The sequence below is a fragment of the Pseudovibrio sp. Ad13 genome (assembly GCF_001623225.1).
GTDB lineage: Bacteria > Pseudomonadota > Alphaproteobacteria > Rhizobiales > Stappiaceae > Pseudovibrio.
Genome location: NZ_LMCC01000001.1, coordinates 1 through 112,091, shown reverse-complemented (window position 1 = coordinate 112,091; position 112,091 = coordinate 1). Strand labels below are relative to the sequence as shown.

General features: G+C 51.1%; 110 protein-coding genes and 3 tRNA genes. 62 read left to right on the top strand and 51 right to left on the bottom strand.

All coding sequences use genetic code 11. The features are described 5' to 3' along the window. Positions 1–193 precede the first annotated feature (193 nt). The 6 genes from ccrA (at position 194) to PsAD13_RS00540 (ending at position 7,744) form a co-directional block, all read left to right on the top strand. Complete coding sequence (gene ccrA, locus PsAD13_RS00565) at positions 194–1,489, top strand: crotonyl-CoA carboxylase/reductase (protein WP_057463569.1); 1,296 nt, start codon at positions 194–196, stop codon at positions 1,487–1,489. Between the two features lie 576 nt (positions 1,490–2,065). Then, complete coding sequence (locus tag PsAD13_RS00560; RefSeq protein ID WP_063305931.1) at positions 2,066–3,091, top strand: ABC transporter substrate-binding protein; 1,026 nt, start codon at positions 2,066–2,068, stop codon at positions 3,089–3,091. Between the two features lie 96 nt (positions 3,092–3,187). Continuing rightward, positions 3,188–4,057 (top strand): proline/glycine betaine ABC transporter permease, encoded by an 870-nt coding sequence (locus tag PsAD13_RS00555; protein WP_093515971.1) that lies wholly within the window; start codon positions 3,188–3,190, stop codon positions 4,055–4,057. Positions 4,058–4,068: 11 nt separating this feature from the next. After that, complete coding sequence (locus tag PsAD13_RS00550) at positions 4,069–5,334, top strand: glycine betaine/L-proline ABC transporter ATP-binding protein (protein ID WP_063305089.1); 1,266 nt, start codon at positions 4,069–4,071, stop codon at positions 5,332–5,334. 145 nt (positions 5,335–5,479) lie between these two features. Then, positions 5,480–5,992: a CAP domain-containing protein gene (locus tag PsAD13_RS00545; protein WP_057463547.1), complete on the top strand. Its 513-nt coding sequence runs from the start codon at positions 5,480–5,482 to the stop codon at positions 5,990–5,992. Between the two features lie 108 nt (positions 5,993–6,100). After that, positions 6,101–7,744: an AMP-binding protein gene (locus tag PsAD13_RS00540; RefSeq protein WP_063316997.1), complete on the top strand. Its 1,644-nt coding sequence runs from the start codon at positions 6,101–6,103 to the stop codon at positions 7,742–7,744. A 4-nt stretch (positions 7,745–7,748) separates the two neighbouring features. On the opposite strand, the gene PsAD13_RS00535 is transcribed toward PsAD13_RS00540, so the two are convergent. After that, the gene (locus PsAD13_RS00535) at positions 7,749–8,876 is read right to left on the bottom strand and encodes a GNAT family N-acetyltransferase (RefSeq protein ID WP_063316996.1); all 1,128 of its coding nucleotides are present in this window, start codon (positions 8,874–8,876) and stop codon (positions 7,749–7,751) included. Then, complete coding sequence (locus PsAD13_RS00530; protein ID WP_063316995.1) at positions 8,863–10,284, bottom strand: oligosaccharide flippase family protein; 1,422 nt, start codon at positions 10,282–10,284, stop codon at positions 8,863–8,865. Before PsAD13_RS00530 ends, PsAD13_RS00535 begins: the two co-directional genes overlap by 14 nt. 224 nt (positions 10,285–10,508) lie before the next feature. On the opposite strand from PsAD13_RS00530, the gene PsAD13_RS00525 reads away from it, so the two are divergent. Both PsAD13_RS00525 and PsAD13_RS00520 read left to right on the top strand, forming a co-directional pair. Beyond that, a complete protein-coding gene (locus tag PsAD13_RS00525) occupies positions 10,509–10,736 on the top strand; it encodes a hypothetical protein (RefSeq protein WP_063316994.1) in 228 nt (75 codons plus the stop codon). Continuing rightward, positions 10,726–11,085 (top strand): TfoX/Sxy family protein, encoded by a 360-nt coding sequence (locus tag PsAD13_RS00520; protein WP_063316993.1) that lies wholly within the window; start codon positions 10,726–10,728, stop codon positions 11,083–11,085. The genes PsAD13_RS00525 and PsAD13_RS00520 overlap by 11 nt, the downstream gene beginning before the upstream one ends. Before the next feature lie 77 nt (positions 11,086–11,162). Here the strand turns inward: PsAD13_RS00520 and PsAD13_RS00515 are convergent, their stop codons facing one another. After that, positions 11,163–11,591: a hypothetical protein gene (locus PsAD13_RS00515; RefSeq protein ID WP_063316992.1), complete on the bottom strand. Its 429-nt coding sequence runs from the start codon at positions 11,589–11,591 to the stop codon at positions 11,163–11,165. Between the two features lie 560 nt (positions 11,592–12,151). Continuing rightward, positions 12,152–12,631: a YchJ family metal-binding protein gene (locus PsAD13_RS00510; protein ID WP_208986352.1), complete on the bottom strand. Its 480-nt coding sequence runs from the start codon at positions 12,629–12,631 to the stop codon at positions 12,152–12,154. Positions 12,632–12,733: 102 nt separating this feature from the next. Between PsAD13_RS00510 and PsAD13_RS00505 the strand changes: the two genes are divergently transcribed. Next, positions 12,734–13,846 (top strand): NAD(P)/FAD-dependent oxidoreductase, encoded by a 1,113-nt coding sequence (locus tag PsAD13_RS00505; RefSeq protein ID WP_063317026.1) that lies wholly within the window; start codon positions 12,734–12,736, stop codon positions 13,844–13,846. A 75-nt stretch (positions 13,847–13,921) separates the two neighbouring features. On the opposite strand, the gene PsAD13_RS00500 is transcribed toward PsAD13_RS00505, so the two are convergent. Further along, positions 13,922–13,996: transfer RNA gene (locus PsAD13_RS00500), tRNA-Gly, on the bottom strand. A 48-nt stretch (positions 13,997–14,044) separates the two neighbouring features. Further along, positions 14,045–14,119: transfer RNA gene (locus PsAD13_RS00495), tRNA-Gly, on the bottom strand. An 820-nt stretch (positions 14,120–14,939) separates the two neighbouring features. On the opposite strand from PsAD13_RS00495, the gene PsAD13_RS00480 reads away from it, so the two are divergent. The 5 genes from PsAD13_RS00480 (at position 14,940) to PsAD13_RS00460 (ending at position 18,695) form a co-directional block, all read left to right on the top strand. Then, entirely contained in the window at positions 14,940–15,959 is a 1,020-nt protein-coding gene (locus PsAD13_RS00480) for a cytochrome-c peroxidase (protein ID WP_244272059.1), read from the top strand. A 141-nt stretch (positions 15,960–16,100) separates the two neighbouring features. Continuing rightward, a complete protein-coding gene (locus PsAD13_RS00475) occupies positions 16,101–16,628 on the top strand; it encodes a prolyl-tRNA synthetase associated domain-containing protein (RefSeq protein WP_063305924.1) in 528 nt (175 codons plus the stop codon). Between the two features lie 120 nt (positions 16,629–16,748). Further along, complete coding sequence (gene trxA / locus PsAD13_RS00470) at positions 16,749–17,747, top strand: thioredoxin (protein ID WP_063316988.1); 999 nt, start codon at positions 16,749–16,751, stop codon at positions 17,745–17,747. A gap of 43 nt (positions 17,748–17,790) precedes the next feature. After that, on the top strand, positions 17,791–18,471 hold the full coding sequence (locus tag PsAD13_RS00465; protein ID WP_057463534.1) for an LON peptidase substrate-binding domain-containing protein: 681 nt from the start codon (positions 17,791–17,793) through the stop codon (positions 18,469–18,471). Between the two features lie 32 nt (positions 18,472–18,503). After that, on the top strand, positions 18,504–18,695 hold the full coding sequence (locus PsAD13_RS00460; protein ID WP_057463533.1) for a Trm112 family protein: 192 nt from the start codon (positions 18,504–18,506) through the stop codon (positions 18,693–18,695). Between the two features lie 66 nt (positions 18,696–18,761). Here the strand turns inward: PsAD13_RS00460 and PsAD13_RS00455 are convergent, their stop codons facing one another. The 3 genes from PsAD13_RS00455 to PsAD13_RS00445 all read right to left on the bottom strand — a co-directional run bounded on the left by PsAD13_RS00455 (position 18,762) and on the right by PsAD13_RS00445 (position 20,740). Then, positions 18,762–19,082, bottom strand: coding sequence for a DUF167 family protein (locus PsAD13_RS00455; RefSeq protein ID WP_063316987.1), 321 nt, complete (start codon positions 19,080–19,082; stop codon positions 18,762–18,764). Positions 19,083–19,085: 3 nt separating this feature from the next. Further along, positions 19,086–19,376 carry a YggT family protein gene (locus PsAD13_RS00450; protein WP_063286439.1) on the bottom strand — a complete coding sequence of 97 codons (291 nt, stop codon included), beginning with the start codon at positions 19,374–19,376 and terminating at the stop codon, positions 19,086–19,088. Positions 19,377–19,621: 245 nt separating this feature from the next. Continuing rightward, on the bottom strand, positions 19,622–20,740 hold the full coding sequence (locus tag PsAD13_RS00445; protein WP_063316986.1) for an FAD-dependent oxidoreductase: 1,119 nt from the start codon (positions 20,738–20,740) through the stop codon (positions 19,622–19,624). 69 nt (positions 20,741–20,809) lie between these two features. Between PsAD13_RS00445 and mnmD the strand changes: the two genes are divergently transcribed. After that, the gene (gene mnmD, locus PsAD13_RS00440; RefSeq protein WP_063316985.1) at positions 20,810–21,511 is read left to right on the top strand and encodes a tRNA (5-methylaminomethyl-2-thiouridine)(34)-methyltransferase MnmD; all 702 of its coding nucleotides are present in this window, start codon (positions 20,810–20,812) and stop codon (positions 21,509–21,511) included. Between the two features lie 4 nt (positions 21,512–21,515). On the opposite strand, the gene PsAD13_RS00435 is transcribed toward mnmD, so the two are convergent. After that, on the bottom strand, positions 21,516–22,931 hold the full coding sequence (locus tag PsAD13_RS00435; RefSeq protein ID WP_063317025.1) for an L-serine ammonia-lyase: 1,416 nt from the start codon (positions 22,929–22,931) through the stop codon (positions 21,516–21,518). Positions 22,932–23,372: 441 nt separating this feature from the next. On the opposite strand from PsAD13_RS00435, the gene PsAD13_RS00430 reads away from it, so the two are divergent. Together PsAD13_RS00430 and PsAD13_RS00425 are read left to right on the top strand one after the other, a co-directional pair. Further along, positions 23,373–24,155, top strand: a complete 783-nt coding sequence (locus PsAD13_RS00430; protein WP_063294479.1) for a MipA/OmpV family protein — start codon at positions 23,373–23,375, stop codon at positions 24,153–24,155. A 313-nt stretch (positions 24,156–24,468) separates the two neighbouring features. Beyond that, positions 24,469–24,903, top strand: a complete 435-nt coding sequence (locus PsAD13_RS00425) for a L,D-transpeptidase (RefSeq protein WP_063294478.1) — start codon at positions 24,469–24,471, stop codon at positions 24,901–24,903. A gap of 571 nt (positions 24,904–25,474) precedes the next feature. Here PsAD13_RS00425 and PsAD13_RS00420 read toward each other — a convergent pair. Together PsAD13_RS00420 and PsAD13_RS00415 are read right to left on the bottom strand one after the other, a co-directional pair. Next, positions 25,475–26,515 carry a patatin-like phospholipase family protein gene (locus tag PsAD13_RS00420; protein ID WP_057463525.1) on the bottom strand — a complete coding sequence of 347 codons (1,041 nt, stop codon included), beginning with the start codon at positions 26,513–26,515 and terminating at the stop codon, positions 25,475–25,477. Between the two features lie 53 nt (positions 26,516–26,568). After that, complete coding sequence (locus PsAD13_RS00415; RefSeq protein WP_063286084.1) at positions 26,569–27,351, bottom strand: 3-hydroxybutyrate dehydrogenase; 783 nt, start codon at positions 27,349–27,351, stop codon at positions 26,569–26,571. 377 nt (positions 27,352–27,728) lie between these two features. Between PsAD13_RS00415 and ispG the strand changes: the two genes are divergently transcribed. From ispG to PsAD13_RS00400, 3 genes are read left to right on the top strand one after another with little or no spacing between them, the layout of a single operon-like run. After that, positions 27,729–29,000 carry a flavodoxin-dependent (E)-4-hydroxy-3-methylbut-2-enyl-diphosphate synthase gene (gene ispG, locus PsAD13_RS00410; RefSeq protein ID WP_193775892.1) on the top strand — a complete coding sequence of 424 codons (1,272 nt, stop codon included), beginning with the start codon at positions 27,729–27,731 and terminating at the stop codon, positions 28,998–29,000. Further along, positions 29,001–29,918 (top strand): pyridoxal kinase, encoded by a 918-nt coding sequence (pdxY, locus tag PsAD13_RS00405; protein WP_063316984.1) that lies wholly within the window; start codon positions 29,001–29,003, stop codon positions 29,916–29,918. Next, complete coding sequence (locus tag PsAD13_RS00400; protein WP_063316983.1) at positions 29,911–30,657, top strand: DUF429 domain-containing protein; 747 nt, start codon at positions 29,911–29,913, stop codon at positions 30,655–30,657. Before pdxY ends, PsAD13_RS00400 begins: the two co-directional genes overlap by 8 nt. On the opposite strand, the gene PsAD13_RS00395 is transcribed toward PsAD13_RS00400, so the two are convergent. The 4 genes from PsAD13_RS00395 to PsAD13_RS00380 form a co-directional block, all read right to left on the bottom strand. After that, positions 30,654–31,478 carry an FkbM family methyltransferase gene (locus tag PsAD13_RS00395; protein ID WP_063316982.1) on the bottom strand — a complete coding sequence of 275 codons (825 nt, stop codon included), beginning with the start codon at positions 31,476–31,478 and terminating at the stop codon, positions 30,654–30,656. The two genes, PsAD13_RS00400 and PsAD13_RS00395, sit on opposite strands and share 4 nt — an antisense overlap. Before the next feature lie 74 nt (positions 31,479–31,552). Next, on the bottom strand, positions 31,553–32,728 hold the full coding sequence (locus tag PsAD13_RS00390; protein ID WP_063316981.1) for a murein L,D-transpeptidase family protein: 1,176 nt from the start codon (positions 32,726–32,728) through the stop codon (positions 31,553–31,555). Between the two features lie 242 nt (positions 32,729–32,970). Beyond that, positions 32,971–33,927, bottom strand: coding sequence for an acetyl-CoA carboxylase carboxyltransferase subunit alpha (locus tag PsAD13_RS00385; RefSeq protein WP_063286077.1), 957 nt, complete (start codon positions 33,925–33,927; stop codon positions 32,971–32,973). Positions 33,928–34,104: 177 nt separating this feature from the next. Continuing rightward, positions 34,105–34,968: a DUF3108 domain-containing protein gene (locus PsAD13_RS00380; protein WP_082596891.1), complete on the bottom strand. Its 864-nt coding sequence runs from the start codon at positions 34,966–34,968 to the stop codon at positions 34,105–34,107. Between the two features lie 339 nt (positions 34,969–35,307). Here PsAD13_RS00380 and rpmB point away from each other — a divergent pair, with 339 nt between their 5' ends. Both rpmB and PsAD13_RS00370 read left to right on the top strand, forming a co-directional pair. Continuing rightward, positions 35,308–35,595 (top strand): 50S ribosomal protein L28, encoded by a 288-nt coding sequence (rpmB, locus tag PsAD13_RS00375; protein WP_057463517.1) that lies wholly within the window; start codon positions 35,308–35,310, stop codon positions 35,593–35,595. 69 nt (positions 35,596–35,664) lie between these two features. Continuing rightward, positions 35,665–36,267 (top strand): VUT family protein, encoded by a 603-nt coding sequence (locus PsAD13_RS00370; protein ID WP_057463516.1) that lies wholly within the window; start codon positions 35,665–35,667, stop codon positions 36,265–36,267. Between the two features lie 105 nt (positions 36,268–36,372). On the opposite strand, the gene PsAD13_RS00365 is transcribed toward PsAD13_RS00370, so the two are convergent. The 4 genes from PsAD13_RS00365 to PsAD13_RS00350 form a co-directional block, all read right to left on the bottom strand. Next, complete coding sequence (locus PsAD13_RS00365; protein ID WP_063316980.1) at positions 36,373–37,494, bottom strand: esterase-like activity of phytase family protein; 1,122 nt, start codon at positions 37,492–37,494, stop codon at positions 36,373–36,375. Next, entirely contained in the window at positions 37,491–39,380 is a 1,890-nt protein-coding gene (cobT, locus tag PsAD13_RS00360) for a cobaltochelatase subunit CobT (RefSeq protein ID WP_057463514.1), read from the bottom strand. The genes PsAD13_RS00365 and cobT overlap by 4 nt, the downstream gene beginning before the upstream one ends. 10 nt (positions 39,381–39,390) lie before the next feature. Beyond that, entirely contained in the window at positions 39,391–40,377 is a 987-nt protein-coding gene (gene cobS, locus PsAD13_RS00355) for a cobaltochelatase subunit CobS (protein WP_057463513.1), read from the bottom strand. A gap of 85 nt (positions 40,378–40,462) precedes the next feature. Then, on the bottom strand, positions 40,463–41,083 hold the full coding sequence (locus PsAD13_RS00350) for a DnaJ domain-containing protein (RefSeq protein WP_057463512.1): 621 nt from the start codon (positions 41,081–41,083) through the stop codon (positions 40,463–40,465). A gap of 131 nt (positions 41,084–41,214) precedes the next feature. Here PsAD13_RS00350 and PsAD13_RS00345 point away from each other — a divergent pair, with 131 nt between their 5' ends. Continuing rightward, the gene (locus PsAD13_RS00345; RefSeq protein ID WP_057463511.1) at positions 41,215–41,478 is read left to right on the top strand and encodes a BolA family protein; all 264 of its coding nucleotides are present in this window, start codon (positions 41,215–41,217) and stop codon (positions 41,476–41,478) included. 182 nt (positions 41,479–41,660) lie between these two features. On the opposite strand, the gene PsAD13_RS00340 is transcribed toward PsAD13_RS00345, so the two are convergent. The 3 genes from PsAD13_RS00340 to PsAD13_RS00330 are packed head-to-tail and all read right to left on the bottom strand — an operon-like array spanning position 41,661 to position 44,700. Then, positions 41,661–42,959: an HlyC/CorC family transporter gene (locus PsAD13_RS00340; RefSeq protein WP_057463510.1), complete on the bottom strand. Its 1,299-nt coding sequence runs from the start codon at positions 42,957–42,959 to the stop codon at positions 41,661–41,663. Further along, the gene (aroB, locus tag PsAD13_RS00335) at positions 42,956–44,080 is read right to left on the bottom strand and encodes a 3-dehydroquinate synthase (protein WP_057463509.1); all 1,125 of its coding nucleotides are present in this window, start codon (positions 44,078–44,080) and stop codon (positions 42,956–42,958) included. Before aroB ends, PsAD13_RS00340 begins: the two co-directional genes overlap by 4 nt. Further along, positions 44,077–44,700: a shikimate kinase gene (locus tag PsAD13_RS00330; RefSeq protein ID WP_057463564.1), complete on the bottom strand. Its 624-nt coding sequence runs from the start codon at positions 44,698–44,700 to the stop codon at positions 44,077–44,079. Before PsAD13_RS00330 ends, aroB begins: the two co-directional genes overlap by 4 nt. A gap of 299 nt (positions 44,701–44,999) precedes the next feature. Between PsAD13_RS00330 and PsAD13_RS27735 the strand changes: the two genes are divergently transcribed. After that, the gene (locus PsAD13_RS27735) at positions 45,000–45,140 is read left to right on the top strand and encodes a hypothetical protein (protein WP_167550253.1); all 141 of its coding nucleotides are present in this window, start codon (positions 45,000–45,002) and stop codon (positions 45,138–45,140) included. Between the two features lie 7 nt (positions 45,141–45,147). Continuing rightward, positions 45,148–46,071 (top strand): site-specific tyrosine recombinase XerD, encoded by a 924-nt coding sequence (locus tag PsAD13_RS00325; RefSeq protein ID WP_057463508.1) that lies wholly within the window; start codon positions 45,148–45,150, stop codon positions 46,069–46,071. A 69-nt stretch (positions 46,072–46,140) separates the two neighbouring features. Here PsAD13_RS00325 and PsAD13_RS00320 read toward each other — a convergent pair. Further along, positions 46,141–46,225, bottom strand: a tRNA-Leu gene (locus PsAD13_RS00320). 263 nt (positions 46,226–46,488) lie between these two features. On the opposite strand from PsAD13_RS00320, the gene PsAD13_RS00315 reads away from it, so the two are divergent. The 3 genes from PsAD13_RS00315 to PsAD13_RS00305 all read left to right on the top strand — a co-directional run bounded on the left by PsAD13_RS00315 (position 46,489) and on the right by PsAD13_RS00305 (position 48,002). Next, positions 46,489–47,067 (top strand): VTT domain-containing protein, encoded by a 579-nt coding sequence (locus PsAD13_RS00315; RefSeq protein ID WP_063316979.1) that lies wholly within the window; start codon positions 46,489–46,491, stop codon positions 47,065–47,067. 113 nt (positions 47,068–47,180) lie between these two features. Continuing rightward, positions 47,181–47,708, top strand: a complete 528-nt coding sequence (locus PsAD13_RS00310; RefSeq protein ID WP_063305070.1) for a disulfide bond formation protein B — start codon at positions 47,181–47,183, stop codon at positions 47,706–47,708. A gap of 39 nt (positions 47,709–47,747) precedes the next feature. Continuing rightward, complete coding sequence (locus PsAD13_RS00305) at positions 47,748–48,002, top strand: hypothetical protein (protein WP_063316978.1); 255 nt, start codon at positions 47,748–47,750, stop codon at positions 48,000–48,002. Between the two features lie 90 nt (positions 48,003–48,092). On the opposite strand, the gene ppa is transcribed toward PsAD13_RS00305, so the two are convergent. Then, positions 48,093–48,629, bottom strand: coding sequence for an inorganic diphosphatase (gene ppa, locus PsAD13_RS00300; protein ID WP_057463505.1), 537 nt, complete (start codon positions 48,627–48,629; stop codon positions 48,093–48,095). 135 nt (positions 48,630–48,764) lie between these two features. Between ppa and PsAD13_RS00295 the strand changes: the two genes are divergently transcribed. The 3 genes from PsAD13_RS00295 to PsAD13_RS00285 all read left to right on the top strand — a co-directional run bounded on the left by PsAD13_RS00295 (position 48,765) and on the right by PsAD13_RS00285 (position 51,572). After that, positions 48,765–49,361 carry a hypothetical protein gene (locus PsAD13_RS00295; RefSeq protein WP_063316977.1) on the top strand — a complete coding sequence of 199 codons (597 nt, stop codon included), beginning with the start codon at positions 48,765–48,767 and terminating at the stop codon, positions 49,359–49,361. A gap of 471 nt (positions 49,362–49,832) precedes the next feature. Beyond that, a complete protein-coding gene (locus PsAD13_RS00290; protein ID WP_057463503.1) occupies positions 49,833–50,237 on the top strand; it encodes a DUF2794 domain-containing protein in 405 nt (134 codons plus the stop codon). 99 nt (positions 50,238–50,336) lie between these two features. Beyond that, the gene (locus PsAD13_RS00285; RefSeq protein WP_063317024.1) at positions 50,337–51,572 is read left to right on the top strand and encodes an MFS transporter; all 1,236 of its coding nucleotides are present in this window, start codon (positions 50,337–50,339) and stop codon (positions 51,570–51,572) included. Between the two features lie 101 nt (positions 51,573–51,673). Here PsAD13_RS00285 and PsAD13_RS00280 read toward each other — a convergent pair whose 3' ends face one another. The 4 genes from PsAD13_RS00280 to PsAD13_RS00265 form a co-directional block, all read right to left on the bottom strand. After that, complete coding sequence (locus tag PsAD13_RS00280; RefSeq protein WP_063316976.1) at positions 51,674–52,786, bottom strand: cystathionine gamma-lyase; 1,113 nt, start codon at positions 52,784–52,786, stop codon at positions 51,674–51,676. A 232-nt stretch (positions 52,787–53,018) separates the two neighbouring features. Next, positions 53,019–54,299, bottom strand: coding sequence for an MFS transporter (locus PsAD13_RS00275; RefSeq protein WP_063294457.1), 1,281 nt, complete (start codon positions 54,297–54,299; stop codon positions 53,019–53,021). Between the two features lie 109 nt (positions 54,300–54,408). Continuing rightward, positions 54,409–55,266, bottom strand: coding sequence for a CPBP family intramembrane glutamic endopeptidase (locus PsAD13_RS00270; RefSeq protein WP_063316975.1), 858 nt, complete (start codon positions 55,264–55,266; stop codon positions 54,409–54,411). Positions 55,267–55,448: 182 nt separating this feature from the next. Then, on the bottom strand, positions 55,449–55,817 hold the full coding sequence (locus tag PsAD13_RS00265) for a group 1 truncated hemoglobin (RefSeq protein ID WP_063286064.1): 369 nt from the start codon (positions 55,815–55,817) through the stop codon (positions 55,449–55,451). Between the two features lie 370 nt (positions 55,818–56,187). On the opposite strand from PsAD13_RS00265, the gene PsAD13_RS00260 reads away from it, so the two are divergent. The 3 genes from PsAD13_RS00260 (at position 56,188) to PsAD13_RS27510 (ending at position 59,037) form a co-directional block, all read left to right on the top strand. After that, positions 56,188–56,658 carry a DM13 domain-containing protein gene (locus PsAD13_RS00260; protein ID WP_063286063.1) on the top strand — a complete coding sequence of 157 codons (471 nt, stop codon included), beginning with the start codon at positions 56,188–56,190 and terminating at the stop codon, positions 56,656–56,658. A gap of 137 nt (positions 56,659–56,795) precedes the next feature. After that, the gene (gene recQ / locus PsAD13_RS00255) at positions 56,796–58,622 is read left to right on the top strand and encodes a DNA helicase RecQ (RefSeq protein WP_208986351.1); all 1,827 of its coding nucleotides are present in this window, start codon (positions 56,796–56,798) and stop codon (positions 58,620–58,622) included. 121 nt (positions 58,623–58,743) lie between these two features. Next, positions 58,744–59,037 carry a hypothetical protein gene (locus tag PsAD13_RS27510; protein WP_063291169.1) on the top strand — a complete coding sequence of 98 codons (294 nt, stop codon included), beginning with the start codon at positions 58,744–58,746 and terminating at the stop codon, positions 59,035–59,037. Here the strand turns inward: PsAD13_RS27510 and PsAD13_RS00250 are convergent, their stop codons facing one another. Then, positions 59,038–59,952: a permease gene (locus PsAD13_RS00250; RefSeq protein ID WP_063316973.1), complete on the bottom strand. Its 915-nt coding sequence runs from the start codon at positions 59,950–59,952 to the stop codon at positions 59,038–59,040. Positions 59,953–60,065: 113 nt separating this feature from the next. Between PsAD13_RS00250 and PsAD13_RS00245 the strand changes: the two genes are divergently transcribed. The 4 genes from PsAD13_RS00245 (at position 60,066) to PsAD13_RS00230 (ending at position 62,755) form a co-directional block, all read left to right on the top strand. Beyond that, positions 60,066–60,398, top strand: a complete 333-nt coding sequence (locus tag PsAD13_RS00245) for a metalloregulator ArsR/SmtB family transcription factor (protein ID WP_063286436.1) — start codon at positions 60,066–60,068, stop codon at positions 60,396–60,398. Between the two features lie 91 nt (positions 60,399–60,489). Next, positions 60,490–60,984, top strand: a complete 495-nt coding sequence (locus tag PsAD13_RS00240) for a GAF domain-containing protein (protein WP_208986350.1) — start codon at positions 60,490–60,492, stop codon at positions 60,982–60,984. A gap of 117 nt (positions 60,985–61,101) precedes the next feature. After that, positions 61,102–61,530: a hypothetical protein gene (locus PsAD13_RS00235; protein ID WP_208980968.1), complete on the top strand. Its 429-nt coding sequence runs from the start codon at positions 61,102–61,104 to the stop codon at positions 61,528–61,530. After that, positions 61,523–62,755 (top strand): biotin/lipoyl-binding protein, encoded by a 1,233-nt coding sequence (locus PsAD13_RS00230; RefSeq protein WP_063316972.1) that lies wholly within the window; start codon positions 61,523–61,525, stop codon positions 62,753–62,755. Before PsAD13_RS00235 ends, PsAD13_RS00230 begins: the two co-directional genes overlap by 8 nt. A gap of 114 nt (positions 62,756–62,869) precedes the next feature. On the opposite strand, the gene PsAD13_RS00225 is transcribed toward PsAD13_RS00230, so the two are convergent. The 6 genes from PsAD13_RS00225 to PsAD13_RS00200 form a co-directional block, all read right to left on the bottom strand. After that, positions 62,870–63,313, bottom strand: coding sequence for a hypothetical protein (locus tag PsAD13_RS00225; RefSeq protein ID WP_057463491.1), 444 nt, complete (start codon positions 63,311–63,313; stop codon positions 62,870–62,872). Then, positions 63,303–63,830 (bottom strand): Panacea domain-containing protein, encoded by a 528-nt coding sequence (locus tag PsAD13_RS00220; protein ID WP_208980967.1) that lies wholly within the window; start codon positions 63,828–63,830, stop codon positions 63,303–63,305. Before PsAD13_RS00220 ends, PsAD13_RS00225 begins: the two co-directional genes overlap by 11 nt. Positions 63,831–64,007: 177 nt before the next feature. Further along, positions 64,008–64,337, bottom strand: a complete 330-nt coding sequence (locus PsAD13_RS00215) for a hypothetical protein (RefSeq protein ID WP_063291174.1) — start codon at positions 64,335–64,337, stop codon at positions 64,008–64,010. Positions 64,338–64,470: 133 nt separating this feature from the next. Further along, positions 64,471–65,253, bottom strand: a complete 783-nt coding sequence (locus tag PsAD13_RS00210; RefSeq protein ID WP_057463488.1) for a Bax inhibitor-1/YccA family protein — start codon at positions 65,251–65,253, stop codon at positions 64,471–64,473. Positions 65,254–65,588: 335 nt separating this feature from the next. Next, positions 65,589–68,162, bottom strand: a complete 2,574-nt coding sequence (locus PsAD13_RS00205) for an ABC transporter permease (RefSeq protein ID WP_063316971.1) — start codon at positions 68,160–68,162, stop codon at positions 65,589–65,591. After that, entirely contained in the window at positions 68,159–68,866 is a 708-nt protein-coding gene (locus PsAD13_RS00200) for an ABC transporter ATP-binding protein (RefSeq protein ID WP_063316970.1), read from the bottom strand. The genes PsAD13_RS00205 and PsAD13_RS00200 overlap by 4 nt, the downstream gene beginning before the upstream one ends. Positions 68,867–69,119: 253 nt before the next feature. On the opposite strand from PsAD13_RS00200, the gene PsAD13_RS00195 reads away from it, so the two are divergent. The 3 genes from PsAD13_RS00195 to thpR all read left to right on the top strand — a co-directional run bounded on the left by PsAD13_RS00195 (position 69,120) and on the right by thpR (position 71,752). Then, positions 69,120–69,698 carry an arylesterase gene (locus PsAD13_RS00195; RefSeq protein ID WP_208986356.1) on the top strand — a complete coding sequence of 193 codons (579 nt, stop codon included), beginning with the start codon at positions 69,120–69,122 and terminating at the stop codon, positions 69,696–69,698. 278 nt (positions 69,699–69,976) lie between these two features. Further along, positions 69,977–71,029 (top strand): aldo/keto reductase, encoded by a 1,053-nt coding sequence (locus tag PsAD13_RS00190; RefSeq protein WP_057463484.1) that lies wholly within the window; start codon positions 69,977–69,979, stop codon positions 71,027–71,029. A gap of 186 nt (positions 71,030–71,215) precedes the next feature. Then, on the top strand, positions 71,216–71,752 hold the full coding sequence (gene thpR / locus PsAD13_RS00185) for an RNA 2',3'-cyclic phosphodiesterase (protein ID WP_057463483.1): 537 nt from the start codon (positions 71,216–71,218) through the stop codon (positions 71,750–71,752). 60 nt (positions 71,753–71,812) lie between these two features. Here the strand turns inward: thpR and PsAD13_RS00180 are convergent, their stop codons facing one another. After that, complete coding sequence (locus PsAD13_RS00180) at positions 71,813–72,310, bottom strand: hypothetical protein (protein WP_063308801.1); 498 nt, start codon at positions 72,308–72,310, stop codon at positions 71,813–71,815. Between the two features lie 134 nt (positions 72,311–72,444). Between PsAD13_RS00180 and PsAD13_RS27175 the strand changes: the two genes are divergently transcribed. Then, positions 72,445–72,858 (top strand): DnaJ family domain-containing protein, encoded by a 414-nt coding sequence (locus PsAD13_RS27175; RefSeq protein ID WP_208859951.1) that lies wholly within the window; start codon positions 72,445–72,447, stop codon positions 72,856–72,858. Between the two features lie 31 nt (positions 72,859–72,889). Here the strand turns inward: PsAD13_RS27175 and PsAD13_RS00170 are convergent, their stop codons facing one another. Beyond that, the gene (locus PsAD13_RS00170) at positions 72,890–74,575 is read right to left on the bottom strand and encodes an acyl-CoA dehydrogenase family protein (protein WP_206599756.1); all 1,686 of its coding nucleotides are present in this window, start codon (positions 74,573–74,575) and stop codon (positions 72,890–72,892) included. Between the two features lie 163 nt (positions 74,576–74,738). On the opposite strand from PsAD13_RS00170, the gene PsAD13_RS00165 reads away from it, so the two are divergent. Further along, complete coding sequence (locus PsAD13_RS00165; protein WP_057463480.1) at positions 74,739–75,623, top strand: YihY/virulence factor BrkB family protein; 885 nt, start codon at positions 74,739–74,741, stop codon at positions 75,621–75,623. Between the two features lie 2 nt (positions 75,624–75,625). Here PsAD13_RS00165 and PsAD13_RS00160 read toward each other — a convergent pair whose 3' ends face one another. Beyond that, positions 75,626–76,459: a DMT family transporter gene (locus tag PsAD13_RS00160; RefSeq protein WP_063317022.1), complete on the bottom strand. Its 834-nt coding sequence runs from the start codon at positions 76,457–76,459 to the stop codon at positions 75,626–75,628. 204 nt (positions 76,460–76,663) lie between these two features. Here PsAD13_RS00160 and PsAD13_RS00155 point away from each other — a divergent pair, with 204 nt between their 5' ends. Next, the gene (locus PsAD13_RS00155; protein WP_063316968.1) at positions 76,664–78,694 is read left to right on the top strand and encodes a HAMP domain-containing methyl-accepting chemotaxis protein; all 2,031 of its coding nucleotides are present in this window, start codon (positions 76,664–76,666) and stop codon (positions 78,692–78,694) included. 250 nt (positions 78,695–78,944) lie between these two features. Beyond that, positions 78,945–80,144, top strand: a complete 1,200-nt coding sequence (locus tag PsAD13_RS00150) for an FAD-dependent oxidoreductase (protein WP_063316967.1) — start codon at positions 78,945–78,947, stop codon at positions 80,142–80,144. Positions 80,145–80,225: 81 nt separating this feature from the next. Here the strand turns inward: PsAD13_RS00150 and PsAD13_RS00145 are convergent, their stop codons facing one another. Then, positions 80,226–81,008, bottom strand: coding sequence for an alpha/beta fold hydrolase (locus tag PsAD13_RS00145; RefSeq protein ID WP_063305053.1), 783 nt, complete (start codon positions 81,006–81,008; stop codon positions 80,226–80,228). 349 nt (positions 81,009–81,357) lie between these two features. On the opposite strand from PsAD13_RS00145, the gene PsAD13_RS00140 reads away from it, so the two are divergent. Further along, positions 81,358–81,969, top strand: coding sequence for a L,D-transpeptidase (locus PsAD13_RS00140; protein ID WP_057463476.1), 612 nt, complete (start codon positions 81,358–81,360; stop codon positions 81,967–81,969). A gap of 72 nt (positions 81,970–82,041) precedes the next feature. Here PsAD13_RS00140 and PsAD13_RS00135 read toward each other — a convergent pair whose 3' ends face one another. The 5 genes from PsAD13_RS00135 to secA all read right to left on the bottom strand — a co-directional run bounded on the left by PsAD13_RS00135 (position 82,042) and on the right by secA (position 87,971). After that, positions 82,042–82,734, bottom strand: a complete 693-nt coding sequence (locus tag PsAD13_RS00135; protein WP_208986348.1) for a hypothetical protein — start codon at positions 82,732–82,734, stop codon at positions 82,042–82,044. Positions 82,735–82,982: 248 nt separating this feature from the next. Continuing rightward, positions 82,983–83,588, bottom strand: coding sequence for a GyrI-like domain-containing protein (locus tag PsAD13_RS00130; RefSeq protein WP_063316966.1), 606 nt, complete (start codon positions 83,586–83,588; stop codon positions 82,983–82,985). A gap of 10 nt (positions 83,589–83,598) precedes the next feature. Beyond that, a complete protein-coding gene (locus tag PsAD13_RS00125; RefSeq protein WP_063316965.1) occupies positions 83,599–84,141 on the bottom strand; it encodes a PadR family transcriptional regulator in 543 nt (180 codons plus the stop codon). A 98-nt stretch (positions 84,142–84,239) separates the two neighbouring features. Continuing rightward, positions 84,240–85,007 (bottom strand): class I SAM-dependent methyltransferase, encoded by a 768-nt coding sequence (locus tag PsAD13_RS00120; protein ID WP_208986347.1) that lies wholly within the window; start codon positions 85,005–85,007, stop codon positions 84,240–84,242. Positions 85,008–85,178: 171 nt separating this feature from the next. Further along, positions 85,179–87,971 carry a preprotein translocase subunit SecA gene (gene secA / locus PsAD13_RS00115; protein WP_063291184.1) on the bottom strand — a complete coding sequence of 931 codons (2,793 nt, stop codon included), beginning with the start codon at positions 87,969–87,971 and terminating at the stop codon, positions 85,179–85,181. A 266-nt stretch (positions 87,972–88,237) separates the two neighbouring features. Between secA and PsAD13_RS00110 the strand changes: the two genes are divergently transcribed. The 5 genes from PsAD13_RS00110 (at position 88,238) to PsAD13_RS00090 (ending at position 92,003) form a co-directional block, all read left to right on the top strand. Further along, on the top strand, positions 88,238–89,110 hold the full coding sequence (locus PsAD13_RS00110; RefSeq protein ID WP_063316964.1) for a peptidylprolyl isomerase: 873 nt from the start codon (positions 88,238–88,240) through the stop codon (positions 89,108–89,110). A gap of 124 nt (positions 89,111–89,234) precedes the next feature. Continuing rightward, positions 89,235–90,467 (top strand): bifunctional glutamate N-acetyltransferase/amino-acid acetyltransferase ArgJ, encoded by a 1,233-nt coding sequence (gene argJ / locus PsAD13_RS00105; RefSeq protein WP_063316963.1) that lies wholly within the window; start codon positions 89,235–89,237, stop codon positions 90,465–90,467. Further along, the gene (locus PsAD13_RS00100) at positions 90,448–91,269 is read left to right on the top strand and encodes an N-acetyltransferase (RefSeq protein ID WP_063316962.1); all 822 of its coding nucleotides are present in this window, start codon (positions 90,448–90,450) and stop codon (positions 91,267–91,269) included. The genes argJ and PsAD13_RS00100 overlap by 20 nt, the downstream gene beginning before the upstream one ends. Before the next feature lie 84 nt (positions 91,270–91,353). After that, positions 91,354–91,758 (top strand): 8-oxo-dGTP diphosphatase MutT, encoded by a 405-nt coding sequence (mutT, locus tag PsAD13_RS00095; protein ID WP_063286043.1) that lies wholly within the window; start codon positions 91,354–91,356, stop codon positions 91,756–91,758. A 29-nt stretch (positions 91,759–91,787) separates the two neighbouring features. Further along, positions 91,788–92,003: a Flp family type IVb pilin gene (locus tag PsAD13_RS00090; RefSeq protein ID WP_057463468.1), complete on the top strand. Its 216-nt coding sequence runs from the start codon at positions 91,788–91,790 to the stop codon at positions 92,001–92,003. On the opposite strand, the gene PsAD13_RS00085 is transcribed toward PsAD13_RS00090, so the two are convergent. After that, positions 92,004–92,888 (bottom strand): methyltransferase domain-containing protein, encoded by an 885-nt coding sequence (locus PsAD13_RS00085; protein WP_063317020.1) that lies wholly within the window; start codon positions 92,886–92,888, stop codon positions 92,004–92,006. Positions 92,889–93,016: 128 nt separating this feature from the next. Here PsAD13_RS00085 and PsAD13_RS00080 point away from each other — a divergent pair, with 128 nt between their 5' ends. From PsAD13_RS00080 to PsAD13_RS00065, 4 genes are all read left to right on the top strand, one after another. After that, positions 93,017–93,862 (top strand): ComF family protein, encoded by an 846-nt coding sequence (locus PsAD13_RS00080; protein ID WP_063316961.1) that lies wholly within the window; start codon positions 93,017–93,019, stop codon positions 93,860–93,862. Between the two features lie 156 nt (positions 93,863–94,018). Further along, positions 94,019–94,282, top strand: coding sequence for a glutaredoxin 3 (gene grxC, locus PsAD13_RS00075; protein WP_057463560.1), 264 nt, complete (start codon positions 94,019–94,021; stop codon positions 94,280–94,282). Between the two features lie 48 nt (positions 94,283–94,330). Further along, a complete protein-coding gene (locus PsAD13_RS00070) occupies positions 94,331–95,185 on the top strand; it encodes a carbon-nitrogen hydrolase family protein (RefSeq protein ID WP_063291189.1) in 855 nt (284 codons plus the stop codon). Next, positions 95,182–95,751: a DUF1178 family protein gene (locus PsAD13_RS00065; RefSeq protein ID WP_057463466.1), complete on the top strand. Its 570-nt coding sequence runs from the start codon at positions 95,182–95,184 to the stop codon at positions 95,749–95,751. Before PsAD13_RS00070 ends, PsAD13_RS00065 begins: the two co-directional genes overlap by 4 nt. 74 nt (positions 95,752–95,825) lie before the next feature. Here the strand turns inward: PsAD13_RS00065 and PsAD13_RS00060 are convergent, their stop codons facing one another. From PsAD13_RS00060 to ubiG, 3 genes are all read right to left on the bottom strand, one after another. Further along, the gene (locus tag PsAD13_RS00060) at positions 95,826–96,395 is read right to left on the bottom strand and encodes a phasin family protein (protein ID WP_057463465.1); all 570 of its coding nucleotides are present in this window, start codon (positions 96,393–96,395) and stop codon (positions 95,826–95,828) included. A 221-nt stretch (positions 96,396–96,616) separates the two neighbouring features. Next, positions 96,617–97,324 (bottom strand): alpha/beta hydrolase, encoded by a 708-nt coding sequence (locus tag PsAD13_RS00055; RefSeq protein WP_208986346.1) that lies wholly within the window; start codon positions 97,322–97,324, stop codon positions 96,617–96,619. A 32-nt stretch (positions 97,325–97,356) separates the two neighbouring features. Next, positions 97,357–98,133 carry a bifunctional 2-polyprenyl-6-hydroxyphenol methylase/3-demethylubiquinol 3-O-methyltransferase UbiG gene (gene ubiG, locus PsAD13_RS00050; protein WP_063316959.1) on the bottom strand — a complete coding sequence of 259 codons (777 nt, stop codon included), beginning with the start codon at positions 98,131–98,133 and terminating at the stop codon, positions 97,357–97,359. 156 nt (positions 98,134–98,289) lie between these two features. Here ubiG and PsAD13_RS00045 point away from each other — a divergent pair, with 156 nt between their 5' ends. From PsAD13_RS00045 to PsAD13_RS00025, 5 genes are all read left to right on the top strand, one after another. Then, the gene (locus PsAD13_RS00045; RefSeq protein ID WP_057463461.1) at positions 98,290–99,540 is read left to right on the top strand and encodes an aspartate kinase; all 1,251 of its coding nucleotides are present in this window, start codon (positions 98,290–98,292) and stop codon (positions 99,538–99,540) included. 97 nt (positions 99,541–99,637) lie between these two features. Continuing rightward, the gene (gene ptsP / locus PsAD13_RS00040) at positions 99,638–101,902 is read left to right on the top strand and encodes a phosphoenolpyruvate--protein phosphotransferase (protein ID WP_063305908.1); all 2,265 of its coding nucleotides are present in this window, start codon (positions 99,638–99,640) and stop codon (positions 101,900–101,902) included. An 84-nt stretch (positions 101,903–101,986) separates the two neighbouring features. Beyond that, complete coding sequence (prfA, locus tag PsAD13_RS00035; RefSeq protein WP_057463460.1) at positions 101,987–103,060, top strand: peptide chain release factor 1; 1,074 nt, start codon at positions 101,987–101,989, stop codon at positions 103,058–103,060. After that, positions 103,060–103,944: a peptide chain release factor N(5)-glutamine methyltransferase gene (prmC, locus tag PsAD13_RS00030; protein WP_063308781.1), complete on the top strand. Its 885-nt coding sequence runs from the start codon at positions 103,060–103,062 to the stop codon at positions 103,942–103,944. The genes prfA and prmC overlap by 1 nt, the downstream gene beginning before the upstream one ends. A gap of 410 nt (positions 103,945–104,354) precedes the next feature. Next, a complete protein-coding gene (locus PsAD13_RS00025; RefSeq protein WP_084404603.1) occupies positions 104,355–105,083 on the top strand; it encodes a DUF4167 domain-containing protein in 729 nt (242 codons plus the stop codon). A gap of 118 nt (positions 105,084–105,201) precedes the next feature. On the opposite strand, the gene PsAD13_RS00020 is transcribed toward PsAD13_RS00025, so the two are convergent. Next, entirely contained in the window at positions 105,202–105,972 is a 771-nt protein-coding gene (locus tag PsAD13_RS00020) for an MOSC domain-containing protein (protein WP_063316958.1), read from the bottom strand. A 207-nt stretch (positions 105,973–106,179) separates the two neighbouring features. On the opposite strand from PsAD13_RS00020, the gene clpB reads away from it, so the two are divergent. Beyond that, positions 106,180–108,759, top strand: coding sequence for an ATP-dependent chaperone ClpB (clpB, locus tag PsAD13_RS00015; protein ID WP_063316957.1), 2,580 nt, complete (start codon positions 106,180–106,182; stop codon positions 108,757–108,759). Between the two features lie 162 nt (positions 108,760–108,921). Further along, the gene (locus tag PsAD13_RS00010) at positions 108,922–109,521 is read left to right on the top strand and encodes a DUF998 domain-containing protein (RefSeq protein ID WP_063316956.1); all 600 of its coding nucleotides are present in this window, start codon (positions 108,922–108,924) and stop codon (positions 109,519–109,521) included. Between the two features lie 44 nt (positions 109,522–109,565). Here PsAD13_RS00010 and PsAD13_RS00005 read toward each other — a convergent pair whose 3' ends face one another. Then, a complete protein-coding gene (locus PsAD13_RS00005) occupies positions 109,566–111,524 on the bottom strand; it encodes a M23 family metallopeptidase (RefSeq protein WP_063316955.1) in 1,959 nt (652 codons plus the stop codon). Between the last annotated feature and the right edge of the window lie 567 nt (positions 111,525–112,091).

The window sequence follows — 112,091 nt, the reverse complement described above, 5'->3', positions numbered from 1 at the left end:
GAAGTATTCTTCGCAAGTTAAGCAATAGTTGTATATATTTTATGAGTTCTTTGTAATGATAATTCTCAAATAGCCGATATTGACAGGTTGTATTGTTTTGCGTTGCAGCAAATAGTGGATTGGAAGCGTTAGCAGAGGACTTGCTTTCACTCTCATGAGGGAAGGGCGCAACGCAAACTTGGAGGAGAATATCATGAGTTCCGTTGCACGGGTTGTCGAAGCTGGGTCAGAGGGTGGCTCTGAGTTCAAGGACCTATATGAGATTGGTGAGATTCCACCGCTGGGGCATGTTCCTAAGAACATGTGGGCGTGGACCATTCGCCAAGAGCGCCATGGTTCCCCTGATACAGCGATGGTCAAGGAAGTGGTGCCAACTTGGGAGTTGGACAGCCATGAAGTGCTCATTCTGGTTATGGCAGCAGGCGTGAACTACAACGGCGTTTGGGCTGCCCTTGGCGAGCCGATTTCCGTTTTTAAGGTTCATAAGCAGCCCTATCATATCGCAGGCTCTGATGCCTCCGGTATTGTTTGGGCGGTTGGTTCCAAAGTTACTCGCTGGAAGGTAGGCGACGAAGTTGTTGTTCACTGTAACCAGGATGACGGGGATGATGAGGAGTGTAACGGCGGTGATCCGATGTTCTCTAACTCCCAACGGATTTGGGGTTATGAGACACCTGACGGGTCATTTGCGCAGTTCGCTCGTGTTCAATCTCAGCAGCTGATGGCGCGTCCCAAGCACCTGACTTGGGAAGAGAGCGCTTGCTACACGCTTACACTGGCGACTGCATTCCGTATGCTGTTCGGTCATGCGCCGCATGATTTGAAGCCAGGTCAGAATGTTCTGGTTTGGGGGGCTTCTGGTGGCCTTGGCGTGTTTGGAGTTCAGCTGATTGCTGCTGCCGGAGCGAATGCGATTGGCGTTATTTCAGATGAGAGTAAACGCGAATACGTGATGTCGCTTGGGGCAAAGGCCGTTATCAATCGAAAAGACTTCGATTGTTGGGGCCAGCTGCCGAAGGTGAACTCGCCTGAGTATGATACGTGGACCAAAGAAGCGCGTAAGTTTGGTAAGGCGATCTGGAACATTACCGGTAAGGGTAATGACGTTGATATGGTGTTTGAGCACCCAGGTGAAGCAACGTTCCCGGTATCAACACTGGTTGCCAAACGCGGCGGTATGGTTGTGTTTTGTGCGGGTACCTCCGGCTTCAATCTGACCATGGATGCGCGCTATGTATGGATGCGTCAGAAGCGTATTCAGGGTTCGCATTTCGCGCACTTGAAACAGGCGAGTGAGGCGAACAAGTTCGTGATTGATCGCCGTATCGACCCTTGTATGAGTGAAGTGTTCTCATGGGATCAGATTCCGCAGGCTCATATGAAGATGTGGAAGAACCAACATGCCCCAGGAAACATGGCGGTTTTGGTGTGTGCACCAAAGACTGGTTTACGCTCCCTTGAGGATGTTATTGAAGCCACTGAAAACTAAGTAGGCTCACGAAAGGAAGTTGGCGCTTTTATGCGGCCAACTTCCCAATTTCCTTAAGTTTCTCACTTATATTTTTTTATTGAACGATGATTCAATATTATTAAATGAGCGCAGATTTTCTCTGCGCTTTTCTTTTTGTAATCTACGTGATTATTCAACATCATTTGACGTGATTTTTTTATTTCAATTTACTGTGAAATTACCTGAATTTTCCGTGGGGATTACCTGTAAAAGAAAGTTTAAAATAGTCGTTTTGCTTCAGTAAATTTTTTTTCTCTTATTTTGCGTTTTAAATGGTGGTACTAGAGAGTTATGAAAGCTTTATAACTTCATATTCAGTGTATTCACGAAGTATATCTTTTTATATTTATTTTAAAAAAATATCTTGAGCAGATGTCTAAGTTGACAGAAAATTGAATATATCTATTTTTAACGGTGCAGTTGATGTGCTCAACCTAGTGTGTCCTGCAATTGCTGAGTTTTTGACTTAGCATTACGGCCAGAACGACAAGCTGTCCTTGGCGGCTTTTCTCTCTGACCGAACAAAAAGTATGTTTTGGTTGTTTGGAGGCATCCGTGTTGAATTTTAAATCTGCTCTCGCTGCGTGCGTAGTTGCATTCCCTTTTGCTGTGTCTACAGCAGAAGCTGCAGATCCTGTTTGTGAAGTTGACCGTCCTATCGTGTTTGCTGGTTTGGATTGGGACTCCAATGCTTTTCACAATTCTGTAGCTCAGTTCATTGCTGAAAAAGGGTACGGCTGTGAAACGGATGTCATCCCAGGCTCCACTATTCCGCTTCTAAACGGTATGGCGCGTGGTGATATCGACGTGACCATGGAAATCTGGCCAGACAACGTGACTGAAGCTCTTGCTGAAGGCAAAGCGAAGAACCAGTTTGTTGATCTTGGTGTGAACTTCCCTGATGCGACACAGGCTTGGTTTATTCCAAAATACCTGGTTGAAGGCGATGATGCGCCTGCAAAAGGTCTGAAGTCTGTATCTGACCTGCCAAAGTACAAAGACGTGTTTTCTGATCCGGAAGAGCCAGAAAAAGGTCGCTTCTACAACTGTATCGCTGGTTGGGGCTGTGAGGTCATCAACTCTAAGAAGCTCAACGCTTATGGCTTGCTTGATAGCTTTGTGAACTTCCGCCCTGGTACAGGTGCAGCGCTTGCAGCTGCGATTGAATCGAACGTTCGTCGTAAGAAGCCAATCGTGTTCTATTACTGGGGTCCAACCTGGGTCATGGGTAAGGTCGCTGATGATCTGATTCAGCTGGAAGAGCCTGCCTACAACAAGGAAGCTTGGGACAAGCTGTCTGCAGAGACAGATCCATCCAAAGTGACCGAGGCAGTTGCATACCCTCTGTCTGCGACGCACGTCTTCGTGAACACAGAGTTCCATACTTCTGCGCCTAAACTGGTTGAGTTCCTGACAGCTTATGAAACCACCAGTAATGACGTTTCCAAAGCTCTTGCTTACATGCAGGACACTGGCGGAACCACAGATGATGCTGCTGCTGAGTTCCTGAAAAACAACGAAGAACTCTGGACCGGTTGGGTTCCAGCTGATGTCGCTGAGCGTGTGAAATCTGCTCTGTAATATCAAAGACAGCTGACTGTTTTTGAAAATTAGCGAATGAAAAGCGATCACGGAACTTGTTTCCGTGATCCTTGCTAAGAAGAATAAGAGGATCACATGGCTTTCGACGTGTTTCCCAACTTTGGGAAACCTATCCGGACTTCCACAAACGATCTGGTTGATTTTCTCGTCGTGAATTACGGCGATGGATTTGAGGCCTTTTCCAACTCCATCCTATTTTTGCTGGTGCGGTTAGAGCGACTTCTCCGTGGCGCTGATCCTATCGTGATCTTGATCTGCATCGGCCTGATTACCTTTGCTGCGAGCCGCCGTTGGGGGCTTAGCCTGGTGATGGTAGGTGCAATGTGGTTCATCGGTACATTGGGGCTTTGGGAAAAGTCTATGCAAACAGTGGCGATCTTGCTTGTCGCTGTGCTGATTTCCGTTGTGATTGGCGTGCCGCTTGGCGTTATCTCTGCTCGTTCAAACCGCTTCAGAGCTTTGCTCAATCCGGTCTTGGACTTGATGCAGACCATTCCAAGCTTCGTTTATCTTATTCCTGCGGCCATGCTGTTTGGTCTGGGTAAGGTGCCAGCTATTCTGGCTACTGTGATTTATGCCGCACCACCGCTTATTCGCTTGACGGATCTTGGCATCCGCTATGTGGATGAAGAGGTTGTTGAGGCCAGCCGGGCCTTTGGTGCAACGCGCTGGCAGATCCTTAAGGGCGTCCAAATCCCACTTGCGCTCCCTTCCATCATGCAGGGTATTAACCAGACTATGATGATGGCGTTGGCTATGGTGGTGATTGCGTCCATGATTGGTGCTCGCGGCGTGGGTGAAACCGTTCTGCTTGGGTTGCAGCGTAATGATGCAGGACAAGGTTTGCTCGGCGGCTTAGCGATTGTTGTTCTTGCCGTTGTGTTTGACCGTATCACACAATCAGCCGGACAACGGATGCAGGCGCATCGCAAGGTAACAGGGTGAGGCGCTAACACATGGCATTGATCGAAGTACAAAACATTACCAAGATTTTTGGCAAGGCGCCTGAGAAGGAGCTTGCCAAGGTCAAAAATGGTATGGGCAAAGATCAGCTGCTTGCTGAAACTGACCATACTCTTGGCCTGCATGATGTCTCCCTTAGCATCGAGAAGGGTGAGATCTTTGTGATCATGGGCCTTTCCGGTTCTGGTAAGTCTACGCTTATTCGTCACTTCAACCGATTGATTGACCCAACAGACGGGCACATTCTGGTTGATGGCGAGGATGTTATGGCTCTTTCTGATAAAGAGCTGGAAGACTTCCGCCGTCATCGTATGTCGATGGTGTTTCAACGTTTTGGCCTGATGCCGCATCGGACAGTATTGCAGAATGTTGCTTACGGTCTTGAAGTGCAGGGCATTACAAAAGCAGACCGTGAAACCACAGCGCGTGAGTGGATTGAAACGGTTGGACTTGGTGGTTTTGAACATCAGTACCCAAGCCAGCTTTCCGGCGGCATGCAGCAGCGTGTTGGTCTTGCCCGTGCGCTTGCAACAGATGCTGACATCTTGCTGATGGATGAGGCGTTTTCTGCACTTGATCCGTTGATCCGCTCACAGATGCAGGATCAATTGGTTGAACTGCAAGAGAAGCTACATAAGACCATCGTGTTCATCACGCATGATCTGGACGAAGCTTTGCGTATTGGTGACAAGATTGCGATCCTTAAGGATGGTGTGTTGTCACAGGTTGGTACGCCACCAGAAATTCTGCTTGAACCAGCTGATGATTATGTACGGGCGTTTGTACGTGATGTGAACCGTGCTCGCGTGCTGACCGTAGATACTGTTATGCAGCCACCTGCTGTGCGTATTACCCATGACAACATGGAAAAAGCGCTGGCTGATATGCGTCGACATGACGAAGATTTCGGTTATGTGGTTGAGGACAAAGAGTTCCGCGGCATCGTTACGCAAGAGGGACTTGCTGAAGAAGTTGCTAAACCGGGTGATAGCCCATCCCTTTATGCTTTTGCTGATGACAGCAATGCAGTGGAGCTGGAAAGCACTTTGGAAGAAGCTCTTCCAACAACATTGGAAGCAGATTATCCAGTTCCAGTTGTTTGCGAGGATGGACATCTCATGGGCGTGTTGAGCCCAGAAGAGATGGGTAGCGTGCTGACGCCTCCAGAAGAGCAAACCGATGCTGAGACTGAAGGTGCTGAAGAGAAGAATGAGACGGCTGAAACAGCCAAGCCTCATGCTTTGAAAGAAGCGTCCTAACGTTTTTACCAAGAAGTTTGAAAGGCCGGCTTTGTCCGGCCTTTTTTAATTCACTTATGCGTGTGCTCTGAGTTTGAGCTTGGTTTGCCTCATTTAGTCGGTAGTGTGTCCGAGAGATTCGAAATTTGCCGAAAAGTGATTTTGTATGAAGACGTTTCGTGGTGGGAGTATTGCTCTGGTTCTTGCTGTTGGACTGATGCTCACTGGTTGTGTCAGCCCTGATGAAACGCCAAGCTACTATCAGAACTTAGAGAGCCACTCTGCGCAGATTGATGCGAGTGTTGTGGCCTCAATGATCTCCAGCTATCGTTCTCAATCAGATTTACCGCCGGTTACGGTCGATCCAGCTTTGATGCGCGTTGCTCAGGCACAGGCAGATGGAATGGCCCGTGCAGAGGATGTCAACGCTGCGCGCAAGGGCGATCTTAAGCTCGCCGTCTTGATGAAGGGGGCTGGGCAGGGCGATGCTCATGCGGTGGGCAATCTCAGTGCTGGTTATCGTCGATGGGCCGAAGCCTTTTCTGGCTGGCGTGACTCGCCAAAACATAATGCAGTGATGCTGGATGCAAATGGAACGCGTATTGGTATTGCAACGGCTTATGCGCCTCGTTCAAAATACAAGGTTTTCTGGAGCCTTGTTGTAGCTGGACCGCGTTAACCCACTTTCCTTTGGAGGCTAAAAGAGCGACCAAAGGCCAGTATCTCGTTGTGCGCTGCAGCGATAAACTCTCTTCACTAATGAATTTGGGTTTAGGGGATTTCTGGTGTGCTGCCACCACTGACTTCATACGAGGAATTGCGAGCTGAGTTTCGCTGGACTATTCCTGCGCGCTATAACATTGCGCATGATGCTTGTGATCGTTGGGCGGATGTTGAGCCTAAGCGCACAGCTTTGCTGCATGTGCTGTCTTCCGGCGGTGTTGAAGCGTGGAGCTATGGTCAGCTCAAAGGAAATTCCTGCCAGCTTGCAAACTCGCTGCAGTCTTTGGGTGTAGCCCCGCGTGATCGTGTAGCTTTGTTACTGCCTCAAGCGCCTGAAACTGCCATCTCTCATCTTGCGATTTATCGGCTCGGAGCTATCGCAGTTCCATTGGCTGCTTTGTTTGGTCCAGATGCGCTAAGATACCGGCTGGAGAACGCTGGTGCGAAAGTGGTGATTACCAATCAGGCTGGACTTGAGAAACTTTCTGCACTTCGTGAGCAACTCCCGCTTCTTGAGCATGTTATCTGCGTCGATGGTGCAGAAAATGGAGCTCTTGGCTTCTGGAACTTGCTTGAGCAAGGCTCTGACGGCTTTGAAAGCTATGCGACAGGCCCTGATGATCCAGCTTTGATGATTTATACCTCAGGCACAACAGGGCAGCCCAAAGGCGCACTGCTGGCGCACCGTGTGTTGCTTGGGCATTTGCCGGGCATTCAAATGGCACATGAGATGTTGCCGCAGGCTGGCGATGTATTCTGGACTCCGGCTGATTGGGCCTGGGCGGGTGGTTTGCTGAATGCATTGCTGCCTTCGCTGAAGTTTGGGGTGCCTGTGGTGACTGCCCGGATCGATAAGTTTGATCCGGAAGGTGCATTTGACTTGATGGCTCGACATGATGTTCGCAACGCGTTCATTCCGCCTACCGCACTCAAGATGATGCGCAGTGTTGATCATCGTAAGTATTCTGAAAAACTTCGGCTGCGCTCTGTCTGCTCAGCGGGAGAAGCATTGGGGCGTGAAGCATTTACCTGGTGCCACGAAGCGCTCGGTGTTGCGCCAAACGAGATGTATGGACAGACGGAATGTAATCTCGTGCTTGGGTCAGGAGCGGGGATGGGAGTTTCCCGTGCCGGGGCAATTGGCAAAGCTGTGCCTGGGCATGATGTTGCTGTTATCCGACCAGATGGATCTGTTTGCGAACGAGAAGAGCAAGGCGAGATTGCAATTCGTCGTGGTACGCCTGTTATGTTCCTGGGGTATTGGCGAAAGCCTGAGGCAGATCAGAGCAAATTCCTTGGTGATTGGATGCTGACAGGTGACCAAGGTGTTGTTGATATGGATGGATATGTCCATTTCGTCGGTCGCAATGATGATGTCATTACCTCAGCTGGCTATCGCATTGGGCCAACTGAGATTGAGGATTGTTTGATCAAGCATGAGGCGGTTGGATTGGCTGCTGTGGTCGGCAAACCTGATCCGGTGCGGACGGAGATCGTAAAGGCTTATGTTGTGCTGAAAGATGGCTTCGAACCAAGTGAGGGCTTGGTTGATGATATTCGCCAATATGTGCGCGTGAGTCTTTCTGCTCATGAATATCCGCGGGAGATTGAGTTTGTCTCCGAAATGCCTTTGACGACCAGCGGAAAGGTTATTCGCCGGATTTTACGGAATAGAGCGCAGGAAGAAGCTGAATTGGTTGAAGGCTAGGCAGCTATTTTCGACCAAGCAATTTCTTAATTTTGCTCTTTAACGCCAACTTTGCGCGAGCACCTGCTTGCGCCTCCCACATTGCAAAGCGCGCTATTGGACCTTTGCCAATAAAAACCGTGGCATATGGGAACCGTGAAGTCCAGGCCTTGTTTGCCATCTGATTATCCGGTGTCGAGAGGGAGTCTGCCCCTGAGAACGCGGGATCTTCGAGAAGTTTTTGAGTGCTGAAATAGATGAGTAGTTGTCCCGGTGAGAACTTTGCGAAGCTCTCATCGAAGGTTGTTTTCCAGCCAAATATGCGGCCTTGCTCGCGGAGCAGGATGTTGGTCGCAATCAACTTATCGTCGAGCCGTAACTGGCCAATACGAATGTTATCTGCTTTGCCTGACTTTGATACCAGCTCACGTGTGAAAGCAGCATCAGGTGCTCTAGAAAGGAGCGCGGTGCCTTGCTTGCCTTTCCAGCCAGCTGCCTCGAGTTTCAGAAAGTCTTCAAGGCCTGCCTGAATGTCCTTTGAGGTTTCCAGCATACTAAAGGAAAGCGATCCTTCCTTCTCTAGCCGGCGCTGGTTTTTAAAGGCACCTTTCCATGAGGACCGTTTTTTGAGGGCGTCAAAATCGGCGTGACCTTCACTGCCAGATAGCTGGAAGGCGCGATCTTCTTTTGAGGAAACCTGATACTTCCATCCGTGTGCTGAAAGTACGCTCTCCAGACACTTATAGACGGGGCCGCCGGCTCCATGGAAAGGGAGGATTAGTGTTTTAGTCCAGCTTAAGTTGCAGGCAGTTTCCAGCAGTTTGTTGAGTGCCGCTGGCGTCGCTTCCTCAGAAATCAGCAGGGTGCCGAGTGGCCCATAATCACCAGCTAATGTGCTTGGTAGTTTGAAGATTAGGCCGCGCCTTACCCTTATGATTGGCAGTGCTGCGAGGGCTTTTGTGCCGGAAGGATCGAGGGCCAGTAACAGCTTGATTGAGCCATTTGCCTTATGTGCATTGAATGCACTGACGAAACTGCTGGAGAAGAACGGGTTGGGCTCCAGTGCCTGTTGAGACAGTTGTCGCCACAGGTGTTTCGCTGTTTTATCTTTGCCGGGTGTCAGCAGCTTTATCGTGGTGCTATCCTGCTTCATTGACTGGAGTTTCCCGTCTCTTCAATGGCAATATAAATGTGTGCAGGCCAAGGCGTTTGTAGGCGCTGCGATAAAGAATGCATGCTTCAAAAAAGATGACTGATGTAGTCGCCAGAGCAGCTCCATACAGGCCGAAGGCTGGAATAAGTGCTGTGTTGAGAATGAGGTTTATGACAAAGACACTGGCATAAATCTTGGCGCAGGTGTTTTGGTGCCCTGAGAGGGTCAGCAATGCGTCAACCGGACCAACGGATGCACGGGCTAATACACCAATGACAAGGATGTAGAGGATTGGTGTGCCTTGAGCAAAATCCTCTCCAAACAATGAGAGGAGGAATGGTCCGACTGCCATGACAAAGCTGGCCATGAGTAGTGTTGGCCAGAAGGTCATTTTAGCAGCGCTGGCTACAAAGTCCTTGAGGCCATCTCTGTCACCAGAGTGGTAAAGACGTGCCATGCGCGGTGCGCTTGCTGCGCGCACTGCGTAATAAACAAAATGCATCAGTGCGAGGGTGCGTGATGCTGCGAAATAAATGCCGACTTGATCTGGTGGGAGCCAGAGGCCGATTAAGATGACATCAGAGCTGGTAATGAGCTGGAAGAAGCCATCAACTGCCAGCATGGGAACCGACACAAGCAGCCATGACTTTATCTGAAGTCTACGTGGAGCAGAGTGGCGGACTTTGCTCAGCGAGACTTCCATCATGATCGTCTGAAAGAAGGTGATGGTCCAGACCGCTGCGATGGTGACGATGCAAGCTGTGACGGCTGTTGGCGGATAGCCCAGCAACAGCGCGATCAACATGAATGCGAGCACTAAAAGAGGGCGGCCAATAAAATCTGGCAGCATTGCTTTGAGTTGCCAGTCTTGCGCACGGGCAATGCCTTCCAGCATACCGGTGTAGGTGTGCATGGGCAGGCAGATTGCGATGAGGTAAAGCGGCAGGATGTATGCATTGCCAATGAAGTCAGAAAAGGCCCAGGCGATGGCTATGCCGAGTACTGCAATGGTTGTTGAGCTGAGCAATACAAGGAACCGGGCGCTGAAGAGCAAGCCGTTGAGGAGTTCGTATTGCTTCTTCTCCAGATATTCTGGAATGAAACGCAGAAGGGAAACAGAAAACCCAAGCCCTGAAAAAACGCTCAGTATGATGACAACCGTCCAGACAACAATGAAGATGCCGTATTCAGAGGCGCCCATCCAACGAGCCAGAAAGACCTGCATGATGTAAGCGAGTGCTGCGCTCCCGATGCGTAAGGCAAAAACGATTAATGCTGAGCGTCGTGCTCCTCCAGCCTCGCCTTTGCTGAAGAGAGTGTCGAGTATTTTTCCAAGAAGCGGCAGCAGTTTTGCATGAGTGCTGCGAGGTAAAAGCACTGCTGACCATTTGAGGAGGAGTTCTTGCACGCGATACGCCTTAATTATTTCTGGTCAATTATTACTAGTATGAAAATTAATATTTTCGGAATGCTGTTCTGTGGTGTTGACGTGTTGATTGGTCCTTGAGTTAAAACAGAAGCTTAGCTGGACTTTGAAGGCTCTGAAGCTTTTGTTCTGATACTCTCGCAGTTTTTGATGCTTGACTCCTGTGCGATTTGACGGAATCAATATGAGAACATATAGAGAACGAAATGAAATTTGCTGAGAGTGATATGAACGCGAAAACATCGCAAATTGCAGAGCTGCACCACCGCCTCGCGGTGTTAGAGGGACGCCTCCCTTCTGCCGTGCAGCTTGCGCCGGTCCCTGCATCCGCCCAAACTGAGCAGGGACCGGCTCCTCTTGGTGAGGTGCTGACTGTATTAGTCTGTAAAATGGCTAAGACAATCACGCTGGAAGGATGCTCTAGTGGCCTATGATGAGGAACTTAGTGATCGGCTTCGTGAGGAGTTGGAAGGCATTATGGGGATTTCGGAGAAGCGGATGATGGGTGGGTTGTGCTTTTTTCTGGATGGAAACATGCTGGCCGGGGCGCATCGTATTAAGAGTGAAGAGGCTCGCTTTATGTTTCGTGTTGGAAAAGACAATGAAGTGGAAGCGCTCGGCCGAGAGGGGGCTGAGATTGTTGAGCTTGGTGGTCGCCGAATGGGAGGATTGGTGTTTGTGGCTGCTGAGGTGTGTGATCAGGCGGCGCTTAGAGAATGGATTTCGCTCAGTATGAGTTTTGTCGCTGGACTGCCAGCCAAACAGTTGAAAGGAAAAGGTTGACGCAGGTTGATCATAATCTGATCGCCTTCAATGTCAGCGCCTTCATATGAGCGTCACAGCTTTGTCGGTTGCTGTTCTTATAGACGCGGGTCTTCGCAAATTTGGGCGTCGCCTTTTAGTACTTTTTTGATTTCGTTGAAGGCTCGTTTCATGGTTGTGCCCTTAATCCAGCCAACGACCAACAACCGTAACCCAGGGTTCTTAGGGTGCTTTCCTGCGATGACTTTAACAGCCCAATATCGCCGTCCTGCAAAGCCAGGTTCAACGAGTTTGTAGGCGCGGAACTGTAAGTACTGGATTTCTGATAGGTTTTTTTTAGAAAAACTTTGTAATAGTGTTGTGCAATCTTGATTGGGCTTGCTAATTAGGACTAAAGATCCATCGTTTAAGTGTAGCTCCTTAGTAGATTCATAAATTTCACATCCGGATCCTACAGTATTAGGCGTGTTTTGTATTAGTGATCTCCACTTCATAAGCTCCATTCTGTTTGCGTGAACTACGTTCATTTAGATATTTCCTGATCGATACTCATATTTGTGTGACATACACATATGTACCGATAGTTTGAAATAGTTTTTTTTCTAATTTTAATAAGTTTGGATGTAACGAAGCTTGTCTGAACCTTGTCGGCGTTTCGCTAACCCGTTACGCAAAGGCGCCTTTTCCCTGCGGAATGTGGTTGTTAATGAAGCAACCTAAAGGTGTGGGAAACTCGTGCTGACATACCAAAAATATATGGAAACGATGTTTTCTAGTGTTGGCATCTTATGCTGCTAGCTGATGCAAAATATCTTGGTAAGCCTCAGTTTAGGTTCAGTCATTGGTATGATGAGCTGAAAAGGGCTTGTATGTAGTCGGTAAATGATAAGTCTGAGATCTCTGCTTTTAGACTTTCACGGAGAAGTTTGCTGACCTGGGTGGGGATCGGAACTTGCTTGTAGGGGAAGGTAAAGCCTTATCTGCATCGTGATATGGTCGTTACTGATGTAAGGCGCAGAGAAGCTCACTGCTGCTTTCGCAGCGAGACTATTTTACGCTCAGTTGATTTTGGATCAGGCTGTGAGGTTTAGAGGTGGGTGCCTTCTTCCATCGGTTCAACATAATACCAGCGGCCCTTGCGTTTTTTGAAGAGGCTCAGTTCTCTCTGTTCTCCGACTTGGCCATGGGCAAGGTATTTGGCGCAGAAGAGGACGCTACCTTTTGCATCACCTAGTTGCCCCTTATCGGTGCCCAGAATCTCAAGCCCTATCCATTGAGTTTGGGCAGCATATTCTGCGACCTCAATTGAACTGAAGGTTTTTTGGTAGCGGGGCCACAATGTGTCTTTCAGGTAATCAATGTTTTTTGTGGCATAAGCGCTGAAACGTGAGCGCATAAGCTGCTCTGCTGTTTCGGGCAGGGCCTTGCCTTCCAGAAAAGGCTGGCAGCATATTTCAAAGTCTTTTCCTGATTTGCAAGGGCAAGGTGCTGTCATCAAATACCATCCTTTAGAGCTTGGAAGGCAGCTAAACGACAATTTTGAAGCCAGGTCAAGAAGGGCAAACAAGCTCCTCCAAGATTGATTAAAGTTCGCCTTACTGGTTCAACGCTCCAACAGCGTCTTTTGCATAAGCTTGCACCAACAAGCCCTGTGTACGGTAGGATGGCAATGCAAAGAGGACGCATTCTGATTGTTGGGGCAGGGCCCAGTGGGTTGACTGCCGCAATTGAACTGAAGCGACGCGGCTTTACGCCTCGTATCATCGGTAAGAACTCACGCCCTCACGCTCAATCTCGTGCCCTTGCCATTAATCCCCGCACCCTCCAAATCCTACAGCCCTCTGGTGTGGCAGACAAACTACTGCAAAAGGGATGGCGGATGAACCATGTCCACTTTCGTGGGCCAAGTGATGAGCTTTTAGAGGTTGATCTCTCAGACTTAGATGGGCCTTTTAATTTTATGCTGGCCCTGCCGCAATATGAGACTGAAACTGTTCTTGAACGACATCTGACAGAGCTGGGAATACCGGTCGAGCGGGAGTGTGAACTTGTCAAACTGGAGCAGAAGGATGAGGTCGTCACAGCAGTTATACAAACCAGTAGCGGTGACGAAGAGGTACTTCACCCACCCATGGTGATTGGGGCAGATGGTGCACACTCAATTGTGCGTTCGCAAATGGGGTTCACCTTTTCAGGCAGTTCGTATCCGCAAGATTGGGGGCTGGCAGATGTGGAGTTGGAACCGACGCTGACGATGGATGGGCCGACGATGTTTGACAGGTCACCAAATATCTTCGGTGTCATTCCATTTTCTGCGACACGGGCGCGCATTGTTGCCGATCACTCTGATCCACTTGAGACCATGCCGCCGATTTTGAAAGTTATCAAAGTCAATTGGAAGTCGTCTTTCCGGATCTCTCACCGATTGGCCAATCTCTATCAGAAAGGGCGGGTCTTTCTAGTGGGAGATGCTGCGCATGTGCATTCTCCCTTTGGAGGCAGGGGGATGAACTTAGGGATTGAGGATGCTGCGTGGCTGGCGTGGCAAGTTTCTACCGGGCATACGCATCAATATATGTTGGATCGACGACCCGTTGCTGCGGAGGTTTTGAAGACGGTTGATACCGGCACACGGTTTTTGGCGTCAAACAACACAGCGATCCGTCTGTTCAGGCAAAAGTTTCTACCGGTGTTGGGACGCACAGATTATTTCCAGGCCCGGTTCATGAATATAATGTCTGCTGAGAACACACCATTCCCTCCTTGGCTTGAAGAGGAATAGTTCGCCTAAAGCTCTGATAGAGATGAAGAATTGTAGATAACAAAAAACCGCCTTGCGGCGGTTGTTTTGTTTTTTTGGAGCGGGCGAGGCGATTCGAACGCCCGACCCTAACCTTGGCAAGGTTATGCTCTACCCCTGAGCTACGCCCGCATATCCAAAAAATTCCAACTTCGCGAAAACTCAGTTTCTTAGAGAAACTGGAGCGGGCGATGAGATTCGAACTCACGACCCTAACCTTGGCAAGGTTATGCTCTACCCCTGAGCTACGCCCGCATCTGTTTCGCTAGAGCCGTTTGTTGCGGCCCCGTCGGTGAGGTGGGAGCTATATGACAAAAGCTCGGGGTGAATGCAACAAGGAATTTGAAATTCATTGTGGGGTTTCCCAGAGCTTGTGGATGTGGAGGTCGTGAAGTGCCTCATAAAAAATATTATATAACAACAAGATAGATAGTTTTTTAGAGTTGTTTGATCGTTGTGGAAATAATTGCACTCGAGTAAAATAACCTATGTGATTTTGTCCGAGGTCGTGGATGGGCTGCATGAAAAAGAAACAGGTTCCCTCATATATCTCAATAAGATCAGGAATTTTTTTAGTCACATTCAGAATGAGCATTAGCGAGCGTGGCTAAGAACAACATCCAGACGTCGTCAGGATCACAATTTGTAATTGGGGGCAGTATGTCGCAGTCGTGTATTAGTATATTCTAAGAGAACGTTTTGAGGGTGAAGTACATGCCCTTGAGAAACGTAAGTTGCACGCGGTCAAAGCTCTCAATTTTTTGTCTATATTAGAGTTATTCTAAGTGTAAGGAGGGACGCTTCGTGTATGTCTTGTGATTATAATTCTCGATATTTGTAGTATTAATAAGTATTGGTGGAATTCATATTTCAAGTATTTTTTGTATATCTCAATATATTCGATGATGGTTTTGCGTTTTAAGATGATGAAATTTTTGATGTTACCATAGTAAATGTCAAGCGGTTGCATCAATGTGCTTTTGTTTGTAGTGATTCTAAACTCCATTATCTCGTGATGATGGAGGATTTCATGCGAGCAATAATTAAGACATTGATTGGCGCATCTGTTTTCAGCATGGCTGTTCAGGGAGGAGCTTTTGCTCAATCTGAGTTGCTGGAAGAGGCGCGTTCTTACTTCAAGCCGATCCCGCACGCTGTACCTAGTGTTAAAGACAACACGATTACCCGCGAAAAAATTGATCTTGGGCGTCAGCTCTTCTTTGATCCGCGACTGTCGCTTTCGGGATTGCTGTCGTGCAACAGCTGCCACAATCTCGGCATGGGTGGGGATGATAATCTGGAAACATCCATCGGCCATGGATGGCAAAAGGGGCCTCGTAACGCACCCACCGTGTTGAATGCTGTGTTCAACCTTGCCCAGTTTTGGGATGGTCGTGCAGAAGATCTGAAGGAGCAAGCCAAAGGCCCGGTGCAAGCTGGTGTTGAAATGGCCAGCACGCCAGAGCGGGTTGAAGCTGTTCTGAACAGTATGCCGGGATACACTGAGCAGTTTTCAAGAGCATTCCCAGGTGAGGAGTTACCAGCGAACTTCGACAATATGGCGAAGGCAATTGAAGCGTATGAGGCAACTTTGATTACGCCTGCTTCCAAGTTTGATCTGTTCCTTGAGGGTAATGAAAATGCTCTCAATGCGCAGGAAAAGCAGGGACTGCAGGTGTTTATGGATACCGGGTGTGCCGCTTGTCATGGCGGTGTGAACATTGGTGGTGAGGGGTACTATCCATTCGGCGTGGTTGAAAAGCCGGGTGCAGATATTCTTCCAGTCAATGACAAAGGCCGGTTTGCTGTTACTCAAACTGCCGAGGAAGAATACGTTTTCCGTGCTTCACCGCTCCGCAATATTGATCTGACAGCTCCTTACTTCCATTCCGGCAAGGTTTGGGATTTGAAGCAGGCGGTTTCTATTATGGCCAGCTCTCAGCTTGGTGCTGAGCTGAGTGAAGAAGATATTGATGCAATTACTGTTTTCCTGAAGACCCTTACCGGAGAACAGCCAAGCGTTGAGTACCCAATTCTGCCAGTTCGGACCAACACCACACCACTCCCTGATCCGTCAGTCATGACGGCTCACTAAGCAAACTATTCGCCCTCGGTTTGCTAGAGGCAGGCGGTTCTTATGGACCGCTTGCCTTTTTCTATAGGTGGCTTAAAACGGTGCAGCATTTATGTGGCAAACACTTGGTTTGCCTCAGAGACTTGGGAGAGGTCGTTCTACATGCCAGCAAGCCGTTCGCAACTGATATCTTTCTTGGAAGACTTGAACATTCCGGTTTCTACAATTGATCATGAGCCGGTTTTTACGGTTGCTGAATCTGCTGATCTGCATGAGCGTATTCCAGGTGGGCACACCAAGAATCTCTTCCTTAAAGACAAAAAGAGTAATCTCTTTTTGGTCGTGGCCCTTCATGATGCTACGATAGATCTGAAGAAGATTTCGAGCATTATTGGTGCATCTGGTCGTGTTTCTTTCGGTAAAGCTGATCTGCTTGAAGAGGTGTTGGGTGTTACTCCAGGGTCCGTCACGCCGTTCTCTCTGATCAATGATCGGGAAGCACAACGCGTGTCCGTGGTGTTTGATGCAGATATGATGGAGCAGGAGGTTTTGAACTTCCATCCATTGCTAAATAATGCTTCAACGGCGATTTCAGCGGAAGGTCTGATGGTGTTTGCCAAGGCATGTGGGCATGATGCCAATGTGCTTGCAGTTTCTGCAGAGGCGCAGAAAGTCACTGAAGATCTATAAAAACTGGGTGATCGCCAATTGTAATTGGTCTCATCTAAGACCATTTTAGGCAGCAGTTAGAGATTTTGATATGAGGAGCGCTGATATGAGCAGCTCCCGGTTCAGTAAAGGGTCAAAATAATGAGTGGATCCGGTTATTCCGTAGGTGGCAGCTTTGGTGGCTCCCTTGGCGGTGGATATGGCGGCGGTTATCAGACCAACACACAGGCTGGTGCGGCATCTCCATCTGCAGCTCCGGCAGCCAATGCTGCTGACTTGATTGTTGATACGACCACTCAAACCTTTGTGCAGGACGTAATCGAGGGCTCCCGTAATCAGGTAGTCCTCGTTGATTTCTGGGCGCCTTGGTGTGGTCCTTGTAAGCAGCTTACGCCGACGCTAGAGAAAGTCGTCAAGGAAGCGAATGGTGCTCTCAAGCTGGTGAAGATGAACATCGAAGATTATCCGGAAGTTGCCGGTCAGATGGGTGTTCAGTCGATCCCGGCAGTGTTTGCGTTTAAAGGTGGCCAGCCTGTTGACGGGTTTATGGGTGCGCAGACCGAAGGTGAAATCAAAAAGTTTCTCGATCGTATTGGCGTAAACATTGGCCCAAGTGATCTGGAAGTGATGCTTGAGAAGGCTGATGAGCTTCGTGATGCTGAAGGGTATCCAGAAGCTGCACAGCTTTATGGTAGCGCGCTTTCTATCGACGCTGGCAACGTGCAGGCATTGTGTGGGCTTGCTATGTGCTATCTGGCGCTTGGTGAGAAAGACCATGCAAAACAGATGCTCGATATGATTCCGGAAGATGAGCAGAGCTCCCAGCATTTTGCAGCAGCGAAGGCTGCGCTTGAACTCGCTGAGCAATCTGAAGGGCTTGATGACCTTGCAGAGTTGCGTGAGCGTGTAGAAGCCAATGCAGATGATCATCAGGCTCGTTTTGACCTTGCGCTCGCTTTGGGCGGCAAAGGGGATAAAACTGGTGCTGTTGATGAGCTGATTGAGATTATTCGCCGTGACCGTGAGTGGAATGAAGATGGCGCGCGCAAGCAGTTGCTGCAGTTTTTTGAAGCCTGGGGCTTCAAAGATGCAGGTTCTGCTTATGGTCGCCGTAAACTCTCCTCAATTTTATTCTCGTAATCTAGGCCTAATGATAAGAGCGGAGAGCACTTAAGTGGCCTCGATGACTGTTGGAAATGCGACCTACGCAGGTCTGGATGATCTGCCGCAGGTTGTGCCGTTGTTTGTTTTGCCGGGAGCTATCTTGCTCCCGCGCTCCCACATGCCTCTCAATGTTTTTGAGCCGCGCTATACGTCGATGATCGACAGTGCTTTGCGTACTGATCGCATGATTGGGGTAATTCAGCCGCAGTTTGAAACCAGTGATGAAGAATTGGCCGGTAGGCCAAAACTTTGCACTGTTGGCTGTATGGGGCGCATTACAGGGTTTCAGGAAAGTGGCGATGGCCGCTATCTGATTACGTTGTCTGGCGTTTCTCGCTTTGTGCTTCGTGGTGAGCTGGAAGAGCGTGCCCCATTCCGTCGTGGTCACGTTGATGCGACCCGCTTTGCTGGTGATTTGACGACCGGTATCGGAGAAGATGATGTCGATCGAGATCTGCTGCTTTCAACGCTCAAAGAATACTTGAGTGTGAATGACCTTGAAGCGGACTGGGATAGCGTCAATTCTGCCTCGACTGAGGTATTGGTCAATGCATTGTGCATGATGAGTCCTTATGGACCGAAAGAGAAGCAGGCTCTGTTGGAAACAGAGAATCTGAAAGTGCGTGCGGATACGCTCATTGCGCTGGCTGAAGTTGAGCTGGCACGTGGCAATGGTGGTACTGGCAGCACGCTTCAGTGATGCAGGTAAAGACAAAAATGAATGAGGGCTCTATGAGCGAATTTGAAGCGCCACAGCTGGACCGTCGGCTTTTGGAGCTGTTGGTTTGTCCTGTGACGAAGACAACGCTTGAGTACAATCCTGAGAACCAGGAGCTGGTCTCTCGCGCTGCGAAGCTGGCTTATCCAATTCGGAATGGAATTCCGATTATGTTGGAAGAAGAAGCGCGCAAGCTTGAAGACTAAAACGTATCCATGAGAACTGATGTGGGTTCTCTGATCGCGGTTACGTGCAGAGCTTATCTTTGAAGGCTAGGAGAGATGATCTTCTAGCCTTTTTTGCAGCTCTTGTGGTTCGCCGTAAACACGTAGTGTTTTTATGCGGGCGATGGAACCTGCAATCACTTTTGCCGATGATTTGGGAACAGAGAGTGCTTTCGCAAAAAGGGCCGCAATGGCTTTGTTTGCAGCGCCTTTTTCTGGCACTGCGCGAACGCGCGCCATCACGAGCGGTCGGCCATCGGACTGCTCGCCTATCTTTTCAATTTGATCTTTGGAGGATCTGGGGGTGAGGCGGACGGTAATGAGAATTCCGTCAGTCTGCAGTTTCCAAGGGCGTTCTTGTTCAGCCACTACTTAAAATACGTAGGGATAAACGTAGAGGCCGATGACGCGCTCAATAAGGAAAATGCCGAGCAGCAGCACAATCGGAGAAAGATCCAATCCACCCATTGCTGGCAGGAACCGGCGGATAGGGCGCAGGAGCGGTTCGGTCAGATTGTAAAGTGTCTGCCCGATCATCGCGATGAACTGATTGTTTGAGTTCACCACGTTGAACGCATAGAGCCAGGAGAAGATCACATTCGCAATAATGACCCACGTGTAAAGATTTAGGATGATGAAAACGACATCAAGAATAGCGCGCATGGACTGGTTAAACTCCAAGTTTGCGAAGATGAACTAGCTGAATTGCTTCCCTGAAGACAGAGCTTGGGAAACAGAGTTGTTCCTCATGTAACTTTGAACTGAGGCACCTGCAAGGTCCAGCATGCCTCATTTTTCTATATTTTGAGCTAATTTCACGAAGCGGTACCTGAAAAAGTACCAATTAGCAGGGGGCGTTTGCCCTGAAACTGATAGGGCAAACAATTTTTGCTCTCATCTCGCATGCTTTAGCCAAAATGGAAGGCTGGCTTAAAGCTCTCTGGCAAGTGGATTGTCTGGTCTTGTTCAGGGAACATTTCCTGCATGAGGCAGGCGGCTATGCGGTGAGAAATGGCATAGGAAATTTTGAAGCCACCAGTTGCCACCCATGTTTTGTCTTTGCCTGGAATGAGGCCGACCAAAGGGTCCCGTTTTTTACATTTTGGACGGATACCTGCCCAACGGGTGAGGATTGGCGCGTCTTTCAATGAAGGGCAAAAGCCAACTGCCTTGGAGAGCATGGTTTGAATGTCTGCCTCTACTGGTTCTTTACTGGTCCACTCCTGCTCGGAGGTGGAGCCGATAGCAACAGTGCCATTGGCATGTGAGACAACATAAATTCCGTTGTCATAGATAACCGGGAGAGGTTTGTCGGCCTTATATTCGAGCAAAAGGGATTGACCTTTCACACCCATGCCGATGGGTTTACCTGCGATCTTACTGAGTGGTTCGAAACCTTCATAACCTGCTGACAAGACAACGCGATCAGCACTCAGGCTTTCACCATTGCCGAGTGAAACGGTGCCAGTAGTCTCATCAAAGCCGAGATACTCGGTGTGTTCCATGATGCCGATGCGTGTTTCCAGCAGGGTTTTGAGAGCTGCAGAGACAAGGCGCGGATTGGCCCGTGCTGCCAAGGTGTCCCAGATGATGCCAAGTGGAGCGGCTTCTGGTGTGAGCCAGTCATTGAACGGTGTTTCTTTCACCACATTGAAAGTGAAGCCAGTCTCATTACTTCTCCAGCGCTGCTTGCTTTCTTCAACGCGGGAGAGAGCATGTTCGAGCTTGGGTTCGGTGTAAAGCGGGATCAGGCGACCTGCACGGCTGTAGCCGACAGAAAGGCCAGTGGCTTCTTCCAGCTCCTCCACGATATCGGAGAGTTCGATCAGTGCGACCAGCTGGAACTGCTTCTTGTCGTTCCATTTACTCGGTACATGGGGCATCAACGCACCAACAAGGCCAGCGCTGGCGCCTGATGCGATGGTGTTTTTTTCCAGAAGAGCGACTTTCAAGCCTTTTCCGAGTGCGGCTTTGGCGACGCTAAGTCCGAAAATTCCCCCTCCAACAACAACTATATCGTAGGTCATGTTTTTTTATTTCCCAGGTTGGGGTATAAGCCCAGACCGATTTTTACGTTAGAGATTTGGCTTAGACATATGACAGAGCGCCCAAAATTGGAATGGGATGATGCGAATGTGCCTTATGCGTCGCAGTTTGGAGATACTTATTACTCCAAAGCCGGTGGATTAGGCGAAACGCGCTACGTATTTCTGCAGGGTAATCAACTCCCTGAACGCTGGGTGGATGCACAGTCTTTTACTATTGCTGAACTGGGATTTGGAACCGGGCTTAATTTTCTCGCCACACTGGAATTGCTTCTGAGTTTGCCGGAAGCTGAGCGGACCAAGCTGACTTACGTTTCGTTTGAGCTGTATCCGATGGAAGCTACGGAGATTGAGAAAGCGCTGTCGCAATGGCCTGAGCTCAAAGAGCTTAAAGACAAGCTGTTGGCTGCATGGAAGCCTCAGCCGGGTTGGAATCCAATCACCATTGATGGTGTGCGACTGCTGCTTGGTGTTGGGGATGCTCGTGAGATGCTGCCAACCTTGTCCATACCCGTCGATGCCTGGTTCCTTGATGGCTTTAATCCGGCACGAAACCCAGAGCTGTGGGGGCGAGATCTTATGCTTGCTGTCGGAGAGAAAACCGCTGTTGGCGGGACTTTTGGGACCTACACCGCGGCAGGTTGGGTGCGCCGAAACTTGCAGACAGCGGGTTTTGAGGTTGAGCGTATCAAAGGCTATGGCACAAAACGCCAGATGATGGTGGGGCAGAAAACTGCCGCCACCGAAGCCTAAGTAATCAGCATTCTGGCAGGTTGACTGCCAGACCACCCTTGCTGGTTTCTTTGTATTTGTCGTTCATCTCCACGCCAGTCTGGCGCATGGCTTCAACGCAGTTGTCTAGTGGCATGTAGTGAGAGCCATCTCCACGCAGAGCCAGTGAAGCTGCTGAGACTGCCTTGATGGCACCGAGGCCGTTACGCTCGATGCATGGCACCTGAACGAGGCCTCCGACTGGATCACAAGTCATGCCAAGGTGATGCTCCAGAGCGATTTCAGCTGCGTTCTCAATCTGCTCGTTCGTGCCGCCAAGAGCTGCGCAAAGGCCTGCGGCTGCCATTGCAGCGGCGGAGCCAACTTCGCCCTGACAACCAACTTCAGCACCGGAAATGGAAGCATTGTGTTTGATGATGCCACCAACAGCTGCTGATGTGAGGAGGAAGGTTTTTATGCCTTCATCGTTACTGCCTGGGCAATGCTCGCGGTAATATTTGACGGTTGCCGGGATAACGCCTGCTGCACCGTTTGTTGGTGCAGTGACAACTTTGCCGCCCGCTGCGTTTTCTTCGTTTACGGCCATTGCGTAGACAGAGAGCCAGTCGTTGGCGACGTGCGGCATGCTCATGTTATTGCTGCGTTCGTCTTCCAGCTGTTGTTTGATTGCAGCTGCGCGACGCTTGACTGTAAGGCCACCTGGTAGCTCGCCTTCAGTATTCAGGCCGCGCTCCATGCATGCGTTCATCACATCCCAGATTTGCCAGAGCTTGGTGTCCAGTTCTTGCGGATCCAGAGAGGTGATTTCGTTGGCGCGCTTCATCTCAGCAATGGTTTTGCCGGACTTTTGTCCCATCTCCAGCATTTCTTGCGCTGTGGCAAATGGATAAGGCATGCCTTTAATTTCGTCGGGAGCCTGATCACCTGACGCTTCTGCTGCTTTCAGGCGATCCAGTTCTTCTTCGGTCAATACGAACCCGCCACCGATGGAATAGAATGTTTCCTGAAGGTGCAGGCGGTCTTGGGCGTCGTATGCTTCGATCACCATGCCATTCGCGTGGCCGGGCAAGTTTTCCTCAAAGTCGAAGATCACGTCTTTATCGGGATCAAAGTCCAACTCTGGAAGATCAGGAAGGTGGACTTTCTTTTCTGTCGCGATCTTTTTCTCAAGTGCCTCTGCTTCATCTGGATCCAGAGTTTCAGGCGTGCAGCCAGCAAGTCCCAGAACAACGGCTCTGTCAGTCGCATGGCCTTTGCCGGTCCAGGCGAGTGAGCCGTGAAGCGTGCAGCGCAGTCTCTTTGGTGCGCCTGCGCCGGGCCATATTCGGCGACCGTCTCTCAACTCATCCAGAAAACGTGCGGCAGCGGTCATCGGTCCCATTGTGTGGGACGAAGACGGACCTATACCGATCTTGAAAATTTCAAAGACGCTGAGAAACATGTGTTTGGCACCTTTCAGATGGCTGGGGCGTTGTTTTTGTTTCATTAGGATAGAGAACAGCCACTATCACTGAATTTTCTAGGAATAATCGTCATAGCCTCTGAAACCAAGAGGATTATTTTTCCGGATATTTGAAATTGACGTTGCGTTTGTCCAGATGCCGCAGAATTTATCTGTTCTGACTGGAGGCTTATTGATTCAAAAAGATTTTTTTAACGCCGATTTACTGAAAGGATTGAAGAAAACGCTTTGGTTTCACGGGGAATTGATGGACTTGTTTTACTCAGTCAATGTGAATTGAGATGAAAAAACTACCACTTGTTCAGTTTTATGATGCCAATGGGCAACAGTCTGTAGAAAACTCCTGAAACTGCAGGTCTTCAAAGTGACTTAAAACGTATATCATAGGTGGTAATTACTTTTCCGATCAAGGCTGCACCTATGACCGCCTCTCTTCGTATTCTTGCAGGCTTAGCGCTTGCTTCCGTTTCCAGTCATGCACTGGCAGAAGATAATTTTACGCCTGGTGATTTGACCGAGGAGCAAGCCAGTAAGAGGTATGTCGTTGATATTGGCGTGGCTGGTTTTGTGAACCCCAAGTATGACGGCGCGGATGAATACATCATCTATCCGCTACCGTTGATCGCGTTTTCGCGGTTTTACCTGCCGGGCTTTGGTCAGGTGAAAGAGGGCGAAACACAGGGCCTGTTCATTTATCCGTCTTTTGGTTTTGTGGGTGAGCGTAATCCTTCCGATTCCTCTTCATTGACAGGGACAACTCGTGTGCCTTGGGCTGGTGAGGTCGGGCTTGGCGGTGGCTTCCGTCATGATTGGTTCCGCGCATTCATCGAAGTGCGCCACGGCTTTAACGGTCACCGCGGTTTTGTCGGGCGTGCGGGAGTGGATGTGATCACTGAAGTTACAGATCGCTTGACGTTTGTGTTCGGTCCGCGCGTTGATGCTGCTGATGGTTCATACATGAACACCTATTTCAGCGTTGCAGCAGGTACTCCATCCGGCCCATACACCGCAGAAGGCGGTTTCAAGAGCGTTGGTGGAGTTGTGCGTGCGAGTTATGCGCTGACTGACAGCATTGGGCTGCACCTACAAGGTGGCTATGACCGTCTGATTGGTGAAGCTGCAGATAGCCCGATTACGCAGAACGACAATATGTGGTCTGTTGGATTTGGTGCGACCTATCGGTTTGCTTGGGATATGTTCTAGGCAACCAGAGTGTCGGATAAATTTGATGAGTGAAGCCCGGAAGGATCTCCGGGCTTTTTTATTTACTGCATGCACTGTGAGTTCTCATTGACTGTGCCGTGAATAAAGCGGTGTTTGAAGTGAAGCTTTGTGTATATTCATGAATAACAAGGTATGCATGATGTATTGGTATTGAGGGTTATATTACCTCAGTATTGAAGTATCCTCTTCTGAGAGGTCGTTAATAATACCCTTAGAATAAGTCGATGACAGACTCCTGCTGGTGCGCATGCTAATTCACCTTAAGTATAGCGTTGAGTGAGGGGGCTTCAGTATGCGTACAATTATTACTATATCAGGACTTCTGTTTATCTGTTTATTGCTTATGGTTCCGGCCAAGGCATCCTCCACTAAAGTGTTGGCGAAGATTGATATTTCCGAGCAAAGGATGCGAATCTTCGTGGATGGGAAGGTTCAGCATTCGTGGCCTGTTTCGACGGCCCGGCGGGGATACAGAACGCCAGTGGGCACCTTTAAGCTAACGCGAATGCACAAACGGTATTTCTCCCGTAAGTATAACGGGGCACCGATGCCTTACTCTGTGTTTTTCTATAAGGGGTATGCCATTCATGGAACGGATGTGGTTAAGCGCTTGGGTGCGCCTGCCTCACACGGTTGCGTGCGGTTGCATCCGAAAAACGCCAAGAGATTGTTCAGTTTGATTCAGGCAAATGGCCGATCAAACGCAAAGATTGTAATTGTGAAATAGTGAACACGCTTTACGTGCAGCTCTGAACATGATGTGATATCGGTCAAATAAGGCCCTTTACCCTTGCGAGCGCGTGGGTTCCTTACTAAATCAGGGGCTAAGAGATGTGCTTGAAGGCTTGTGAGCGGAAGAAGCAAGTCGGGTCGCAAACGCCTGCTCCTTCCGCTGTAGCGCTGAATACGCATAACTCAACAATCAGCGTGTCTTTCCTAACGCTAAAATCTTGCCAAAAGGTTGGCACGCTGATTTTTTTGAAAGACTTTTTTAGGGATAAAACGATTTTTTCTGAGAGCTGTGTGTCGGGAGGATGCATTGCCCAAAGAAAAAGAGGGCTTTGAATACACGCTCAAAAACCCTCTTTATATTCTCTAAAGCTGATTACGCAGTACCTTGATATCAGCTGCTTATTTAAAAGCAAAAGCTGTGCCAGTTTTGTGATAAATTTTTGGCACAATATCTGGGGTGGCTGCGCTTCTACTCTCCAACATGCGGGTTAATTTAACAGGTTGCTTACCTATGCTGCGTCGCAATTTGCAATGCGGTTTGGGAGTGTTAACCTTCTCGTTTAGATCTAGTTAAATTCGTGATCCAGGTTCAGCGTGCTTCGTTTGCCAATGCTGTCGTAATTGTCGTGCGCCCACTTCTTTGCAGCCTGGCGCCCAATGTCGTGCAAAAGTTCTACAAATTCCCACTGGGCATTTACCTTGGATGAAGCTCCGAAAGGGGCGAGATCTTTTGTTGCTTCTATTCTGTGCATGTAAACGCGGGTGTATTCGTTCGAATCAAGACGACCTTCATCAATAAGCCGTGTCACAAACTCAATTGCGCGAAGCTCGCGCAGCAGGGTTGAGTTGAAGGTGATCTCATTCATGCGCTCTGAGATTTCCTGAGCGGTGTGCGGAAGTTCAACTCTCTCAACCGGATTGACCTGAATAAGAAGTACATCAGTAGAGCCACCGTGTTGGAATAGTGGAAACAAAGGCGGGTTGCCCATAAAACCACCGTCCCAATAGGCCTCGTCACCAATTTCTACCGCTTGGTACATATGCGGCAAGCAGCCAGACGCCATGAGTGAATCAAGGGTGAGTTCTTCCTTTGCAAAAACTTTGATTTTCCCGGTTCGAACATTGGTTGCAGCGACATAGACCTGCATCTGGTCGCAACTTCGCACACGTTCGAAGTTGATTTGCTCAGCAACGAGGTCGCGGAGTGGATTATAGTTGATCGGGTTTAGTTGGTAGGGAGACATGACGCGAGAAAGCAGGTCCCATGCCAGATATGTCGGAGAGTTGTCCATGCTCCAATTGCCACAATAAACATCCATTGGGCTGCGTTGGAACGGACTGGTCTCTGCAGCTGCGCTGACGGACTTCCAAAAGCGGGCGAGGGCATCTCTTGCGCCTTGCTGCCCGCCTTCAACGAGGCCATCGGCCATGACGGCTGCATTCATGGCACCTGCGCTTGTGCCTGAGATGCCAGTGATCTCCCAATCTTCGTTTTCAAGGAGCCAATCCAGAACGCCCCAGGTAAAGGCGCCGTGTGCGCCTCCACCTTGTAAGGCCAGATTGATTTTCTTTCGTTCTTTTTTCGCTGTCTTCCGAGTAGTCGCCATATGGACCTCCATGGGCCGCTTGGAAAAGAAAACTCCGGGAAATCATCTGAGCGTTATTGTGCTGTCCAGCCGCCGTCCATTGGCAAGAGAGTGCCGGTGATTGAAGCGGCTGTATCAGAGCACAAGAACACGGCTAGGCCGGCAACCTGATCGACTGTCACGAACTCTTTGGTTGGCTGAGCAGCGAGCAGGACTTCTTTTTTCACCTGCTCCTCAGTCATATTACGGGCTTTCATGGTGTCAGGGATTTGCTTTTCGACGAGCGGTGTCCAGACGTAGCCGGGGCAAATGGCGTTCACTGTGATGTTGTTTTCTGCGACTTCCAGTGCGACGGTTTTGGTTAAGCCAGCGATGCCGTGCTTTGCAGAAACGTATGCCGACTTGAATGGAGATGCTACCAATGCGTGAGCGGACGCGGTGTTGATGATGCGACCCCAGCCTGCTTTGCGCATGTAAGGCACGGCGGTACGGATTGTGTGGAATGCGGAGGACAGGTTGATCGCGATGATAGCATCCCATTTGTCGACCGGGAAATGCTCAATAGCTTCAACATGCTGAATGCCTGCATTGTTGACGAGGACATCGACTGAACCGAGAGATTTAACCGCATCGTGGATCATTGCGTGAATTTCATCAGGCTTGGTCATGTCGGCTGATGAGTACACGCATTTTACACCGAAGTCGGCTTCGATTGCAGCGCGCTCTTTCTCAATGGCATCGGCATCGCCAAACCCATTGATCATGATGTTGGCGCCTTGCTCTGCCATTGCGCGAGCGTAAGCAAGCCCGATGCCTGATGTGGACCCAGTGATTACAGCGGTTTTTCCTGAGAGCATTTCGAGTCTCCTGCCCAAATGTATTGAAAAAAGAGTTGGTGTGAGCTTGCGCCACTTTTTAATCTGGTTGCATTAGCAAAAAGCATAGTTGTTTAGCGTGCAGTGCAAAAAGGTCAAAACTGACCACCGATCTGTCTTTTGTCCTTAATGGAAGGTTAGAGATGAGTGCATTGCGTCAAAAGTCGCTGGCTATTTTCAGTAGGCTGATGATGGAGTGGACCTAGCATCATTCTGAGGAGAGGTTTACTGTGAAAACTTGGGGTGCATGATGGCGTCTTGAGATGACATCAAACTGAATTGAGCGTGCGCTAAAAAGTTGACAGCGCGGGCTGCATGCTGCACTTGCTTGCCTAAAGATTTATCCCAGTGGAATGATCATGACTGACAAGAGCCAAACCTATATTTCTTCCCCGTTTCCGCGCCGTCGTTCTGTGGCTGTAGACGTTGGTGGGGTTATTGTTGGCGGCGAAGCGCCTGTTGTTGTTCAGTCCATGACGAACACCGACACCGCTGACATAGATTCAACGGTTGCGCAGGTTTCTGCTCTGGCGCGTGCCGGATCCGAGCTGGTTCGTATTACGGTAGATCGTGATGAAGCTGCTGCAGCTGTTCCGCGTATCAAAGAGCGTCTGGACCGGATTGGGGTCGATGTTCCGCTGGTCGGAGATTTTCACTACATCGGACACAAGCTGCTGGCAGATCATCCTGATTGTGCTGAAGCGCTTGATAAGTACCGGATTAATCCGGGCAATGTTGGCTTCAAAACTAAAAAAGACAAGCAGTTTGGCCAGATCATCGAAATGGCGATGAAGCACAATAAGCCTGTGCGTATTGGTGTGAACTGGGGCTCTCTGGATCAGGAGCTGCTGACACACCTGATGGATAAAAACCAAGAGGAAGGCTCTCCGCTGACTGCGCAACAAGTGATGCGCGAAGCGATTTGCCAATCTGGTTTGTTGTCTGCTCAGCGTGCTGAGGAATTGGGGCTTGGCCGCGACAAAATCATTTTGTCTGCGAAAGTCTCACAGGTTCAGGATTTGATTGCCGTTTATACGGATCTGGCACAGCGTTGCGATTATGCCCTTCACCTTGGTTTGACTGAAGCTGGTATGGGCACAAAGGGCATCGTGGCGTCCTCTGCTTCCATGGGTATTCTGCTTCAGCAGGGCATTGGCGATACCATTCGTATTTCGCTGACACCTGAACCAGGTGGGGACCGAACGCGTGAAGTGCAGGTCTCTCAGGAACTGTTGCAGACAATGGGTTTTCGCAGTTTTGTTCCGATTGTTGCTGCGTGTCCGGGGTGTGGACGTACTACCTCCACAGTCTTTCAGGAGCTGGCTCAGGACATTCAGGCGCATATCCGCGAGAGTATGCCGAAGTGGCGTGAGCAATATCCGGGTGTTGAGGAGCTCAACGTTGCTGTCATGGGCTGCATCGTGAACGGTCCTGGTGAATCCAAGCACGCTGACATCGGTATATCTTTGCCTGGTACTGGTGAAACACCTGCTGCGCCTGTGTTTGTTGATGGTGCTAAAACTGTTACTCTGCGTGGGCCGAACATTGCTGATGAGTTTAAGGCGATGGTTCTGGATTATATCGAGAAACGTTTTGGTACTGGCGTTTCATCTGAACACGAGATTTCCTAGATGTCGCTTGAGCGGTTTGTCAAAAAAGTAGAACACAAAATCAGAGAAAGCGCTCCGAAGGAAAAACCTTCGGTTCTGGTGATCTCTTCACAGGTTGTCAGCGGATGTGTTGGCATGCGCAGTGCTGTTTTTGCACTGGAGCGCATGGGCTTTAATGTCTGGATGCTGCCTACGATTGTTCTGCCATGGCATCCGGGACAAGGTGCTGGTGAGCGTATCTCGGCCAGTGAAGAAGCCTTCAAGCATATCGTTGAACAGATTTGCGCCAGTGATCGTTTGGGCGCTGTGAAGGGTGTTATCTCTGGCTACATGGCAAATGCAGCTCAGGTTTCTGATGTTGCTAAGATTGTGCAGGAAGTGAAGACTCGCAATGATGATGCGGTCTATCTGTGCGATCCAGTCATTGGTGACAAAGGTGGTCTTTATGTTGCCGAGCCGATTGCTGAAGCTATTCGTGACCAACTGTTACCGCTTGCTGACGTGATTACGCCAAACCGTTTTGAGCTGGCCTGGCTTAGCGGGTTTGGTACTGAAATGGAAAATGAAGCTGTTGCGGCAGCGCGCACGCTGCAAGTGGAGCGGACGATCATTACATCGTCGCCAGCAATCCGTCGCAATTCCATTTCCAATTTGCTGGTTGGGCCGCGTGGTAGCCTTGCGATTGAACATGCGGAAGTGCAGGGCGCACCGCATGGCACTGGTGACTTGTTGGCAGCGCTTTATCTGGCTCGCAGTCTGAGTGGGCAGAGTGATGAAGAGGCATTGAAGAAAGCGACAGCTTCAACGTTTGAGTTGGTCGCGCGCTCTGTCAAAGTTGGTTCTGATGATTTGCTTTATGCTGAGCACCAAGATCCGCTTATCCAACCGATGGCGCTTGTGAACACTCGCCGCGTGGTAGAGGCGCCTGAACGTGCCTGAAGCGGTGGCAGTTGATCCCGTCTGTGTGGCTGGGGTTGACGGTTGCAAAGCAGGTTGGATTGCCGTTTTCCGCTGGGTTGGCTCAAACCGTGCACCTGAAGTGCAGATCTTTCCTCATTTTGCAGATTTGCTGGCCTCTGAGCATGAGCCGCATAAAATTGCGGTCGATATGCCGATCGGGCTGCCGGAGAAGATTGGCAGCAATGGTCGTGGACCTGAGAAAGCAGTTCGTCCTCTTTTGGGTATGAGGCAATCAACGGTGTTTTCCATTCCCGCCCGAGCTGCGATCTATTGTGAGGATTATCGCGAGGCTTGCTCTGCTGCACTGGCGCATTCAACACCACCCAAAAAAGTATCCAAGCAAGCGTTCCATATCTTCCCAAAAATTCGGGAGATTGATCAGCTCATGACGCCTGAGTTGGAAGCGCGGGTGTATGAAGTTCATCCTGAGGTGGCATTTTGGCGCTTAAACGGGCAGGAGTCCATTGCTATTCCTAAGAAGGTCAAGGGAAGCAGCTATCCTGCGGGCTTGGATGCGCGGAGAGATTTGCTTGTGCAGTTTGGCTATGTAGCGAGCTTTTTGGACCAAAAACCGCCCAAAGGTGCCGCTCGGGATGATTTGATGGATGCTTCTGTGAATGCAGTTATCGCTGAGCGGTTGCTGTATGGCCATGCGGAGCCATTTCCGGCTGACTTCGGGCGAGATGAACGCGGTCTGCGCATGGCAATCTGGGCTTAGGTATTGTCAGGCTCGCGGCTTGCCAGTACGTCCAAACGTGGTTCATGGCCAACTCTCTTAAAGCTTTTGAAGCCTTGCTCCTCCAGAAGGTTTTTGAGCATGTTTGGATCAGACCATCTGACATCTCTCTCATAGAAAATTGATTGAACTCGATGAAAGAAGCTTGTCTTGATGAGCTCTTTAATTACGGTTTCTTCATGCCCTTCAGCATTGAGTTTGACCACGATGTCGATTTCATCGGTGATCATCTCATCTAACTGCTGGGCAGAGATGGTTTGAATCTCTTCGGTTTTTTCGTCTGAATGCAGGGTGTTCTGGCTGAGGGATGCGCCGCCGCTATGGGTTTTGCTGAGGAATATCTTAGCTTGGCCAGTGTGGTCGGAGACTGCTGCCTGCACTGCCTTTATGCGAGAGGTAGCAAGGTTTAGCTCAATGTTTTGTTCCAGTAATTGGAATGTGCTGGCAACAGGCTCGAAAGCTATGACTTGCTTGCAGTTCGTATTTTGAGCTGCAAGCAGGCTGAAGAGGCCTTGATTTGCGCCGATATCCAGCATGATGAAAGGTTTTTCATAGTCGACGAGATAGCTGGTGAGGAATGTGCCGTAACCACCTTCGCAGCACATGCGGAATGTGGCGTCGAAGACATTGGGTGTGAGTTCAACACCATACCTTGTCAGAATGCCGGAGGAGAGGCCTAGTCGCACACCCCAGGACATTGGAATGTGCTTTATGTAATAGCCAAGGAGCCCACGTAAGTGGCGGCGTTCGTTGATGTACTCTTTGCTGTGGTACTTTCCAAAGAAGGTTTTTGAGCCTGGCATTTGCCTAACCTGACTTGTTGATCTTCATTGAGACCAGCGTACATAAGTCAGGCTAGGTTTCGATTAACACAACGTCACAATTGCGGTTTGATGCGTGGTGCAGGGGCGGCTGGGTATGGATTTACGACCTCTGCAACGATCTTCTTCTCGTCACCAACACGACTGTTAGAGAACAGGGATGTGAAGTAGCTGAAAGCACGTTCTGATTCAGAGGCTTTTTGCGGTGCTGGGGATGGTTCCTCAGATGCCAGCGCCAAAACTTTTGCAGCTTCTACATTCACAGGCGTTGCGTTTGGTGCTTTTGCTTCTGCTTTTGCGACGTCAGTTGTTGAGGCGCCACCAAAGAACGCTGCAATCTTTTCTTTGCGGCGTTTACTGCTTTCCATAGCGATCTGGATCTCAGCGGTCTCTCGTGCATCCCGGGTTTGCTTTTCTGCTACTGCCACTGCGATGTGCTCAGGCACTGTGTAGGCAGGGCAAGCGCCGCGTGCATTGAATTTGGTTCCGCGTGCGTCTGCCTTCGCGTTGAAGACATATTCTTTTTCACAGACTTCAATGGATGGTGGGCGTTTGGTGACTTCAAAGTGGTCATAGCCACGCTTCAGCATGCGCCAGAACTCATAATGCTCGGAACTTGCGTTCTTGGCCATGTTGTTCGGTGTCATGCGAAATGGGAAGGCCTGAACCTGAAACTTTCTCTGACCGCCAAGGAAGCTATCGCGACCAAGAGAGTAGATATCTGCAATCTGCTCGTCCGTCATGGCATAACACCCGCGAGAAGAGCAGGCACCATGGACCATCAAGTTTGAGCCTGTGCGGTCATGAGCGCGGTCAAACTTGTTCGGGAAACCAAGGTTGAATGCGAGGTAGTAAGAGGAGAACGGGTTCATCAGGCCCGGTGTGACTTCGTAGAAGCCTTCTGGTGCCTGACGGTCGCCTTCCTTAAACTTCGGGCCGAGTTTGCCTGACCATTTGCAGATCTCATAGGTTTCCAGCAAAGCATACTGGCCTGATTTGGTCTGTTTCCAGATCTCCAATTCAGACTCTTGCTTGAACAGGCGAACCATGATTGGAGACTTGAGCTCCATGTCCTTGGATTTCATTCTGTTGGAAAGGCTTTTGCTCACAGGTTGCTGGTGCTTCTCAGCGCCAAACTCTGTTCCCTGACAAGCGGCTAGCGTTAAAGCCAGCGCAAGCGCAGCAGCACGCTTTACGTTCTTGCCAGTCTCTCCCTGAAACACTCTAATCATGTGCTTGACCCACCATGCTGGGGCTAGTTTGCCCGAACCCCAATCTCGACTCGATACTAAGACTATCTGGGTTAAGGTTGATCGAATCTTACCACAGATCATTCTCTCTGAGATTGTGGGGTATTCCCCAAGATGCACTTTCCCCCGAGTTTGATTGGATCAAACAAAAAAGGCATCAGATATACTTCTGATGCCTTTTATAAAAAATTTAGTGGATACCCACAATAAATCCTAGGTTCGAATCAGCCGAGTTCACGACCTATGCGTAAGAACTTCTCGCGACGCTGCTTCTTGAGCTCGTCTGCAGACAGACCAGCCATCTTACTCAGAGCGGTTTCAATCGAGTTGCCTGCGCGATCAATTACGATCTCTTTTGCGCGGTGAGCACCGCCGATTGGCTCTTTGATGATCTCATCAATGACGCGGAAGCTGGAAAGGTCTTCTGCAGTGATCTTCATGTTAGTTGCCGCGTCTTGTGCACGGGTACTGTCGCGCCAAAGAATGGATGCGCCTGCTTCTGGTGAGATCACGGAATAGATGGAGTGTTCCATCATTGCTACGTGGTTGGTAGTAGCAATTGCAATTGCACCGCCAGAGCCACCTTCACCAATGACGATGGAGATGTTTGGAACGCCAAGGCCGAGGCACATGTCAGTTGAGCGTGCGATCGCTTCTGCCTGACCGCGCTCTTCAGCGCCGATCCCCGGGTACGCACCTGCTGTGTCCACGAAAGAGACAACAGGGATGTTGAAACGGTTTGCCAGTTCCATGATGCGGACGGCTTTACGGTAACCTTCCGGACGTGCCATGCCGAAGTTATGCTTCAGGCGGCTTTCGGTGTTGTTACCTTTTTCCTGGCCAAGAATAGCGACTGATTGTCCACGAAAACGACCAAAACCTGCGATAATGGCACAATCCTCGGAGAATTTGCGGTCACCGGCAAGAGGCGTGAAATCTGAGATCAGGGTATTGATGTAGTCCAGTGAATGCGGACGGTCTGGATGGCGAGCCACCAGAGTTTTCTGCCAAGGCGTCAAGCGAGAATAAATGTCGCTGAGTGCTTGATCTGCTTTTTCCTGAAGACGGGCAATCTCGTCTTCCACATCAACCGCTTCCCCACCTTCAGCCAGGATTTTCAATTCCTGTACTTTACCTTCAAGGTCAGCAACTGGTTTTTCGAATTCGAGGTAACTGCGCATATTGGATATTCACTCGTAACAATCAGCGGGCTTGACCCGCCGACTAAAAGGCGTTGGACCGCGCTATAATTTTGGCGCGACACTGGCGACAGCTGGGTCATCTGTCAAGGCTTTGCATCACAAATGTGGGTGTTTGAACCCCTTCAGACAAGAAGGTTTGGGATTAAAGTGCAAATCCTATCTGGAAGCTGTTTTTTTGCGAAGTCCTGACGTTTGCGGCATATTGAGTTCTGCTGCTTCCAGGACAAGTGTACCTGTCGATGTCGGAATGGAGACCTTGTAAGGAATAAGAATACGGGTGTTTCCGATCGGTGCGAGCCATGTCTCAATGTTTGCGTTTTTGGCCAGATACTGAACAGCCTTTTTCTCTGGACGATGTCCAGCAACAGGCTCCCAGCGTGCGGAACAGACGACAACCGGACCGTTGTAGCCTTTGCCTGAGACTTCACGCACTTCTTTGAACTTCATATTGATATTGAAGCGCGCCCAGCCATCATAAATTGGCAGTTTGCGATTACATACTGATGGATCAAGCACTTTTGAGCGGGACGGTGCGCGTACAATCGCTGCACTTAACGGGTCCATCGCATTGAGCTTGTGCTTGCCAGTGACCTTAACGCGGGTCTTGGACGGTTTGTATTTTGGAGTGACCTGGGTTGTGCGGACATGGCCAGACCCCTGACCGAGATTGACATAGAAATCTCGGTTGGATGCACGAGAGGCCATGGTGTAGGTGCTTGGAAGGACTTTTGCGCCTTTCATCCACCCGGTCGCGTGTGCGCCGCCTTTGCCTGTGGAGAAGAGGGTTCCAATGCCAGCTGGCTCCATACCCACTTTTGCGGAATAGGCGTTCTCTCTGAGGATAAGCGATAAGGAGCCTTTTGCCACAGTGAAGCCTGCATAAGAAATATTGTAGACACCGCCTAGGCGCTCTGTTTTCCCCAGAGCAGCTGTGGATAGCGTGCTAAATGAAAGTGCTGCGACGGCTATTACGCTCGATTTGCCAAGAAAATTGCAAACCTTAGAAACTGTTACTCGCACGATACTGTACCTCCGCAGCCGCAGACATTCGCGCCTGACAGCCTGAGAACTCAGGAAACTGAACAAAAAATTCAAACTCATTGAAATATGAAACTACCTAAACATGGTAACACGGTGGTTAAGAGATGTGAGTTTGTTCGAGTTTTGATTGAAATATGGGCTTCGAACAGGCAAATAGGCAGCAAAGCCTTGACGAATTCTGCTGTACTAATTATAGCAAGCCAACTTTTCCGTACAGGGCCGGAGGTGGTTCCGCGTGACCGTGGTGTCCGCGACCTGCCGGTTTTAACAGAATGCGCCCAAAAATGAGGGCGCCTACAAATTAAAAGGGTGACCCTCATGGCACGCCGCTGCGAACTTACCGGTAAAGACGTGATGACCGGCAACAACGTGTCTCACGCAAAAAATAGGAGCCGTCGTCGGTTCTTGCCAAACCTTTGCAATGTTTCCCTGATGAGTGAGACACTCGGCGAAACTTACAAACTGCGTATCTCTGCACACGCTCTGCGTTCTGTTGAGCACCGCGGTGGTTTGGACGCATTCTTGGCGAAAGCAGTTGAAGCTGAGCTTTCTCCTAAAGCGCGTTTGCTGAAGACCGAAATCAAGCGTCGTCAGGCAGCTGCTTAATCACATCATTCTTGAAAGGGATTGAACGTGACTAAGTCGAATACTGCTCGACCACTGGCTCTTGCTATTATGGCAATGACCACAGTGGTCGTTGCTTCGAATTACCTTGTTCAATTCCCTGTTCAGGGAATGTTCGGGGCTGTTAATCTAGCAGACCTGCTTACTTGGGGTGCATTCACTTATCCAGTGGCATTCCTTGTAACTGATTTGATTAACCGACAGTTTGGTCCTGCTGCTGCACGCAAAGTCGTGTATGCTGGCTTTGCTGTTGCAGTTGCTCTTTCTATTGTTTTGGCAACACCACGCATCGCAATTGCGTCAGGAAGTGCATTCCTGATTGCTCAGTTGCTGGACGTGACTGTGTTCCATCGTCTTCGTGATGGTCGTTGGTGGAAGGCGCCTGTCGTCTCTTCTACACTCGGCACCATGCTCGATACCGCGCTGTTCTTTAGCCTTGCTTTTGCTACACAGTTTGCGTTCTTGGGTTATCACGATGCGTTTGCGGTAGAAGTTGCACCATTGTTTGGTGTGTTTGCTCTGGAAGTTCCTCGTTGGGTTTCCTGGGCGATTGGTGACTTCAGCGTAAAGATCATCGTTGCGATGAGCATGCTTGTTCCATACCGCATCGCATTGGGAGTAATCGGCGCGGTACCTGCTTCGCAGCGCGGATAAGCTGTTCGTTTGAAAAGAATTTTAAAAGGCATCGGATTTGGTTCCGGTGCCTTTTTTTTGTTTTTGGGATTGAATGTCGGTGCAGCTCACAAAGACAGTAGTCGTTTACCGAGGCTTCGGTTTTGGCGCTGGGACGATCTTTGCCTCTTTGGGCGCACGAACGAATGGCTCTCTGAAAGGTTCGTTGTCCGTCAGGATGAAGCGCAGCAGCAAGGTGCGCTGCAAGAATGAGCGGTTATCATCTGACATGAGGGACAGGACTGTCTCTCCAAAAGCGTTCATGTGAACGCTCAGAGCTTCCATATTATCAATCTGATAACTGAAATCAGCGGTCAGGAGCGTTTTGCCAGTATGGAGATGGTCTGGTCGCAGGTTGGCGCCATCCAGCTGCCTGATGCGCATCCCAAGGCCTTCTGAGAGGTTGAACAAACGCTCCAGGATCAAGAGATCGCCATTGGGAAGAAAGGCAGCATCTGTAACATCGTAGTTGCCTTGTTTTCCTATCCAGAATTTCCCCGGTCGCGGGCCACCGATGATCCACGCTGGTCTGTTGTGCTTCAGAGACTTCCCGCGTTCGGCAATAGTTATGATAGCGCCGGAGAGTGGAGAGTTGGGAGGGGCGACGGCAACAGATTCAAGGCTCTTGTTCTTTGCCAAACCTCGGATCTCTTTGGGAATCAACAGGTGCTTAGCGCGTTCTTCGCCTGTTTTCAGGTTAAGCGGGTATGACATGATCCCGCCTTTTCCTTCATGGCTGACGAAAATGCGAGGTGTGTTGGCTGAGCCGCCAATGCTCAGACCTTCTGTGTCGGCTCTGTAGGTGCGTTTGAGCTTTCTGCCCTTGCTATCCAGCAGGGTTGCTGTTTCCGCGCCCAGCAGCTTGAGAGGCTTTCCTCGGCTGGTCTGGGATAGTTCGCCGCGCAGCCAGTGGCCGCGATCTGAGATAGCAATGATGTCTGAGCCACTGTTGAGCGTCAGCAAGCCGGAATAGCCGCCGAAGCGACCGTTTGAGCTGCTTAGTTCCAGGCCACCAAGAAACATGAGGGGGCCGTATTGCTCTGCTCGGGTACCAGAGAACTTGAAGCGGTTGATTTCCTTGGAGCGGACTTTCATTGGCTGAAAGCCGCTCTGCTGTGCGGTGCTCACGCTGAAAGGCAAAGAAGCAGCGACTGCGGTTGTTACCGCTGCCGCTGCTCCTGTTAGCAAAATGCGTCGTGTTAATTTCATCGGCGTCCGTGACGTCTACCGCGATCCTGACCGCTGTTTTCATCAAACAAATCAGCAAGCTGATCAGTCATCGCGCCTGCCAGTTCTTCGGCATCTACAATTGTTACCGCACGTTTATAGTAGCGGGTCACATCGTGGCCGATACCGATTGCGATCAACTCGACCGGAGATCTGTTTTCAATCTCAGCAATCACACTGCGCAGGTGTTTCTCCAGATAGTTGCCTGGGTTCACTGAAAGCGTGCAGTCATCCACTGGTGCGCCATCGGAGATCATCATCAGGATGCGACGACGTTCCGGACGTGCAAGCAAACGCTTGTGTGCCCAGTCTAAAGCCTCTCCGTCGATGTTTTCCTTAAGCAGGCCTTCTCGCATCATCAGGCCGAGATTGCGTTTGGCGCGGCGCCAAGGGGCATCTGCGGATTTGTAGATGATGTGGCGCAGATCGTTCAGGCGCCCCGGATTAGACGGTTTGCCATCCTTGAGCCAAGCTTCACGAGATTGGCCGCCTTTCCACGCTTTGGTGGTAAATCCGAGGATCTCCACCTTCACGCCGCAACGCTCAAGTGTACGTGCCAGAATGTCGGCACATGTGGCTGCCACGGTGATCGGACGACCGCGCATGGAACCGGAATTGTCGATCACCAGAGTGACTACGGTATCGCGGAACTCGGTGTCGTTTTCCCATTTGAACGCAAGCGGCTGTAGTGGATCTATGACCACGCGATGGAGGCGGGCACTATCGATGATGCCTTCTTCCAGATCGAAGTCCCATGACCGGCTTTGCTGCGCCATCAGCTTACGCTGTAGGCGGTTGGCTAGTCGGGACACCGCACCAGACAGAGAGGCCAGCTGCTTATCGAGGAAGCCGCGGAGACGATCCAGCTCTTCCTGATCGCAGAGGTCTTCTGCTGCAATGATCTCGTCGAAAGCCTGTGTGAAGATGTGATAGGCATCAGCAGACGGCTGATTGCTGAAGGGATGGTCCCGGCGTTCCTGTTCACCCGGCTCTTCAGCCTGATCGGACATATCCTCTTCGGACATATCCTGCATCTCGCTGTCGACGCCTTCGGTTTCGCCGCTTTCCTGCTCTTCGCCGGAAAGCTCCATCTCTTCAGGCGCGCCCTCTTGTTCACCCTGATCTTCCTGCATGTCACCAGAGTTATCGGAGCGATCATCCTGGTCCTGCTGGCTTTCGTCGTTGTTCTCGTCGTCGTCCTCTGGCTCTTCTCCCAGCTCATCAGCCATATCAAGTGAGGTGAGAAGATCACGCATCTGCTTGGCGAACGCGATCTGGTCATCCATGCGGGTGACGAGTTTGTTCAGATCATGATCAGCTTTTTCTTCAACGAAGGGTCTCCAGAGGTCCACCATGCGCTGTGCGCTTTTGGGGATCTCGCGGCCCGTCAGACGTTCGCGTACCAACAAAGCGATGGCATCCTGCATCGGAGCTTCGTCTTTGGTGGTGACTTCTGCGAAGTTGGCTTTGAAGTAACGATCCTCAAGCATGGCGTCGATGTTGTCGCCAGCGCCCGGCATACGGACAGCGCCAAGGGCTTCAACGCGGGCTTGTTCGACCGAGTTGAAGATAGCGCGTGCGTTTTCGCCTTGAGGAATGTGCTTGGTGTGAACAGCTGGATCATGACAAGCAAGGCGCAGAGCCATGGAGTCACCCAAACCGCGGGTAACGGCGACTTCTTCCTTTGTCATCGTGCGGGAAGGTTCCGGCAGACGGATGCGTCCGCTGGTCATTCCCGGTTTATCCGGTGAAAAAACAACCTCCAGCTCAGGCTCGCCTGCGATGGCTCTGACTGTAGAGCCCATCGCTTGCTTGAATGGCTGGCTGGCAGGTTTGTTCTTGGCTGAGGAGTTGCTGGTACCTGCCATGTAACTCCCCTTAACTCATGACGATGTTTGCCGCTGATTCAGGAAGGTCTTCCCCGAAACAACGCTGGTAGAACTCAGAAACCAGCGCTTGCTCGGTATCGTCACACTTGTTCAGGAAGGTCAGGCGGAATGAGAAACCGATATCGCCAAAGATTTCAGCGTTTTCTGACCATGTGATCACTGTACGTGGGCTCATCACAGTGGAGAGCTCGCCGTTCATGAAGGCGCTACGGGTCATGTCTGCAACACGAACCATCTTGGAAACGATAGAGCGACCTTCTGCACCACTGTAGTGTGGAGACTTCGCCAGAACGATCTCGACCTCATTGTCGTGAGGCAGATAGTTCAGCGTGGTGACGATAGACCAGCGGTCCATCTGGCCCTGGTTGATCTGCTGCGTACCATGGTAGAGGCCGGATGTATCACCAAGACCGACGGTGTTCGCGGTTGCGAACAGGCGGAATGCCGGATGTGGATTGATCACGCGGTTCTGATCGAGGAGGGTCAAGCGCCCGGAAACCTCAAGAACACGCTGGATCACGAACATCACGTCTGGACGGCCTGCGTCGTACTCATCGAAGACAAGCGCGACATTGTTTTGAAGGGCCCAAGGAAGGATGCCGTCCTTGAACTCGGTGACGGTGTGGCCGTCTTTCACAACGATTGCGTCTTTACCAACAAGGTCGATACGAGAGATGTGGCTGTCGAGGTTTACGCGCACACAAGGCCAGTTCAGGCGGGCTGCGACTTGCTCGATGTGAGTTGACTTACCTGTCCCGTGGTAGCCGGAGACCATCACACGACGGTTTTTTGCAAAACCTGCCAGGATTGCGAGAGTTGTTGCGCGATCAAACAGATAGTCTGGATCGATATCAGGGACATGTTCGTTTGCTTCAGCGAAGGCTTGCACTTCCATGTCGCTGTCGATGCCAAATACTTCACGTACAGAAATTGTTTCGGTCGGTAGGGTTTGAGCGGTTTGCATCGTATCTATCATTTTTCCTCCGCGGCCCCACGTCGAAATCGGGGTAATGAAAATCTAAAAAATTCTAAGAGATCCGGGAACTGGTCAAACGTATGACCTAGCAATAACCGGATTTCTTGAGCACGTTGTAGGCCTGAATAATCTCGCGCAAGCGGTCTTCCGAAGAGCGGTCGCCACCATTGGCATCAGGGTGATGAATCTTTACCAGCTCTTTATAGCGAGTTTTTATCTCGGCGCCACGGGCGGTTACCCGAAGGTTCAATGTTTCAAATGACCTTTTCTCAAGTGCCAGCACCTTACGTTGCGGTTCCTGAGGTTGGCTGCGTGCTCCGGTGGCGCCAGCGAAGATGTTGTGCGGGTCGTTTACGTCTTCGCCACCGATGTTTGTACGGCTTCCATCGCGGGCATTCGCGGCGTCTGCCTGCGAGTTTACGCCCATTTTCCAGGTGGGGCGATGTCCTGTCATGCTATCGCGCTGGTAGCTGCGAACACTGTCATCGTCCATGCCGGAAAAATAATTATACGATTTGTTGTAGGCCTTTACGTGGTCTACGCAAAAATGAAAGTACTGGCCTTCCCGATCGCGACCTTTCGGTGCTTTATGGGTGCCGGGCTGGTCGCAACCGTCCCATTCGCACTTTGGGCCTTTTGAGCTTGTGGTGCGTTCTTTGCCGGGTTTTACGCGAATGCTGTCGAAAATGGAGGATGCTTGCTTCATTTTTCGGTTTTCAGTTGCCTTGCGATTGGGTTAGCACCTGCCATAAAGCAGGTAGCCGACATAAATAGAAAAAAGTGACCCTGTTAGGCAAGGCCTTGACGACGGTTTCCTACGTGAGAGATATAGAAAACATGAGCACAAGAGACATCATGATCACTAAACTGGAAGCCGCGTTTAAGCCGCAGCTTCTTGAAGTCACCGACGAATCCGAGAGTCACCGCGGTCACGGCGGCTGGCGCGAGGGTGGACAAACCCACTTCCGGATCAAGATCATATCCACAGCCTTTGAGGGTATGTCCCGCGTCGCTATGCATCGTGCAGTAAACGAATGCGTGGCTGAAGAGATCGCCGGAGGCATTCACGCGCTTGCCATTGAAGCCAAATCTCACACGTAATTGGTTCTTACAGTAATTGGTACATTGGCACAGCTAAATCAATGCGGCAAATGGCTAGTACGTTGCAGGCGCTCGTGTTTTACCCGTTTGCGTTGTTATGTGCGTTGATTTGAGCGTTTTACGATAATTTTGCGTTCTTTAAGGGACTGCAGAAAAGGAAATGGGCCCGGCTGGGCCCATTTTTATTTGCTGGCTTTTTTCGCATCCTGAAGCGGGCTGAGCGCCATCATGCGCAAGCGCGTGATGCGGTTCTTTTCCCGGCTCAGGACTGTGAAGCGGAATCCGTGGAAGGTGAAGATCTGACGTTCCTCGGGGATCATTTTTGCTTCGTGAATGACGAGACCTGCGATGGTTGTCGCTTCGTCGTCTGGCAGGTTCCAATCGGTCGCTCTGTTGAGGTCGCGAATCGGAACTGAGCCTTCGACGATCACAGAACCGTCTGCCTGTGGTTTGAGGCCGGGCAGTTCGATGTCGTGTTCGTCTGCGATCTCACCGACGATCTCTTCCAGAATGTCTTCCAGCGTGACGAGGCCCATCACTTCGCCGTACTCGTCTACCACGAGAGCGAAGTGGGTTTTGCGCTTCAGGAAGGCGTTGAGCTGGTTCTGAAGGCTGGTAGTGTCCGGTACGAACCAAAGCGGGCTCATAACCTTATCCAGCTCGAACTTCTCCATATCGCCTTTGAGGTTTGCGATTGCACGCAGAACATCCTTGGCGTGGAGCAGGCCGACCATATTGTCGGGATCATCACGCCATAGCGGAATACGGGTGAACGGGCTGGCCAGCACTTCTTCCACCAGCTCTTCCGGTGGCAGGTCGGCATTGAGTGCGAACAGCTTGGTGCGATGAACCATCACGTCCGACACTTCAAGCTCAACCAGATCCAGCAGGCCGCCAATACGGTCTTTATCCGCTTTGATCAGGCCGCCTTCTTTATGCTGAAGGTCCAGTGTGCCGCGCAGCTCTTCGTGTGCTGACAGGACGGCTGTGGAATCATCAATGCGAATGCCGAAGATGCGCAGGACGAGGCGTACAATTACCTCGATGGCGGCAACGATCGGTCCAAAGACAATCACCAGCACGCGAACAACAGGTGCAACGCTGAGTGCGAATTTCTCTGCGTTTGCGATCGCCCATGTTTTTGGCAGCACTTCAGAGAAGATCAGGACCAGAAGCGTCATGACCAGTGTTGCGTAGGCGACGCCTGCGTCTCCGAAGAGCTTCAGGAACAAGGATGTTGCGAGTGCAGAGGCCAGAATGTTGACAAGGTTGTTGCCGAGCAGCAGTGCGCCGATGAGGCGCTCTCTGAACTCGATCAGTCTTGCAACAATAAGCGCTCTTTTATTACCGGATTTGACCAGCGCATGCATACGGGCGCGTGATGCTGCTGTCAGGGCAGTCTCCGACCCGGAAAAAAAGCCCGAAAGAACGAGCAAAATTACAATAGCGACAACGGAAGCCCAGAAAGCGTAGTCCGTCATTTGCCGAGTTTCTCCTCAAGAAACGCGCGGAGGGGTTCCGCGCTTACAGTTTTATCGACATAGGAAGTGCCGATGCCTTTTGTAAGGATAAAAGTGAGCTGACCACGACTTACTTTTTTGTCCTGTGCAATCAGGTCCATAAAAGTGTCGATTGGTGGGAGCTGGCCGGGGATCTGATCAATGCGCGTTGGCAGGCCGACGGCTTCCAAGTGCGTGATAACACGTTTGGTGTCTTCTGCCGGGCACAGGCCAAGCTGCTCAGAAAATTCATGGGCCAATACCATGCCGATGGAAACGCCTTCTCCGTGCACCAGTCGTTCAGTCTCGTAGGCAACGGCACCTTCCAGCGAATGGCCGAAGGTGTGACCGAGATTGAGCAGTGCGCGGTTGCCGGATTCCAGCTCGTCCGCGGCAACAACAGCTGCTTTGGCACGACAGGAATGGGCGACTGCGTGTTCTCGTTCAGGCCCGCCAGCGAAGATACCTTCCCAATTGGCTTCCAGCCATTCGAAGAAGTCCGGATCATTGATCAGGCCGTATTTGGCAACTTCTGCATAGCCAGCGCGGAAATCACGCGGGCTGAGCGTATCCAGTACGGATGTATCTGCCAGTACCAGAGCGGGTTGGTGGAACACACCGAGCAGGTTTTTGCCATGGCGGGAGTTGATGCCGGTTTTGCCGCCGACAGAGCTGTCGACCTGAGCGAGCAGGGTGGTTGGGATCTGAACGAACTTCATGCCACGGCGAACAACACCGGAGACGAAGCCGGAAAGATCGCCGACAACGCCGCCGCCTAAGGCGACAACAGCATCGCCGCGCTCAAGGCGCAGGGCGAGGATATCATCGCAGAGGCGCTCGAAGATTTCGAAGCGTTTGGTTTTTTCGCCTGCGGGCACAACAAGTGTGCTGAACTCAACACCTGCGGACTGGAAGCTTTCTTCCAGTGCCTTCAAGTGGAGTTTCTTGACGGTCTCATCTGTGATGATGACTGTTTTGGCACCTGGGAGGCGGGTGGAGACTTCTTCTCCAGCGCGTTTGATCAGGTTGCGGCCAATGAGGATTGGATAGCTACGGTCGCCCAGGTCAACATTGACGAGCGTGGCGTTATTTTCTTCTGTCACTTTCCAACCTCGTTATTTTCTGATGCCTCATCAGAGAGAGGCGGTAGTCCTTTTTCCAGAGCGATCAGGATTTCTTCCATGACGGCTTCATGGGTCACATCACGCGACCAGATTGCCATGTCCGCTTCTTCATAGATCGGATAGCGCTCATCCATCAGCTTTTGCATGGTTGCCTCAGGATCCGCAGTCTGCAGCAATGGCCGGGTAGGGCGCTTGCGCACGCGGGTCATGATGACAGACAGCTCAGCCTTCATCCAAATGGAGATGCCCTTTTCCTTGATGCGGGAGCGTGTCTCTTCATTGATGAAGGCACCGCCACCTGTTGCGAGGACTTGTGGTCCTTCGTCTAACAGGCGTGCAATGACACGCTTTTCACCTTGCCGGAAATAGCTTTCACCGTGTTCAGCGAATATCTCTGAGATAGAACGATCTGCTGCTTTTTCAATCTCTGAGTCTGCATCAATAAAATTGAGAGCGAGATATTGAGCCAAACGGCGACCTACTGTGGATTTGCCACAGCCCATAATGCCAACAAGTACAATTGGCTTAGTGCCGAGGCGCTTCAAAATATCTTGCTGTCGTTGACGTTTTTTGTCTGACTTTGTGTCGTTTGCAGTCACGCCACGCCCTCGCCGATTCATCTACTCTTACTTACGCTTTGACATTATCACACCTTGTCCTGTCAAGGTTCTAGACCAAGAGTGTTTGCCAGCATTTAACTGCTAATTTTCTACAGAAACCGTAGGTGCCCCTTCACAGGCCTGGAGGATATCGCAAAATACGCGGTACACTGGGTGCCTTCGGGTTGAACCTTCACAGTGAAACGGTCTATTTTTGATTGTGAAGTATACTGCTACACCCCACCATCTACGGGTGATTTAGAGGTATCCAGATTTATACGGGAGCATCCGGTTCTGCCATGCCAACATTGATGCGATTGCTGTCTATCATAGGTTTGATCGTTACTGGCGCTGTGCTGAGCATGTATCTGCTTGTCAGCTACGTTGAGCCGGAGCCACGTGAAATTATCGTCGAAATCCAAAAGGAAGGCTTCGAATAGGCTTTTTATGCGTCGAACTCTTGAGACTGAACGCTTTTTTGAAATGTTAAGCGTTGAGCGCGTCAGTGCGTTCAATACGTTGGAAAGCTACCGAACTGACCTGGAAGATTTTGATAGTTTCCTGAGTACGCAAGGTGTGGATCTGCTTGCTGTGCAGGTCACGGATGTCCGTGCCTATCTCTCTGACCTTACTGACCGCGGGTTTGCGGCGTCCTCTCAGGCGCGGCGTCTTTCGGCTCTTCGGCAGTTCTACCAGTTCTGTTATGCCGAGGATATTCGCGATGATGATCCGACCCGAACCGTTGCTTCTCCGCGTAAAGCCTCAACTCTTCCCGGTGTTTTGAGTGAGGAAGAGGTGGATCGGCTGATCGGCAAGGCAGAACAGTTGGCTACTATCACGCATGATAGTGATGCAAAGCAGATCAGAGCTGCACGTGTCTATACATTGCTGGAAGTGCTTTATGCGACGGGCTTGCGTGTTTCCGAACTTGTTTCTCTGCCAGTGTCAGCAGCTATTCGTGACAGCCGTCTTATCACCGTGAAAGGGAAGGGCGGTAAGGAACGGGCTGTTCCACTGTCTCCTCGTTCACAGAAGGCCATGGTTGAGTATGTGCGGCTGCGTGCATCTTTAGGGGCTTATGCGGACAGTGTTTGGCTGTTTCCCTCTCACGGTGAGAGTGGTCACTTTACGCGTCAGGCATTTGGGCGAGACTTGAAGGCACTTGCGTTGGAGGCAGATATTGACCGCAACAAGGTTTCTCCGCACGTGCTCCGCCACGCCTTTGCTTCGCACCTGTTGCAGAATGGCGCTGACCTGCGCGTGGTGCAGCAGCTGCTTGGGCATGCGGATATCTCAACAACACAGATTTATACCCATGTGCTGGAAGAGCGCCTGCAGAAGCTGGTGGAAGACCATCACCCGCTGGCGTGAGGGCACAAACAACTCAAGACGCACGTGTAGCGTTGGATGAAAGCGCTTAAATTTTGGGGAAGAGAAGAGTGGTGCCCCCGGCCAGACTCGAACTGGCACTTCCGAAGAAACCGGATTTTGAATCCGGCGCGTCTACCAGTTCCGCCACGGGGGCAACGGTTGGTAAGGGCGGAATATATCGAGATGGGGTGCGACGTCAATATTTTGATTCAGCTAACCACAGCATTTGTCAGCCTATACTTATATATATTTACGGGGGATAAGGGTAGTGAGGTCATATTTCCGGCCATAATCCTGTGATTGCTGCTGATGATTGAGGTAGGACTCCAGCGTGGGGCTGTTATTGAATGTTACCGCATTGCGAAATGAACCATATTCTTCGCTTGAATGAATGATTGTTTGGAGCATCGCTGACTTATGTTGCGTCGCCTTTATGACTGGACACTTTCCCTTGCTGCGGGACCACGTGCACCCCATGCGCTGAGCGCTGTCGCCTTTGTGGAAAGCTCTGTCTTTCCGCTTCCGCCTGACCTGCTTCTCATCCCGATGTGTGTGAGCAAACGTCAGCGAGCCTGGTTTTATGCTGCGTTGTGCACTGTAGCTTCTGTTCTGGGTGGTTTGCTGGGGTATCTCATTGGTGCCGTCTTGTTTGAGGAAGTGGCGAAACCGATCCTCGCGTTTTACGGTTACATGGATAAGTTTGACCAGTTTAAGCAAATCTTTGAGGACTGGGGCTGGTGGTTTGTGTTTATCGCTGGTTTGACGCCATTTCCGTACAAAGTAATAACTATTGCGAGTGGTGTTTTTGCTCTGAATCTCCCAGTATTCATTGCGGCGAGCATCGTCTCCCGTGGAATTCGGTTTTTTGCGGTCGCAGGGCTTTTGTACCTGTTTGGACCAGCAATTCGGGATTTCATCGAAAAGCGGCTGGGGCTGGTGTTCACTGTGTTTGTGGTGCTGCTGGTTGGTGGTTTCGCTCTGATCAAGTTTCTTTAAAGCGGCTGTCGTTTCTTTGAGAATGGGACAGTTGCTTTGATCTGTTTTGTGGCGCGTATTCTTTGGAGTGCTGGTTTGGAGCCTCGGGAATGCGCAGGAGAGGTTAACTGGAAATGCTAGGACGCTTTTTTGCGCTGCTTCTGAAAGATCCGCTCACCTCTGGTGCTGCGCTGGTGACACTGGGTAGTGCCACAGCGTTGGCGACCGCGTGGGGTTTTGAGCTTATTGGTGGTTTCAAGCCATGCCCGTTGTGTCTCATTCAACGTAATCCGTACTACGCTGGTCTGGTGCTGGGTATTCTGGCGCTGATCTTTACCCGGACCGAGAAGCTGCGTTGGGTTTCTGTGCTGGCACTGCTGGGTGCGGCTGGTGGTTTTCTGTATGGCGGCGGTGTTGGCATCTATCAGGCTGGCGCAGAGTGGGAACTCTGGCTTGGCCCTAATGATTGTGCCGCTGGTGGTAGCATGGAGCTGGGATCTGCTTCCAACATGCTGCAGAGCCTTGCGACCACCAAGGTTGTGAGCTGCTCTGTTGCTCAGTTCCGCATCTTTGGTCTGTCGTTTGCTGGACTGAATGCGATTTATGCGAGTGCGATGGTCTTCATTACGCTGTGCGGTCTGGTGCTTCCTCGCAAGAGCTGAGGTTCATTCCAGACACTGGTCGGATAAAAAGTAGGTGCTATGCTTAGTTCTGAGGCGAAATATCGAAACTGCCTGTTTGATTTGATCGGCGAGATTACAAGTAAAGCACTGGAAGCAAAAAAGAAATTGGATCACGAGTCCTTTGAAAGCAGAGCTGACAAAGATTATGTCGAGGGCTATTTGTTTGCATTGTTCGATGTTCTCAGTGTCGCAGAGCAACAAGCAGAAGTGTTTGATATCGGGCGGAAAGAAATGAATCTATCTGATATCAGGCCTGAATCAGACCTTTTGTGATCAGCAGACACGTTAGGTTTTGAGATATGAAAAAAGCCCGGGGCTCTACGCAGCTCCGGGCTTTTTTGTGTCAGTCACAAAGAGAGGGGCTTAGCCTTCTTCTTTGTTGTAACGTTCGATGCTTTCTACGATCAGACGCTTTGCTTCGTCCGCACCGTGAATGCCGGTGATCTTCACCCATTTGTTTGGCTCAAGATCTTTGTAGTGCTCGAAGAAGTGCTCAATCTGTTTGATGGTGATTTCAGGCAGGTCTTCGATGTTGTGTACGGATTCGTAACGACGGGTCAGCTTGCTGCTTGGGACAGCGATGATTTTCTCATCCTGACCGGACTCGTCTTCCATGACCAGAACGCCGATCGGACGGCAGCTCATGACGGCGCCTGGAACGATTGGGCGCTGGTTCACAACAACTACGTCGATTGGATCGCCATCACCGCAAAGGGTGTGTGGAACGAAGCCGTAGTTGCCCGGGTAACGCATAGGGGTGTAGAGGAAGCGATCGACGTACATTGCGCCGGATTCTTTTTCCATCTCGTATTTGATCGGCTCACCGCCAACTGGAACTTCAATAATGACATTGACGTCCTCAGGTGGGTTCTTACCGACAGGAATACGATCGATACGCATTTATGTATACTCCAATTTCATTTGCTGCCTGTATTACAGGGGCATCGGCCTGTTGCAAGATATATTTCGCAGTCGAGCTTGCGTATTTCGTTCAAGTAATTCCTGTCGGATAACTCTGGGATAAGTGGGTGTTTAATGTTGAAGAATTTTCAGTTCCTCATTGTTGCCATGACCGGAATTTTTGTTTGCACCACCGCTTTAGCCGAGAGTGTTTATTCCACGCTGGATTTAAACGAGACATGCGAGCTTCAAGACACCCCCGAAAATGCAGTGGGCTCTGCTGTGTGGATGTGTCAGGGGTATAACGGTATCCCTGTTTACGTGGCTGAGGGTGATTTGCGGTTCTTCGTCAGTTATGGCGAGCAGGCGCGCGATGAACCTGCGGCGATGCAAGGCCTGAGTCCGTGGAACCGGCTTGGCTCCACCATTGAGTGGGTGCTGGAAGGTGGTGAGCCTGTGGCGACCATTCTGCGGTGGCATACGGACATTCCAGCGGATGTTGCGGGGGATGATAAAGCGGATGCGGACGGGTTTTATCGTGGGCAGGTGCTGGTGATCACTCAGCTGGGGCAGGGTAAGACTTGTCACGTCGGTTACGTGGATGCCCGTGCGACCAAGAATGCCAATAAGCTGGCGCGGGATGCTGCGGGGCTTTTGGCTGGAATATGGGATTGTACCAGCCAACCGAAACTACTTGGGGGTGGTGGCCTGTCCCTTGGCCTCACTGATTAAGAGCCAACGGTTTATCGCAGCGATAAGTTGTAGGGGGAAGCGGTTCGGTTCTCCTTCAGCACTGTGACGAGTGGGTCAACGGGGGGTAGGGGTGAGAGTCTTCACCACAGCTCCACAGAACCGAACCTGCTTGGGCAACAACGATAATTTGGCTGGCATTCGTGGCTCCTCAATGACCCAATTGGGGCGAAATAGAGAAACTACTGTGACAATTTTAGCGTGTACTCTGAATTCTCACGGGGTCCTTTGCCGGGCAGCAAAAGGAGGTTCCCTTGCGTTCTTTCAGGCTTTGCCGCAGGATGGGCGGATTATGTGGTAAAATGGGGTTGCCGATGGCTTAGCGTGCGTCGCGGATTTTCAAATTCACGCTGCGTGCTCAACCAGATTGCCTCGGCGCATTCGCGATGCGAGAGCCGATATTCTGCTTTCTCCGGGATGCCCAACCACAGGATCTGAACGCAGGAGGCCTTCATGAGTGAAGGGGATGATATTGCAATAGTGTCCGGGAGCGTTCGCTCTCTTGATGGTGGCGCCAACAGCGCAGCCGTTCAACAAAAACCGAACCTCCCGAAACCGATAGTTGCTTTTCATCGAACGGAACTCGATCAGATCCTCAGGCTGTACGGACGTATGGTTGCCAGCGGCGAGTGGCGTGATTACGCCATCGGCCACGGAACAGACAAGGCGATCTTTGCCATTTTCCGCCGTGCCAGCGAAATGCCGCTCTACCGTATTGAAAAAGACCCCAAGCTTGCCCGCAAACAAGGTGCCTACTGCGTTGTTGGCACCGGCGGCATGATCCTCAAACGCGGCCACGACCTAGCCAACGTGCTGAAGGTGCTTGAAAAGAAGAAGCACCTGCGCGTGGTGGAGTGAGTTGGCGGACGGTTGGTCCGCTACCGGATAGCTCTGGTGAGCATCTGATGATTTTCAGAATGATGCTTTGCTGATGTGAAGCGCGAAAGGCGTGAAGCGATGGGGTGGTCTCGAATTGCATTGCTTCTCCTTGTCCTTGTGGATGTTATGGGGCAAGGGCTGATTTTTCCGATCGTCAATAGCCTTGTGATGGTGCCGGGCAGCACCTTTGTTCCCCTTGGAGATTCTCTTGCTATCCGGGAGATTGATTTCAGCCTCTTGACCGGAGCGTTCTACATCAGCTGGTTTTTTGGCGGCGCCTATATTTCCAAGCTTTCGGATTATATCGGGCGTAAGAAGGCCATTCTTATTTGCCTGTTTGGTGCCTTGTTCGGATATGGGCTGGCAGTTGTTGCGCTGCTTTGGTCAAACCTGGCTTTGCTGGTGCTCGCGCGTGCAATTACCGGGTTCGCCGCAGGCAATCAGCCAATCGCACAAGCTGCTCTTGTTGATCTCAGTTGTACGGGCGCAGAAAGAAACCGGAATATGGGGTATGTGACAGCAGCCATTGCCATTGGCTTGATTGTCGGGCCGCTATTTGCGGGAGTGCTCAGTGATCCCTCCATCATGGGCAGTTATGCTTCGCTTGAACTGCCTTTTTATGCAGCGCTGGTGCTGATCCTGATCAACATTGTTCTGATCATTATTTTCTTTAAGGAAACAAACCAGACACGCCGCAAGATAGATTTTGGCCTGTCAGAGGTCTTTCTCGTTCTTTGGCGGGCACATTCAAGGCCTACAATTCTGAAGCTGTGCGCTGTTTTCCTCTTTATAGAGGTCGGGCTGAGCGCCTTTTATATTTATCTCAATAACTACATGGTGTTGCGCTTTGGGTTCGATACGCTTCAAAACAGCATTCTCCTGATCATTTTTGGATCGGTTCTGGCTCTTGTAAGTGCGCTTCTGGTGGGGCCAATATCCCAACGATTTTCTAAGGTGGCGACGATTGCTGTGAGTGTGACTGTGATGGGAGTTGGGCTCCTGGCCTTTACTGTGAATGATGTGGCCTGGCTCTCTTATCTCCTGACAGTGCCAATTGTAGCGGCCTTTGCACTTACCCTGCCTCTCATGTTTTCCTTGTTCTCTGCTGCTGTTGATGAGAGTGAGCAAGGCTGGATCATGGGGATCACCATATCGAGCTCGACGGGAGGTCAGTTCATGCTTGCTATTGCTGGTGCTTCTTTAATGACCGCTAACATTCATGGCGTGTTTATCGCGGGCATCGCCTGCTTCGCCATTGCGCTGGGGCTTATTTTCGTTCTGTGGCGCCAACCGGATATTCGAGCTTTGGATTAGGGATAGATGTTGGAATGGATTGAGAGGGAGGCGAGGACTGTGATGAGGATGTGGAAGACGGGCAGTCTGAGAAACTGCCCGTCGTGGATTGAATTCGTCTCTTAAGAGACCTGCTTCAGGGCTTCAGAGAAGGCCTGCCAGAGTTCCTCTACCGGCTCGCATCCCACAGATAAGCGGATGAAGGCAGGATCTACTGCGTCTCCCCAGCGGGCGCGGCGTTCTGCTGAGCTGTGAACGCCGCCAAATGAGGTGGCAGGGCGCAAGAGGGTGCATGAATTGATGAACTGTTCAGCCTGGGCTTCTGTTTCAAGCGTGAGGGAGATCAAGAACCCAAACCGTGTTTGTTGCGCTTTGGCCAATGCATGGGCTGGGTCCGTTTCCAAGCCCGGAAAACGAATAGACTTTACGGCTGGATGATTTGCAAAACGCTCTGCGAGCAGAGCTGCGGACGTACACATCCGATCATAGCGCACATCCAGCGTTTCGAGGCCTCGATGCAACAGCCATGCTTCTTGTGGGCCGGGGATGCAGCCGGAAAACTTTCGCCACTCTTCGACAGCTTTTAAAATCTCAGTGTTTCGGCTGGCGACATGACCCATAAGGGCGTCGGAATGGCCTGCCATGGATTTAGTGTCTGAGGAGACGACAAGGTCTACACCAAAATCTAATGGACGCTGACCAAGTGGTGTCAGGGTTGTGTTGTCGCAAATCGTGATACCACCTGCGGCGTGTACAGCAGACGCAATTGCTGTTAGATCCAGCAGGTCGAGGCCCGGATTTGAAGGTGTTTCCAAGAACACAACGTTAAAGCCATCAAAGCCGCCTGTGGTGAATTCGGCGGTGTCGCGCTCAACGACTTCAACGCCGAACTTAGCGAGAAACTGGCTGGAGAGGATGCGGGTTACATAATACCCATCTGCCGGGACCAGTAGCCGATCTCCTGCTTTGAGCGTTGCGAAGAGGGCTGCTGAAATTGCCGCCATTCCAGAAGGAAAACATAGGCAAGGCGCTGCTTCGAGATGAGCGAGCGCATGTTCAAGCTGGGTCCATGTCGGGTTGCTGACACGACCATAGTTTGGAAAGTCCTCAGGTAATCCTGGAAGATGGTACATTGAGCTCTGCACCAAAGGTAACGCAATCGGTTCACCCTTAGACAGGTTCTGACCACGTAGATGCAGGAACTCGCCCATGTTTGGTGAAGTGCGTTGTGTCATGCGGAATCTCCCATTGGATCGTATCAGCGCGCGCTCCGCACTGAGATGTTGTTTATGCTGGCCTTTATGAGGGGGGCTCAACGGTCATTACAGTGATGGTAATGTACGCGTAACGGAGATGTCTATCTTCCTATCAAATAGGAGAAAGTATCCTTTTGATGAGCAGCGTATTTTCAGCTTAACACATTACTTTTTGCATTAGAGCGCTCGCTTAAACATGAGGTGCTGAACGTTATGCCAAAGCGTTCTGCAGCCGTGTTGTGGCGATCAGTTTGGGCAGACGCCAGATGATTGGGAGGGAGATGAGGACTGCGATGAGGATGTAGTAGACGGGGGCGTAGTCCTTGCCGGTCTGGGTTACCAGATATGTGGCGACGATTGGGGTGGTGCCACCGAAGAGGGCCATGCTTAGATTGTATCCGAGCGCGACAACGCTGCAGCGCAGATGGTCCGGTGCCATTAGGGTGAGGGCTGTGATGGAGAGCGCCCACCCGACTGTGCTTGTTAAGGTGAGGCCGAACTGCCCAAGAAAAACGGATGTGATGTCCTCTTGAAGCATAAGCCACCAGCAAGGGCCTGCGAGGATGAAGGTTGCCAATGCCCCAGCGAGAAAAGCTGGCCGCAACCCAAACCGGTCCGCAGCTAGTCCGCAAACCGGAATAAACAGAGCCATAACAATCAGGTTGAGTGTTGTGACATTGAGAGCCGTGGATGCGCCAAAGCCTGGCTCCGCGCTTAAATATGAGACCGCATAGACGTAAATTACAAAGTAAATCACAGCGGTTGGAATGAGCAGCAAAATCATTTGCCCGATCAAACCAGAATGATCCCGCAGGCTTTGCCAGACAGGTGATGAGTTATCTGCCGGGTCTTCGTCCAGCACTGTATCGGTGATGTTTCGCCTGATGACTGCGCTGAAAATTGCGACCAGCGTGCCGAAACCAAAAGCCAGACGCCATCCCCAATCCGCCATCTGTTCGGCAGAAAGAAGGAGGCTGATGCCGGCTGGAACAGCCGAGCCGACAAGGCAGCCGGATATCATGGCGCATGCAATCCATGCTCCTGTTAATGCCCGGCGTTCTGGCTCTGCTTGTTCCACCAGAAGGACACCGGAGGCGGTGTATTCTCCGGCCACGGCAATGCCCTGAACAATCCTCACCAAGACCAGAAGTATGGCTGCGGCAATCCCAATTTGATCATATGTGGGTAGCACGGCAATCGCGAGCGAGCCTCCGCCCATCAGCAGGACGGAGATCATCATGGCCGTTTTCCGGCCCACACGGTCTCCAATATGGCCGAAGATTACACTGCCGATAGGCCGCGCTGCATATCCGACAGCCAGCACGGCGAATGCAGAAAGCAGTGAGGCTACTCTGTTTTCTAGCGGGAAAAACTGGGTGGCAATCGTTGCTGTGAGGAAGCTGTAAACGGTGAAGTCATACCATTCCAAAACGTTTCCACTCGTTGCAGCGATGATTGAACGTGGTGTTAGCCTCGTTTGCGATCTGGACATTCAACCACCCTTTGTTCCGAGAGCTCGAGGCCTTGAAGTGCGAGCACGTGATAGAGCAATGATTAGCAGCATTCCCTTACGGAAAAGGTATCGTGGGTGGTTGCCTGCCTTACTTCGCCAACATGGGGTAGGTGAAGAAGAGGATGTGGGTGAGGTTGACGAGGAAGTGGACGCCTATGGCGGCTTCTACACGACCTGATTTCCAGAAGGTGGCGCCGTAAAACAGCCCGGCGACGAAGGCAAAGGCTGCGTAAGGCAGGCCTCCATCCAGGTGGTAGTAAGCGAAGTGAAGCGAGGAGATCACGAGTGCCGCGGTGCCTGCCCAAAAACTGCGACCGAGCTTTTCCATCAGCTGGCCCATGATGAACTGGCGAAAGAAGACCTCTTCTGCCACGCAGGTGAACAGCAGGTTTGCGAAAATCCAGATTGGTAAGAAGGGCACCAGTTTCGGGTCGAACACCACTAGCCCTGCGGCGTAGGTTGCGCCGATCAGTACTGCCGCCGCTGGGAAGAAGAACAGCAGTGTTATACGCAGGCTGCGGAGCCAGTCTTTGGCTGTGCGGATGCGGGGGGCTGCAAAGAGAAACAGCAGGAAGCCCAGAGCTGCCTTATCGAAATTGAGGTAAAGCGAGTATGGCATAGCATCCGGGCTGGTTTTTGCACCAGACAGGACCTGAAGATTGTGAAAGCCGGGAGCTTCATGCGTCATCACCAGATGCCCTGCCAGCAGCAGCAGACCAACCATCACATAATAAAGCCAGACAGGGTGCTTTTGCTGGAAGAGGACCGCACAGACCACAGCCCAGCTGAGAACGAGCAGGAGCCCGGTTGCATTCAATACGCCTGCGGTGACTGCAAGGACCAGCGAGAGAGCGAATAAGGTGAGCGGCACCCATCGCTGTGTGATGAGCGGGACGCTTGCGATAGCTAACCCGAGACTAAGATAGGCACTCAATGAAAGCGGCATGATGAAACTTTGTGGGTGTCGCAATGGGCAGAAAAATGAACTCTCTGAAACTGTGAGGTAAAGCTGCCGCCAAGTCAAACGTGCAATGGTTGGGTTGCGCGGAAGGAAGCATCACCCGGCCTGAACTAAGCGGCAGATACCGGGGGATGCGCGTTTAAATGCTCTGGAAAATAATCGGGGTGCTAAACCAGAATTTCCTCTTTCAGGCTGCTCACGAAACCAACGGTGTCGTTGAACTCAGCTTCTGGCAGGCTGAAAGCTTCCAGAGTGGCTTTCAGGTGGGCTAAAAATACGTCCCAATCTGCTTCGGTGATGCCCATGCCAGTGTGTGTGATCACCATGTCGCGGCCTGTGTAATACAAAGGTCCGCCGGCGCTGTTTGCCAGATAATCGATCAGGAGCTGCTTTTCTCTGGCAATCCCATCATCACCGCGGTTTTGCCAGAAGCGTCCGAGCAGCTCATCGCTCTGTAGGCGTGGGAGGAGATTATTGACGACTGCAGAAATCGCGTCATAGCCGCCGAGGCGTTCGTATAAAGTTTTTTCGCTCATAATTCAGACCTTTTGTCCTAGGGGTTAAAGGGCTGAGGCTAAACAGCATTTAGGTAAATCTACTTGATGAATGTTAAGTCTGCATATTTCATGGATAAACAGGCTAAGGTCACTCATTTGGTTAGAGTGGATAGTGTTAACCTGTTGAAAATGATGGTATTTTGTGTGTGAGAGAAGGGTGTTTTGAGGTGATATGAGCACCGATTAGGAAACAGTGGGCTCTTCACGGTATTTCACAGTGTTTTGAGATTTTGGGATTGATTACAATGAGGTAGCTTTGTTGCCATCCTCATACGTGGTTGCTAGACACTTTGATGTGATCGCTTTTATGATCATAATGATTTTGACCTTGTAAACCGAGAGAACATCCATGATCCGTTTTGTTGCATTGCTTGTTTCGCACACCATAGTGCTTGTTGTTGGCTTTGCGCTTGGGATCTACTTCCTGCCTATCCTGACTGCACCGGATTCTCCTGAGACCGCCGTACTGGAGCAGAAAGCACAGAACGCGCAATATTCTGCAGAGTTTAACCGTGACCTGCGTGGCAGTGATTTCCTGCATTGGGGTGAGGGCAAGGTGAGTATCTCTCCAGAGATGATCGTTCATCAGGGTCGTCTTGCTCCGGGGCCGGATTATAAGGTTTACCTCACTACTGAGTTTGTTGAGCACGAAGATGAGTTCCTGCCGATCAAGGACAACTCTGTGCTGATTGGCGACGTCAAAACCTTCGACGGCTTCCTGCTGAATGTGCCTGAGGGCGTTGATATTGAGACCTACAACACCGTGCTGGTGTGGTGCGAAACCTTTGGTGAGTTTATCTCTGCAGCCAAGTATCGGTGAGACGGAGTGAGGCCGTGCGCCTTAAGGGCCATGGTAAGATTTTGTGCTCGAGCAGCAGATAAGCCTTGCGTGCTTGCTTCAGACCGGTAGAGGTTAGGGAACGCCCTTCAAATCCCTTTAGGTAAGTGCTGCTGCTCATGACACTCACGCAAGATATTGTTGCCTCGCCACATGATGTTCTGAAAAAAGTATTTGGCTATGACGCGTTTCGTGGCAATCAGCAGGTTGTGATTGATAGCGTGATGGCTGGTGAGAGCTGCTGTGTTCTTATGCCGACAGGGGCCGGTAAGTCGCTGTGCTATCAGGTGCCTGCCTTGTGCCGCCGTGGGGTGGGTGTTGTCGTTTCTCCGCTGATTGCGCTGATGCAGGACCAAATTGCGACGCTGCGCGAGCTTGGGGTGCGGGCGACGTCCATCAACTCAGCGCTTTCTCGTGAGGACATTCAGACCGCTTATCGGGATTTACGGGCTGGCGAGCTGGATCTGCTTTATGTGGCGCCGGAACGGTTGGTGCGGCCTGAGTTTGTTGGTTTGCTGGAAGAACTGAACCAGCGCGGATTGATTGCGCTGCTGGCGATTGATGAAGCGCACTGTATCAGCCAGTGGGGCCATGATTTCCGGCCTGAGTATCGTGAGCTGACCAATGTACGGGCGAAGCTTGAGGGTGTGCCTTGTCTGGCAGTGACCGCAACGGCGGATGAACCGACGCGGAAGGACATTCAAGAGCGTCTCGATCTACCGCGCCTGATTTCCTCCGGGTTTGACCGGCCTAACATCACCTACACCGTGGGCATCAAGAGTAATCCGAAGCAGCAGTTGCGGCGTTTCCTGAAAGATCGGCCAGCTGGCGAAAGTGGCATCATCTACTGCCTGTCGCGCAAGAAGGTGGAGGAGACGGCTGCTTGGCTGGTTGATGAGGGCTTTGATGCGTTGCCTTATCATGCGGGTTTCGATAGTTCCGTACGTGAGGCCAATCAGGATCGCTTCATCAAGGAAGAAGGCATGATCATGGTGGCCACTGTCGCGTTTGGGATGGGCATTGATAAGCCCAACGTGCGGTTTGTGGCGCATTTGGATCTTCCCAAGAACATTGAGGCTTATTATCAGGAGACGGGCCGCGCTGGGCGTGATGGCCTGCCGTCTGAGGCGTGGCTGGTCTATGGCATGCAGGATGTTGTGTTCCTGAACCAGATGATTGACCGAAGTGAAGCGCCAGAGAGCCAGAAACAGATTGAGCGGCAGAAGCTGCGGTCTTTCCTCGCTTACTGTGAGACAGCGACCTGTCGGCGCTCTGTTCTGCTGCGCTACTTCGGGGATGAGTGCGAACCGTGTGGCAACTGCGATACCTGTTTGAACCCGCCGAAGACTATGGACGGCACCATTGCCGCGCAGAAGCTGCTCTCCTGCATTTTGCGCACGGGGCAGAGCTTTGGGGCGAATTATGTGATTGATGTTCTGCTTGGTAATGCGAGTGAGCGGATCACCTCACGTGGGCATGACCAGTTGTCGACGTTCAACATTGGTGGTGAGTTCGACAAGATCAAGTGGAACGCGATTGCTCGACAGCTGCTGGCTGCTGGTCTGATCTATGCTGATCACGATGCTCATGGGGCTTTGAAGATGACAGCTCTGGGTATGGAGTTCTTGAAGGAACGCCGGACTATTGAGCTGAAGGTGGATCAGCTTGCCAACTCAGCCAAGATGGAGCGGCGGGCGAAAGCGCCGGCAAAGGCTCAGATTGAAGATATTGCGGATCAGGAGCTGTTCGAGAAACTTCGGGCACGTCGGATGGAATTAGCTCGGGAGCGGAATGTGCCTCCTTATGTGATCTTCAATGATAAGACCCTGATTGAAATGGCAGTAGAACGCCCGCAGCGGTTGGAAGAGATGCTGGAAATCTCTGGTGTTGGCGAGTCCAAGCTGGAACGGTTTGGCCCTGACTTCCTGGAGATCATCCGCGATTAGAAAAAACAAACCCCACTAACCTGATTGTTAGTAGGGTCTGATCTGCGTGAAGTGTAGCGTTTCTGGTGTCTTCTGGAAGTCCATTGAATGATGCATCGTATAGTCGATGGGATGTTAGGTCATGATCGAGTTCAGAATTACTGATTTTGATTGTCTGTCAGTGGACCAGAGTGGAGAACGCCGCTTCGTTGTCTTTACTGAGCGGCCCATTGAGTTGGGTCGTTGTTGTTTCTTTGACGCTCATGTCGTGCTTTCTGAAACGAAGGTGTCTTATCCCTGCGTCGTTTATACACCAAGGCCCAATGGTAAGCTTGATCCTCCGCATTTCCATATGAGGGCTAAGAAGTCTTTTTGCCTTGATGAACTCATGAACGTTGGAGACCTCCTACGGGTTGAGAGTGAACAACGTCCTTGATCAAAAGATCAGCGAATAGAGTACGCCTGCGCTGACGGCCATTCCCAGGATCACGACCAGGAAGGCGGCGATCATCTGGTTTTTGAAGAGGGACTTCAGCAAGATTACCTCTGTCAGGCTGGCACCTGCGCTGCCGATGATGAGGGCCATGATTGCGCCCAGTCCCATGCCTTTGCCAGCAAGTGCTGCGGTGAGCGGGATCACGGCTTCTGCTCTGATGTAGAGCGGGATGCCGATGATAGCGGCCACAGGGATTGCGAGTGGATTGTTTTCACCCGCCCAAGAGGACACCAGATCTGTTGGCATGAAGCCATAGATCATTGAGCCGATGGCGATGCCGCCGATCAGGTATGGCAGGACTTTTTTGAAGTCTGCCCAAGTTGAGTTCCATACCCTTGCCCATTTGCTTTGAACTGGCGCACTTCCGCTGCAGCTGCTGCCGCATGAAGAGGTGGATGGGGCCGCGTAGGCTTCTGGTTTCACAAACCTCTCGAAGCCAAGCTTTTCAAGCGTGTAACCTGCGATGATGGAAACCGCCAATGCGATGGTGAAGTAGAACACTGTGACACCCAGACCGAAAGTCACCGCGAACAAGCCGATGATAATCGGGTTAAGCAGTGGGCTGGCAAACAGGAACACCATCATGGTGCCAAAGCCAGCACGGGCACGGAGCAGGCCTTTCAGGAACGGGATGGTGGAGCAGGAGCAGAATGGGGTGATGACGCCAAGCGCTGCTGCTGTGACATAGCCTTTGCCGTTTTGACTGCTGAGGATCTTCTGCACGCGGCTTGGCGGAATGTTTTCCTGCAAGATGCCGACGAAGTAACTGATCGCCAGAAAGAGGATTGTCAGTTCCACAGCAAGCACTGCGAACATTTCCAGGCTGCTTATGAGCATTTCAGAGGAAAGTGACATTGGGTATAATCCTTATTACGACATTTCCGGATTTATCGAAATAATAGAATAATAGGTTTTCATGTCAAGATATTTCTAGTAATATCGAAATGTAAGAAATTCTGGTGAATGAGATGGACATCGAAAAAACTGCTAAGGCCTTGAAAGAACTTGGACATGTAACGCGTCTTGCAATTTATAAGCGGCTTGTGAAAGCTGGCTATAAAGGCCTTGCCGTGGGTACATTGCAGGAAGAACTGGAGATTCCGGGCTCAACACTGTCGCATCATTTGTCTGGTTTGGCCTCTGCAGGCTTGATCAAACAGCGGCGCGAGGGGCGGGTGCTTTACTGTGTTGCTCAGTTTGAGCAGTTGGATGAAGTTCTGCAGTTTTTGCGAGCTGAGTGCTGTATCGACGACAAGTTCTATACGGATGACGATGGCCTTAAAGAGCTGAAGCGTGGCTGATCTTTGAAAGAGGCTTAGTTGAGTTTCTCTGACTTGATGGCCAGCGCGGAGGAGTTACAGTATCTGCATTTCACAATTGCAGGTATTTGAAGTGGTTGATCAGATTGAGTTTGTGCAGGCTGTAACGGAGAGTTCCAGCTTGCAGGAGGCCGCACAGAAAGCGGGCGTGTTGTTCTCAAAATTTCCCGGATACAAGCTGTTTACGCTTACCGTGACGCATCCTGACGGGAGCCATGTGGTGCGGTTGTTTTCCAGCGCGGAAGGCTCTTATGGTACCTCTGGCACCAAGCCGATTGAAAAAGAAGGCGGCTGGTATGAGCGCGTGCTTGTGCAGCAGAAGCCGTTTCTTGGATACACCATTGAAGATGTGAAGGACTACTTTCCCGACCATGAGAAGATCGCAGCCATGGGGCTTGGCGCAACGCTAAACTTGCCCGTGGTGGTGTCAGGCGAGGTGATTGGCACGGTGAACCTTCTGGATGCGGACCATGCCTACACGGAAGCAGATGCGGAGAAGAGCTTTGCGTTGTCGCAGGCGCTGGCGCCACTCTTTTTGAAGGCGCGGGAAGAGCTGGCTGCGGTTTGATTTCAATTCATCTGTTTTCGCTTAGTGGGCCTTTACCTTAAGGCTCGAAACCTTCCATTTTCGCCGAGTTTCTCCCGATTTGTTTCTCTCAGGGTAACCATGAATGGGGCATGAAAGGTGCTCCATTCCGTCCGCGTTCTGCGCTGGCACCATGCAACCCCTGAGAGACGAGCGGTACAGGCTATGGCTTCTGGTGGCGAACATGAGCAATTCGCTGGGCATCTTCCTATCTTCATCACTGCACCGGGCAGTACAGATGTTTTGATGGTGGTCACCATCTTCATCGCCATTGGTGCGGTGTTGCTGGCGGGTGTCTTTTACTTTTCCCTGCATGCCCTGCCAGAGAAGATGGCGCACAAGTATGGGCGGTCGCATATGCAGATCGTGGCCCTACTGGCGGTGTTGGCGTTGTTCACGCACAACAACTACTTCTGGATTGCTGCGCTGTTGCTGGCTGCGATTAACCTGCCGGATTACGAGACACCGCTTAACACCATCGCCAACTCTTTGCGCAAGACGATAAAGGGGAAGAAACAGAATGATTGAGTTTCTTCTTTGCTCGCTTGTGACGATCCTGCCGGACTATCTGTTTCGTCGCTACAAGCAGGGTAAGCGGATCGGGCACGAGATTACGTTTTTTACGGTGTGGTATGAACTGCGCTGGGGGATTACCGGGGCGCTGATGCTGACCATTGCGCTGATCACGCTGGTTTTCTTCTATCACCCAACCACGTCCAACGTGCTGTCGCTATATCGCACCGTTTCCATCCTGCCGGAAACGGCGGGGCGGGTTGATTTGGTGGTGGTGGAGAACAACCAGCATGTGAAGGCCGGGCAACTGCTGTTTACGCTGGATTCCTCTACTGAGAAAGCTCAGGTGGATACGGCGCAGAGTGAAGTGGATGAAATTGATGCTGAGATCCAGCTGGCGAACTCTGAGCTGATCAGTGCGGAAGCCATGATCTCTCAGGCGCAGGGCGCCTATAATCAATCCGTCAGTGAGTTGGAGCGGACGCTGGATCTGCAACGGCGTAATTCTGATGTGGTGACGCAGAAAGAAATTGATACGCGCGAAAATCAGGTAGTTGTGCGCAAAGGACAGCTGGATGCGGCTGTTGCTAACCGGGATATCGTGCAGACGAAGATCACCGTGAGCCTGCCTGCACAGCGGACCAGCGCGATTGCGCGGCTGCATCAGGCGGAGTCCGCCTATCACAAGAAGTTTGTTTATGCTGGCGTTGATGGTGTGATCACGCAGTTCATTCTTCAGCCGGGTGATATTGTAAGCCCGATCCTACGTCCTGCTGGTATTCTCGTACCTTCTACGACGGGGTATGGGCGATTTCAGGCGGGCTTTGGGCAGATTACTGCTACTGTGATCAAGGTTGGCATGGCGGCAGAGATTACCTGTGCGTCGCGGCCGTTTGAGGTTATTCCGATGGTCGTGGTGGACACACAGGACTTTATCTCCTCAGGTCAGTTCCGTCCGACAGATCAGCTGGTGGATGCGCAGGATGTTGCGCGTCCGGGAACCTTGCTGGTGATCATGGAGCCGCTTTATCCCGGTGATACGAATGGTATTCCTCCCGGCAGCAAGTGCATTGCCAATGCCTACAGCAATTATGGTGAGCAGATTGCAGCGGGTAAGTTTGGTTTCTGGGGCGGCCTTTACTATCACATGGTGGATGCGACCTCGATCATGCATGCGCTGATCTTGCGGTTCCAGGCGTTGGCTTTCCCAGTCAAGGTGCTGGTGTTATCTGGCCATTAAAGCAGCTCGCATTTAAGCTGAATCACATGAACTGCTTTAGCCTTTGTTTTTGCGAATCTTTATCTGAAAACCGGTTTCCACTTTTCGGAGATACGCTGTAGAGCGTGTGGGGCGCTATTTTCGAGCGCCCACAAAGATGCCGGTGAGCACCATGCCGACCAGGCCGATGACAGTGGTTGCGGTGCTGCCAACGAGGAACTCCAGTACGCTGTCGGCCAGATTGAACGAGTTGCCATAGACATTTTTGAAGCCTGCCAGCACGAGGATGAGGGCAACTGTGCCGCAATACACGCACATGAACCAGTAGGCTTTGCCTGCGTAGGGTTTGATGAGGGCGTCCAGCTCCTGCTTGGTCGCGAGCCGTGACTTAAGCTCCATCAGCTCGTTCTGAAGCAGGGTGTTGTCGTCAGACAGGGCCTGACGGTCTTTCAGCAGCTGCTCGAACCCGATCTTGGCGGGTGGGTCCACCTCAATAGGGAGCTTGGAGACGGCTGCGTCGATGTCATCCACAGTGAGTGGCTTTTCGAGTGTGTCCTCGAATGTATCGTTAGGCGGCATTGATCCGACCCGCTGTTTGTATGGACTGCTCTTCTTCTGCGTGAGAGCGGCCCGCTAAGGCGAGTTTGATGTAATATTGTCGGGTGCGTTCTGTATCGATTTCTGCGTTTCTCCCCTTTTCGAAGTAGGCATGGGCCCATGGAGAATTCGCTTGATGGGTGAGATCTGACAGTTGCTGCGGCGTGTAGTTACGGTACTTCTTCCAGACGTGATCAATGATGTCTTGCTCACTACCGTTGATGCGACCAGTGACGATCTGGCCGGTGACGGGATCTGCAATTTCACAATTGGGGCCTTTGTGCCCACCTTCCTTTATGAAATCCCATATCTGCCGAAATACTGGGCCATTTTTCCAAGCTTGGGGAGCTGAGTTCACCAATGGCTCGCCGTTGATTGCGAGGTTCCAGCCGTTGGCGATGGCAACGAGTTTTTGAATGTACATCTGAGATGGGTATTCAGAGCTGCCTCGGCGTCTCAGAAATTCATTGGCGATGGCACAAGGTGAGTGTCTTGGCATTTTTTGCCCCTACAAATGCTGTTGGAACAAGCAGAAAATTGCTTAGAAAAACATATGGTACGCTACGTTAAGAAAATAAAACCTCTTATTGATCTTGGCTAGTGAAATTTGGTTGTGCCCCTGAAAACTAAGCGGTTACGTTGTGGTTATCTGTACGTGTTGGATGCATTTAACTGGCTATAAATCAGGGAATACAGCTTTTACGACTGCGGATTGTAGCTGGTGATGTTTCCAGAGATTTGAGTCGGCGTACCATCGCTTGTTCGGGAATGCGGAGTTGTAAACGTCGTTTCGTTTCTCTTTGGCCCGATTGATTATGTAGCTAAGTGGGGACTGCAAAACATAGGCAATTCCTGCAGGTATCAGCAGAACTGGCAGGTAGATGACAGCCACAATGCTTGCGATCATATGGTAGCGCTCGGCCATGGTTGGGTGGGCTTTGTGAAAGTCCCTGAACTGGAAAACCTTGCGTTCATACCAATGGAACAGTGAGAGCGGTCCGTACATTTGGTGTCCTGCAGCCGATTGTGTTTCTGATGCCAGCTTGAAGCCTTTATCTGCGGTGTCATTTGGCCAAGAAAAAAGCCCGGGGCGGGTGCCTCGGGCTTTTTCTGATTTGTACGCCTGATGGCTGCTGCGATTACTCGCGGTTGCCGAACAGGGACAGAAGCATCATGAACAGGTTGATGAAGTCCAGGTACAGACGCAGCGCGCCCATAATGGCTTTCTTGCCTGCTACTTCGCTGTCATCAACAGCTGCATACATTTCCTTGATCTGCTGGGTGTCGTAGGCGGTGAGGCCTGCGAATACCAGAACGCCAACCACGGAGATTGCGAACTGCAGAGCAGAAGACGCAAGGAAGAGGTTGACCACAGACGCGATGATGATGCCGATCAGACCCATGAACAAGAAGGAACCCCAAGCGGAGAGGTCTTTCTTGGTGGTGTAGCCGAACAGGCTCAGCGCGCCAAAGGAAGCTGCAGAGATGAAGAATACACGAGCAATGGAGTTGCCGGTGTAAACGATGAAGATCGATGAGAGAGAAACACCCATCAAAGCTGCAAATGCCCAGAAGGTCATTTGTGCGGCGGATGCGCTCATCTTATTGATCCGTGCGCTCAGGAAGAACACGAAACCAAGTGGAGCAAGCATAACAACCCACTTCAGCGGGCTACCATACAGTGCAACACCAAGGCTGGTGAGCAAAGTATTACCCATCTGAGCTGCTGCCATAGATGGATCAGTCGTCGTCGCCATCATTGAGGTGAGCAGTGCGAGCACACCGGTGATTGCAACACCGACTGCCATGTAGTTGTAAACGCGAAGCATGTAGGCGCGCAGACCAGCGTCAAATGCGGCTGCATTGGCATGAGAGCCAGCCATTCCATACCGCGTAGAATTATTGCGGTCGAAGGTCGCCATGTGGATCCTCTCTCTTGTTAAACACGTGTTTGCTGTTGGTCATACCAAACAGCACGGGTGACTGACCCGAGTTACATATCAGCAAATATGGTGGGAAAAAGGGCGTAAGACAAGAGTGCACCCTGCCGATTTTTGTAAAATCGCCCCTTAAAGCAAGGTCTTTTGGTATAAACTTGGTAAAACCGGACCCTATTATTAACCAGTTGTAATGTTGCTGGCGGCGCAAGACCTTAGCCGGAAAATAGAAGAGTTGGTCTGTTAACTCATAATTCTGAGAGATGTGGACTGCATCTGCGTTGATCAACGCTTTTTTACTTGATGCAGTCCACGGAGTTTTACAGATTTCGTAAAACAGGTGCAGGTTTTTCTCCCAACACTCTCCAAGTGCCCAGTAATCCGAAGCCTACTGTGAAGATGAGAGCGCCGATAATGGCGGTGATGGCCGTTACGGGCAGAAGGGTGAAGCTGCCTTCCATCACACCTGTGATGATGAAGTAAGCCGCCAGTGAGCCTGTAAAGAGGGCGAAGATTGCGGTGGTGCCACCAAGGATCAGGTATTCCAGAATGTATGCCTTGATGAGACGTCCGCGTGTGGCGCCCAGTGTCTTCAGGATAACTGCATCATAGATGCGGCTTTGATGACCTGCTGCCAATGCACCTGCCAGAACCAACACACTTGCGAGGAGTGTGATGGAGGAGGCGCCACGGATGGCCCATGCCAGCTGACCGACAAGGTCATTTACCTGTGCGATGGCATCTTTCACTCTGATTGACGTGATGGTTGGGAAGGCTTGTGTGACTTCCTTCAGTAGATCAAGCTCTTGTTGCAAGGTGGCTTCGCCTGGCCAGCCGACGGTTGCCAGATGGGTGTGTGGTGCGCCTGCGAAAGTGTTTGGTGAGAAGATCATCACGAAGTTGATGGACATGCTTTCCCAGTCCACCGTGCGGAAGTTCGCAATTTTCGCAGAGATCTGACGTCCAAGCACGTTGACTGTGATCTTGTCGCCTACACTCAGGCCCAGCTCGCGGGCGTTGTCGTCAGAGAAGGAGACGAGCGGTTCACCGGTGTAATCCTTCGGCCACCATTCGCCTGCTGTCACAACGGAGTTTTCAGGCAGGGTTTCAGAATATGTGATGCCGCGGTCGCCGCGCAGGATCCATTCCGCTTCTGGTGGAGCGGGATAGTCTGAGGCAGGGATGTCTTTCAGCGCGACGATGTTCCCGCGCAGCATTGGAACTGCGTTGAACTCTGTGCCTGCTGCTTTTTCAGTAACGAGAGCTTCGAAGGCGTCTTTCTCGTGGTTTTGAATATCGACGAAGAAGAAGCTTGGAGCCTGTTCCTGAGCGGCTTGATTGAGTTCACGGCGTAGATTGCCATCAATCAGAGCCAAAGCAACCAGCAGTGACAAGCCGAGGCCGAGTGACAGGACGACGGATGGTGTCAGGGCGCCGGGGCGATAGATGTTGGTGATCGCCAGACGCAGCTCTGTAGAGCGGACTGTTGGCACCTTCCGCGCTGCGGCCATGATGAGGCGGGCCACGACGAGCAATAGCAAGTATGTGCCTGTACATGCACCAATGAAGATGACGGCGATGGTTTTGTCGTAGGCCATGACAAGGGCAAGGCCAGCCAGCAGAACCAGTGTCACCGCAGCACCTGCGATATACAGCGGCTTTGGATAGCGGCTACGGGTGCTGACTTCATCACGGAACAGGACGGTTGGCGCGATGTCGTGTGCTCTGCCGAGTGGCCAAAGGGCAAAGGCGAGGGCGGTGAGATAGCCGTACGCCATGCCAAGCAGCAGCTGAAGCGGGTAGACTGCCTGTACTGCGTTGATTGGCAAAATGGATTGCAAGGCTGCCATGGCGACAAGTGGGATCAAGGCGCCCAGTGCCATGCCGATGATAATGCCAATAGTGGCGAGCACCATCATCTGAATAAGGTAGACCTTGAAGACAAAGCCACCTGATGCGCCAAGGCATTTGAAGCTGGCAATGACTTCCCGGCGGGTATCCATATAACTGCGCACAGCGTTTGCCACGCCAACACCGCCCACCACGAGAGACGTGATGCCGATGAGTGTGAGGAACTGGGCGAAGCGTTGGATGTTCCGTTGCAAGCTTGGGGCTGCTTCCAACTTGGAGCGGATACGCCAACCAGCATCAGGGAACTGACTGTTTGTCCGATCAATAGCTTGCTGGAGCTGATCTTCCGGTACGTTGTCGCCCATGCGGACGCGATACGTGTAGTTGACCAATGAGCCAGGGCGGATCAGGCCAGTGTCTTGCAGTGCTTCCTGAGAGATGAGGAGGCGAGGACCGACCGTCATGCCTGACGAGAGTTTGTCCGGTTCCAGCTCAATTGTATCGGCGATGCGGAACTCGGTTTTGCCGACTGCAATCTGGTCACCAACTTCCAGACCAAGGCGTGCCAGCAGGGCAACTTCAGCCACAGCATTGCGCAGGCCTTCTGTTCTGCTGTTGATGGTCGCTTGCAGGTCCTTGCCAGAGGAGAGGTCGAACTCACCAATCAACGGGTAGGGATTATCAACTGCCTTTAGCTCAACCAGTGTCTGGTTGCCTGCGGTGTCGGTACGGGCCATCGCGCGCAGGCTGGAGATTCTGGAGATATCGCCCATACTTTGCAGGTGTGCGAGCTGATCTGGTGTTGCTTCTCGGTGAATGAGAGAGAATGCGAGGTCGCCGCCAAGGATGGCCTGACCTTCTGCTGAAATGCCTTCTGTCAGCGCACGGGAAAAGGAGGCAACGCCAGCAATGGCGGCCACGCCCAGTGCGATACAGGCGATGAAAACGTAAAACCCTTTGAGGCCGCCCCGCATTTCGCGCAGGGCAAAACGGGCTGCAAGGCCAAAGCCGGGCTGGAAACCGTTTGAGTTGCTTTGGCTCATTGGGCGCGTACCTCACGCACAGCAGGTGTTTCTTCCTCAACGGTGCCGGAATGTACCCGGATCTTGCGTTGACAACGGTCTGCCAGAGACGGATCGTGGGTGACGAGAACCAGTGTGGTGTTCTTGCGTTCTTGCGCAGTGAACATCAGCTCGATGATTTGCTCACCCGTGGTTTCGTCCAGATTGCCTGTTGGTTCATCTGCGATCAGAATTTCAGGGTTGGTGACGAGGGCGCGGGCGACGGCAACGCGTTGCTGTTCACCGCCAGAAAGCTGGGTTGGGTAGTGATTGAGGCGGTGGCCAAGGCCGACGGCTTCCAGCTCTTCCTTCGCACGATCAAATGCTTTGAGGTCACCAGAAAGCTCAAGAGGTACAGCGACATTTTCCAGAGCGGTCATGTTTGGGACCAGGTGGAAGGACTGGAAGATGATGCCGACGTTCTGACCACGGAAACGGGCGAGTTGATCCTCGCTCATTGCGCCGAGTTCTTGCCCTGCGGCTTTGACGGTGCCTTTGTCTGCGCGTTCCAGACCTGCCATTACCATAAGCAAAGTAGATTTGCCTGAGCCGGATGGTCCAACGAGGCCTACGCTTTCGCCGGTGCTGATAGAAAGATCAATACCTTTGAGAATATGGGTGCGGCCTGCGCCATGGCCCAGGCTGAGGTGAACGCCGTTTAAGTCTAATGCGGGATTACCTGTCATTCTTCTACCTTGATGTGCAGGCGATGCAAATCTCTGAATTACATCTTATAATAAATTTGTTGGCGGCTCTTGTCGCAGCCGCACTTGGGAAGCATATGGGTAGGGTGGATTGCATCGTCCAGCTCGGTTTGAAAAAATCTAAGGTATTTGAATGTCTGGATCACGAAAAGTTGAAGCTAAATCTGGTGTGCTGCGTTTTTTCAGTGGTGCTGTCGTTGCGCTGGGCCTTGTGTTTACAGGTGCTTCAACCGGAATGGCGCAGGATGGAGCCGAACCGGTGAAGCTGGTTGCCTTTGGCGATAGCCTGACGGCTGGTTATCAATTGCCGCCTGAAGATGCCTTTCCTGTAAAGCTGGAGAAGGCTTTGCAAGAGCGGGGCTATAACATCACCGTGGTCAATGCTGGTGTATCTGGTGATACCAGCTCAGGTGGCCTTTCACGGCTCGACTGGTCTGTGGGCGATGACGTAGACGGAGTGATCCTTGAACTGGGTGCAAACGATGCGTTGCGCGGGCTAGATCCGTCAATAACGCGCAAAAACCTGGATGCAATGCTGGAGCGGTTGAGATCTCGCGACATTCCGGTGCTGTTGGCTGGCATGATGGCGCCGCCTAATCTGGGTGATCAGTATGGTCAGGAGTTCAACTCCATCTATGGTGAGCTTGCGCAGAAGCATGATGCGTTGCTTTACCCGTTTTTTCTGGACGGTGTGGCAGCGGAACCTGAGCTAAACCTTGGTGATGGCATGCATCCCACGGGTAAAGGTGTTTCGATCATTGTCGAAAAAATTCTGCCTTCTGTTGAACTGCTCATCGAACAGACTAAATCTTAGCGGCTGATGATCTTCCTTTTCAGGCTGGAACGCAGAGTCTGCTTTAAAGTATTGACTTACTGCGCCTTCCTGTCGGAAAAACACATCCTACTTTTCGAAGATGTGCTTGGTATGCTTACCAGGCCACTTCCTCTGCCCACCTCCATCCATGAGGCAGATTTAGCAAAACAGAATTCGGGGCATGATCCGTTGTCTTTGGACGAGGCTGGATCTTTGTCCTTTATGTCCAATAAGGGCGTGAGAATGAAAAGCAGCTTGGGGCTGCAAATGGGGAATACATGGAATTTCGTAAATTGGGGCGTACAGACCTCAACGTTTCCAGCATCTGTCTTGGTACGATGACATGGGGTGAACAAAACACCGAGGCTGAAGGCCATGCTCAAATGGATTATTCCTTGGAGCAGGGCATCAATTTCTTCGATACTGCAGAGCTTTATGCTGTGCCGCCGAAGCCAGAGACCAAAGGCCGTACTGAAGAAATTATCGGAACATGGTTCAAGAAATCCGGTAACCGCGACAAGGTTGTTTTGGCAACCAAGGTTGTTGGCCGTTCTGCTCAGGACTGGCATCGTGAAGATGGTTCCACAAGCCAGCTTTCTCGTGCGCAGATCATGGAAGCCGTGGATGCCAGCCTGAAGCGTTTGCAGACAGACTATATCGACCTTTACCAGCTGCACTGGCCAGATCGTAATGTGTCCGGCTTTGGTTCTGTCAGCACCATCTGGCAGGATGCGGACCCGGCAGAAGACGAAAATGCGATCCATGAGACTCTTGAAGTTATGCAGGAGCTCGCGAAAGCAGGCAAAATCCGTCATTTCGGTCTTTCTAACGAAAGCCCTTGGGGCACCATGAAGTTTGTGCAGGAATCTGAAGCGCGTGGATTGCCACGGGTTCAGTCTATCCAGAATGCTTATTCTCTGGTGAACCGCTTGTTTGAAGTGGGCGGTGCCGAGATTGCACAGCGGGAGAATGTTGGTCTGCTGGCATACTCTTCTCTGGCACAGGGGTATCTGACTGGTAAGTACCGGAATGGTGCGTTGCCAGCTGGTGCGCGTAAAACACTGTTCAAGCGCCTTGGCCGCTATGAGAACCCGTTTGGTCAGAAAGCTATTGATGCGTATTGCGACCTGGCAGAAGAGCTGGGCGTTGATCCAGCAGTTATGGCGCTGTCGTTTGCTCATTCCCGTTCATTCGTGACCTCTGTGATCATTGGTGCGACGAACATGGAGCAGCTGGCGACGGATATTCGTGCAACAGACTTTGAGATGACTGACGAGGTTGTGGCACGGATTAATGATATCCATCTGCAGTACTCCAATCCATGTCCGTGATTGGCAGATAGTTCTCTTTTATCTGTAGAGACAGAATTGTGCCGGAGCCTTGTGTGGGCTTCGGCATTTTTTGTTTTAAGGGATGGAAAGAAAATCCCCAGATGTTCGTAGAGCTGTGATTTTCTGCTTGTACTCTGGCGTTAAACGTGAGCTAATTTATCATCTGCATTAGTGGAGGGTCCTGATATGCCTCGCCTTTTCACTGGCCTAGAGCTGCCTTCGGGCACCGGGATGATGTTGAGCCTTATGCGCGGAGGGCTGCGCGGCGCTCGATGGATCGACCCAGAAAACTACCACATCACATTACGGTTTATAGGCGATATTGATGATCGCATTGCTGACGAAGTTGCCTATGAGCTGGCACGGGTGAATCGTGCTCCGTTGACGATCAAGCTGACCGGGCTGGGATCGTTTGGGGGAGCCAAACCACATGCGCTTTGGGCACGTGTTGAGCCCACTCAGGAGCTGGCGGAGCTTCAGGCTGAGCAAGAACGCATCTTGCAGCGGCTCGGCCTGCAAGCCGCTCGGCGCAAATATACGCCGCATGTGACATTGGCTCGGTTGAGGGGAACATCCCCTGCAGAGTTGGCACATTGGCTCGAGATACGTGGTGAATTCTCAGCGCCTGCATTCACCGCTGGGCGGTTTGTGCTCTTCTCAGCAAAAGCGGCAGTGGGTGGCGGGCCGTATCTGGTGGAAGAAAGCTATCCGCTGGCTGCCTGACGTGATGGGTTGATTGGGAGAGAGGCGTACTGGTGCACGCGTTTCTACGAGTAGAACCGCTTAGGGCAGGTAGGAGGAGACGTTCTCCATTATCTGACTGCTCTGTCTCTCCAGCCGCCATGAGGTTTGGTGTACTAAGCCTGCTGCTGAGTGGGTTCCTGTCAGCAGATAGATGTCCTTGTTCAGGAAGGCGAGCAGTTCGTCCAGTTCCTGACGTGGGACATAACTGAGGACTCCGGTTACATGCGCGTAAGTCAATGAGGCTGGCTTAGCTGGAATTGTAGTATCGGCTGTTTTTACTCGATACCGGATCAGCTTTGATTTGGGTTCAAGCCGAACAAGCCTTGATTTTGCTTTTAGCGGTTTCAGAGCGGACTTTGCTGGATAGCGGATGAGTTTGCTATCGGCGGAAATTGGTTTCAATGCATTGTTAGAAGGTGCGCTGATTTGGGTGAGACCAGGACCAATGGCGCGGGTCTGCGTCAATGCCCATGTGCTGCCAGCTAATACCAGTGCTGAGCCCGCGATAAGACTTGCAAAAATAAGAGGCCGCAACATCGCGCTCTCCAGTTCAATATAAATTAAATAAAAATTTAACTAAAATGTACCGTGTAAATTGCATAATGCAACCGGAGATGGTGAATTTATTAGCGTAAAGTTAAAATCGATAATTTGGTGCGATTGTGAGTTAATTGAATTCAGCAAAAATAATTAGAAAAATTGTGAATGAACATGTTGCAGCCACAGTCATCAGAGAAATTGATCTAAGAAAAACAAAGGATAGAGGTCTGTTTATGGGAATGGATCGACTAATCGAGCAACAAATTCGCCGATCACAGATGAATGGTTCTATGGATCGCCTTGAAGGCGCGGGAAAACCTATTCCCAGAAGGTCCGGGACAAATTTCGCTCAAAGTGCACAAATGAGTGTGGTGAATGGAGCTGGTGGTAGCATTCAGGGAGAACTGAAACTGCGCCGTGAGATCTCCACATTGGAAGATCAGCTTAAAGCTGCGACCAAGACTGATGAGCGATTTGAAATAAGAAAGACGCTTATGGATAAGCGCCTTGAACTCTCAGTTTATGAAGAAGCGCGACGGAAATAATCGCGCTTCCTATTCTTATTAGGAAAACGCTCTACAGCTCGGTTTCATCCAGCAGACGGCGTGCGATTACTTGCGCCTGAATTTCTGCAGCTCCCTCAAATATTGAGAGAATTCGTGCATCGCAAAGTACGCGAGAGATCGGGTATTCTTGCGCAAAGCCGTTGCCGCCGTGGATCTGCAATGCGTTGTCTGCTGCAGCCCAAGCCACGCGTGCACCGAGTAGTTTCGCCATACCTGCTTCCAGATCACAGCGTCTGCCACTGTCTTTCTCCCAAGCGGAGAAGTAGGTGAGCTGACGCGCAATCATGGTTTCGCAGGCGATGATGGCGAGTTTGTCGGATACGCGTGGGAAGTTGATCAGTGATTTGCCAAACTGAACACGCTCTTGCGCATAACGCAGGCCGAGATCCAGAGCGCATTGAGCCACACCGATTGCGCGAGCAGCGGTTTGGATGCGGGCAGACTCGAACGTCTGCATGAGCTGCTTGAAGCCTTGACCCTCAACCTGACCCAGTAGGTTTTCGTCTTTGACTTCAAAGCCATCAAAGGCGATTTCGTATTCCTTCATGCCGCGATAGCCGAGCACTTCAATCTCACCACCTGTCATGCCTTCCGCCGGGAAGGGCTCTTCATCTGTTCCGCGCGGCTTTTCCGCGATGAACATGGACAGGCCTTTGTAACCAGGCTCTTCCGGCTTGGTGCGGGTGAGCAAGGTCATGATGTCGGCACGGACCGGGTGGGTGATCCATGTTTTGTTGCCGGAGACCTTCCATGTGTCGCCGTCTTTAACTGCGCGTGTTTTCAACGACGCGAGATCTGAGCCGGTGTTTGGTTCGGTGAAGACGGCTGTTGGCAGAGTTTCACCAGAGGCGATGCGTGGGAGCCACTTGGCTTTCTGTTCTTCCGTACCGCCGCCGAGAATAAGTTCTGCTGCGATTTCGGAGCGGGTGCCGAGGGAGCCAACGCCGATATAGGCGCGGGAGAGTTCCTCTGAGACCACACACATGGATTCTTTACCAAGGCCCATGCCGCCGAATTCTTCCGGAATCGTCAGGCCGAATACGCCCATCTCAGCCATCTCGTTGATGATCTCAAGAGGGATGTATTCGTTTTTCAGGTGCCATTCGTGAGCAAACGGGGTGACCTTTGCTTCCGCAAACTTGCGCATCTCCTCGCGAATTTGCTCATAGGTCTCATCCAGCCCAGTCGCACCGATAGTGGACTGGCCTTCCGCATGCTGCATGAGTTCTGCTAGTCGAGTGCGCAGGGCTGGTTGTGTGCCGTCCGCAATGACTGCTTCAACAGCTTCTGTGTAATGACTGTTTGCTTCACTGCGGTTGATGCCCAAGTCGGAGAGGCGAAGGATTTCACCCTGGCTCATTGGCAGACCGCCAAAGACTTGTGCGGTGTATTCTGCAAGGCCAATGCGCAGGATCAGGCTTTCCACTTCGCCGAAGGTGCCTTCGGTTTCCAGTCGTTCGCCGTATGCGTTGAGTTGCTTGAGGGCTTCCACATAAGTTGCAAGCCAGGCAAGACCGTGGGTGGCACGTTGTTCCTGCTCCATGAGAGCGGAGGCGATGCGGCCATCCTTCAATACGCGCAGTTTTACGTTTTTGCGCGCGATGCCAAGCAGAGCTTCAAGAGATTTTAGCGCCTGAGCACGTGTTTCTTTCGATGGTGCGACTGCTTGTTCTATTGTATTCACCGTTTCCGACACGGCTTGCCTCCCTCAATCCACTCGGTCATTGTGCACTGCAAACTTAAATGGGATGTGTATTTGTGCAATGCCCTAAAGGTGGGAGCTTTCTTCATGAATATTTCTTGAAGTCCCGTCTATTATCTAACTTGAAACTTACAGAGAGACAGACCAGATCAGTTTTATGAAGAAACGTGGCCTTTGGGGAAAATTGTATCAGGTGCTTGCAGATGCTCTCGGGCATTTTAACTCTGATGATGGCTATGCTGTGGCGAGCCATGTGGCTTTGTCATCGTTGATGGCTCTGTTTCCATTTTTGATATTTGTGGCGGCGTTCTCTGGTTTTCTTGGGCTGAACTCGGTTGCACAAAGTGCAACGGAGTTGATCTTTGATGTCTGGCCTGAACGTGTGGCTGGCCCTGTTTCCGGTGAAATCAAAGCCGTTCTCACTCAGCCGCGTGGTGATTTGCTGACCTTTGGTGTGGTCGTCACGCTGTGGTTCTCGTCCAATGGCGTTGAGGCCATGCGAGTCGGCTTGAACCGTGCTTATCGTGTTCGAGATAATCGCAGTTGGTTCTTCTGCCGAACACAATCCATTCTGGCCGTTCTGATTGGAACAGCTGTTTTGATGGTTTCAACGTTCCTAATCGTGTTTGGTCCGCTGGCTTGGGAATGGGCTGTTCATCTGGCACCGGTTATGGAGCAATTTAGCTACAAGGCGAATATTGTCCGTTATGGCATCACATCTTTGTTGCTGATGTTTGCTCTGCTGGCAGCTCATATGTATCTGCCGGCTGGCCGTCGTAGCTTCTTTGAAGTGTTGCCCGGTATTATTCTGACAATGATCCTCTGGATTATCGCTGGTACAGCCTTTGGTGCTTATTTGGCGCGGTGGGCGAACTATGTGTCTTTGTATGCTGGTCTAGCTGGTATCATGACGGCCATCATCTTTATGTATCTGACAGCCGTCATCTTTATTCTGGGCGGCGAGTTTAATGCGGCGCTTATGCGTGTTCGCCGTGTGAACCAGCGTGTTGAGGCAGGTCCTTGTTCTGATGCTGAAGGCTGAGCTTAAGCTTTCTGCTTTGGGCGGCATACTGCGATTGCTACCACAACGATTGCCATGCCAATCAACTGAATGAGGTTGAGTGTCTCTCCGAAAAGGAAGTAGCTTTCGATGGCCGCTGCGACGGGTGTCAGGTAGAACAGCGTTGCTGTGGTTGACGCGGCTCCGTGCTGGAGCAGGTACATGAGCAGCAGGACTGCTCCCACAGACAACACAATGACCAGCCATGCCAGCGCGAAGATCAGATCTCCTGACCAGGTGATGACCCAGCTTTCCGTCATGGACAGCGGTAGCGTTATGAGCAAGGCGCCGAAATACTGGTAGAAGATGCCTGTGACCAGATCAGTATTCAATGGCTGACGCTTTTGCCATGTGGTGCCGAAGGCGATGCCAAGGGTTGCCACAAAGGCGGCTGCTACAGTCCAAAGAGGGATCTGCGCAACGCCGCTTCCCATATTAGGCAGGATCACCAGCACGATACCAACAAACCCGGCGGCCAGGCCGATCCATTGGCGCGGCGTCACATCTTCTTTCAGTAGGAAATATGCAAGTGTGCCGGTGATGAAAGGCTGCAAACCAGTGATGAGAGCGGTTACGCCTGCTGGCATCCCGTTGTCGATGGCCCAGAAGACCCCCGAGAGATAGATGCCATGGACCAGCATACCGGTAACGACCGCATGGAGGACCTGCTGGCGCGTTAAAGCAAAGCTTCTGCCAGACAACCAGATGATGATGCCCATCAACGGCAGGACGAGCAGAAAGCGGAGACTCAAGAACGCAAAAGGCTCTGAGTAGGGCGCTCCAAGGCGTGCACCGATGAAACCGGTGGACCAGAGCAAAACGAAGATAATGGGAACTAATTTGGTAAGCGAGAGCAATGGTGTGTCTTATTTTTATGCGTCCTTAGCACATGACGCTGGGTGGGGTGAGCAACAAAATCATTTGTGCGATGCATTATTTGTAATCTTTAAACGATTTGAACCTATACCTGTGAGGAATAATTAAAAATACTATTAGTAATTTTATCGGTCTAGGGGTCTCCGATGCGAGTAAATTGGAAGCAGGCTATTTCTTCTACGGGAAATAAAGTTTTCTCGTTAACTCGAAATGTAAGTATTCGGTTTCGGGCAATTGCTCTTGGTATTCTGACACTTATCGGATTTGGTGGTGTTGGCTTTGTTTATCTTTGGAGCCAACAGCAAACAGAGGCTGCCTTTCTGCAGTCGAAAGAATACACCGAACTTGCTGAGCTGAGCCAGACAATTGCAATTACCGCAGGTGTGCTGCAATCGACTCAGAAAGATTATGAAAATGTGCCGAGTGATAGTCTGAAAAGTCGATTCGACACGTTGGTTGGTGAAGCGCAGACTGAATTACAGGAGTTAAATGCGCTCCCGGTTGCCAGGGATTATTTTCTTGAGATCTCTGATGCACGAGACACGATTGATGCAATCAGTGGTGCCTTTGAGATGTTACACGGCTACCAGTCCACGCTTGGATATGACGCGGACCGCGGCTTGCAGAAAGAGCTGTCCGCCGCGCTTTCTCAGGCGGAATCCGCTGTTAAACAAAAGCACAGACGTAGCAAAGACCCCAATACGCTGAAGCTGATGCATACGTTTAGTGATCTGGCGCGTGCGCAGTTGGATTATGCGCTTACGGGTAGCCAAAACGCTTTGGGCGCGTTTGAAGTTGCGTTCTCCCGTTACGAGCGCACCGTGCCGCGAGCACAAATTGACCCAGCTGTTGCTGAGAAGGTCAAAACCAATATGCTGGCCTACAAGAAGGCGTTCGAGGCTTACTCTAAGGCCTTTGATAAGCGGGCGACGAGTTCTGAGTTGCTTGCAAACCTGTTTGACCTTCTTCCGCCACGGCTTGATGAGTTGAAAAACTCTGCGGTGCAGGGTGCGAATGATGCGCAGGCGCGTCTGACAGAGACCACACAGCAGACAAACCTTTATCTGGGCATTGCAGTTGGTGGTATCGCGCTAACGCTGTTCATTCTTGGCTCTCTCCTAATCTTCGGTATTTTGCGTAATCTGAATGCGTTGCGTAATGCTATGGCATTGCTGGCGAAGAATGATTTGTCAGCTGTGATTCCTCTCAATAAAGGCGGTAAAGAGATTTCCGCGATGGCGCAGACACTTCAGGTGTTCCGCGACAATATTGAGGAGCGCCGGATGCTGCAGGATCAGCAAGATCATGAAAATGCTGAGAAACAGGCTCGTGCCGAGCAAGTCGACAATCTCATTGTTGGTTTTGAGCAGACCGTTGCTGAGGCTTTGAATAGTCTGCACAGCGCTGCAGATGGGCTTGGGGAAGCCTCTAATGATGTGGGATCTGCTGCAGACAACGTGTCGAAAGAAGCTGTGTCTGCAGGACGTGCTGTTGAGAGTGCCGCTGAGAATGTTTCCAGCGCATCTGCTGCGACGGAAGAGCTAGCCATGTCTATCAACGAGATTGCGGGACAGGCTGAGCAATCAACGAGCGTTGCAGACCGAGCGGTTGAAGGTTCAAAAGCGACTGCTGAGACCATGAATCTGTTGAGTGATGCAGCAAATCGTATTGGTGAGGCTGTTGGGCTTATTCGTGATATTGCGAACCAGACGAACCTGCTTGCTCTGAACGCGACCATTGAAGCAGCCCGTGCGGGTGAACATGGCAAAGGCTTTGCTGTGGTGGCATCTGAAGTGAAGATGCTGGCAAATCAGACTTCTCAGGCAACCGAGGAAATTGCACAGCAGGTTGGTTCCATTCAAGAAGCCTCAGCAGAAGCGGTTGGCGCTATTGGTGACGTGAGTGATGTTATTCACGAAATGAGCCAGATCGCGGCTGCTGTTGCTGCATCTGTTGAGCAGCAGAACGCAGCCATTCAGTCCATTACTGAGAACGTGGCGAATGCGACGCAGAGCTCGCAAGAAGGAGCGAGTGCAATGCAGATGGTTGAAAATGCATCCAGCAATGCACGTAGCACTGGCGGTACAGTGTCTGATCTTGCCGACGCGCTTTCTCGTCAGGCAGATCACATCAACAATACTGTTGGTGCATTCCTTGAAAAAGTGCGCGCTGCCTAAAGCAGTTTGCTTTCGTTTCGACGACTTCAAACTGCTTTAGGGATTTGAATAGCGTATCTCTGAAAACCACAAGGCACTTTTCAGAGATACGACCTTAAGATCTTCACAAATTTTCATTTTAAATGTGGCGCTTGCTCTGGTTTTTATCAGGGCTAAGCGCCACATTGCTTTTGCGGTACGGGTTTGTTGAGCAAAGCAGACAATACGGATCTGCTGTGTTGTTTGACTGCGACTAATACGGGTTTTGAGAATGATTAATAAGATTGTTGTGGTGGGTGCTGGACAAGCAGGTGTACAGGCCGCGCAAACTCTTCGACAAAAGGGATATGAAGGTGAGCTTGTGATGCTTGGAAACGAGCCTCAGCCGCCTTATCAACGCCCTCCGCTCTCCAAGAAGTTTCTGAGTGGAGATGTGGCGCCGGATGCGCTGTTTATTCGTCCAGAAGCGTTTTATGAAACCAACAATATCGATCTGAAGGTCAATGCGCATGTTGATAGCATTGATCTGGAGAAGAAGAGTGTCAGGCTGGCAAGCGGTGAAGAGGTGAGTTGGGACAAGTTGCTGCTTGCAACTGGAACTCGCGCTCGCGATTTGCCATTGCCGGGTGCGGAGCTGGAAGGCGTTGTGACGCTTCGCTCCATTGGTGATGTTGAACTCATCAAGCAACTCTTTGTGCCGGGCAAAAAACTCGTTGTTATCGGTGGCGGTTATATCGGTCTGGAAGTGACGGCTGTTGCAAAGAGCATGGGGCTGGATGTTGTTGTGCTGGAAGCGCAGGAGCGTCTGCTGAAGCGCGTGGTTTCGCCCGACATCTCATCGTTTTTTCATGGTTTGCATTCCGGCAATGGTGCGGAGCTTTTTTGCGGAACCGGTGTGACCAGCATTGAAGGGACAGATGGCAAAGTTTCTTCCGTGAAACTTGCTGATGGCAGTGAAATTTCGTGTGATCTGGTGCTTTCTGCAGTTGGTGCAGTACCGAATGCGGAGCTTGCTGAGGCCGCTGGTCTGGACGTGGATGATGGCATTCTGGTTGATGGAGCAGGGCAGACCTCTCACGAGGATGTTTATGCTTGCGGTGATTGTGTTCGCTTCTTCTCAGAGCGCTATGGACGTAGCATTCGTCTGGAGAGCGTTCAAAATGCGATTGATCAGGCAAAAGCAGTTGCTGCTGCGTTGACTGATCCCGACCATGACCACAGTCACGACTATGACCCGTTGCCATGGTTCTGGTCTGACCAGCACCATATCAAGCTGCAGATTGCCGGATTGTCGAATGGATACGATGAGGCTGTGCTTGTGGGGGATACAAGTTCCGACAGCTTCTATGTGGCGTATCTGGAAAAAGGCAAGCTGATTGCGGTTGATAGCATCAATCATCCACGCTCGCACATGATGGCGCGCCGGGTGATTGGGCAGGAATGGAAAGACGGTCTGCTTCCACCAGCTTAAGTCGATGATCTTAGAGGCGTGCCAGAGAGAGCTCCGGCACGCTTTTTAGTCAAACCTCAGCACAAAGGCTGGATTTTGGCTTTAGCGGGTGTTTTCCAGAATAAGTCGGATCACTTCCTGCGGGATTTCCATGTGAACCATGTGGCCGACACGATCGAAAACGTGGCAGGCGATTGGTCCTGGCAGTTTATGGCATTGACGGGTTGGCAAGATCTTGTCCTGTGTGCCCCAGACCACCTTGATTGGCATTGGCAGCTCGCCGAGTTTACTAGTTGGCAGCACGCCCTGACTTTCGCCTTCCAGAATAAGTCCTGATACAGCTTTGAGTGCTTCAGCAGCGCCCGGAGTGGAACGCTGTGTGGCAACATACTCTGCCAGTTTTCTTGGAAGTTCGAATTCGAGACCGACAAACTGTTCCAGCAGGACCTGCTGTTCTGCTTCAGTTTGGCCAACTGCGTAACGACGCAGAAGCTTTGCATTGATCTCTGGACCGAATCCGCCCGGAGCAAGCAAAGTGAGGCTTGCGATACGTTCTGGACTGCGCATGGCGATCAGTGTTGCAATCGCACCGCCCATGCTGTGACCGACTAGGTGGACGCGATCAAGTTTCAACGCATCGAGAGATTTCACAACGGCTTTTGCTGAGCCCACAGCGTTGCATGGCTCAAAATCGGCCAGTGCACGTCCGTGCGCAGGAAGGTCAAACGCTATTGTGCGACGTTTGTTTTCTAACTGGACTTGAATATTGCGCCATGTGCTGGCGTCGCCGCCAAAGCCATGGATGAAAATAATTGGTTCTGCGCTTTCAGGGCCAAAGGCGGTGAAAGGCAGGCAGGTTACATCTTGGATACTATCGATATTCATATAAGGCCTCCCATTGGCCGTATTATATGCCCCTTTCATTCAGAGGTTTACCTGTGACTTAGGCTAAGGCAGGATTTTTTTATCAGCAGACGAACCGATAGAATTGAGCGAAAATTTTGCTTGGCATGAGGAAAATTGAAAAAAGTGAAACAAATGACCCGCGGAAGTGAGGTTTTGCTTGGATATCGATTATCAGATGTTGATAATCAGTCTCAATTTGAAACATATGGAAACTCAGAGGTCTGAGAATTTTTTTTGGTAGAGTTTGTTCTTTCTCGGCGCTGATTTATTTTTAAAATTCGACAGGTCCCGAAGGGTCAGGGGCTATCGCCAATTTCAGGGGGTGACGATGCGAGGACATCTTCGCAAGGGAATATTTGCTGTCATTTGTACGTTGGTTAGCTTTGTGTTTGTAGCACCGGCAAGCGCGGGCAAGCTGTGGAATCCAGACACACGCCAATGGGACATCTTCCCAGATTCTCCTGCTATGGCATCCAACTCAGCTCGCCGTAAGTTCAAGCGTAAGCTGATCACGTACCGCACTAATGAGAAGCCAGGTACCATCATCATTGATACCGAAGAACGCTATCTCTACCACGTGCAAGAAAGCGGTAAGGCGATGCGTTATGGCATCGGTGTTGGTCGTGAAGGTTTTGAGTGGAATGGTACCGAGCGTATCACCCGCAAAGCAAAATGGCCGGGTTGGACACCGCCGGAAGAAATGCGCCGTCGTGAAGCGAAAAAAGGCCGTACTCTTCCACGTTACATGAAGGGCGGTCCAGACAACCCATTGGGTGCGCGTGCGCTGTATCTGGGTGCTACCATCTACCGTATCCACGGTACCACTGAGGACTGGAGCATTGGTCGTGCTGTTTCATCCGGATGTATCCGCATGTTCAACGAAGATGTTTCCTATCTTTATGACCATGTCGATATCGGTGCCAAGGTTGTCGTGAACTAAGTCACGATCGACAGGCTAAGAGAATTAAACCCGGGGTGACCCGGGTTTTTTTATTGGGCGGATAGATACGGTTTAGCGGTAGCCATCTGAGACTGGTCTACAGCACCCTTTGAGGGTCACTGGTTTTTGTCCAGGCTGTGTGATGGTGGCGACGGCCTCTCCCCAGACGAAAGAGTCCAATGGGGTGAAAGTGCATTGCTTCTCGGAGATAGTCATTTTTAGATCGATGCTTTCATTCCCCGCCTGAAGTAATGTGGCGTTCTTGTCTGTCTCAGCCTTTACTGACTGAAACGGGACGCGATGGAGCAGTCCGGTGATGTTCGAGTAAGTTACGACGCTGGAGTTCCACTCAATGCTCCAAGACGGCTCAGTTCCTCCGCAGACACCCAGAACTGGCAGATTTGTCCCGGTGAATGGGACGGGTATAGCGGCTTTCAGCTTTTGAGCTTCAACCCAACCCTCTATCTCTCCGAGGCTGACATGTTGCCAGCGTAGATCGTCAACATGCTTTTGTTCACCGTCGGAGTTGAGGATTGTATCTCCAGGCAGTTGAACAATAACAGCTGCATCGTCTGATGGTGCATCGTAGATGGAGAGTAGAACGCCGAGGCTTTGGTCTACCTGACTGTAATAGCCGGGGGGCACTTTGAGTGCCTGGGGAGTGGCTGGTTGCTCAGAGGCCGTGTCTGAGACCGGTGCCTGATCCTTTTGTGAAGAGGGTAGGGTTTCTGATTGTGCCGTGGCTGGCCGTGTTAGCATTCCCATTGAAATGCTGCTCACTAACATCAATGTTAGAAACTGATGAAGTGCATTCCCAGACAAATCTGAGGTCATCTTTTGCTCCTGAGACGCGGATGCTAACATCTCCGCTGCCACTCGTTTTGTTTTCTCAGGATAGTAGCGGAGTATCGCCTAGGAATTCTTAAGTTGTAAGGTGCTGTTGTTTCTCGTCTTTTGGTTTGATGATGCTTGCAATTCTTTGTCGAGCCCGAGATGAAAGTTTGAAACAGCACCTAGATCACAGGTTGCCTGATGACCGTTTTTCTCTTTTCCGGTGCTGTTCGGGTTGGGTCATTAAGGTAAATTTCGTGATGATGTCCGTTAGGTTTCAGAGAATGTTCCGGGACAAACTCCTGATGAAGTTTTGCGCAAACATTGCGAAGATCCTCATAAGGACCCTTGTGAAGGATCTGGACTGAACGGCCTTCTGTCAGAATACCTCTTTGCAATGATGCTGGTTTTTCTCCGAGACGCTCTATTGCAGTTTCCACGCCTTGAGCGAAGAGGGTGTCATCGGTCCAGTGAGGCAGGACAATCATCAAACGCCACTTCAACTTGTCTTTGTTGCCGGTGATGAGATCGGTCACATCGTCGGCCCACCACAGACACTCCAAAGGTGGTTCCACAAAGCGCTTGCCAAGTCGTTTCTTTGTGTCGAGCTTGATGGGGTAGATCACGGTGAAAAGCCATTTGATCGCCTGGGCGAATGCTTCTCCTTCAGGATTGCCATGTCCATCAATCATAGCGAATTGCATGTCGGGAACATCGACAAATGTAAAACGGTCGCTTGGTGGTCGATATAACTCATAGAGTCTGTCTCTGAAATCGGTTGTTGTCATAGCTATGTCCTCATGTGTTCCATGGTTTGCAAGTCATGTAGTCCAGAGTTTTCTGAAGCCAGTCTGCCTCTGATTTGAGCTGAGCGATGGAGTAGTCAAAGAGGGCTTCGACGTGATCAGGCAAAGGTTGTTGGTCTAATTGGATGTTTTCAATTCGGAAGATTTCTTTTTGTATTACTTCGCCACGCTCGCTTAAGGCGTTAAGGGCTTGGTCTCGTTGCAGCGTCGGCCAATGGATCATGCCCAAGAGGAGGGATGAGTATGTTGGGCGGACTGTGGTGATAGCTGAGAGGGTTTGTGTGATGAGAGCTTGGTGGCCTGCCTCTGTCATGAGGAAGCTCTTCTTTGCCTTAACACCAGTGGGCTTTTCTGCAGTGACAAAGCCTTTCTTCTCCAGCTTGCCCAGCACGAAGTAGATGGAAGAGAACCCGATTTGCGTCCACTCGCGCATGCCTCGCTGCTCTATGACCTGCTCCAGCTCATAGCCATGGCGGGGCATCTCGGAGACAAGGCCGAGGACGAGCAGTTCGCTGTCAGTGAGGCTTTCAGACATACTATTCTAGCCTTAGAATAAAATTATATTCTAGTACTAGAATAGGTAGTGTTGAGTCGTCAACGTCTGGCTTTTCAGAGGATGATGCGTGGGGAGGGTTATTGTTTGCGGGTGATCATGACGAGCATGTTGTCGCGTAGGCTGACATGCTGGCGATAGAGCAGGAGGCAGCGGCAGCTGAATTCACTTTCCCGCTTTTGGAAATACTCGGCATAGCGATGAATGTCGTGCCGGTTCACATCCTCGATCATGTAGACGCCATTGCTTGCTAGCAGGTCTACAATGTTCTCGAAGAAGACAATCCCCGCTTCATAATGGTGGAGGCCATCATCGATGATCAGGTCGTAGGGTTCTGGCTTTGCGGTGATTTTGAAGCCTGAGATGCTTTCCGGGCTGGTCTGATCCACCTGATATGTCTGAATGCGAGAATCAGAGAATAAGCATTTTTCGTCAATGTCGAGGCCGGTTATCTCAGCATTTGGGAAATAGTCTCTCCAGACGCGAAGGGAAGCGCCGGGTTTGCCTTCTTTGCCCATGTTTGAAAGGCAGCTGGTGTCATTCGTACCGATGCCGCATTCGAGCACGTTTGTGATCTTGTCTCGGCAATGATCGAAAATCATGCTGTAGAAATCGGTGTAAGTGTGAGGCTCCCAGTTGAACTGGGTGGTTTCCGGGCAGTTGGTGCCTTTGTCGCTGCCGTACACATCGCAGAGTTGAGCCAGATAGCTGTTTTTTGCAGGTGCGTAGAATGCTTCAATACGCTGTCCGAGATGCACTTCAACGGATGCTCGTGTTCTTTCCAGTTTAGTTTTTGGGGTGAGCTGTCGGAGGACCTTGTTAAAATCGAGCGTGCTTGAAGTGTTCATGTTTTGCCGCTTCTTACAAATTAGAGCTGAAAGAAGCGTAGATTAACATTCTCAGGTTTTGGGAATACTCCTGCCTTTCTGGTGCAGATTTCCTTGGTGTGAAGCGGGAGGTCGTCTGTAATAAAAAAGGGCCGCCGAAGCAGCCCTTTCTTGAACTTGATTTATGCCGGATCAGACAAGTGCGCCGTGGCAATGCTTGTACTTTTTGCCAGATCCACATGGACAAGGCTCATTCCGACCTACACGACCCCATGTTTCGGGATCATCTGACTCACGACCGTCTGGTGCAGATGCTGCACGTGCTTCAGCCAGTTGGCGGTCTGCTTCCATCATCTCGTCTTCACCAGTCATAGGATTGGTGTGATGTGCTTCCATGTGGGAAGGCATCTGCGGTGTTTCCGGAGCCTGCTGCTGAACCAACTCAACCATCATCAACTGTGATGTAGTGGTCTGGCGCAGGGTGCTCAGCATGTTTTCAAAGAGAGTGAAGGACTCTGTTTTGTATTCCTGAAGTGGATCACGCTGTGCGTAGCCACGCAGGCCAACCGCGGAGCGCAGGTGATCAAGGTTCGCCAGATGCTCACGCCACAGGTTGTCTATGGTTTGCAGAAGAACTGCACGCTCGATCTGACGCATAACGTCTGGACCGTAGTTTGCAGCCTTACTCGCCATAACCTGGTTGGCTTCCTTCTTCAGGCGCGCGGTGACTTCTTCGTCTGCAATGCCTTCCTCGTTTGCCCACTCAATAATTGGCAGGTCGAGGTTCAGCTTTGTGCGTGCTTCTTCCTGAAGGCCTTCTGTGTCCCACTGCTCAGGGTAAGCGCGTTCTGGAATGTGTGCTGCGACGAGATCTTCGACGAACTCTTCGCGCATTTCCACAACAGCTTCCTGAGTAACTTCAGGGTCCATCATTTCGAGGCGCTGATCGAAGACGACTTTACGCTGGTCGTTCATCACGTCATCGAACTTCAGCAGGTTCTTACGAATGTCGAAGTTGCGCGCTTCCACTTTCTGCTGAGCTTTTTCCAGTGCCTTGTTGATCCAAGGGTGAACGATTGCCTCACCGTCCTGCAGGCCAAGCTTCTGGAGCATGGAGTCCATGCGCTCAGAACCGAAGATGCGCATCAGATCATCCTGAAGAGACAGGAAGAACTTGGAGTGACCAGGGTCACCCTGACGGCCAGAACGACCGCGCAGCTGGTTATCAATGCGGCGGCTTTCGTGGCGCTCGGTTGCGACAACATAGAGGCCACCGGCCTGAAGAGCTTTTTGCTTAAGCGCTTCAACTTCTTTTTTGATGGCGTCTTCTTTTGCAGTACGCTCAGCGCCCTCAGGCATGTCGCCCAGTTCGTTCGCGATACGCATTTCAACGTTACCACCGAGCTGGATATCTGTACCACGGCCAGCCATATTGGTTGCAATGGTCACAGCACCAGGCACACCTGCCTGCGCGATGATGCTTGCTTCCTGCTCATGGTAACGTGCGTTCAGAACTGCAAAGACCTTCTTTTTACCTGCATCCTTGCCGGTGTACATGCTTGCAAAGCCGAGCGGGTCTGACACATCGATCTGAGTGTAGCCGTTCTTGATGAGCAGATCGGCGAGCATCTCGGACTTTTCAATGGATGTTGTGCCCACCAGAACAGGCTGACCGCGTTCATGGCAGTCATCTACGAGTACCTGAATGGCGTCGTACTTTTCGGCAACTGTGCGGTACACTTCATCGTCGTCATCGACACGCTGAACAGCAACGTTGGTTGGAATATCCACCACGTCTAGGCTGTAGATGTCCATGAACTCTTCAGCTTCCGTCATTGCTGTACCGGTCATACCAGCCAACTTGTCGTACATGCGGAAGTAGTTCTGGAATGTGATGGATGCGAGTGTCTGGTTCTCTGGCTGGATAGCAGCTTTTTCTTTTGCTTCCAAAGCCTGATGGAGGCCCTCAGAGAAACGACGGCCCGGCATCATACGGCCAGTGAACTCGTCAATAATAACGACTTCGTCGTTGCGGACGATGTAATCTTTATCGCGTTGGAAAAGCTTATGCGCTTTCAGACCCTGCTGAAGATGGTGAACAGCTGTCACGTTCTCCACGTCATAAAGCGATTCGCCCTTTAGAAGATCTGCTTCTGTCAAGAGTTGCTCAAGCTTTTCGTTACCTGCTTCGGTGAAGGTTGCGGAGCGAGCTTTCTCGTCAAGTTCAAAGTCCTCTTCAGTCAACTGAGGAATAAATGTATCGATGAGATTGTAGAAGTCTGTGCGATCTTCCAGCGGGCCGGAAATAATCAGAGGGGTACGAGCTTCATCCACGAGAATGGAGTCGACTTCATCCACGATTGCATAATGATGCGGGCGCTGGCACATGGACTCGCGATCATACTTCATGTTGTCACGAAGATAATCGAAGCCGAATTCGTTGTTGGTGCCGTATGTGACGTCCGCTGCATAAGCGGCTTTGCGCTCTTCATCAGAGATGCCGTGGACGATCAAACCAGTTGTCAGACCGAGGAACCGGTAAACCTGACCCATCCATTCGATATCACGCGTTGCCAGGTAATCGTTCACGGTCACAACGTGAACGCCCTTACTTGTCAATGCGTTAAGGTATACTGGAGCCGTTGCAACAAGGGTCTTACCTTCACCGGTGCGCATTTCGGTGATTTCTCCAGCATGGAGAACCATACCACCGATGAGCTGCACGTCGTAGTGACGAAGACCAAGGACGCGGCGGGAAGCTTCCCGCACGACTGCAAATGCCGGGACCAAGAGGTCGTCCAGCTTAGCGCCGTTTGCCAGTTGCTCGCGGAACTCGTCAGTTTTGGCTCTCAGCTGTTCATCTGTCAGAGCTTCCATTTCCGGCTCCAAAGCAGAAATAGCGTCTACTGTGGGCTTGAGTGTCTTAATCCGACGGTCATTTGCTGAACCAAATATCTTACGAGCGAGTGCGCCGAGCCCCACCATGTGGCGGTCCTTCCTACTTTGGGCGCGCCGGTTTTTTCACGTCGCGGTCGGGCCCTAAAAATCTTCACATTCGTGATCTAGCCAGTCAAAACTCTGTGAGTCTGATCTGGGTCACAGCATATTAAACACCTGCGAGTAAAAAAGCAGGCGACAGAGAGATAAGAGTGGGCCGAAAGGTTGTCAACGGCAGTTGCCGTCGCAATATAGTGCTTTGTTGTTTTGCAACTCTTTTTAAACTCTCCATAAACAGGAAAGAAAGTGATCTTATGCTTCGTAAATTTACAGGGATCCTAGGTAGTTCAGTTGCTGTTGCTGCTCTGGTTATTGGGCTGAGTGCAGCGCAGGCACAGGATGCTGATGCGGCTCCAGATCTGGACAAGCCAGTTGCGAAGGTTGGCCAGAGCGTTATTACCGAAGCTGATCTTGCTTATGCAGCTCAAGATTACGCGCAGCAGCTGCAGCGTGTTCCACCAACCGAATGGCGCAAGGTTTTGACCGATGTGCTGGTTGAGATGAACCTGCTTGCAGAAGCCGGCGCAGAAGAAAAACTTGCAGAAACTGATGATTTTAAACGCTTAATGGCATTTGAGCGTACGCGTGCACTTCGCAATGCGTATTTCCAGAAGTACATTCAAAGCGCTATCACCGAAGACGAAGTTAAGGCTGCTTACGAAGCTGAGTATGCCAACTATCAGGGTGCTCCAGAGATCAACGCAGCTCACATCCTTATAGAAAAGGAAGATGAGGCGAAGGACATCATTAAGCAGCTGGAAGGTGGTGCGGACTTTGCCGAGCTTGCAAAGGAAAAGTCCACTGGTCCTTCCGGCCCTAACGGTGGTGATCTTGGTTTCTTCGGAAAAGGCCAGATGGTTCCCGAGTTTGAAACAGCTGCTTTTGCTCTGAAACCTGGTGAGTTTACAAAAGAGCCTGTGCAAACACAGTTCGGTTATCACGTAATCCTGAACAAGGAAGCACGCACACAGTCCGCTCCAGCCTTTGAAACGGCTGAAGGTCAGATCCGTCAGGAGCTAGTTCTGACGAAATTCCGTGAGGTGCTTGAAGAGCTGAAAGCCAAGAACACTGTGGAAATCATCGGTGCCGATGCTGATGAAGCGAAAGCTGAAGAAAGCAAAAAATAGGCTCGTTCTTATTAGCTCTGCTGATTATTGAAATAAAACATCTTGTTTTTGTAGCCCCGGATGGCTTAGGCCTTCCGGGGCTACTTTTTTGCTGCACAGACACAGTTTTCTTCGGGAGGTTTTCATGTCCGCGACCATTTCTCCACTCGCACCCAAGTCCTATCCAGAACTTCCGGAAGTTAAGGGCGTTCGAATGGCAACTGCAGCAGCTGGTTTGAAGTATGAAGGACGTACTGACGTTCTCCTGGCTGTGTTTGATGAGCCTGCTCAGATTGCTGGTGTGTTCACAACATCTAAATGCACGAGTGCTCCGGTTGACTGGTGTAAGCAGAACCTTTCCAAGGGTGTTGCGCGTGCAATTATGGTCAACTCCGGGAATGCGAATGCGTTTACGGGCAAGAAGGGGCTCGCATCTGTTGAGCTTTCAGCGGATATCCTTTCAAAGGCAACTGGGTTTGCTGCGGACGAGCTGTATCTGGCGTCTACTGGTGTGATTGGCGAGCCGCTGCCGGCTGAGAAATTTGCTGGTGTGGCTGGTGGCCTGGTGGCTGATGCTGTCGCTGACAAGTGGATGGACGCAGCCAAAGCGATCATGACCACGGATACCTATCCTAAGATGAGCACACGTCGTGTGAAGCTGGGTGATGCGACGGTTACGTTGAATGGTATTGCCAAAGGTGCAGGTATGATTGCGCCTGATATGGCGACCATGCTTGGCTTCTTGTTCACTGACGCTCCAATTAAAGCGCCTGCTTTACAGAGCTTGCTTTCTGAGTGTGTGGGCGGCTCTTTTAATTCCATTACGGTTGATAGTGATACGTCCACCTCAGACACTGTGCTGTTGGCAGCTACTGGGTCTGCTGGGGGCGACTGGATTGAAAGTGCTGCGGATCCGCGTCTCGCGGAGTTCTGTGAAGCTCTCTCCAGCATGATGCTTGAGCTGGCTCAGATGATCGTTCGTGATGGGGAAGGTGCGACCAAGTTTGTTGAAGTGCGAGTGGAAGGTGCTGAGAGCGATACTTCTGCAAAGCGGATTGCTATGGCGATTGCAAACTCTCCATTGATGAAAACTGCATTTGCTGGCGAAGATGCGAACTGGGGCCGCGTTGTGATGGCAGTTGGTAAGGCTGGTGAGCCTGCTGATCGTGATAAACTGGCGATTTGGTTCGGCGATATCCGTGTTGCGGTTGAAGGAGAGCGGGATCCAGATTACAGCGAGGAAGAAGCGTCTGCTGTCATGAAAGAAGACGAGATCATTCTGAAAGTTGATCTTGGCATCGGAAATGGCCGTGCGACTGTCTGGACTTGTGACCTCACCAAGGAATATGTGGCAATCAATGGTGACTACAGAAGCTAAGCGAGTTCAACCTCGCCAACCGAATTGCGATCTGGAAACGGTGTTGAAGCTGGAGCAGGCAAATCTGAATTGCTTTCCCAGCCTCATGGCACATCATGATGGGAGCTGGATTTCCCGTCTCTCACCGGGTGGCAGTGCACGCCGGAACAACTCTCTGAACTTTTATGATGCCCAAGACGGTGATGAAGCCGAGAGCCGATTAGATTCTGCACGAGCACGCTTCAAACGGCTTGAGATGGCGTTCCATGTTCGCTGGACACCTTTGGTTCCCACAGATGTGGATCAGGTGCTGGCCTCTCAGAAGTATGCTCGCGTTGATGAGACGCTGGTGCTGTCACGATCCATTTGGGGGCTTGGTGATACTGATGTGCCTAAAGGGTACAAACTCTCCGAAGTCTCACTGAGTGAATGGATTTCTAATTACGCACAGGTTGACGGTGCGAAGCATGGGGAGCCGTTGAGTGAAACAGAGCAGGCACTTCATGATGTGCTTTCAAGAGTGACTGTCGAACTGATCGCGCTGGTGCTTGAAACTGAAGATGGTGTTCCAGCAGCTGTTCTGCTTGGTGTGGTGGATGGCGATCTACTTGGCATCTTTAGTGTGAAGACGGCTGAGGCGTTTCGTCGTCAGGGGCTGGCTTATGCTTTGATGTGCGAAGTGCAGAGTCTAGGGGCTAAGCGCGGTGCCGAGACTGCCTGGTTGCAAGTGGTGGCAGATAATGCTGCTGCTGTAGAGCTCTACGATTCCCTCGGGTATCGAGAAGCCTATGCTTATCACTATTGCAAAGATGCCCAGCCTTAAGAAAATCAGTAAAATTTCACTCGGGACCTTTGGTATGGTTTCCAAAAGGTTTTCAGAGTGGTCCTTTGTGAAACGGGAAAATAAATGAAAATTGTGATGGTTGCGGCGTGCGCCTTGATTGATGCTGATAACCGCATTCTGCTTGCTCAGCGTCCTGAGGGTAAATCAATGGCAGGTTTCTGGGAGTTTCCGGGTGGGAAGATCGAAGCCGGTGAGACACCAGAGGACTGTTTGATCCGTGAATTATCTGAGGAACTGGGAATTACAGTTAAAAAAGAGTGCCTTGCTCCCCTAAGTTTCGCGAGCCACACTTACGAAGATTTTCATCTGCTGATGCCACTTTACGTTTGTAGGCGCTGGTCGGGCACACCTCACGGGGCAGAGGGGCAAAACCTGAAATGGGTACGGGCAGTGCGTTTACGTGATTATGAAATGCCACCAGCAGATGAGCCGCTGATCCCGCATCTAATCGACCTTGTGTCTTATTAGCGGGAGATCACGGAGAACAAGAGGCAGTAATGGCGTTGAATGAGAAAGCGTATCACAATCAGAAATGTGGATTTACGATTGCTCATATGACCGAAGACGAGCGCGGAGCCGCTGCAGTTGAATACGCCATTCTTGCCGCTTTGATTGTTCTTGCCATTGCCGCCAGCCTGACTGCAATTAGCAGCACGATTTCGGACAACTTCCAGTTCATCTCAGATACTTTGCTTGCCGCGATTTCTGGCTAATCAGGACTTTATTTCTTTTGTTCCAAGAGCTTCGGCCAGGCTGTGCTTTGCAGAGCCAGGCTTTAGAGGTTTTTGCTGCGATTCATGTGGTGCCCAGCCGGACAGAGATGCGAAAGTGAAGGTTGCACGGAGGCGTCCATCTGCATCTGAGTAATCCTGTGCATAGATCTCTGCCGCTTTCATGAAGACCTTCTTGCTTGTCGGTGACTTCAAGCGATCTTTCAAAGGGTTCGTTGCGCCCATTGCGCGCAGATCTCTGATCAAGTCAAACATGGTGTCGTATCTAACGGTTAACCGATCTATGTCGGTTACTGGGAGTGCGAAACCTGCGCGTTGGAGAAGGCCGCCAAGATCTCTGGTATCTGCAAATGGGATAACGCGTGGTGATACGCCTTCACTAACTTCCATCTCGGCGCGCATCAGACAGTCTCTTAACTCCGCAAGGGTATCAGTTCCTAATAAGAGGCCGAGGAAAAGGCCATCTGGTTTTAAGGCACGTTTGATCTGGACGAGTGTTCCTGGAAGATCGTCGAGCATCTGCAAGTTAAGTGAAGATACAATCAGGTCCAGGCTTTCCGGTGCGAAAGGCAGGACGGCGTCATCTACAATCAAATCAGGCTCAGAAAGGTTTGGGTCTGCACCGAACAGATCGGCTCGCAGCAGGTGTTTGACTTTTCCTGACGCCTTTAGTGCTTCAAAGATGTGGCCAGTGTGACCGCCGAGATCTACTCCGCAGTCAAACTCTCTGCTGATGAATTCCAGACGATCTTGCAAATCTGCGGCAGCTGCCTTCATCAGGAAATCAGCGCCTTCTTGCGCTCTCTTCAATGCAGTCATGCGACGTTGTGCAATGAGTTTACGATCAAAGAGAGTGTGTTCGCTCATGAGGGCGCCTTTGGCCAGACTGTGCTGTGTGTGCACTATTGGAAATTATAACCCCATTGAACATGGAGTGATGTTCGACGGAGGCTTTGTTAGCTTATTTCTTCTGCAGATATATACGGTGAGCACAGATGAGCGACAAGTTTTCTTCTCTGGAGTGGTTGCCTGATGCAGTGGATAGAGCTGAGCAACCGTTTAAACCCTGCTTTCTTGATATGAAGGTGGCCTCTCATTTAAGGCGAGGACTGAACTTTGCTCTGGATGCTCTGTTTCCTCATAGCTGTCCGATTTGTAACGATTTGGTTCAAGGTGAAGGTGGTTTGTGTCTGCCTTGTTGGCAAACACTGGAACTGATATCGGCGCCTTATTGTGAGCGGCTTGGTGTTCCTCTGCATTATGAATTGAGACCGAACGCCTGGAGCGCTGCTGCTCTTGTTAATCCGCCTGATTATGACCGAGCCCGGGCCGCAGCCCTCTACAACGGGCCCGCGCGCGAGCTGGTGAAGCGGTTTAAGTTTTATGGAGAGATCCGGTTATCGAAGTTTCTTGCCAGGTGCATGCTCAATGCAGCGGCAGAACTTGTCGCTTCTGAGAGTTTTCTTATTCCAGTTCCTCTCCACAAGTCGCGCTTACGTGAGCGCACCTATAATCAGTCTGCTTTGCTGGCGAACGACGTTGGGCGTCATTTAGAGGGGCAAGTGCTTCTTGATGGCTTGGTTCGAACTCGGCGTACTAACCAACAAGTCGGCCTCAAGCGAGGGGCACGGACAGCTAATGTGAAAGGTGCCTTTGCAGTTGCGGATCATTTCCTGTCAGAGGTATCTGGTGCTCATGTGGTGCTGGTTGATGATGTGCTGACGACAGGGGCAACTGTTGAAGAATGTGCGCGGGTTTTGAAGGCTGCGGGTGCGGAACAGGTTGATGTACTTGTTTTTGCTCTGGTCGATCCTGAAAATATGTCTGATGATAGTGATTGAGTGTTGTTGAGGGACTGTCTTAGCCTATGCGATATAACGAAGTGATCAACTTGAGTTGAGGTGGACTTGCGGTTTACTTGGACGTGAGCCATATAGGCTTCAGTTTTGATGGCTGAATTTCTATTGGCCTTCGCTGTGTATCCAAAGGACAAGAATATGGCTCAAGTTACTATCTACACCCGTGATATGTGCGGTTTCTGTGCTCGCGCAAAAAGACTTCTTGATGAGAAGGGTGTTGATTATAAAGAATTTAACTACAGCGAAGATCCAACGATCCGTAAGGAAATGATTGCCAAAGCAAATGGTGCAAACACATTCCCGCAGATCTTTATCGGATCTGAGCATATTGGTGGTTGTGATGACCTGTTTGCATTGGAGCGCCGCGGACACCTTGATGGTCTGCTGAGCGTTGGTCTTTAAAGAAGCTTAGGAGGCGTATTGCAAACTACGCTTTGAAAGTGAGAATTGATGACAAGTTTTGTGGCTGCATGTGTCCAGATGAGAACGGGACGAAACCCGCTCGAAAATCTTGATGTCTGTGAGGCGTTGATAAGAGAAGCTGCTGCTGAAGGCGCGGTTTATGTGCAAACGCCTGAGATGACCAATGTGCTGGAACGTAGCCGCAAAGCGCAGCTTGCTGCCTCCAGTTTCGAAAATGATGATCCGTTTTTGAAACAACTGGGTTTGCTTGCTGATGAGTTGAATATCTGGGTCCATATCGGATCTCTGGCAATTCGGCTTGAAGGTGACAAGCTGGCCAACCGCGGCTTTATGATTTCTCCTCAAGGAGAGATCACCGCTCGTTATGACAAAATCCATATGTTTGATGTGGATTTGCCAAATGGAGAAAGCTGGCGCGAGTCTGAAAGCTACAGTGCAGGCAATGTGTCTCCTGTTATTGATCTTGGTGTGGCCAAGCTTGGAATGGCGATTTGCTACGATATTCGTCAACCAGCGTTGTTCCGCGAGCAATCAAAGGCTGGCGCACAGGTTTTGACTGGTCCGGCTGCTTTCACCAAGCAAACAGGTGAAGCGCATTGGCATGTGCTGCAACGCGCGCGGGCGATTGAAAACGGTGCCTTTGTTGTGACTGCTGCGCAAGGTGGAACACATGAAGATGATCGTCAGACCTATGGTCACAGCTTAATGGTTGACCCTTGGGGGCAAGTGATCGCAGAACTTGATCATGATGCACCAGGTGTTTTGTTGGGTGAACTTGACATGGCTAAAGTGGATGAAGCACGTCGGCGTGTTCCAGCCATCAAGAATGCGCGTGAGTTTTCCGTAGCAACTGTTTCCCTCAATGGGGAGATGGTCAGTTGATTAACTATTCACTTGCCTGCGATGATGGGCATGAATTTGATGGATGGTTCCGGAATTCTGGCGATTACGAAAAGCAGAAAGAATTAGGTCTGGTCACGTGCCCGTTTTGTGACAGTGCATCGGTCCATAAACGCTTGATGGCGCCGAATGTTTCTACATCGAGAAGCCAGAAGAAGGCTCAGGTTGAACATCAGGTTTCGCAGGCCGTTGCTGCTGCTCAGGCAAAAGCTACAGAAAAGGCCACGAGTGAACCAAAGCCCGGCGGTGGAACTGCGCCAGCAAGTTCTGAGCAATCTGTTGCTACGACAACTCCAGCTGTTGATCTGCAGAAGGTTCCTGAGAAAGCAAAGGAGCTGGTGGAAGCTCTGCGAGAGTTCCGCAAACAGGTTGTGAGCAACTCAGAGTATGTTGGCGACAAGTTTGCTGAGGAAGCACGCAAGATCCACTACGGCGAAACTGAAGAGCGTGGGATTTATGGAGAAACTACTCCCGATGATGCTCAGGAGCTTTTGGAAGAGGGTATTGAGCTGATGCCGCTGCCGGTGCTGCCAGAAGACCGCAACTGAATTTTTATGCTGTCATGATGGCAGAACGAAAGGCGCCTCGTTTAGCAGGGCGCCTTTTTTGTTCTGTTACTCAATCAGGCTGACACGTCTTTTCTGCCAGGGGCTCGGGGGGCGGAAGGCTTATCTGCGCTCTTTGCCCGGCTGCGTGTGCTTGTTGACTTGCGAGGCACTCTACGGCGAGGTTTAGCCGGAACTTTTGTTGGTGCGGCCTGTGCCATTGCCTTCAAATCATCAATGCTCGTCAAAGCTTCTGATGTTGCCTTCTGTGTTTTGGAAACCGTGCCCTTCATTGTAGAGGACATCTGGTTCATCTGGCGGGCGCCTTCCTGACGGCAATCTTCAAAAGCTTCCTGCATGAAGTCGCTGGCAAGTTTTGAGAATTCAATGCCAGTTGGACAATCCCAGATCTCCTGAACGAAATCTGTGTTGGCTTTCATGCGCTTGTTAAAGAAGGACATGTTTGCGTGCATGATTGCCTGATAGTTCTCAAGCATGGACTTGTTGTTGGAAATTGCGTGCTCCAACGCTGTGTTGGAAAGTTGGTCTCCGCCCTGTGCCCAAAACCAGCCTTGCCAAGGCAGTCCATCTGTCGCAACGGTCCAGCGGTCCATTGCTTCTTTCATTTCTTTGTCGATGTTTAACATCGTGTCTCCTCCGGACTTTGATCAAGTTCTCGGGCGGCGATCTAGGTCTTGAGACAATATTCTTCGAGCGATCAGGGAGTTTGGAAGAAGCTCGTTTGCCGGTAACTTACGCCGCGTACACCCTCTTGTTTATAGGCGCTAATATTGGCAAAATGATATTCTGGATTCTAAGGGATTTCAGCGGCTTTTTTCTGAAGAACTAGTTAAATTTGTAGGCGTAGCTACGTATCCAGCCAGTCCTGAATGAGTTCGCTGGTGTGGACCGGGTGTTCCAGAGTAGAAAGATGGCCGCAATCCGGGATGATGTGAAGTTTGCTATTTGGTATTGCATCATGCATTTCGCGGCATCTGTCTAGCGGTAGTAAGCTGTCTTCTTTGCCTGCGACGATCATCGTCGGGCACTGGATTGCCGGAAGGTCGGGTCTTTGGTCTCGGCGGTTGATGATTGCATTTTGCTGCTTCAGGAAGTTATCAGCGCCAATATCAGCAGCCATGTCGAAAACCACTTGCCGAAGCGCTGTGTCGTCGTGGCGGGCAGGGTGGACAAGTTGAGGGTATTGCATGGAGGCGATTTTGTGGAAGCCTCCCTTCCTCACAATCTCCATCTGCGTATGGCGAAGCTGCGTCTGGGCCGCAGTGTCGTCTCTGGCATTGGTGTTTATGAGGGCAAGACGGCTGACACGATTAGGGGCCAATCGAATCACCTCCAGAGCGATGTAGCCACCCATGGACATGCCGAGGAGAGCGAATTTTTTCGGGGCATGTTCCAGCAATCTCTTTGCCATGGCTTCAATGGAATCCATGTCGCAGGTTTCAGCAATGATGATTGGACGCTCTTTCATAGAGTTGATCTGAGGGCCAAATAAAGCGCCGGTGCTGGTAAGGCCGGGAATGAAAACGACAGTTTCGGCAGGTGCTGTTTCTGGCATTTTCATTCTCCTTAGTAATTGAATGCCAGCTGCTACTCTGGCTTTCGAGCTATTACCATGTAGTTTACATTCAGATCGGTTGTTCTGGACCAGCTGTCTGTCAGCGGATTGAAGCTCACACCGCAGCGCTCGTAAATGTTCATGCCGGATTCATTGAGGGGTGCTTCCAGTTCTTCCGGGCGAACCAGCTTCTCATATTGGTGGGTGCCTTTCGGCAACCAGCGGAGAACGCGTTCAGCTGCGACAATCGCGAGGGCATAGGCTTTCAGAGTTCTGTTGATAGTTGCAACGAACATCATTCCTCCGGGACGCACAAGATCTGCACAGGAGTTCATAAACAGTGGAACGTCGGCAACATGCTCCACGACCTCCATGTTGAGCACGATGTCGAATTGTTCGCCTGCCTCAACCAGAGATTCAGCGGTTTGTGCGCGATAGTCGATGTTGAGGCCGGATTGCTGTGCATGAAGTGTGGCTACTTTGATGTTGGTTTCAGATGCATCTGCTCCGACAACGGTTGCGCCCATGCGAGCCATTGGCTCAGCGAGTAGACCTCCGCCGCAGCCGATGTCCAAAATCCTTAGTCCTTCTAGTGCCTTAGGGGATATTTCGTCTCGACCAAAGTGGTCACAGGCATACTCCTTAATATAGGAGATGCGAACTGGGCTGAATTTGTGGAGAGGGCGAAATTTTCCAGTTGGATCCCACCATTCCGATGCAATTGATGAGAAATGCGCAACTTCCGTCGGGTCGATTGTGGTTTGTGCCGGGTTTTTGGCGGCGTTGCTTGGTTTTTGCGCGGTGCTCATAGCTCAACTCTCCACTTTCATCCCGGTACTGGTGGGTCTAATCGTGGTTTTTGTCAAGCCGCTGGTTGCGATAGAAGGGCGCTAGTTGTATGGATTAGCGCCGTTTGTAGTGATGATCGGTTCATCACAAAGGCCCTCGGAGGAATTTGGGAAGCGATGGCCCGTTTGGTTATGAAGTTTGGCGGCACCTCCGTTGCCGACCTAGAGCGTATTAGAAATGTTGCGCGGCATGTAAAGCGTGAAGTGGAAGCAGGCAACCAGGTTGCTGTTGTCGTGTCCGCTATGGCTGGCGTGACGAATACCTTGGTCGGTTATACAAGAGATGCTGCAGCGCTGCATGATGCGCGTGAATATGATGCGGTTGTTGCCTCCGGTGAGCAGGTAACTTCTGGCTTGTTGGCGATTGTGCTGCAAGATATGGGTGTGGAAGCGCGGTCCTGGCAAGGATGGCAGATTCCTATCCGCACGAACGAAGCCCATGGCGCAGCGCGTATTGAGAGTATTGAAGGTCAAACTCTCATTGAACGCCTGGAGCGTGGACAGGTTGCTGTGTGTGCCGGTTTCCAGGGCGTCGCCCCGGACAACAGGCTTGCAACGCTTGGACGTGGTGGATCTGATACCAGTGCAGTGGCAATTGCTGCTGCAATTCAGGCAGACCGCTGTGATATCTACACGGATGTGGACGGTGTTTATACCACTGACCCGCGTGTGGTGGCCAAGGCAACCCGTTTGGAACGTGTTGCGTTTGAAGAGATGCTGGAAATGGCGTCTCTTGGTGCAAAGGTTTTGCAGGTTCGCTCTGTTGAGATGGCGATGGTTCACGGCGTTCGTACGTTTGTACGTTCCAGCTTTGATGATCCGGATGCCCCGCAGATTAGCGCTGACGGAACACCTGTAGGTACACTTATTTGCGACGAGGACGAGATTTTGGAACAACAAGTCGTCACTGGCATCGCTTACTCAAAAGACGAAGCACAGATTTCTATCCGCAACGTTGCTGACAAGCCTGGCATTGCGTCCAGAGTGTTTGGCCCGTTGGCTGAAGGCAACATCAACGTAGATATGATCGTCCAGAACATCTCACCAGATGGGAAGACGACTGACATCACCTTTACCGTTCCGGAGAGCGATTACGAGCGCGCGCGCAAGGTAATTGAGGAGAACGTCGAGGAAATTGGCTTCGAGAATATCGAAGGCGCGACTGATGTTGTAAAAGTTTCCGTAATCGGCATGGGTATGCGTTCGCATGCCGGTGTTGCAGCCCAGTGTTTTGAAGGCCTGGCTGAGAAGGGGATTAACATCCGCGCGATTACGACATCTGAGATTAAAATCTCTGTTCTGATCGATTCCGCGTATACGGAACTTGCGGTTCGTACTCTCCATTCGCTATACGGACTTGACGGCTAGGTTTCCTACTGTCGAGAATATTGTTGTGTCTTGGACAACTTCCAAGGCACAACGTGGCCTGTTAAAAAGGCCAGCAGAATTATAGGTAGGGCGGAGCATGCGCAGCAGCTTGGCCGGACCGCGCGTACTCCTCCGTAAGCTTCGTGAAGTGATGGCGGAGCCGATTAATGCGCAGGAACGGCTCGACAAGATTGTACGTCTGATCGCGGCAAACGTGGTTGCGGAAGTGTGTTCCGTGTACATTTTGCGCGCGGATGGGGTTCTTGAGCTGTATGCGACAGAGGGCCTTAATAAGGACGCGGTTCACCATACTTCTCTGAAGGTTGGTGAGGGTCTTGTTGGCTTGATTTCCTCTGATGCCAGACCGCTGAACCTACCAAATGCGCAGGCGCACCCGGCGTTTGCCTATCGTCCAGAGACGGGCGAAGAGAACTACAACTCCTTCCTTGGCGTGCCGATCCTGCGTGCGGGACGTACGCTTGGCGTGCTTGTTGTCCAGAACAAAGACCATCGGACCTACTTTGAAGACGAAGTGGAAGCCCTGCAGACCACCGCGATGGTTATCGCGGAGATGGTCGCGGCTGGTGAGTTGGAAGCAATTGCACAGCAAGGCACAACGATTGATGTGATCCGTCCGATGCATCTGAAGGGCGTCGCCCTTGCTGATGGTATTGGTCTTGGTCACGTTGTTCTGCATGAACCTCGTGTGGTTATCACCAATTTGATTGCCGAGGATGCGGACACTGAAAAGAAGCGCCTCGAAGAATCTGTCACGCGCTTGCGTCAGTCGCTTGATCATATGTTGGCAAGTGGTGAGTTTTCCCAGCACGGTGAACACCGTGAAGTTCTGGAAGCTTACCGGATGTTTGCCTATGATCGCGGCTGGATCCGGAAGATTGATGAAGCGATCCGCAATGGTTTGACGGCTGAAGCTGCTGTTGAGAAAGTTCAGAGCGATACACGTGCTCAGATGCTCCGGCAGACAGATCCGTATTTGCGTGAGCGCTTGCATGATCTTGATGATCTGGCGCACCGCCTCATTCGCGAGCTGATGGGCAAGAACCACAGCGGCGAAGATGATCTGCCGAAAGACGCCATCATCATTGCGCGTAACATGGGCGCCGCTGAGCTGCTGGATTATGATCGGGATCGTATTCGAGGCCTCGTTCTGGAAGAAAGCGGCCCGACAAGTCACGTGACCATTGTTGCGCGTGCGCTTGGCATTCCGACAGTTGGGCAGGTTGAAGACATTGTTTCCCTGGTGGAAGCGACTGATGCCATCATTGTGGATGGTGAGATCGGTCAGATCTTCCTCCGTCCAGCCAATGATGTTGAACAAGCTTTTGCAGACAAGGTGCGTCTACGTTCCAAGCGTCAGGAAATTTATCGCCAACTTCGTGATGAACCGACCATTACCAAAGACGGTGTGGATGTTAAGCTTCAGCTGAATGCTGGTCTGCTGGTTGATTTGCCAAGTATGGAAGACGCCGGCGCTGATGGTGTTGGGCTTTTCCGTACTGAACTGCAATTTATGGTGGCCTCTGCTTTCCCAAGAATGCAGGAACAGCACACACTGTATTCCAAGGTGCTGGATGCAGCTGGTGACAAGCCAGTTACCTTCCGCTCTCTGGATATTGGCGGTGATAAAGTTCTGCCTTACTTGCGTCTGGCACAGGAAGAGAACCCGGCCATGGGCTGGCGCGCGATCCGCTTTGGGCTTGATCGTCCGGGTTTGCTGCGTACTCAGATCAGAGCAATGTTGCATGCAGGGGCAGGGCGCTCCTTGCGCATCATGTTCCCGATGGTGGCAGATGTTTCTGAATTTCAGCAGGCGAAGGATTATGTTGAGCGCGAACTAAAGCATCTGCGCCAGCACGGTCATGATACGCCTAAAGAGCTGAAACTTGGTGTTATGCTGGAAGTTCCGGCGCTGCTTTACCAGCTTGAAGAGATCTACAAGGAAGTGGATTTCGTCTCTGTTGGCTCCAACGATCTGTTCCAGTTCTTCTATGCGGTTGATCGAGGCAACACGCTGGTTGCGGAGCGATTTGAAGCTCTGTCTCCTAGTTTCCTACGCGCATTGCGTAAGATCGTTGTTATTGGCGATAAGATGGATACGCCCGTCACCCTTTGCGGTGAGCTTGGCGGCCAACCTCTTGCTGCGATGGCTTTGCTGGCGATCGGATATAGAAATCTCTCTATGTCTCCGGCTTCTATTGGTCCTGTTAAGGCGATGTTACGCTCTTTGGATCTATCAGCACTTTCAGAAGAGTTGCTGAAACAATTGGAAGCGGGTAAAGGGACGGACGACATTCGCGAGTTCCTGGCGAACTTTGCATCCGAAAATAATATTCCGGTATAAGCAGCGTATATTTCGATTGCCGCAGACCCGAGAGGCTGTCGCGCTTTTAGATTAGCTGCCTAACGCTTGAGGAGTTGCCGCGAAATGCTGGCACCAGAAAAACTAGACACACTGCTAGCACGCTTTGAAGGTATTGAGGCCGAGATGGCATCTGGTCCTGCGCCGGATGTATATATCAAGCTTTCAAGGGATTATGCGGAACTCGATCCAATTGTGAAATCCATTCGTGAACTTCGCAAAGCCGAGGGTGATCTGGAAGGTGCGGAAGCACTGTTGGCAGACCCTGAAAGCGATGCGGAGATGAAAGAGCTTGCACAGCTTGAGCGTGATGAGCTGACTGGTGTTGTTGAAGAGCTAACCCAGCAAGTTCGCATTGGGCTTTTGCCAAAAGACAAAGCTGACTCTCACGATGTTATTCTTGAAGTGCGTGCCGGTACAGGTGGTGACGAGGCTGCGCTGTTTGCGGGTGATCTTTTCCGTATGTATCAGCGCTTTGCAGACAATAATGGCTGGAAAGTTGAAGTGATGTCCTCTTCTGAGGGGGACATGGGCGGTTTCAAAGAAATCGTTGCTGCTGTGACTGGTCAGGAAGTGTTTGGTAAGCTGAAGTTTGAGTCTGGCGTTCACCGTGTACAGCGAGTGCCTGAGACCGAATCTGGTGGTCGTATTCATACGTCCGCGGCGACCGTTGCTGTTCTTCCGCAGGCTGAAGAAGTGGACGTTGAGATCAACCCTGCTGATTTGCGCATCGATACATACCGTGCATCTGGTGCAGGTGGTCAGCACGTGAACACGACTGACTCCGCTGTTCGTATTGTGCACAATCCAACCGGGATTGTGGTTGCCGTGCAGGATGAGCGCTCTCAGCATAAGAACAAAGACCGCGCGATGAAGTTGCTGCGGGCGAAGATCTACGATGTTGAGCGTGAGCGTGCTGCGAATGAGCGGACCGAGGCCCGCCGTGTTCAGGTTGGTTCCGGTGATCGTTCTGAGCGTATCCGTACCTACAACTTCCCTCAGGGTCGTGTGACTGATCATCGTATTGGTTTGACGCTGTATAAGCTTGACCAGATGATCGCAGGCGAAGCTACGGGTGAAGTGATTGATGCTCTGATTATGGATCATCAAGCGAACTTGCTCGCCGATGAAGGACTTTAATGTCCGGCCTCTTCGATAATTTCGACCTCAAAAATGTGCAGGCTTTGTATCTAGCGGTGCGGAGCCTGTTTCGTGATGCAGGTCTGATTGAAGCTGATCTGGATGCACGTGTCCTTGTTGCAGAAGCCCTTAGAATTGAGCCGAGAAACCTGATTCTGGAATATGATCAGGTGATCAAGCCTGAGACGCTGGTGGTTGTTTCCCGATATGTGGAAGAACGCCTTGCTGGAAAGCCGGTAGGACGTGTTCTAGGGAAGCGGGAGTTTTGGGGGCTGGAGTTTTCGTTGTCTTCGGCAACATTGGAGCCGCGGCCGGACACGGAAACGCTGGTTGAAACTGCGATAGCGTTTTGTCAGGCCCATGGCGACTTGGAAAAAGAATGGGTTTTTGCAGATATTGGAACTGGCACAGGAGCGGTTGCGATTGCGCTCCTGACTGAATTGCCCAATGCAATTTGTCTTGCTGTTGATATCAGTGAAGAGGCTTTGGAGACTGCGCAACGAAACGCAGCAAACAACAAGGTTCGTGACCGCTTTATCCCAGTTCGCGGTTCATATCTGGATGCGTTGAGTGGATCTTATGATTTTGTTGTGAGTAACCCGCCGTACATTCGCAGCTCTGTTATTGAAGGACTAAGCCATGAAGTTAAGCAGCACGACCCTATGTTGGCGCTTGATGGTGGAGTGGATGGTCTTACTGCCTATAAAGAATTGATAGGCAACGCTAAACGAGTTCTTAAGAGAAATAGTGGACTTCTTATGGAGATCGGGTTTGATCAAGCCGATGAACTTTCAACTCTTGCGAGGGAACTCGTAGGATTGGAGGCTTGTTGTGAACATGATCTGGCCGGTCAACCAAGGGTGATTGTTGTAGTTTTTCCATGATTGGCGAAGAATTCAATTATCTGGAAAAAAGCCCTTGGAAAATACGTCGGAACGAGATAGTTTCATCTCGCCGACAAGCGATACCAGCTAAAAGCTGAAAACGATGGGGATGGGCACTCACTGACTGTGAGACGAGCCTGGCAGAGACGTCGGTTGATAGTTTCAAAGCAGATAGTTGAGCAACCCCTCGTATCGTTGAACTGAGAGAGCAATGCATTTGTATTGCTGCGATCAGATGTCGGATATCGCATTGAAGCAGTTATACGATCGAATGCGATTGCATTTCGATGTTGATAGCCTTTGTGCTCATCAACACGCAGGCTTATTAACGGCATTTGGAATCCGGGAGATCTTACTCCCATGAACCTCACAGTTAGGTTCGATTGCTATTCCGGAAAGTTAACGGCAGAATGAGACCAGGAAATCAGAATAACAAGCGCATGCGTGGACGGGGGCGTAAAGCTCCAAATCCATTGACACGTACTTTTGAGTCAAATGGACCGGACGTTAAGATCCGAGGTACCGCATTGCATGTTGCTGAAAAGTATCAGCAACTTGCGCGTGATGCTCAGGCCTCCGGGGACCGTGTAACCTCCGAGAACTACTATCAGCATGCAGAGCATTACCAGCGCATCGTCGCTGCGGCTCAACCCCAAAGCACACAGACTGCTGCTCCTTCTGCGCGTACAGAAGATGAAGCTGCACCTGCTGCTGTTGAAACACCAAACGCTGTGGCAGCGACTGAAGAGCAAGAGGTTGCGGTTGCAACCCCTCAGCCTGTGATCGGTCTGGATACGCCTCAGCCGTTTATCGAAACAGCTCCAGCGGCTGACGAGAATGCAGAGGCTTCGGGAGACGCATCTGCACCAGCTGACGAAGATGATGGCAAAGCACGCCGTCGTGTTCGTGGCACTCGTGGTCGTGGTGTTCGTCGTACACCTTCCTCATCCTCCGCAAGTGCAGCAGCGCCAGCTGAGGCACCTGAAGGTGGTGAAGATGATGCAGCTTCTACGAAGCCACGTCGTACGCCTCGTGCTCGCACACCTCGTGCAGCTCGTTCACAGCGTACCCGTACAGCTCGTGTTCCTGCTGAGGATGCACCTGCGGCTTTGGAAACAACCGGAGACGGTGAAAGCTAAGCACGTCTGATGATGTGCTTGCTGGCTCACTGGTTTGCCGGAGATCTATGAAAAACCCCGCTCAAAAGGCGGGGTTTTCTTTTTGCTGACTGGCAAATAGTTCGTTGTGGGTGCTGGCTTACTCAATGATGAGTGTGTCACCGACGGAAAGTGTGCCGTTGTTGAGCACTTCCAGATAAATACCAACATCCATATGCCCCAGTGAACCATGAAGCGCCTTGTTGATGTTGGTGTCGCGCTCGGCTGTGACTGGATTTACATCTACGGCAGCGCAGCGGCGGGTGCGTTTCGCGAATTTGAACTCTACGCCTGAACTGGAACGGATTTTCTTGTCGGCCCAGTCAAACTCCTCATAGGCTGCCAAGCCTTCAACATAGATGTTTGCGCGGAAGCGTCTTGGATCAATCTCCACGCCTAAAGTCTCAGAAAGCGCTTTCACGCTGGCCAAATTCACGACATGTACGAAATTCTCAGCGGTATCCGTGAAAGCATGGTCGTCTGCGTGGCGGACTTTGAGCGGGCCAGTGGCTTTTTCACCCATGTGTGCTGTGAAGTAGGCTGCGAGTGCATCCTGTCCTTCAGCTGTTTCCAGCGGTAACGTGATGTCTTCACTCTCTGGCTTGGACAGAGTGATGCTTTTGTTTTCCAGATCGTATGTGCATTTGACCTGCGCCACGTCTTCATAACGAACCAGCACTAGAAATTTGCTCTTTGAAATGTACTGAGGAGCTGCTGGATCGAAACCGCATGGACCATTTTCAATCGCATAGGCACGATCCAGCGGGAAGACAGCTCCGGCTTCTACTGTGGTGGTCTGAAGTGGATGAGCCGTTAAGCCTTTAACTGGATGTGTTGCGAGTGCGGTGATATGCGCAGGCGAAAAAGTCATATTAAATTCCGTTGTTTAAGCTATTCGAAACTATGAGGAACAAAGGATTGTGGTAAGATCTTGCGAGGACCCTCTTTTGTCGGCAGTTTGAACTACTATATGAAGAGTGCAGGGGGAAGTCTCCTGCTTCGGGTGCTCTTTATGAGGCTCGGATCCTCCCAAAATGCTTCGTCATGCTTCGGGTGACACGGCACATAGGAGTTATATATGGACTTTGAGAAATACACCGACCGTGCGCGTGGGTTCATTCAGTCTGCGCAAACATACGCTCTGGGACAAGGGCATCAACAGTTTACTCCCGCACATATTTTAAAGGTCTTGCTGGATGACAGCGAGGGCATGTCTGCTGGTCTTATTGAACGGGCCGGAGGACGTGTGCAGGATGTCCGCCTACAGATTGAGACTGATCTGGCCGCGCTTCCTAAAGTGAGCGGCGGCAATGGACAGCTGTACCTAGCGCCTGAAACCGCTCGCCTTTTTGAACAAGCCCAGAAAATTGCAGAGAAAGCAGGCGACAGTTATGTCACCGTTGAGCGGCTGCTGCTTGCGCTTGCTATGGATAAAGACAGCAAGGCAGGTAAGGCTCTCGCTCAAGGTGGTGTCACGCCAAACGCCCTGAACGAAGCTATCAACGAAGTGCGTAAAGGCCGTACTGCGGATTCCGCATCTGCTGAAAATCAATACGACGCTCTGAAAAAATTTGCTCAGGATCTGACTGAAGCAGCCCGCGACGGTAAGCTCGATCCTGTGATTGGCCGTGATGAGGAAATTCGTCGTGCCATTCAGGTTCTCTCCCGCCGTACCAAGAATAATCCGGTTCTGATTGGTGAGCCAGGCGTTGGTAAAACCGCAATTGCTGAAGGCCTTGCGCTGCGCATCGTCAATGGTGATGTGCCGGAGAGCCTGAAAGACAAGGAACTGCTTGCACTGGATATGGGCGCACTGATCGCTGGTGCGAAATATCGTGGTGAATTTGAAGAACGCCTGAAGGGTGTTTTGAATGAGGTGCAAGCCGCTGCTGGTGGTGTGATCCTCTTTATTGATGAAATGCATACGCTGGTTGGGGCTGGGAAAGCAGATGGAGCGATGGACGCTTCCAATCTTCTCAAGCCTGCGCTGGCGCGTGGTGAGTTGCACTGCGTCGGTGCGACCACGCTTGATGAATACCGCAAGCACGTTGAGAAAGATGCGGCGCTGGCCCGTCGTTTCCAACCTGTGTTTGTAAGTGAGCCAACGATTGAAGATACGATTTCTATTCTGCGTGGCATCAAGGAGAAGTATGAGCTTCACCATGGTGTACGCATTTCAGATAGTGCGATTGTTTCTGCGGCCACGCTGTCGAACCGTTACATCACGGACCGCTTCCTGCCGGATAAGGCGATTGACCTTGTTGATGAAGCCGCCAGCCGCTTGCGCATGCAGGTGGATTCCAAGCCGGAAGAACTGGATGAGTTGGACCGCCGTATCATTCAGCTGAAGATTGAGCGGGAAGCGCTCAAGAAAGAGGATGATGACGCCACGAAGGATCGACTTCAGCGCCTTGAGAAAGAGCTGGTTGATCTGGAAGAAGAATCCAATGCACTGACACAACGCTGGCAATCTGAAAAAGATAAGCTGAGCGGCGAGCAGAAAATTAAAGAGCAGTTGGATGAAGCACGCACCGAGTTGGAGCAGGCGCAGCGTATCGGTAATCTGGCTAAAGCGGGTGAGTTGGCTTACGGCGTTATTCCTGATCTGGAAAAGAAGCTCTTGAATGCCCAGACAGCGGAAGATGTCGATAACACCATGCTCAATGAGACCGTGAGCAGTGAGAGTATTGCTCAGATTGTGTCTCGCTGGACTGGGATTCCCGTCGACAAGATGCTGGAAGGCGAACGTGAAAAGCTGCTTCGTATGGAAGATGAGCTGGCCAAACGTGTTGTTGGTCAACAGGAAGCTGTTCATGCTGTTTCTACTGCCGTGCGCCGATCTCGTGCCGGGTTGCAGGACCCGAACAGGCCAATTGGCTCGTTCATGTTCCTCGGCCCAACTGGTGTTGGTAAAACAGAGCTGACCAAAGCGCTCGCCAGCTATCTCTTTGATGATGAGACCGCCATGGTGCGCGTAGACATGTCTGAGTTCATGGAAAAGCACAGTGTTGCTCGTCTGATCGGCGCGCCTCCGGGTTATGTTGGTTATGAGGAAGGTGGTGTTCTGACAGAAGCCGTGCGCCGTCGGCCTTATCAGGTGGTGTTGTTTGACGAGGTTGAAAAAGCTCATGGCGATGTGTTCAACGTTCTGCTTCAGGTGCTGGACGATGGCCGTCTGACGGACGGGCAGGGCCGGACTGTGGACTTCCGCAATACGCTGATCATCATGACGTCGAACCTTGGGTCAGAATTTTTGGCTTCCCAGAGCGAAGGTGAAGATGCTGATGCTGTTCGTGGGCCGGTGATGGATGCGGTGAAAGCGCACTTCCGTCCTGAGTTTGTGAACCGTCTGGATGAGATTATTCTGTTCCATCGCTTGCAAAGAGCTCAGATGTCTCGGATCGTTGAAATTCAGTTGGCTCGTTTGCAAAAGCTGCTGGATGACAGGAAGATGGAGCTTGAGCTGGATGATGGCGCTATGGGTTGGCTTGCCGAGAAAGGGTATGACCCGGCTTATGGTGCACGACCGTTGAAGCGCGTTATTCAGAAACAAGTGCAGGATCCATTGGCAGAAATGCTGTTGGCTGGATCAATCTCTGACGGTCAGGCCATCCGGGTCTCTGCGGGAACGGACAGACTGCTTTTTGAAACGACCTGACAGATTGGATCATGAATTAAAGAAGAGGGCCGGATTTTCTGGCCCTTTTTTGTGCTTTGTGGACATACTCAGAAACATAAAGCGACTGTTCGAAAGTGTGCTTTTAGTGTCTAGTCATGCAGACTAAAGCATGAGTGTTGGTTAGGGGGCAGGGCATCGGGCATGAGACACGTTGATATTGCAATATCGCTTGTAGTTGTCAGTTATCTCTGGCTTGCTGCGACTGTTGTCATTGGCGGCCAGTTTTATCCAGATTACGACCATATCTCACAGTTTATGAGCGCTCTTGGAGCAACCGGCGCTCCGTTTGGGCCTGCCGTGAATTATTGGGGTTTTGCGGTTGTGGAGCTGCTGCTGCTACCATGCCTCGTGATCTGCTTTGCTTATCTGATGCGAAATCGTGCAGAGCGTGTTGGCTTGATGATTTTTGCGGGCTATCCGCTGCTTATCGCTGTTGCTGCGTTCTTTCCGTGTGATTTTGAGTGCAGCATGGATGATCCAACACACAGCCAACTCCTACATACGGCAGCTGGCTTTTTGGCCTATTTCTGCGCTGTTGTGGGATTGTGTTTGTTGTCTCATGCCAAAGCTGAAAGATCGTTTTGGGTGGCGCCTGGGCTGATCTTGCTGGTGATGCTCTTCAGTCTATCTAAGGAAACCGCTTTCAGTGGCCTCATGCAACGTGCGTTGGAGACTGGTATTTATCTTTGGTTTTTCGTGATCCTGATGCGCAAGCGCTATCATAAAGAGCAAGTAGTTTGACGCTATTTACTCTTTAATCGTGAGATCCCTTTGATGAACTGAGGTCAGTTCCGTAGTGAAGCGACGCGCTGGCTTGGACGGCCTGTTTCCATCAGAGCATTAATGCGGTCGCGTTCGCGCTTGAAGTTCTCAAGAACCTTAGCTTCAAGGATGCGGCCTTGCGGTACCTTGATCTTCAGGGAGTTCACGAAGCGGCCATTCACCTTCACTTCATAGTGGAGGTGGTTACCCGTTGAAAGCCCAGTGGTTCCCACATACCCAATAACGGAGCCCTGTCTGATTTTCTGGCCTTTTTGAATGCCAGAACCAAAGCGGGTCATGTGGTTATATGTGGTGACATAACCGTTGGCGTGTTTGATCTCGACGCGTTTTCCGTAACCGCCTGACCAAGCGGCTTTTTGGATCACCCCATCGCCAGCTGCAAAGATTGCGGTCCCGCGAGGAGCGGCCCAATCCGTGCCGGTGTGCAAACGGCGGGTTTTCAAAACTGGATGTCGGCGCATGCCGAAGCCAGATGTAAAGCGGCCCGCTGCAATTGGTTTACGGAGCAGGAACTGCTTCGCGCTCTGACCGTTCTCATCATAATAGTCGACGACACCATCGTCTGGTGTACGGAAACGGTAGAAACGGTGTGAGCGACCATTCACGGTGATGGATGTATAAAGAATTTCGGAGGCGCCAGTGGTCTGGTCTGCATCAAGGCCATAGAAGACGCTCATCTCATCACCGCTTTTTACGGAGGCGTTGAAGTCAACGCTATAAGAATAGATGCGAACGAGTTCTTTGATGAGGGATGTTGGGACGTCGTTATCAAGACCAGTCTGGTAGATCGAGTCATAATAGGTGGCGCGAGGGCCAACGGAGTTTTGCTGCTGTGATGCAAACGCGTCTGCGGCCATCTGTGTGGACGGCTCAGGTGCGACGACAAACTCGCCTTCATCGTTTGGTGCGATGGTCCCTACATGACGTTGATCTTCATAGATGCTGACACGTACAAGAATTCCGTCGTCCTCTTCGATCTTGTCCGTGTTGAGGGACAGGCGGAAGATCTGACCAGCTTTGATTGTGTCGATGCCAAAGTTTTCGGTAAATGCTTTGATGTAGCCTTCCGCTTCTTTCTCAGAAGCCTCACCATCCAGCAGAATGTCAATAAAGTCAGTCTGGGTCAGGATTGGAACTATGCGTTCTTCGATCTGATTGGCCTGGGAGATTTTACGGGACTTGGGTTGGAAGGAAACGTTTTCTTCTGTAATGCGGACTTCGATGTTTTCAAATGACTGTTCTGAAAGTGGAGCAAAGCCTGCATTGAAGTCTTCGAGGCTCGGCACAGCCGCAATGTCAGTGGAATTATCCAGCATGAACATCGCTGCTTTTTTGACCTGCTCCTGAACGGCCTCTTCTTTATGATCGGGAAGAGCGACCATACTCATAGCTTCCAGTGGGAAGTCGCGCTGAGAAATGGAGACTTCGCCTTCAATGTCGGCACCGTAGATTGCATCACTGGCGACCTGTAACGGAGCAACCTGTTCTCCCTGATACATAGTGATCGGGTCGAATGGCGGAATGTCTGCAGCTGTTTCCTGTTTCTTGATATTCTCAAGGCTTGCGCTGACGAGCGCATATGGCTTGGCTTTTACGTGGTCACGGCCATCGCTGCGGGTCACTGTATTTACTTCAATGATCTGCCGATTGGAGAAGCCGTCGGTTGCGGAGCTCAGGCGGTCGCCTTTTCCGCTGGAATTACGCTGTGGTGTCAGATCTGCTGAAGTGCTCGCGGGGGCTTTTGCTGTCTTATAGGTGTACTGGCCATCAAGCGCAGCCATCAACGCACCACCCATTAATACAATGGAGGTCATGCCGGTCAGGATCGTCCCGATCAACCAACGGCCATTAAGCCGTGCAGGCTGGTCAGACGAACTTGCAAGGCTGTCCACCATCAAAGCAGGTTCATTGCCAAGATTGACGGAAGGCCTTCCATTAGTATGGAACCTACCAGAATTCATCGAGCTACTTATCTTTCCCCAAATCGGCAGAGATGCCATCTGCAGCAGAGTTCTGCATTACGTGTTTACGATTGATAGACAATGCTGAAGATAGGGACAACTGATGAAAGACAAATACGGCTGGATTTTGTCGCTGATACTATGAAAAATTATAGAAAAAATGGGATTGGCGAGAAAATAATGAATTTGGCTGGCAAACCACGATTTTAAGCACCATATAAATACAGGGTTTGCGATTATTGAAAAAGTTTCCCCAGTCCTGTGAAAATTTTGAAGTTTTCTCTCAAGGCTCGTTGACAGGGTCAGCTCATATCCCTATAACCCGCTTCACGCCACCGGGGCGGGCCACTGAGGCGCGGTTCTGGAGGCACAAAAACAGAAGGATTTACGGGGTTTTTAAGAGGTCTTGTAAGTCTGGATATTGAGGCGAAAGTCTCCGCTCATTGACAATTGAATACGGAAGAAGAAAGAGAAACGTGGACGGCGGTTATTCGCGAGTGTCTTGGTAACAAGACGCTGTTACGGAATAGCTGACTTAGTTTACGTTTTTCAGAACACCAAAGATTT

What these genes read in the sequence shown, in the direction of transcription:
- ccrA (WP_057463569.1), top strand. Translation starts at nt 194, where the DNA reads ATGAGTTCCGTTGCACGGGTTGTCGAAGCTGGGTCAGAGGGTGGCTCT.
- PsAD13_RS00555 (WP_093515971.1), top strand. Translation starts at nt 3,188, where the DNA reads ATGGCTTTCGACGTGTTTCCCAACTTTGGGAAACCTATCCGGACTTCC.
- PsAD13_RS00550 (WP_063305089.1), top strand. Translation starts at nt 4,069, where the DNA reads ATGGCATTGATCGAAGTACAAAACATTACCAAGATTTTTGGCAAGGCG.
- PsAD13_RS00545 (WP_057463547.1), top strand. Translation starts at nt 5,480, where the DNA reads ATGAAGACGTTTCGTGGTGGGAGTATTGCTCTGGTTCTTGCTGTTGGA.
- PsAD13_RS00535 (WP_063316996.1), bottom strand. Translation starts at nt 8,876, where the DNA reads ATGAAGCAGGATAGCACCACGATAAAGCTGCTGACACCCGGCAAAGAT.
- PsAD13_RS00525 (WP_063316994.1), top strand. Translation starts at nt 10,509, where the DNA reads ATGAAATTTGCTGAGAGTGATATGAACGCGAAAACATCGCAAATTGCA.
- PsAD13_RS00515 (WP_063316992.1), bottom strand. Translation starts at nt 11,591, where the DNA reads ATGAACGTAGTTCACGCAAACAGAATGGAGCTTATGAAGTGGAGATCA.
- PsAD13_RS00505 (WP_063317026.1), top strand. Translation starts at nt 12,734, where the DNA reads ATGCAAAGAGGACGCATTCTGATTGTTGGGGCAGGGCCCAGTGGGTTG.
- PsAD13_RS00480 (WP_244272059.1), top strand. Translation starts at nt 14,940, where the DNA reads ATGGCTGTTCAGGGAGGAGCTTTTGCTCAATCTGAGTTGCTGGAAGAG.
- PsAD13_RS00475 (WP_063305924.1), top strand. Translation starts at nt 16,101, where the DNA reads ATGCCAGCAAGCCGTTCGCAACTGATATCTTTCTTGGAAGACTTGAAC.
- trxA (WP_063316988.1), top strand. Translation starts at nt 16,749, where the DNA reads ATGAGTGGATCCGGTTATTCCGTAGGTGGCAGCTTTGGTGGCTCCCTT.
- PsAD13_RS00465 (WP_057463534.1), top strand. Translation starts at nt 17,791, where the DNA reads ATGACTGTTGGAAATGCGACCTACGCAGGTCTGGATGATCTGCCGCAG.
- PsAD13_RS00460 (WP_057463533.1), top strand. Translation starts at nt 18,504, where the DNA reads ATGAGCGAATTTGAAGCGCCACAGCTGGACCGTCGGCTTTTGGAGCTG.
- PsAD13_RS00450 (WP_063286439.1), bottom strand. Translation starts at nt 19,376, where the DNA reads ATGCGCGCTATTCTTGATGTCGTTTTCATCATCCTAAATCTTTACACG.
- PsAD13_RS00445 (WP_063316986.1), bottom strand. Translation starts at nt 20,740, where the DNA reads ATGACCTACGATATAGTTGTTGTTGGAGGGGGAATTTTCGGACTTAGC.
- mnmD (WP_063316985.1), top strand. Translation starts at nt 20,810, where the DNA reads ATGACAGAGCGCCCAAAATTGGAATGGGATGATGCGAATGTGCCTTAT.
- PsAD13_RS00435 (WP_063317025.1), bottom strand. Translation starts at nt 22,931, where the DNA reads ATGTTTCTCAGCGTCTTTGAAATTTTCAAGATCGGTATAGGTCCGTCT.
- PsAD13_RS00430 (WP_063294479.1), top strand. Translation starts at nt 23,373, where the DNA reads ATGACCGCCTCTCTTCGTATTCTTGCAGGCTTAGCGCTTGCTTCCGTT.
- PsAD13_RS00425 (WP_063294478.1), top strand. Translation starts at nt 24,469, where the DNA reads ATGCGTACAATTATTACTATATCAGGACTTCTGTTTATCTGTTTATTG.
- PsAD13_RS00420 (WP_057463525.1), bottom strand. Translation starts at nt 26,515, where the DNA reads ATGGCGACTACTCGGAAGACAGCGAAAAAAGAACGAAAGAAAATCAAT.
- PsAD13_RS00415 (WP_063286084.1), bottom strand. Translation starts at nt 27,351, where the DNA reads ATGCTCTCAGGAAAAACCGCTGTAATCACTGGGTCCACATCAGGCATC.
- ispG (WP_193775892.1), top strand. Translation starts at nt 27,729, where the DNA reads ATGACTGACAAGAGCCAAACCTATATTTCTTCCCCGTTTCCGCGCCGT.
- pdxY (WP_063316984.1), top strand. Translation starts at nt 29,001, where the DNA reads ATGTCGCTTGAGCGGTTTGTCAAAAAAGTAGAACACAAAATCAGAGAA.
- PsAD13_RS00395 (WP_063316982.1), bottom strand. Translation starts at nt 31,478, where the DNA reads ATGCCAGGCTCAAAAACCTTCTTTGGAAAGTACCACAGCAAAGAGTAC.
- PsAD13_RS00390 (WP_063316981.1), bottom strand. Translation starts at nt 32,728, where the DNA reads ATGATTAGAGTGTTTCAGGGAGAGACTGGCAAGAACGTAAAGCGTGCT.
- PsAD13_RS00385 (WP_063286077.1), bottom strand. Translation starts at nt 33,927, where the DNA reads ATGCGCAGTTACCTCGAATTCGAAAAACCAGTTGCTGACCTTGAAGGT.
- rpmB (WP_057463517.1), top strand. Translation starts at nt 35,308, where the DNA reads ATGGCACGCCGCTGCGAACTTACCGGTAAAGACGTGATGACCGGCAAC.
- PsAD13_RS00370 (WP_057463516.1), top strand. Translation starts at nt 35,665, where the DNA reads ATGGCAATGACCACAGTGGTCGTTGCTTCGAATTACCTTGTTCAATTC.
- PsAD13_RS00365 (WP_063316980.1), bottom strand. Translation starts at nt 37,494, where the DNA reads ATGAAATTAACACGACGCATTTTGCTAACAGGAGCAGCGGCAGCGGTA.
- cobT (WP_057463514.1), bottom strand. Translation starts at nt 39,380, where the DNA reads ATGGCAGGTACCAGCAACTCCTCAGCCAAGAACAAACCTGCCAGCCAG.
- cobS (WP_057463513.1), bottom strand. Translation starts at nt 40,377, where the DNA reads ATGATAGATACGATGCAAACCGCTCAAACCCTACCGACCGAAACAATT.
- PsAD13_RS00350 (WP_057463512.1), bottom strand. Translation starts at nt 41,083, where the DNA reads ATGAAGCAAGCATCCTCCATTTTCGACAGCATTCGCGTAAAACCCGGC.
- PsAD13_RS00345 (WP_057463511.1), top strand. Translation starts at nt 41,215, where the DNA reads ATGAGCACAAGAGACATCATGATCACTAAACTGGAAGCCGCGTTTAAG.
- PsAD13_RS00340 (WP_057463510.1), bottom strand. Translation starts at nt 42,959, where the DNA reads ATGACGGACTACGCTTTCTGGGCTTCCGTTGTCGCTATTGTAATTTTG.
- PsAD13_RS27735 (WP_167550253.1), top strand. Translation starts at nt 45,000, where the DNA reads ATGCCAACATTGATGCGATTGCTGTCTATCATAGGTTTGATCGTTACT.
- PsAD13_RS00325 (WP_057463508.1), top strand. Translation starts at nt 45,148, where the DNA reads ATGCGTCGAACTCTTGAGACTGAACGCTTTTTTGAAATGTTAAGCGTT.
- PsAD13_RS00315 (WP_063316979.1), top strand. Translation starts at nt 46,489, where the DNA reads ATGTTGCGTCGCCTTTATGACTGGACACTTTCCCTTGCTGCGGGACCA.
- PsAD13_RS00310 (WP_063305070.1), top strand. Translation starts at nt 47,181, where the DNA reads ATGCTAGGACGCTTTTTTGCGCTGCTTCTGAAAGATCCGCTCACCTCT.
- PsAD13_RS00305 (WP_063316978.1), top strand. Translation starts at nt 47,748, where the DNA reads ATGCTTAGTTCTGAGGCGAAATATCGAAACTGCCTGTTTGATTTGATC.
- ppa (WP_057463505.1), bottom strand. Translation starts at nt 48,629, where the DNA reads ATGCGTATCGATCGTATTCCTGTCGGTAAGAACCCACCTGAGGACGTC.
- PsAD13_RS00295 (WP_063316977.1), top strand. Translation starts at nt 48,765, where the DNA reads ATGTTGAAGAATTTTCAGTTCCTCATTGTTGCCATGACCGGAATTTTT.
- PsAD13_RS00290 (WP_057463503.1), top strand. Translation starts at nt 49,833, where the DNA reads ATGAGTGAAGGGGATGATATTGCAATAGTGTCCGGGAGCGTTCGCTCT.
- PsAD13_RS00285 (WP_063317024.1), top strand. Translation starts at nt 50,337, where the DNA reads ATGGGGTGGTCTCGAATTGCATTGCTTCTCCTTGTCCTTGTGGATGTT.
- PsAD13_RS00280 (WP_063316976.1), bottom strand. Translation starts at nt 52,786, where the DNA reads ATGACACAACGCACTTCACCAAACATGGGCGAGTTCCTGCATCTACGT.
- PsAD13_RS00275 (WP_063294457.1), bottom strand. Translation starts at nt 54,299, where the DNA reads ATGTCCAGATCGCAAACGAGGCTAACACCACGTTCAATCATCGCTGCA.
- PsAD13_RS00270 (WP_063316975.1), bottom strand. Translation starts at nt 55,266, where the DNA reads ATGCCGCTTTCATTGAGTGCCTATCTTAGTCTCGGGTTAGCTATCGCA.
- PsAD13_RS00265 (WP_063286064.1), bottom strand. Translation starts at nt 55,817, where the DNA reads ATGAGCGAAAAAACTTTATACGAACGCCTCGGCGGCTATGACGCGATT.
- PsAD13_RS00260 (WP_063286063.1), top strand. Translation starts at nt 56,188, where the DNA reads ATGATCCGTTTTGTTGCATTGCTTGTTTCGCACACCATAGTGCTTGTT.
- recQ (WP_208986351.1), top strand. Translation starts at nt 56,796, where the DNA reads ATGACACTCACGCAAGATATTGTTGCCTCGCCACATGATGTTCTGAAA.
- PsAD13_RS27510 (WP_063291169.1), top strand. Translation starts at nt 58,744, where the DNA reads ATGATCGAGTTCAGAATTACTGATTTTGATTGTCTGTCAGTGGACCAG.
- PsAD13_RS00250 (WP_063316973.1), bottom strand. Translation starts at nt 59,952, where the DNA reads ATGTCACTTTCCTCTGAAATGCTCATAAGCAGCCTGGAAATGTTCGCA.
- PsAD13_RS00245 (WP_063286436.1), top strand. Translation starts at nt 60,066, where the DNA reads ATGGACATCGAAAAAACTGCTAAGGCCTTGAAAGAACTTGGACATGTA.
- PsAD13_RS00230 (WP_063316972.1), top strand. Translation starts at nt 61,523, where the DNA reads ATGATTGAGTTTCTTCTTTGCTCGCTTGTGACGATCCTGCCGGACTAT.
- PsAD13_RS00225 (WP_057463491.1), bottom strand. Translation starts at nt 63,313, where the DNA reads ATGCCGCCTAACGATACATTCGAGGACACACTCGAAAAGCCACTCACT.
- PsAD13_RS00220 (WP_208980967.1), bottom strand. Translation starts at nt 63,830, where the DNA reads ATGCCAAGACACTCACCTTGTGCCATCGCCAATGAATTTCTGAGACGC.
- PsAD13_RS00215 (WP_063291174.1), bottom strand. Translation starts at nt 64,337, where the DNA reads ATGTACGGACCGCTCTCACTGTTCCATTGGTATGAACGCAAGGTTTTC.
- PsAD13_RS00210 (WP_057463488.1), bottom strand. Translation starts at nt 65,253, where the DNA reads ATGGCGACCTTCGACCGCAATAATTCTACGCGGTATGGAATGGCTGGC.
- PsAD13_RS00205 (WP_063316971.1), bottom strand. Translation starts at nt 68,162, where the DNA reads ATGAGCCAAAGCAACTCAAACGGTTTCCAGCCCGGCTTTGGCCTTGCA.
- PsAD13_RS00200 (WP_063316970.1), bottom strand. Translation starts at nt 68,866, where the DNA reads ATGACAGGTAATCCCGCATTAGACTTAAACGGCGTTCACCTCAGCCTG.
- PsAD13_RS00195 (WP_208986356.1), top strand. Translation starts at nt 69,120, where the DNA reads ATGGCGCAGGATGGAGCCGAACCGGTGAAGCTGGTTGCCTTTGGCGAT.
- PsAD13_RS00190 (WP_057463484.1), top strand. Translation starts at nt 69,977, where the DNA reads ATGGAATTTCGTAAATTGGGGCGTACAGACCTCAACGTTTCCAGCATC.
- thpR (WP_057463483.1), top strand. Translation starts at nt 71,216, where the DNA reads ATGCCTCGCCTTTTCACTGGCCTAGAGCTGCCTTCGGGCACCGGGATG.
- PsAD13_RS00180 (WP_063308801.1), bottom strand. Translation starts at nt 72,310, where the DNA reads ATGTTGCGGCCTCTTATTTTTGCAAGTCTTATCGCGGGCTCAGCACTG.
- PsAD13_RS00165 (WP_057463480.1), top strand. Translation starts at nt 74,739, where the DNA reads ATGAAGAAACGTGGCCTTTGGGGAAAATTGTATCAGGTGCTTGCAGAT.
- PsAD13_RS00155 (WP_063316968.1), top strand. Translation starts at nt 76,664, where the DNA reads ATGCGAGTAAATTGGAAGCAGGCTATTTCTTCTACGGGAAATAAAGTT.
- PsAD13_RS00150 (WP_063316967.1), top strand. Translation starts at nt 78,945, where the DNA reads ATGATTAATAAGATTGTTGTGGTGGGTGCTGGACAAGCAGGTGTACAG.
- PsAD13_RS00145 (WP_063305053.1), bottom strand. Translation starts at nt 81,008, where the DNA reads ATGAATATCGATAGTATCCAAGATGTAACCTGCCTGCCTTTCACCGCC.
- PsAD13_RS00140 (WP_057463476.1), top strand. Translation starts at nt 81,358, where the DNA reads ATGCGAGGACATCTTCGCAAGGGAATATTTGCTGTCATTTGTACGTTG.
- PsAD13_RS00135 (WP_208986348.1), bottom strand. Translation starts at nt 82,734, where the DNA reads ATGGGAATGCTAACACGGCCAGCCACGGCACAATCAGAAACCCTACCC.
- PsAD13_RS00130 (WP_063316966.1), bottom strand. Translation starts at nt 83,588, where the DNA reads ATGACAACAACCGATTTCAGAGACAGACTCTATGAGTTATATCGACCA.
- PsAD13_RS00125 (WP_063316965.1), bottom strand. Translation starts at nt 84,141, where the DNA reads ATGTCTGAAAGCCTCACTGACAGCGAACTGCTCGTCCTCGGCCTTGTC.
- PsAD13_RS00120 (WP_208986347.1), bottom strand. Translation starts at nt 85,007, where the DNA reads ATGAACACTTCAAGCACGCTCGATTTTAACAAGGTCCTCCGACAGCTC.
- secA (WP_063291184.1), bottom strand. Translation starts at nt 87,971, where the DNA reads ATGGTGGGGCTCGGCGCACTCGCTCGTAAGATATTTGGTTCAGCAAAT.
- PsAD13_RS00110 (WP_063316964.1), top strand. Translation starts at nt 88,238, where the DNA reads ATGCTTCGTAAATTTACAGGGATCCTAGGTAGTTCAGTTGCTGTTGCT.
- argJ (WP_063316963.1), top strand. Translation starts at nt 89,235, where the DNA reads ATGTCCGCGACCATTTCTCCACTCGCACCCAAGTCCTATCCAGAACTT.
- PsAD13_RS00100 (WP_063316962.1), top strand. Translation starts at nt 90,448, where the DNA reads ATGGTGACTACAGAAGCTAAGCGAGTTCAACCTCGCCAACCGAATTGC.
- mutT (WP_063286043.1), top strand. Translation starts at nt 91,354, where the DNA reads ATGAAAATTGTGATGGTTGCGGCGTGCGCCTTGATTGATGCTGATAAC.
- PsAD13_RS00090 (WP_057463468.1), top strand. Translation starts at nt 91,788, where the DNA reads ATGGCGTTGAATGAGAAAGCGTATCACAATCAGAAATGTGGATTTACG.
- PsAD13_RS00085 (WP_063317020.1), bottom strand. Translation starts at nt 92,888, where the DNA reads ATGAGCGAACACACTCTCTTTGATCGTAAACTCATTGCACAACGTCGC.
- PsAD13_RS00080 (WP_063316961.1), top strand. Translation starts at nt 93,017, where the DNA reads ATGAGCGACAAGTTTTCTTCTCTGGAGTGGTTGCCTGATGCAGTGGAT.
- grxC (WP_057463560.1), top strand. Translation starts at nt 94,019, where the DNA reads ATGGCTCAAGTTACTATCTACACCCGTGATATGTGCGGTTTCTGTGCT.
- PsAD13_RS00070 (WP_063291189.1), top strand. Translation starts at nt 94,331, where the DNA reads ATGACAAGTTTTGTGGCTGCATGTGTCCAGATGAGAACGGGACGAAAC.
- PsAD13_RS00060 (WP_057463465.1), bottom strand. Translation starts at nt 96,395, where the DNA reads ATGTTAAACATCGACAAAGAAATGAAAGAAGCAATGGACCGCTGGACC.
- PsAD13_RS00055 (WP_208986346.1), bottom strand. Translation starts at nt 97,324, where the DNA reads ATGCCAGAAACAGCACCTGCCGAAACTGTCGTTTTCATTCCCGGCCTT.
- ubiG (WP_063316959.1), bottom strand. Translation starts at nt 98,133, where the DNA reads ATGAGCACCGCGCAAAAACCAAGCAACGCCGCCAAAAACCCGGCACAA.
- PsAD13_RS00045 (WP_057463461.1), top strand. Translation starts at nt 98,290, where the DNA reads ATGGCCCGTTTGGTTATGAAGTTTGGCGGCACCTCCGTTGCCGACCTA.
- ptsP (WP_063305908.1), top strand. Translation starts at nt 99,638, where the DNA reads ATGCGCAGCAGCTTGGCCGGACCGCGCGTACTCCTCCGTAAGCTTCGT.
- prfA (WP_057463460.1), top strand. Translation starts at nt 101,987, where the DNA reads ATGCTGGCACCAGAAAAACTAGACACACTGCTAGCACGCTTTGAAGGT.
- prmC (WP_063308781.1), top strand. Translation starts at nt 103,060, where the DNA reads ATGTCCGGCCTCTTCGATAATTTCGACCTCAAAAATGTGCAGGCTTTG.
- PsAD13_RS00025 (WP_084404603.1), top strand. Translation starts at nt 104,355, where the DNA reads ATGAGACCAGGAAATCAGAATAACAAGCGCATGCGTGGACGGGGGCGT.
- PsAD13_RS00020 (WP_063316958.1), bottom strand. Translation starts at nt 105,972, where the DNA reads ATGACTTTTTCGCCTGCGCATATCACCGCACTCGCAACACATCCAGTT.
- clpB (WP_063316957.1), top strand. Translation starts at nt 106,180, where the DNA reads ATGGACTTTGAGAAATACACCGACCGTGCGCGTGGGTTCATTCAGTCT.
- PsAD13_RS00010 (WP_063316956.1), top strand. Translation starts at nt 108,922, where the DNA reads ATGAGACACGTTGATATTGCAATATCGCTTGTAGTTGTCAGTTATCTC.
- PsAD13_RS00005 (WP_063316955.1), bottom strand. Translation starts at nt 111,524, where the DNA reads ATGAATTCTGGTAGGTTCCATACTAATGGAAGGCCTTCCGTCAATCTT.